This is a genomic window from Pseudomonas sp. TKO26, assembly GCF_003225665.1.
Classification (GTDB): Bacteria; Pseudomonadota; Gammaproteobacteria; order Pseudomonadales; family Pseudomonadaceae; genus Aquipseudomonas; species Aquipseudomonas saponiphila.
The window spans coordinates 1-112,363 of sequence record NZ_QKLN01000015.1 but is presented as its reverse complement, the minus strand read 5'-3'; the positions used below and the strand labels follow the sequence as shown (position 1 = coordinate 112,363).

The 112,363-nt window shown below is 63.9% G+C and carries 104 protein-coding genes, 1 pseudogene and 1 riboswitch (1 of these 106 cut by a window edge); of the genes and pseudogenes, 57 read left to right on the top strand and 48 right to left on the bottom strand.

The genetic code is table 11. The features are described from left to right. Together DNK59_RS20565 and DNK59_RS20560 are read left to right on the top strand one after the other, a co-directional pair. A protein-coding gene (locus DNK59_RS20565) for an ATP-binding protein (protein WP_110724391.1) crosses the window boundary here: on the top strand, positions 1-1,472 show its 3' portion. It extends 1,045 nt beyond the left edge of the window; the window shows 1,472 of its 2,517 coding nt (coding positions 1,046-2,517); the start codon falls outside the window, past its left edge; it ends in the stop codon at positions 1,470-1,472. Positions 1,473-1,514: 42 nt separating this feature from the next. Then, positions 1,515-2,576, top strand: a complete 1,062-nt coding sequence (locus tag DNK59_RS20560) for an HD domain-containing phosphohydrolase (RefSeq protein ID WP_110724390.1) — start codon at positions 1,515-1,517, stop codon at positions 2,574-2,576. A 107-nt stretch (positions 2,577-2,683) separates the two neighbouring features. Here DNK59_RS20560 and DNK59_RS20555 read toward each other — a convergent pair whose 3' ends face one another. The 12 genes from DNK59_RS20555 to DNK59_RS20500 all read right to left on the bottom strand — a co-directional run bounded on the left by DNK59_RS20555 (position 2,684) and on the right by DNK59_RS20500 (position 13,064). After that, a complete protein-coding gene (locus tag DNK59_RS20555; protein WP_110724389.1) occupies positions 2,684-3,772 on the bottom strand; it encodes a chemotaxis response regulator protein-glutamate methylesterase in 1,089 nt (362 codons plus the stop codon). Further along, complete coding sequence (gene cheD, locus DNK59_RS20550) at positions 3,765-4,268, bottom strand: chemoreceptor glutamine deamidase CheD (protein ID WP_110724388.1); 504 nt, start codon at positions 4,266-4,268, stop codon at positions 3,765-3,767. The genes DNK59_RS20555 and cheD overlap by 8 nt, the downstream gene beginning before the upstream one ends. Then, a complete protein-coding gene (locus tag DNK59_RS20545; protein WP_110724387.1) occupies positions 4,265-5,074 on the bottom strand; it encodes a protein-glutamate O-methyltransferase CheR in 810 nt (269 codons plus the stop codon). Before DNK59_RS20545 ends, cheD begins: the two co-directional genes overlap by 4 nt. 9 nt (positions 5,075-5,083) lie before the next feature. Then, positions 5,084-5,623, bottom strand: coding sequence for a chemotaxis protein CheW (locus tag DNK59_RS20540; RefSeq protein ID WP_110724386.1), 540 nt, complete (start codon positions 5,621-5,623; stop codon positions 5,084-5,086). A 36-nt stretch (positions 5,624-5,659) separates the two neighbouring features. Further along, positions 5,660-7,318 carry a methyl-accepting chemotaxis protein gene (locus tag DNK59_RS20535; protein ID WP_110724385.1) on the bottom strand — a complete coding sequence of 553 codons (1,659 nt, stop codon included), beginning with the start codon at positions 7,316-7,318 and terminating at the stop codon, positions 5,660-5,662. Between the two features lie 29 nt (positions 7,319-7,347). Next, positions 7,348-9,384 carry a chemotaxis protein CheA gene (locus DNK59_RS20530; protein WP_110724384.1) on the bottom strand — a complete coding sequence of 679 codons (2,037 nt, stop codon included), beginning with the start codon at positions 9,382-9,384 and terminating at the stop codon, positions 7,348-7,350. A 40-nt stretch (positions 9,385-9,424) separates the two neighbouring features. Beyond that, a complete protein-coding gene (locus DNK59_RS20525; RefSeq protein ID WP_110724383.1) occupies positions 9,425-9,703 on the bottom strand; it encodes a lipid asymmetry maintenance protein MlaB in 279 nt (92 codons plus the stop codon). 22 nt (positions 9,704-9,725) lie between these two features. Further along, entirely contained in the window at positions 9,726-10,094 is a 369-nt protein-coding gene (locus tag DNK59_RS20520) for a response regulator (RefSeq protein WP_110724382.1), read from the bottom strand. 12 nt (positions 10,095-10,106) lie between these two features. Then, positions 10,107-11,018, bottom strand: a complete 912-nt coding sequence (locus DNK59_RS20515; RefSeq protein ID WP_371920308.1) for a methyl-accepting chemotaxis protein — start codon at positions 11,016-11,018, stop codon at positions 10,107-10,109. Between the two features lie 522 nt (positions 11,019-11,540). After that, on the bottom strand, positions 11,541-11,972 hold the full coding sequence (locus DNK59_RS20510) for a carboxymuconolactone decarboxylase family protein (RefSeq protein ID WP_092316100.1): 432 nt from the start codon (positions 11,970-11,972) through the stop codon (positions 11,541-11,543). 28 nt (positions 11,973-12,000) lie between these two features. Beyond that, positions 12,001-12,621 carry an FMN-dependent NADH-azoreductase gene (locus DNK59_RS20505; RefSeq protein ID WP_110724380.1) on the bottom strand — a complete coding sequence of 207 codons (621 nt, stop codon included), beginning with the start codon at positions 12,619-12,621 and terminating at the stop codon, positions 12,001-12,003. Beyond that, positions 12,618-13,064 (bottom strand): GNAT family N-acetyltransferase, encoded by a 447-nt coding sequence (locus tag DNK59_RS20500; RefSeq protein ID WP_110724379.1) that lies wholly within the window; start codon positions 13,062-13,064, stop codon positions 12,618-12,620. Before DNK59_RS20500 ends, DNK59_RS20505 begins: the two co-directional genes overlap by 4 nt. An 87-nt stretch (positions 13,065-13,151) precedes the next feature. Between DNK59_RS20500 and DNK59_RS20495 the strand changes: the two genes are divergently transcribed. Beyond that, complete coding sequence (locus DNK59_RS20495) at positions 13,152-14,555, top strand: PLP-dependent aminotransferase family protein (RefSeq protein ID WP_110724378.1); 1,404 nt, start codon at positions 13,152-13,154, stop codon at positions 14,553-14,555. Between the two features lie 151 nt (positions 14,556-14,706). On the opposite strand, the gene DNK59_RS20490 is transcribed toward DNK59_RS20495, so the two are convergent. The 4 genes from DNK59_RS20490 to DNK59_RS32135 form a co-directional block, all read right to left on the bottom strand. Beyond that, a complete protein-coding gene (locus tag DNK59_RS20490; RefSeq protein ID WP_110724377.1) occupies positions 14,707-15,108 on the bottom strand; it encodes a type II toxin-antitoxin system HicB family antitoxin in 402 nt (133 codons plus the stop codon). A gap of 35 nt (positions 15,109-15,143) precedes the next feature. Continuing rightward, complete coding sequence (locus DNK59_RS20485) at positions 15,144-15,326, bottom strand: type II toxin-antitoxin system HicA family toxin (protein WP_110724418.1); 183 nt, start codon at positions 15,324-15,326, stop codon at positions 15,144-15,146. Between the two features lie 203 nt (positions 15,327-15,529). Then, on the bottom strand, positions 15,530-16,048 hold the full coding sequence (locus DNK59_RS20480) for a hypothetical protein (protein ID WP_177431279.1): 519 nt from the start codon (positions 16,046-16,048) through the stop codon (positions 15,530-15,532). Positions 16,049-16,201: 153 nt separating this feature from the next. Beyond that, positions 16,202-17,242, bottom strand: coding sequence for a hypothetical protein (locus DNK59_RS32135; RefSeq protein WP_256596498.1), 1,041 nt, complete (start codon positions 17,240-17,242; stop codon positions 16,202-16,204). A 133-nt stretch (positions 17,243-17,375) separates the two neighbouring features. On the opposite strand from DNK59_RS32135, the gene DNK59_RS20470 reads away from it, so the two are divergent. Next, positions 17,376-17,963: a hypothetical protein gene (locus DNK59_RS20470; protein ID WP_110724376.1), complete on the top strand. Its 588-nt coding sequence runs from the start codon at positions 17,376-17,378 to the stop codon at positions 17,961-17,963. Between the two features lie 109 nt (positions 17,964-18,072). Next, a complete protein-coding gene (locus tag DNK59_RS20465; RefSeq protein ID WP_256596497.1) occupies positions 18,073-18,396 on the top strand; it encodes a hypothetical protein in 324 nt (107 codons plus the stop codon). Between the two features lie 182 nt (positions 18,397-18,578). On the opposite strand, the pseudogene DNK59_RS20460 reads toward DNK59_RS20465, so the two are convergent. The 10 genes and pseudogenes from DNK59_RS20460 to DNK59_RS20415 all read right to left on the bottom strand — a co-directional run. Beyond that, positions 18,579-18,716 (bottom strand): annotated as a pseudogene (locus DNK59_RS20460) (type II toxin-antitoxin system HicB family antitoxin); the annotation flags it as partial. 395 nt (positions 18,717-19,111) lie between these two features. Beyond that, positions 19,112-19,393: a hypothetical protein gene (locus tag DNK59_RS20450; RefSeq protein ID WP_110724375.1), complete on the bottom strand. Its 282-nt coding sequence runs from the start codon at positions 19,391-19,393 to the stop codon at positions 19,112-19,114. A 486-nt stretch (positions 19,394-19,879) separates the two neighbouring features. Beyond that, positions 19,880-20,800 (bottom strand): HEPN domain-containing protein, encoded by a 921-nt coding sequence (locus DNK59_RS31690; protein WP_146249922.1) that lies wholly within the window; start codon positions 20,798-20,800, stop codon positions 19,880-19,882. Next, entirely contained in the window at positions 20,801-21,922 is a 1,122-nt protein-coding gene (locus tag DNK59_RS20445) for a DUF262 domain-containing protein (RefSeq protein WP_146249921.1), read from the bottom strand. It abuts the gene before it with no gap. Between the two features lie 332 nt (positions 21,923-22,254). Further along, positions 22,255-23,055, bottom strand: a complete 801-nt coding sequence (locus DNK59_RS20440; RefSeq protein WP_110724373.1) for an amino acid ABC transporter ATP-binding protein — start codon at positions 23,053-23,055, stop codon at positions 22,255-22,257. Positions 23,056-23,071: 16 nt separating this feature from the next. Beyond that, positions 23,072-24,313 carry an FAD-binding oxidoreductase gene (locus tag DNK59_RS20435; protein ID WP_110724372.1) on the bottom strand — a complete coding sequence of 414 codons (1,242 nt, stop codon included), beginning with the start codon at positions 24,311-24,313 and terminating at the stop codon, positions 23,072-23,074. A 46-nt stretch (positions 24,314-24,359) separates the two neighbouring features. Further along, positions 24,360-25,070 (bottom strand): ABC transporter permease, encoded by a 711-nt coding sequence (locus DNK59_RS20430; RefSeq protein ID WP_110724371.1) that lies wholly within the window; start codon positions 25,068-25,070, stop codon positions 24,360-24,362. Continuing rightward, positions 25,067-25,786, bottom strand: coding sequence for an ABC transporter permease (locus DNK59_RS20425; RefSeq protein WP_092316082.1), 720 nt, complete (start codon positions 25,784-25,786; stop codon positions 25,067-25,069). The genes DNK59_RS20430 and DNK59_RS20425 overlap by 4 nt, the downstream gene beginning before the upstream one ends. An 86-nt stretch (positions 25,787-25,872) precedes the next feature. Then, positions 25,873-26,625, bottom strand: coding sequence for a transporter substrate-binding domain-containing protein (locus DNK59_RS20420; RefSeq protein ID WP_110724370.1), 753 nt, complete (start codon positions 26,623-26,625; stop codon positions 25,873-25,875). 16 nt (positions 26,626-26,641) lie between these two features. Continuing rightward, complete coding sequence (locus DNK59_RS20415) at positions 26,642-27,517, bottom strand: MurR/RpiR family transcriptional regulator (protein WP_110724369.1); 876 nt, start codon at positions 27,515-27,517, stop codon at positions 26,642-26,644. 133 nt (positions 27,518-27,650) lie between these two features. Here DNK59_RS20415 and DNK59_RS20410 point away from each other — a divergent pair, with 133 nt between their 5' ends. The 4 genes from DNK59_RS20410 to nahK all read left to right on the top strand — a co-directional run bounded on the left by DNK59_RS20410 (position 27,651) and on the right by nahK (position 34,199). After that, positions 27,651-28,703, top strand: coding sequence for an Ldh family oxidoreductase (locus DNK59_RS20410; RefSeq protein WP_110724368.1), 1,053 nt, complete (start codon positions 27,651-27,653; stop codon positions 28,701-28,703). Positions 28,704-28,927: 224 nt separating this feature from the next. Beyond that, positions 28,928-30,112: a porin gene (locus DNK59_RS20405; RefSeq protein ID WP_110724367.1), complete on the top strand. Its 1,185-nt coding sequence runs from the start codon at positions 28,928-28,930 to the stop codon at positions 30,110-30,112. A gap of 336 nt (positions 30,113-30,448) precedes the next feature. Further along, the gene (gene nosP / locus DNK59_RS20400; protein ID WP_110724366.1) at positions 30,449-31,612 is read left to right on the top strand and encodes a nitric oxide-sensing protein NosP; all 1,164 of its coding nucleotides are present in this window, start codon (positions 30,449-30,451) and stop codon (positions 31,610-31,612) included. Beyond that, positions 31,542-34,199, top strand: a complete 2,658-nt coding sequence (gene nahK, locus DNK59_RS20395; protein ID WP_110724365.1) for a hybrid sensor histidine kinase/response regulator NahK/ErcS' — start codon at positions 31,542-31,544, stop codon at positions 34,197-34,199. The genes nosP and nahK overlap by 71 nt, the downstream gene beginning before the upstream one ends. 27 nt (positions 34,200-34,226) lie before the next feature. On the opposite strand, the gene DNK59_RS20390 is transcribed toward nahK, so the two are convergent. The 6 genes from DNK59_RS20390 to DNK59_RS20360 all read right to left on the bottom strand — a co-directional run bounded on the left by DNK59_RS20390 (position 34,227) and on the right by DNK59_RS20360 (position 39,439). Beyond that, positions 34,227-34,892, bottom strand: coding sequence for a response regulator transcription factor (locus tag DNK59_RS20390; protein ID WP_110724364.1), 666 nt, complete (start codon positions 34,890-34,892; stop codon positions 34,227-34,229). Positions 34,893-34,938: 46 nt separating this feature from the next. Further along, positions 34,939-35,481 (bottom strand): PQQ-dependent catabolism-associated CXXCW motif protein, encoded by a 543-nt coding sequence (locus tag DNK59_RS20385; RefSeq protein ID WP_110724363.1) that lies wholly within the window; start codon positions 35,479-35,481, stop codon positions 34,939-34,941. A 225-nt stretch (positions 35,482-35,706) separates the two neighbouring features. After that, a complete protein-coding gene (locus DNK59_RS20375; RefSeq protein ID WP_110724362.1) occupies positions 35,707-36,498 on the bottom strand; it encodes an ABC transporter permease in 792 nt (263 codons plus the stop codon). Continuing rightward, positions 36,495-37,253 carry an ABC transporter ATP-binding protein gene (locus tag DNK59_RS20370; RefSeq protein WP_110724361.1) on the bottom strand — a complete coding sequence of 253 codons (759 nt, stop codon included), beginning with the start codon at positions 37,251-37,253 and terminating at the stop codon, positions 36,495-36,497. Before DNK59_RS20370 ends, DNK59_RS20375 begins: the two co-directional genes overlap by 4 nt. Further along, positions 37,250-38,224 (bottom strand): YVTN family beta-propeller repeat protein, encoded by a 975-nt coding sequence (locus DNK59_RS20365; protein ID WP_110724360.1) that lies wholly within the window; start codon positions 38,222-38,224, stop codon positions 37,250-37,252. The genes DNK59_RS20370 and DNK59_RS20365 overlap by 4 nt, the downstream gene beginning before the upstream one ends. A gap of 30 nt (positions 38,225-38,254) precedes the next feature. Continuing rightward, complete coding sequence (locus DNK59_RS20360) at positions 38,255-39,439, bottom strand: ABC transporter substrate-binding protein (protein WP_110724359.1); 1,185 nt, start codon at positions 39,437-39,439, stop codon at positions 38,255-38,257. A 185-nt stretch (positions 39,440-39,624) separates the two neighbouring features. Here DNK59_RS20360 and DNK59_RS32130 point away from each other — a divergent pair, with 185 nt between their 5' ends. From DNK59_RS32130 to DNK59_RS20340, 5 genes are all read left to right on the top strand, one after another. Beyond that, entirely contained in the window at positions 39,625-39,747 is a 123-nt protein-coding gene (locus DNK59_RS32130; protein ID WP_019092738.1) for a hypothetical protein, read from the top strand. A 2-nt stretch (positions 39,748-39,749) separates the two neighbouring features. Next, complete coding sequence (locus DNK59_RS20355; RefSeq protein WP_110724358.1) at positions 39,750-41,021, top strand: HAMP domain-containing sensor histidine kinase; 1,272 nt, start codon at positions 39,750-39,752, stop codon at positions 41,019-41,021. Further along, the gene (locus DNK59_RS20350) at positions 41,021-41,662 is read left to right on the top strand and encodes a response regulator transcription factor (protein WP_047303319.1); all 642 of its coding nucleotides are present in this window, start codon (positions 41,021-41,023) and stop codon (positions 41,660-41,662) included. Before DNK59_RS20355 ends, DNK59_RS20350 begins: the two co-directional genes overlap by 1 nt. A gap of 162 nt (positions 41,663-41,824) precedes the next feature. Next, complete coding sequence (locus DNK59_RS20345; RefSeq protein WP_016967320.1) at positions 41,825-42,142, top strand: helix-turn-helix domain-containing protein; 318 nt, start codon at positions 41,825-41,827, stop codon at positions 42,140-42,142. Then, complete coding sequence (locus tag DNK59_RS20340) at positions 42,135-43,397, top strand: type II toxin-antitoxin system HipA family toxin (RefSeq protein WP_110724357.1); 1,263 nt, start codon at positions 42,135-42,137, stop codon at positions 43,395-43,397. The genes DNK59_RS20345 and DNK59_RS20340 overlap by 8 nt, the downstream gene beginning before the upstream one ends. 81 nt (positions 43,398-43,478) lie before the next feature. On the opposite strand, the gene DNK59_RS20335 is transcribed toward DNK59_RS20340, so the two are convergent. Together DNK59_RS20335 and exaA are read right to left on the bottom strand one after the other, a co-directional pair. Further along, on the bottom strand, positions 43,479-44,138 hold the full coding sequence (locus DNK59_RS20335; RefSeq protein WP_110724356.1) for a pentapeptide repeat-containing protein: 660 nt from the start codon (positions 44,136-44,138) through the stop codon (positions 43,479-43,481). A gap of 173 nt (positions 44,139-44,311) precedes the next feature. Beyond that, positions 44,312-46,207 (bottom strand): quinoprotein ethanol dehydrogenase, encoded by a 1,896-nt coding sequence (gene exaA, locus DNK59_RS20330; protein WP_110724355.1) that lies wholly within the window; start codon positions 46,205-46,207, stop codon positions 44,312-44,314. 253 nt (positions 46,208-46,460) lie between these two features. On the opposite strand from exaA, the gene pedF reads away from it, so the two are divergent. The 11 genes from pedF (at position 46,461) to DNK59_RS20275 (ending at position 58,693) form a co-directional block, all read left to right on the top strand. Next, on the top strand, positions 46,461-46,922 hold the full coding sequence (gene pedF / locus DNK59_RS20325) for a cytochrome c-550 PedF (protein WP_110724354.1): 462 nt from the start codon (positions 46,461-46,463) through the stop codon (positions 46,920-46,922). 5 nt (positions 46,923-46,927) lie between these two features. Continuing rightward, complete coding sequence (locus DNK59_RS20320; RefSeq protein ID WP_110724353.1) at positions 46,928-47,803, top strand: ABC transporter substrate-binding protein; 876 nt, start codon at positions 46,928-46,930, stop codon at positions 47,801-47,803. An 8-nt stretch (positions 47,804-47,811) separates the two neighbouring features. Next, positions 47,812-48,582: a quinoprotein dehydrogenase-associated SoxYZ-like carrier gene (locus tag DNK59_RS20315; protein WP_110724352.1), complete on the top strand. Its 771-nt coding sequence runs from the start codon at positions 47,812-47,814 to the stop codon at positions 48,580-48,582. A 35-nt stretch (positions 48,583-48,617) separates the two neighbouring features. Continuing rightward, entirely contained in the window at positions 48,618-49,541 is a 924-nt protein-coding gene (locus DNK59_RS20310) for a quinoprotein relay system zinc metallohydrolase 1 (protein WP_110724351.1), read from the top strand. A 386-nt stretch (positions 49,542-49,927) separates the two neighbouring features. After that, the gene (gene pedH, locus DNK59_RS20305; RefSeq protein WP_110724350.1) at positions 49,928-51,688 is read left to right on the top strand and encodes a PQQ-dependent alcohol dehydrogenase PedH; all 1,761 of its coding nucleotides are present in this window, start codon (positions 49,928-49,930) and stop codon (positions 51,686-51,688) included. Positions 51,689-51,902: 214 nt separating this feature from the next. Next, the gene (locus DNK59_RS20300) at positions 51,903-53,423 is read left to right on the top strand and encodes an aldehyde dehydrogenase family protein (RefSeq protein WP_110724349.1); all 1,521 of its coding nucleotides are present in this window, start codon (positions 51,903-51,905) and stop codon (positions 53,421-53,423) included. A gap of 171 nt (positions 53,424-53,594) precedes the next feature. Further along, the gene (gene pqqA / locus DNK59_RS20295; RefSeq protein WP_011060521.1) at positions 53,595-53,666 is read left to right on the top strand and encodes a pyrroloquinoline quinone precursor peptide PqqA; all 72 of its coding nucleotides are present in this window, start codon (positions 53,595-53,597) and stop codon (positions 53,664-53,666) included. Positions 53,667-53,727: 61 nt separating this feature from the next. Then, positions 53,728-54,642 carry a pyrroloquinoline quinone biosynthesis protein PqqB gene (gene pqqB, locus DNK59_RS20290; protein ID WP_110724348.1) on the top strand — a complete coding sequence of 305 codons (915 nt, stop codon included), beginning with the start codon at positions 53,728-53,730 and terminating at the stop codon, positions 54,640-54,642. Positions 54,643-54,815: 173 nt separating this feature from the next. Beyond that, positions 54,816-55,979 carry an alcohol dehydrogenase-like regulatory protein ErcA gene (gene ercA / locus DNK59_RS20285; protein ID WP_110724347.1) on the top strand — a complete coding sequence of 388 codons (1,164 nt, stop codon included), beginning with the start codon at positions 54,816-54,818 and terminating at the stop codon, positions 55,977-55,979. Then, positions 55,963-57,690, top strand: coding sequence for a NahK/ErcS family hybrid sensor histidine kinase/response regulator (locus tag DNK59_RS20280; RefSeq protein WP_110724346.1), 1,728 nt, complete (start codon positions 55,963-55,965; stop codon positions 57,688-57,690). The genes ercA and DNK59_RS20280 overlap by 17 nt, the downstream gene beginning before the upstream one ends. Before the next feature lie 151 nt (positions 57,691-57,841). After that, positions 57,842-58,693: a VanW family protein gene (locus DNK59_RS20275; protein ID WP_110724345.1), complete on the top strand. Its 852-nt coding sequence runs from the start codon at positions 57,842-57,844 to the stop codon at positions 58,691-58,693. On the opposite strand, the gene DNK59_RS20270 is transcribed toward DNK59_RS20275, so the two are convergent. Then, positions 58,667-59,215 (bottom strand): YniB family protein, encoded by a 549-nt coding sequence (locus DNK59_RS20270; protein WP_110724344.1) that lies wholly within the window; start codon positions 59,213-59,215, stop codon positions 58,667-58,669. The two genes, DNK59_RS20275 and DNK59_RS20270, sit on opposite strands and share 27 nt — an antisense overlap. Before the next feature lie 115 nt (positions 59,216-59,330). On the opposite strand from DNK59_RS20270, the gene DNK59_RS20265 reads away from it, so the two are divergent. Genes DNK59_RS20265 through DNK59_RS20255 form a run of 3 tightly spaced genes read left to right on the top strand, consistent with a single transcriptional unit; the run spans position 59,331 to position 63,556 of the window. Beyond that, positions 59,331-59,999, top strand: a complete 669-nt coding sequence (locus DNK59_RS20265) for an ABC transporter ATP-binding protein (protein ID WP_110724343.1) — start codon at positions 59,331-59,333, stop codon at positions 59,997-59,999. Position 60,000: 1 nt separating this feature from the next. Next, the gene (locus DNK59_RS20260; protein WP_110724342.1) at positions 60,001-62,481 is read left to right on the top strand and encodes an FtsX-like permease family protein; all 2,481 of its coding nucleotides are present in this window, start codon (positions 60,001-60,003) and stop codon (positions 62,479-62,481) included. After that, complete coding sequence (locus DNK59_RS20255) at positions 62,471-63,556, top strand: lipocalin-like domain-containing protein (protein WP_110724341.1); 1,086 nt, start codon at positions 62,471-62,473, stop codon at positions 63,554-63,556. Before DNK59_RS20260 ends, DNK59_RS20255 begins: the two co-directional genes overlap by 11 nt. Positions 63,557-63,791: 235 nt before the next feature. Here the strand turns inward: DNK59_RS20255 and DNK59_RS20250 are convergent, their stop codons facing one another. Beyond that, a complete protein-coding gene (locus DNK59_RS20250) occupies positions 63,792-64,178 on the bottom strand; it encodes a hypothetical protein (RefSeq protein ID WP_110724340.1) in 387 nt (128 codons plus the stop codon). Between the two features lie 201 nt (positions 64,179-64,379). Between DNK59_RS20250 and DNK59_RS20245 the strand changes: the two genes are divergently transcribed. The 28 genes from DNK59_RS20245 to DNK59_RS20110 all read left to right on the top strand — a co-directional run bounded on the left by DNK59_RS20245 (position 64,380) and on the right by DNK59_RS20110 (position 96,191). Then, complete coding sequence (locus DNK59_RS20245; protein ID WP_256596492.1) at positions 64,380-64,736, top strand: hypothetical protein; 357 nt, start codon at positions 64,380-64,382, stop codon at positions 64,734-64,736. Positions 64,737-65,049: 313 nt separating this feature from the next. Further along, positions 65,050-66,606 carry a type VI secretion system protein TssA gene (gene tssA, locus DNK59_RS20240; protein ID WP_110724338.1) on the top strand — a complete coding sequence of 519 codons (1,557 nt, stop codon included), beginning with the start codon at positions 65,050-65,052 and terminating at the stop codon, positions 66,604-66,606. Between the two features lie 33 nt (positions 66,607-66,639). Further along, the gene (gene tssB, locus DNK59_RS20235) at positions 66,640-67,146 is read left to right on the top strand and encodes a type VI secretion system contractile sheath small subunit (protein WP_016965108.1); all 507 of its coding nucleotides are present in this window, start codon (positions 66,640-66,642) and stop codon (positions 67,144-67,146) included. Positions 67,147-67,173: 27 nt separating this feature from the next. Next, positions 67,174-68,649: a type VI secretion system contractile sheath large subunit gene (tssC, locus tag DNK59_RS20230; RefSeq protein ID WP_016965107.1), complete on the top strand. Its 1,476-nt coding sequence runs from the start codon at positions 67,174-67,176 to the stop codon at positions 68,647-68,649. A 15-nt stretch (positions 68,650-68,664) separates the two neighbouring features. Beyond that, a complete protein-coding gene (gene tssE, locus DNK59_RS20225) occupies positions 68,665-69,072 on the top strand; it encodes a type VI secretion system baseplate subunit TssE (protein WP_110724337.1) in 408 nt (135 codons plus the stop codon). A gap of 13 nt (positions 69,073-69,085) precedes the next feature. After that, on the top strand, positions 69,086-69,607 hold the full coding sequence (locus DNK59_RS20220) for a PAAR domain-containing protein (RefSeq protein ID WP_110724336.1): 522 nt from the start codon (positions 69,086-69,088) through the stop codon (positions 69,605-69,607). Between the two features lie 9 nt (positions 69,608-69,616). After that, positions 69,617-70,597: a DUF6402 family protein gene (locus DNK59_RS20215; RefSeq protein WP_146249920.1), complete on the top strand. Its 981-nt coding sequence runs from the start codon at positions 69,617-69,619 to the stop codon at positions 70,595-70,597. Between the two features lie 98 nt (positions 70,598-70,695). Next, entirely contained in the window at positions 70,696-70,986 is a 291-nt protein-coding gene (locus tag DNK59_RS20210; RefSeq protein WP_110724334.1) for a hypothetical protein, read from the top strand. Positions 70,987-71,517: 531 nt separating this feature from the next. Further along, positions 71,518-71,880, top strand: coding sequence for a hypothetical protein (locus DNK59_RS20205; protein WP_146249919.1), 363 nt, complete (start codon positions 71,518-71,520; stop codon positions 71,878-71,880). Positions 71,881-72,054: 174 nt separating this feature from the next. Next, positions 72,055-73,842 (top strand): type VI secretion system baseplate subunit TssF, encoded by a 1,788-nt coding sequence (tssF, locus tag DNK59_RS20200; RefSeq protein WP_110724332.1) that lies wholly within the window; start codon positions 72,055-72,057, stop codon positions 73,840-73,842. Continuing rightward, a complete protein-coding gene (tssG, locus tag DNK59_RS20195) occupies positions 73,806-74,813 on the top strand; it encodes a type VI secretion system baseplate subunit TssG (protein WP_110724331.1) in 1,008 nt (335 codons plus the stop codon). Before tssF ends, tssG begins: the two co-directional genes overlap by 37 nt. Positions 74,814-74,824: 11 nt before the next feature. Further along, positions 74,825-77,440: a type VI secretion system ATPase TssH gene (gene tssH, locus DNK59_RS20190; RefSeq protein WP_110724330.1), complete on the top strand. Its 2,616-nt coding sequence runs from the start codon at positions 74,825-74,827 to the stop codon at positions 77,438-77,440. Between the two features lie 10 nt (positions 77,441-77,450). Further along, a complete protein-coding gene (locus DNK59_RS20185; RefSeq protein ID WP_110724329.1) occupies positions 77,451-78,977 on the top strand; it encodes a sigma-54-dependent Fis family transcriptional regulator in 1,527 nt (508 codons plus the stop codon). Positions 78,978-79,062: 85 nt separating this feature from the next. After that, positions 79,063-79,203 (top strand): type VI secretion protein, encoded by a 141-nt coding sequence (locus DNK59_RS20180; RefSeq protein ID WP_110724328.1) that lies wholly within the window; start codon positions 79,063-79,065, stop codon positions 79,201-79,203. A 17-nt stretch (positions 79,204-79,220) separates the two neighbouring features. Beyond that, positions 79,221-80,420 (top strand): type VI secretion system-associated FHA domain protein TagH, encoded by a 1,200-nt coding sequence (gene tagH, locus DNK59_RS20175; protein WP_110724327.1) that lies wholly within the window; start codon positions 79,221-79,223, stop codon positions 80,418-80,420. Between the two features lie 5 nt (positions 80,421-80,425). Beyond that, a complete protein-coding gene (tssJ, locus tag DNK59_RS20170) occupies positions 80,426-80,923 on the top strand; it encodes a type VI secretion system lipoprotein TssJ (RefSeq protein ID WP_110724326.1) in 498 nt (165 codons plus the stop codon). A 2-nt stretch (positions 80,924-80,925) separates the two neighbouring features. Next, entirely contained in the window at positions 80,926-82,257 is a 1,332-nt protein-coding gene (gene tssK / locus DNK59_RS20165) for a type VI secretion system baseplate subunit TssK (RefSeq protein ID WP_092315989.1), read from the top strand. 5 nt (positions 82,258-82,262) lie between these two features. Then, positions 82,263-83,147 (top strand): type IVB secretion system protein IcmH/DotU, encoded by an 885-nt coding sequence (gene icmH, locus DNK59_RS20160; protein ID WP_110724325.1) that lies wholly within the window; start codon positions 82,263-82,265, stop codon positions 83,145-83,147. Beyond that, positions 83,147-86,671 carry a type VI secretion system membrane subunit TssM gene (gene tssM, locus DNK59_RS20155; protein WP_110724324.1) on the top strand — a complete coding sequence of 1,175 codons (3,525 nt, stop codon included), beginning with the start codon at positions 83,147-83,149 and terminating at the stop codon, positions 86,669-86,671. Before icmH ends, tssM begins: the two co-directional genes overlap by 1 nt. Continuing rightward, positions 86,671-87,399 carry a PP2C family serine/threonine-protein phosphatase gene (locus DNK59_RS20150; protein WP_110724323.1) on the top strand — a complete coding sequence of 243 codons (729 nt, stop codon included), beginning with the start codon at positions 86,671-86,673 and terminating at the stop codon, positions 87,397-87,399. The genes tssM and DNK59_RS20150 overlap by 1 nt, the downstream gene beginning before the upstream one ends. Beyond that, positions 87,396-88,469 carry a serine/threonine-protein kinase gene (locus DNK59_RS20145; protein WP_110724322.1) on the top strand — a complete coding sequence of 358 codons (1,074 nt, stop codon included), beginning with the start codon at positions 87,396-87,398 and terminating at the stop codon, positions 88,467-88,469. Before DNK59_RS20150 ends, DNK59_RS20145 begins: the two co-directional genes overlap by 4 nt. A gap of 21 nt (positions 88,470-88,490) precedes the next feature. Then, positions 88,491-90,545 carry a type VI secretion system tip protein TssI/VgrG gene (tssI, locus tag DNK59_RS20140; protein ID WP_110724321.1) on the top strand — a complete coding sequence of 685 codons (2,055 nt, stop codon included), beginning with the start codon at positions 88,491-88,493 and terminating at the stop codon, positions 90,543-90,545. 11 nt (positions 90,546-90,556) lie between these two features. Beyond that, on the top strand, positions 90,557-91,345 hold the full coding sequence (locus DNK59_RS20135) for a DUF4123 domain-containing protein (RefSeq protein ID WP_110724320.1): 789 nt from the start codon (positions 90,557-90,559) through the stop codon (positions 91,343-91,345). Positions 91,346-91,368: 23 nt separating this feature from the next. Further along, positions 91,369-91,902: a DUF3304 domain-containing protein gene (locus tag DNK59_RS20130; protein ID WP_177431280.1), complete on the top strand. Its 534-nt coding sequence runs from the start codon at positions 91,369-91,371 to the stop codon at positions 91,900-91,902. Continuing rightward, positions 91,890-92,459: a DUF3304 domain-containing protein gene (locus DNK59_RS20125; RefSeq protein ID WP_371920307.1), complete on the top strand. Its 570-nt coding sequence runs from the start codon at positions 91,890-91,892 to the stop codon at positions 92,457-92,459. The genes DNK59_RS20130 and DNK59_RS20125 overlap by 13 nt, the downstream gene beginning before the upstream one ends. Next, positions 92,447-93,010, top strand: a complete 564-nt coding sequence (locus DNK59_RS20120) for a DUF3304 domain-containing protein (RefSeq protein ID WP_256596487.1) — start codon at positions 92,447-92,449, stop codon at positions 93,008-93,010. The genes DNK59_RS20125 and DNK59_RS20120 overlap by 13 nt, the downstream gene beginning before the upstream one ends. Further along, positions 93,004-93,567 carry a DUF3304 domain-containing protein gene (locus tag DNK59_RS20115; RefSeq protein WP_239690676.1) on the top strand — a complete coding sequence of 188 codons (564 nt, stop codon included), beginning with the start codon at positions 93,004-93,006 and terminating at the stop codon, positions 93,565-93,567. The genes DNK59_RS20120 and DNK59_RS20115 overlap by 7 nt, the downstream gene beginning before the upstream one ends. Next, on the top strand, positions 93,555-96,191 hold the full coding sequence (locus DNK59_RS20110; protein ID WP_110724318.1) for a DUF2235 domain-containing protein: 2,637 nt from the start codon (positions 93,555-93,557) through the stop codon (positions 96,189-96,191). Before DNK59_RS20115 ends, DNK59_RS20110 begins: the two co-directional genes overlap by 13 nt. 127 nt (positions 96,192-96,318) lie before the next feature. Here DNK59_RS20110 and DNK59_RS20105 read toward each other — a convergent pair whose 3' ends face one another. Both DNK59_RS20105 and DNK59_RS20100 read right to left on the bottom strand, forming a co-directional pair. After that, complete coding sequence (locus tag DNK59_RS20105; RefSeq protein ID WP_110724317.1) at positions 96,319-97,734, bottom strand: FAD-binding oxidoreductase; 1,416 nt, start codon at positions 97,732-97,734, stop codon at positions 96,319-96,321. Between the two features lie 141 nt (positions 97,735-97,875). Beyond that, positions 97,876-99,270: a VOC family protein gene (locus DNK59_RS20100; protein ID WP_177431277.1), complete on the bottom strand. Its 1,395-nt coding sequence runs from the start codon at positions 99,268-99,270 to the stop codon at positions 97,876-97,878. 304 nt (positions 99,271-99,574) lie between these two features. On the opposite strand from DNK59_RS20100, the gene DNK59_RS20095 reads away from it, so the two are divergent. Further along, positions 99,575-100,657, top strand: a complete 1,083-nt coding sequence (locus DNK59_RS20095) for a diguanylate cyclase (RefSeq protein WP_110724315.1) — start codon at positions 99,575-99,577, stop codon at positions 100,655-100,657. 185 nt (positions 100,658-100,842) lie between these two features. Here the strand turns inward: DNK59_RS20095 and DNK59_RS20090 are convergent, their stop codons facing one another. The 10 genes from DNK59_RS20090 to DNK59_RS20045 all read right to left on the bottom strand — a co-directional run bounded on the left by DNK59_RS20090 (position 100,843) and on the right by DNK59_RS20045 (position 112,230). Further along, on the bottom strand, positions 100,843-101,751 hold the full coding sequence (locus tag DNK59_RS20090) for an ABC transporter substrate-binding protein (protein ID WP_110724314.1): 909 nt from the start codon (positions 101,749-101,751) through the stop codon (positions 100,843-100,845). Continuing rightward, complete coding sequence (locus DNK59_RS20085) at positions 101,744-102,496, bottom strand: ferredoxin (protein ID WP_110724313.1); 753 nt, start codon at positions 102,494-102,496, stop codon at positions 101,744-101,746. Before DNK59_RS20085 ends, DNK59_RS20090 begins: the two co-directional genes overlap by 8 nt. Before the next feature lie 11 nt (positions 102,497-102,507). Then, complete coding sequence (locus tag DNK59_RS20080; protein ID WP_110724312.1) at positions 102,508-104,430, bottom strand: TonB-dependent siderophore receptor; 1,923 nt, start codon at positions 104,428-104,430, stop codon at positions 102,508-102,510. A 151-nt stretch (positions 104,431-104,581) separates the two neighbouring features. Next, positions 104,582-104,785: riboswitch (cobalamin riboswitch) on the bottom strand. Between the two features lie 47 nt (positions 104,786-104,832). Further along, positions 104,833-105,873, bottom strand: a complete 1,041-nt coding sequence (locus DNK59_RS20075; protein ID WP_110724311.1) for an arginine N-succinyltransferase — start codon at positions 105,871-105,873, stop codon at positions 104,833-104,835. 49 nt (positions 105,874-105,922) lie between these two features. Further along, positions 105,923-106,939: an arginine N-succinyltransferase gene (locus tag DNK59_RS20070; RefSeq protein WP_110724310.1), complete on the bottom strand. Its 1,017-nt coding sequence runs from the start codon at positions 106,937-106,939 to the stop codon at positions 105,923-105,925. Positions 106,940-107,107: 168 nt separating this feature from the next. Next, on the bottom strand, positions 107,108-108,457 hold the full coding sequence (locus DNK59_RS20065) for an APC family permease (RefSeq protein ID WP_092315962.1): 1,350 nt from the start codon (positions 108,455-108,457) through the stop codon (positions 107,108-107,110). Positions 108,458-108,640: 183 nt separating this feature from the next. Then, entirely contained in the window at positions 108,641-109,393 is a 753-nt protein-coding gene (locus tag DNK59_RS20060) for an N-formylglutamate amidohydrolase (RefSeq protein WP_092315960.1), read from the bottom strand. After that, positions 109,377-110,732, bottom strand: coding sequence for a glutamine synthetase family protein (locus tag DNK59_RS20055; RefSeq protein WP_110724309.1), 1,356 nt, complete (start codon positions 110,730-110,732; stop codon positions 109,377-109,379). The genes DNK59_RS20060 and DNK59_RS20055 overlap by 17 nt, the downstream gene beginning before the upstream one ends. Further along, the gene (locus DNK59_RS20050) at positions 110,729-111,373 is read right to left on the bottom strand and encodes an isochorismatase family cysteine hydrolase (RefSeq protein WP_110724308.1); all 645 of its coding nucleotides are present in this window, start codon (positions 111,371-111,373) and stop codon (positions 110,729-110,731) included. The genes DNK59_RS20055 and DNK59_RS20050 overlap by 4 nt, the downstream gene beginning before the upstream one ends. 2 nt (positions 111,374-111,375) lie before the next feature. Beyond that, complete coding sequence (locus tag DNK59_RS20045) at positions 111,376-112,230, bottom strand: MurR/RpiR family transcriptional regulator (protein ID WP_092315954.1); 855 nt, start codon at positions 112,228-112,230, stop codon at positions 111,376-111,378. Between the last annotated feature and the right edge of the window lie 133 nt (positions 112,231-112,363).

Below are 112,363 nucleotides of genomic sequence, written 5' to 3'. Positions count from 1 at the left end.
CCGACTGGCGTCTGCTGGCGGTGGTGGATGAAAGCGTGGTGATGCAGGAAACCCAGCGCCTGGCGGTTCACTACCGGGACATTGGCTACCTGATGATCGCTGGCCTGGTGGTGTTCTACCTGGTGTTCTTCGGGTTTTTGTGGTTCCGCTCCCGAGTGCTGAGTGAGCAACTGAGCCAGCCGATCATCGGCGTCTCCAACATGCTGCGCGAGATCGGCCAAGGGCAGTGGTCGCCCCAGGCCAGCCCGTCGCCGATCAAGGAACTGGCGGCAATGTCCGATCACGCACTGGCCATGGGCAGTCAGCTGGCCCTGGCCGAGGCCAACCGCAGTGCGGTCCAGCAACGCCTGGAACTGGTCATCGACAGCGTCACCGAGGGCCTCTGGGAATACGCCCCGGCGACTGACTGTTTCACCTTCAAGGGCGCGCTGCGCGAGCGCTTCGGCCTGCCCGGCGAGCCGCTGAGCCAGCCCCAGCTGCTTGAGCGCATGCCGCCGCAAGACCGAGAAGCGTTCCGCCTGTTTCTCAAGGCGGCGCAGCACAACCAGGCCTACGTGGCCGAGGTCGAGTTCCGCCTGGATGATCTGCAAGGCGAGCGCGTCTGGTTACTGTGCCGGGGCCGCACCTTGGCCCACGCCGAAGACTCGGCGGTGCCGCCGGTGGTCGGGACCTGCGTCAACATCGACCAGCTCAAGCAGGTGGAGCAGTCGCTGCGCGAGAAAACCCACGAAGCCCTCGCCGCCAGCCAGGCCAAGTCGCGGTTCATTTCCGGCATGAGCCACGAGCTCAAGACACCGCTCAACGCCATTCTCGGCTTCGCCCAACTGAGCCGGATGAAGTCGAGCGCCAGCCACGGCCAGCACGACAGCGATATCGATGAAATCATCCATGCCGGCGAGCACCTGCGTCAGTTGGTCGATGACTTGCTGGAGTGGTCGAGCCTGCAGGCCGAAGTGCCGTCGCTGAGCCTCAAGCCGGTGGATGTCGCCTCGTTGCTGCATGAATGCCTGAACATGATCCGTCCCCAGGCGATCGCCCACGGCCTTGAGGTCGAACTGCGCGGCCACGACGGCGAGTGCCAGGTTTTGGGTGACCGGCGGCGGATCAAGCAGGTGTTGTTCAACCTGCTGTCCAACGCCATCAAGTACAACCGCGCCGACGGGCGCATCGTGCTCGGCGTGGCCGTCGATGAACCGCGCCGGATCGCCCGCTTGTCCGTCACCGACAGCGGCATCGGCATCGCCCAGGAGCTGCAGGAGCAACTGTTCCGGCCTTTCCAGCGTCTGGGCAAGGAAAACTCGGCGATCAAGGGCACCGGCATCGGCCTGGCGCTGTGCCGGGAACTGGCCGAACTCATGGGCGGTGAAATGGGGGTTGCCAGCCAGCCGGAGGAGGGCAGTTGTTTCTGGATCGACCTGCCCTTGGCGCAAAAGCACAACCTGATGGAGTTCGACAAGTCTCCAGCGTCGTAATGAGCGCCGGCTGGCGATACACGCGTTACCGGGGGATAGGGCATGTTTTCAAAAATCAGCGACAACGCCGTCATCGTCATCATCGACGACGTCACCAGCAACCTCAGGTTGCTGGAATCCTGCATGCGGGCCTTCGGCTTGCGTCGTATCGAAACCTTTTCCAATTCCGCCGAGGGCTTGCAGTGGTGTCAGGCCAACGACTGGGACGTGCTGCTGCTGGACATCGACATGCCCGCGCCCAATGGCTTTGAAATCCTTGACCAGTTGAGCGACCGCGATCGCACCGCCTCGCCGATCCTCATCGTCACCGCGCTCAACGATCCCCAGAGCCGACGCGTCGGGCTGGAGAAAGGCGCCAACGACTACATCTGCAAACCCATCGACTTGCCGGAGGTGCTGCTCAGGGTGCGCAGCTGCCTGGAGCTTGCGCAGAGCGCGCGCCTGCTCAATGAGGCCAAGCGCGACCTGGAGCAAAAGGTTGAACAACGCACCGCGCAACTGCAGCACAGCTACCGCGCCATGCTGCGCAGCCTGGCTCGGGCCGCGAGCTATCGGGATGACGACACCGGCAGCCATATCCACCGCATTGGTTCCACCGCCGGCCTGCTCGCGCGCACCATCGGCATGCCCGAGCCCTGGTGTGAACTGATCGAACAGGCCGCGCCCATGCACGATGTGGGCAAGATCGGCATTGCCGATGGCATTCTGCAGAAACCCGGAGCCCTTACACCGCAGGAGCGACAACTGATGCAGGCCCATTCCCGCATTGGCTATGAAATTCTCCACGACCCGCACGGTTCGGCCTTGACCGACATGTCCTCGGAAATCGCCCTGGCCCACCACGAAAAATGGGACGGCAGCGGCTACCCCTCCGGCCTCAGCGGCGAGCAGATTCCCTTGAGCGCACGGATCGTGGCGCTGTGCGATGTGTTCGATGCCTTGCGCACGACACGCCCCTACAAACAGCCCTGGTCACTGGAGAAAACCGTGGCCTTCATCGAGGAGCAAGCCGGTCGGCATTTCGATCCGCACCTGGCGCAGGTGTTCTGCAGTTTGCTCGATGAGGTTGAAGCACTCAGACAGCGGTCTTTTCCCCGTTTGTGAGGGCGCCTCAGGGCTGCTTTCCCGCAAGCCCGAAAGGCGCCGGCGCTCGACGAACGTCGCGGTGTTGGATGCGTTCGGGCGAGCGCCGATCAATGGCCGGCGACGGCTCAGAGGGGCTTGTACAGAATCGCCTGGTGAATTTCCTCCAGCGCCATGATGCGCTGGGCGGCGTTGAGCTTGATTGCTTCCTTGGGCATGCCGAACACCACGCAGCTGGCCTCGTCCTGGGCCACGGTGGCGGCACCGGCGTCGAGCATTTCCCTGAGCCCGCGCGCGCCGTCGTCGCCCATGCCGGTCATGATGATGCCGGTGGCGTTCTTGCCGGCGAACTTGGCCACCGAGCGAAACAGCACATCCACGGACGGTCGATGCCGGTTGACCAGCGGCCCGTCGATCACCTGGGTGTGATAGTAGGCGCCACTGCGGGTCACCATCATGTGCTTGCCGCCCGGGGCGATCAGGGCCAGGCCCGGCAGGATACGGTCGTTGTGGCGGGCCTCGCGTACCTGGATCTGGCACAGGCTGTCGAGGCGCTCGGCAAACGAGGCGGTGAATTTCTCCGGCATGTGCTGCACGATCACTATCCCCGGACACACCCTGGGCAGTGCCGTCAGCACCGCCTCCAGGGCCTGGGTGCCGCCGGTGGAGGTGCCAATGGCGACAATGCGCTCGGTGGTCTGGGCCATGGCGTGGCCCTGGGCGGCGGGCAGGATCGCATCCGCGCTGAGCTTGCTGGCCGGGGTGAGGACGGGCGCCGGGCTGGCACTGCGCTTGCCCAGGTTCCTGACGTTGGAGTTCGCCGCGGCGCGGATCGCCGCCACCAGCTCGGCCGATGACTCGACCAGGAAGGTCTTCAGCCCGGAAGTGGGTTTGGTGATGATGTCCACCGCGCCCGCCGACAACGCCTGCAGGGAGGTTTCCGCGCCTTTTTGGGTCAACGAGGAGCAGATCACCACCGGCGTTGGCCGTTCGCTCATGATTTTCCTGAGAAAGGTGATGCCGTCCATGCGCGGCATTTCCACATCCAGCACGATGACATCCGGCCATTGCCTGGCCATTTTATCCATGGCGAAAATCGGGTCGGAGGCAGCGCCGATGACTTCGATATCCGGCGTGCTGCTGAAAATCGTCAGCAGTACCTGACGCACCACGGCGGAGTCATCGACCAGTAGCACACTGATTTTTTTGCTAGGCATCTTGTTGAAGGGTTCCCATTGGTTGGTGCCTGACCCAGACGTTGCCGTTCCACAGGTCGAACATGATCGTGCGATAACCGGTGCTGCCCATGTCCTGGGCGGCCAGGTGCAGGTGATGGCGTTCAACCAGGGTCAGCGCCGCCTGAATGTTCAGGCTGGCGACGTCCCTGGAGGGCAGCAGCGGCTTGAGCTGGGGAAACATCCTGCCGCCGCCGAACAGCTTGACCTGGTAATCCTCTGCCTGCGTGCCATTGATATGGGCGTGGTGCAACAGCAGCTCCAGGGCCTCGTCGGCATACCGGCCGTCCAGGCTCTGATGGCTGCGCAAGCGCCCCGGCAGCATGAAGTGGCACATGCCGCCGATCTGCCGTTGCGGGTGCCAGAAGGTCACCGCCACGCAAGACCCGAGCAAGGTGCGCAGGCGCGTTGGCCGGGTCGCAAAGCTCACCTGGCCAGGCGTCAATATCAGGTCGGCCACGCCGACAGGCTTTTTCATGGCTTGCGGTAGATCGAAGGCGCCACCAGCTTCAAGGTGTCATTGACCCCGTTGAGGCTTTCCGAGTGGCTGATGATCAAGTGGCCGCCGTGCTTGAGCAGCGGTATCAGGCGCGCGACCACCTGAGTCTTGGTCGGCTGGTCGAAGTAGATCATCACGTTGCGCAAGAAGATCACCTCGAACTCGCCCAGTGCGGGCAGCGCTTGGTTGAGGTTGACCTGGACAAAACTGACCCGGTTACGCAGTGCCTTGTCGATCAGGAAGGTGCCTTCCTGGCGGCCGATGCCCTTCAGGCAGTACTTGGTCAGCAGGGCCTGGGGCAGCGTCCCGGCACGCTCCATGGGGTAATGGCCGCTGCGCGCCTTGGCCAGCACCTGGGTGCTGATGTCGGAGCCGATCACTTCCCAGGGGGTGGTGCCCAGGCCCTCGGCCAGGGTCATCGCCAGGCTGTAGGCTTCCTCGCCCGAGGAACTGGCCGCGCTCCACACGCGAAACACCTTGCCCGGCGCGGCCTGGGGCAATACCCGCTGGCGCAGGAATTCGAAGTGCTTGGGCTCACGGAAAAAATAGGTTTCGTTGGTGGTCAGTAAATTCAGGGCCACCTGCAGTTCGCCCTGGCGCTGGTCATTCATGATCAGCTTGAAGTACTCGCCATAGCTCTGCAGTTCATAGTGCTTGAGGCGCTTGAACAGGCGCCCGGCCACCAGGGCTTTCTTGGCCGGCGTCAGGCTGATGCCGGCCGCGCGGTGCAGCCACAGCTGGAACTGGCTGAACTCACGGTCGTCGAGGGCGGCGTTGTCCGACATGATCGGGCCTCAATAGGCTTCTGCGTCGAGGGCCGGAGCCTGGACGCTCTCGGCGAGGCTGGACATTTCATCGATGGACAGCACCTTGCTCACCTCCAGCACGATCACGAACTTGCCGTCGACCTTGGCCATGCCGCTGATGAAATCGGCGCGAATCCGCGCGCCGAAGCTCGGTGGCGGCTCGATGTCCGCGGCCGATATTTCCTGCACCGCGGAGACGGTATCGACCAGCAGGCCGATGTCCTGCGGCTGGCCATCCTCGGTGCTGGCTTCGATGATGATCACGCACGAGCGTCGGGTGATCGACGAGTTGGCCCGGCCGAAGCGCGCCGACAGGTCGACCACCGGCACCACCGCGCCGCGCAGGTTGATCACCCCGCGCACGAAGGTGGGCATCATCGGCACCACCGTCAGGCTGCCGTATTCGATGATTTCCTTGATCCCCAGAATGCCGATGGCGAACATCTCGCCGCCGAGCATGAAGGTCAGGTATTGCGCATCCTCGTCTGCCGCGACGGCGGCCTTGCTGTTAGTCATCACTGCGCCCATTTCATTACTCCCTGTGAGCTGGATCGATGCAGGCGATCAGAATCGGGTGAACTCCGCTTCGTCCGGCGCTTCGGCCATGTTGCTGGCGAATGCCTTGCGCGGCGCCTGTTGCACGGGGCGTACCGGCAGGCGCGATGGCAGATTGCCGGGATTGTCGGCGTTGCTGCGTGGCAGCGCGGCCTTGGGCGGCGTATCGAGCACGAAGAAGCTCATGGCCTGCTGCAGTTGCTCGGCCTGGCTGTTCATTTCTTCGGCGGTGGCCGCCAGTTCTTCGCTGCTCGACGCATTTTGCTGGGTCACCTGGTTGAGCTGGATCATCGCGGTATTGATCTGCGCGACACCGGCGGCCTGTTCCTCGGATGCGGCGCTGATTTCCTGCACCAGGTCGGAAGTCTTGTTGATCGACGGCACCATCTCATCGAGCAACTTGCCGGCTTTTTCGGCCATGTCCACGCTGCTGGAGGACAGCTCGCCAATTTCCTGGGCCGCGACCTGGCTGCGCTCGGCCAGTTTGCGCACTTCGGCGGCCACCACGGCGAAGCCCTTGCCATGCTCCCCGGCCCGCGCGGCCTCGATGGCGGCATTGAGGGCCAGCAGGTTGGTCTGGTAGGCGATGTCATCGATGATGCTGATGCGCTGGGCGATCTTCTTCATCGCCACCACCGTCTGCTGGACCGAATCGCCGCCCTCCGTGGCTTCCTTGGCGGCCTTGCTGGCCATGCCATCGGTCACTTTGGCGTTTTCGGTGTTCTGGTTGATGCTGGCGCTCATCTGTTCGATCGAGGCACTGGTTTCCTCGACGCTGGCAGCCTGCTCGCTGGTGGCCTGGCTCATCGATTGCGCGGTGGCGCTGACTTGCTCGGAGGCGCTGGCCAGGTTGTCGGCGGCGTTGCGCACCTCGCCGATGATATGGGTCAGCTTGCCGACCATGTTGCGCATGGCGTTGAGCACCATGCCGGCCTCATCCTTCGCGCCCGGGTCGATCTGCGCATTGAGGTTGCCTTCGGCCAGGTGCTCGGCGGCGGTGGCGGCTTGTTTCAGGGGACGGGAAATGACCCGGGCGATGAACAGCGCCAGGCCCAGCCCGATCAGCACGGCCGCGGCCAGCGCGACGATGATCGACAGGCGCGAGCTGGCGTACAGCGCCGAGCCTATTTGCGCGGCGCTGGCAGCGCCGGCGTCATTGAATTCGACCAGTTTCTGCAGGCTGTCGGTCACCTCATCGAAATGCGCCCTGGACTCGCCTCTGAGCAGCGTGTTGGCCTCGGCCTCCTGGTTCTCCCGGGAAAGCTCAAGCAAGTGTTTGCTGGTCGCCTGGTAAGTGGTCCAGGCCTTGGTCACGTTGGCCAGGTTCTGCCGGTCTTCGTCGTTGGACAGCAAGTGCTCGTAGCTGCTCAGGCGGGTCGCGAACTGCTGCAGGGAGTCGCTGGCTTCACGCTCGGCCTGGGCTTTCTCGTCGGCCACCTGGGTGCTGACGTGGCGGTTTTCCTTCAGGCGATAGTTGGCGGCGTAAAAACGCATGCCGGCCGCCGCGCGCATCGACGGCATCCAGTTGCCCTGGATCTGCTGGGCCGTCTGGTTCACCGCGTCGAGCTGCAGGATGGCAAAGCCGCCCATGGCCGTGGTGAGGGCAAGGACCGTCAGGAACGAGGCGAGCAGCTTGGTGGAAATCTTCAGATCGTAGAACCATTTCATCGAAATACCTCCGTGTAATTGCAAAGACGTCAGCGGGCGACGATCGGTGGCGATTGAGGTGCCTGCGGCGCGCGGGCTTCCAGGTGTACGAGTTGGTTGATCAAGGCCGGTACATCCAGGATCAGCCCCACGGCGCCGCTGCCCAATATGGTCGAGCCGCTGATGCCACGCAGCGCGCCGAACAGCTTGCCCAGGGGCTTGATCACGGTTTGCAACTCGCCGAGCAGGTCATCCACCACCAGCCCGGCCTTGTATTCGGCGTAGCGCACCACCACCACGTTCTGGCGGCGCGCGGCGGGGCCTTCGTGGTTGAAGTGCTTGCGCAGGTCCACCAGCGGCAGCACCTCGCCACGCAGGTCCAGGTAGCCCTTGGCGCGGCTGGACTGGCGCTGCTGGTCATCGAGTTCGACGCATTCCTGGATCATGTCCAACGGAATCACATAGGGCGCGTGGTCGATGTTCACCAGAAAGCCATTGATGATCGCCAGGGTCAGCGGCAGGCGGATGCGCACCACCGTGCCCTGGCCGGGGCGGCTGTCCAGGTCGACGCTGCCGCGCAGCAGGGTGATGTTGCGCTTGACCACGTCCATGCCGACGCCACGTCCGGAAAGGTTGGTCACCGCTTCGGCGGTGGAGAAGCCCGCCTCGAAGATCAGGTGGTAGATTTCCTGGTCGCTAAGCACCGTGCCGCTGGCCACCAGCCCTCGTTCCTGGGCCTTTTCCAGGATGCGCTCGCGGTTCAGCCCGGCGCCGTCGTCAGCGATCTCGATGACGATGCTCCCGGAGTCGTGGTAGGCGTTGAGGCTCAGGTGGCCCTTGTCCGGCTTGCCGGCCGCCCGCCGCGCCTCGACGCTTTCGATGCCGTGGTCCATGGCGTTGCGCAGCAGGTGCATCAGCGGATCGCCGATTTTCTCCACCACCGTCTTGTCCAGTTCGGTTTCCGCGCCACTGATGATCAGTTCGATGTCCTTGCCCAGTTCCTGGCTGACGTCGCGCACCACCCGGCGAAAGCGGTTGAAGGTGTCGCCAATGGGGATCATGCGCAGGTGCAGGGCACCGTCGAGGATGTCCTCCACCAGCCCGGAGACCCGTGAGGTGGCTTCTTGCAGCGAGTCATTGTTACAGGAGCGGGCCACCAGGCTCGCGCCGGCGCTGGCGATCACCAGTTCGCCGACCAGATTGATCAACTCGTCGAGCTTGTCGGCGTTGACACGCACATAGTTGCCGTCCCGGTGCTTCGCTTCGCTGGCCGCGGGCGGGCGCTGAGGGGCGGCTGGCGTTGCGCCCGGTGGCGGCTCTGCGGACAGGTCGGCATCGGCCGGCGCGGTGTTGGCGGGGGTTGGCTCGACGGCACTGATGTGGATTTCACAATCGTCGCGCACGAACTCGAAGACGTCATTGAGGGCCGCGTGGCCGGCGCTTGAGCGCAGGTCGATCTCGAACCCCAGGTAGCAGCTTTCCGGGTCCCAGTGTTCGAGGGCGGGGAGGCGGTCGGTCAAGGTGGTGACCTGCACGATCTGCCCCAGGGTTTCCAGGTAGTGCAGAAACGCCAGCGGGTCCATGCCGTTGCGAAACACGTCCGCGCCGAAGCGCAGGGACAGGTGCCACAGCACTTCGGTGGACGCCTCGCTGCCAGCGGCCACTTCGGTGGTGGGCCGCGGGGTCTCGGCCGCCTGGTAGGCCCGCAGCGCTTCGCGCAAGGCCGCGTCGCGTTCCAGCGCCTGGGGCCCAAGCGCCGCGCCGCGGCTGGCCACCACATCGATCAGTTCCAGCATGTGATCGCCACACTTGAGCAGCACCGCGATCAGCGCGGCATCCACCGCCACGCTGTGGTCGCGCAGGCGGTCCAGCACGTCTTCCACGATGTGGGTAAAGCTCACGATCGGCGCCAGGTCGAACAGCCCGGCAGAGCCCTTGATGGTGTGCGCGGCGCGGAAAATCGCGCCGATGGCGTCCTGGTCCTCGGGCTCGCTTTCCAGTTGCAGCAGCGATTGCTCCATGGCCTGCAAGAGTTCGTGAGCCTCGACGATGAAGGTTTGCAGTGCCTGATCGAGATTGATGTTCACCTGGACTGTCCTTGTCGATCCATGAGCGGGGGCGTGGGCGCTACGACAGCGCGCCGCGACACAATTGCAGCACCTGCGCGACAGCCTGGCTCTGGCCGGTGAGGCTCAGGGTCGGGCCGGCTTCACGCTGGATCAACGCCAGCCATTGCAAGCCGGCGCCATCGATTTCGGTGACGTCCGACAGGTCCAGCGCCAGGCGCGGGGACGCCCCCAGGTGCGGCAGCAGCGCCGCCGACAGTTCAGCGACGGTGTAGATCGTCAACTCGCCCTCGACGTGCACATGGGCGGTATCGTCGAGTACTTCGTGGGTCAGCGGCATGGGGCCTCCCTGGCGTCGGGTATCAAGGCAGGATCAGTTTCGACACCGCTGCCAGCATCTGCGCCGGCTGGAACGGCTTGACCACCCATGCCTTGGCGCCGGCGGCCTGGCCCTCGGCCTTCTTCGATTCCTGGGACTCGGTGGTGAGCATGATGATCGGGGTGAACTTGTAGCTGGCGAGCTTCTTGACCTCTTTGACGAAGGTGATGCCGTCCATATTGGGCATGTTCACGTCGCTGATGATCAGGTGCACTTTCTGCCCGTTGAGCTTGCCCAGGGCGTCTTTCCCATCACAGGCCTCGATCACCTCGTAACCGGCGCCTTTCAAGGCAATGCCGACCACTTGCCTGACACTGCTGGAGTCGTCGACCACCAATACACTCTTCGCCATGATGTGCTCCTGCTAAAAGAACGTGATTTCCTGAGCGCTCTGCTGCACGGCGGCTTTCCCATGATGGATGCGCCGTTCCTCGTCGGTGGCATAGGTGGTTTCCATGCGCGCCAGCCACTGTTGGGCGTTGATCGCCGGCGCCTGGTCCGGGGTCTGGCTGGCTTGCAGGAGATGCTCGTGCAGAGCGTGCATGTTGTCTCGTATGTGGCTGAGGATCTGGCTGACCCGATCCTGGAATTGCAGGTTGACCAGCACCTCGGTGATTTCGTCGCGGATGCCGTAGCTTTCCTGCTTGAGCAGGTCGGCGGATTGGGCCAGGTGCCCGGTGATGTTCTGGAAACGTTCAAGCACCATCTGGATATGGCTTTCCGATTCGGCCACCAGGTGGCTGTCCTGGTCGGCGCTGCTGGAGGCGGCCTGCACCAGTTGATTGATGGCGCTATTGATGATGTCGACCTTGGCCGACATCTGCTGGCCGGTTTCACTGGACTTGCTCGACAGGCTGCGCACCGCATCGGCCACCACCGCGAAGCCGCGACCGGCCTCGCCGGCGCGCGCCGCCTCGATGGCCGCGTTGAGGGCCAGCAGGTTGGTTTGTGCGGCAATGGCCGCGACGTCGGCGGCCATGGTCCGCAATTCGCCGGTGTAGGCGGTGAGGCCGCGAACCTGGGACAGGGTCTGGTCACGGCTTGCTTGAGTGGATTTGAGCGATTCGATCACCTGGCTCAGCTCGCTGTCGCTGCTGGCCAGCGCCTTGAGCGCGCCATCGGGGTCATTGCCATCCAGTTCCCCGGCGGCGTGCTGCGAGGCCTGCACGGTCTCCTGCAGGCGCTCGGCAATGGCGGTGAAGCGGCTGGTCAGGCTGACAATCGCGTCTTCGGTTTGCTGGCGCGAGCTTTCCACCTGCTTGGCCCAGATCGGCATGGTGCCCAGCAACACCTCATCGAGCTGCGCCCGCGAAGCCGGGCTGGTGCTGGCCGTTAGCGTCTCGGATTGATCCGCCTGCGCCATGGCCCGCAGCAGTGTGTGGCGTTGCGAGCTGGCGCTCCAGGCACCGGCCCCCAGACCGATCAGCACCAGCACCGCGCACGCCGCGAGGTTCGCCGCGGAGCTCGACTGCACGAGCATCCACAGCACCGCCGGCACCACGGGAATCAAAGCAAACCAGCTGAAACGTGACTGACCGGAAAGCAGACTGGGTCGACGCTGGGGCATGGGTTCGATCCTTGAACGCTGTCACAAGAAGAGGTGTCATCAGATTTATCTGAGTGGCACTTTGCAACTGTAGCCGCCCTATGTGCCTTCCGTCGGATTTATGACCAACGGCTGACAGGTGCTGGCGACGCGTGCCCCATGCTCTGTAGCCGCTGCCGGCGGCAGCGGCGACCAGAGGCGGGGCCTGTCCGTTGCGGTTTGGCTCGGCCTCTGCAGCAGACTCCAGGCGTTTTAGAGCTTCATGCCCACCGCCAGCCGGTTGAAGGCATTCATCAACGACACGGCCAAGGTCAGGTCGGAAATCTCGACATCGCTAAAGTGCGCTTTCAGTGGTTCGTAGAGCTCGTCCGGCGCGCCCTTGTCGTGGACGTAGGTGAGGGTTTCGGTCCAGGCCAGGGCCGCGCGCTCGCGTTCGCTGAACAGTTCGCTGACGCGCCAGCCGGCGAGGCAATCCAGCTTGTTTTGGGCGACTCCAGATTCACGCAGGGTCTGCGAGTGCTTGCCCAGGCAGAACGAGCAGCCGTTGATCTGCGACACGCGCAAAAACACCAGCTCCACCAGGGGCAAGCCCAGGGGGCTGGCGACCAGGGCGCTGTTGGTGGCGAGCAGGCCTTGATAGGCGGCCGGCGACAAAGTGGCAAAGGGCAGTCTGAGTTGGCTCATGGTGAAACTCCTATAGGGAAGAAAGTGATCAGGCACAAACAAGAGGGGTGAACAGTGGCTGCAAGGACAGTGCGCTGCGGGCTTCTTCGACCGTTGCACGCACGGCCTCTTCACCGAACACCAACCCTTGCAGATACGTGAACTGCAGGTCGAACAGGCCGAGGGTGTTCAGCACCTGGCGCAGGTAAGGCGTGAGAAAGTCCGGTTGGCGTGCCCGCGGGCCCTGGTGAAAGCCGCCGGAACTGACCAGCACCTGCACCGGACGGTCTTTCAGCAGGCCGACCTTGCCCTCGGGGCCGGAGCTGAAGGTGCGGTGAATGCGCAGCACATAGTCGATCCACAGCTTGAGCGCGGCCGGCAGGGTGAAGTTGTGCATGGGCGTGGCAATCAGCAGGGCATCGCAGCGCTCCAGCTCACGGATCAGCCCTTCGGACACCTCGAACAGCGGCGCGTCGAAAGGCGTTGGGGTGGTCAGGGCGTCGGCGTAGTCCATGCCCAGTGGCGGCAACGGATTGGCCCCCAGATCGCGCTCGACCAGCTCCAGGTGCGGATGGCGTTGGCGCAGGGCGCTCACCAGCTCCAGTGCCAACTGGTTGCCATGGGAAACCTGCCCACGGGGGCTGGCGTTGATCAGCAGCAGGTTGTTCATGCCGGCTCACCACCCTGAAGTCGCTGAGTGAAATGCATGCCCCGGGCCAGCAGCCCCTGGCGGAAATAGAAGCGCTGGGCCAGGGGCATATGCAGGCCGGTATCCAGCACCAGGTGTTCGCATTGACGCTGCACGGCCTCATCCCGCACCGCGCTCAACAGCCGCGCACCCAAGCCGCTGCGCTGCAGACCCGGGCTCACCACCAGGTCGTCGACATAGATGAAGCGCCCGTAGAGCAGGTTTTCCAGCTCGCGGTAACCCGCCAGGCCGACGATGCGCTCTGTGTCCCACGCGGCGAGCAAGCGGTAGCCCTGCTCGGTTTGCCGGGCCACTTGGGCGACATAGGCCGCCGGGCTGCCGAGGTGCGGGCGCAAGACCCGCATTAAGTCGAAACTGGCCGCCAGGGCCGCTTCGCTGTCGAGGTGTTGAAGGGTGTAGGGCATGTCCGTCATCCGCTAAAAAGAGATGAGCCACTGTAGAAGGCCGATGGCTTAAGCTACAGGGCCAAAAAATGCATAAATGACTAGGCCATGATGTTTCCTTTCGAAGTGGACCGCAGCCAGACGGCGCCGATCTATCGCCAGCTTTACCAGCGGTTTCGCGAGTCCATCGCCGATGGCCGCCTGCGCCCGGGGGATCGCGTGCCGGCGGTGCGTGCCCTGGCGGCGGAACTCAACCTGGCGCGGGGTACCGTGGAAGCGGCCTACCAGCTGCTGATAGGCGAGGGCTACCTGACTGCTCGCGGCGCCGCCGGGACCATTGTCACCCCGCAACTGGCATCGGTTGGCGCACCCGCGCAGCGCCCCCCAGCGGCTCCCGCGACCCACCAAGCCACCCATGCCGGCACCTCGCCCCTGGCCCTGCAAATGGGCCTGCCAGCGCTGGACGCCTTTCCGCGCAAACTCTGGACCCGCCTGGCGGGCCGGCAACTGCGCCAGGCGGGCGTCGAAGGCCTGGTCTACCCGGATGCGCGCGGCTACGCCCCGTTGCGGGCGGCCATTGCCTCCTACCTGGGGATTTCCCGGGGCATCAACTGCCACCCGGAACAGGTTTTCGTCTGCGCCGGCTACCGCGCCTGCCTCGACCTGATCAGCCACACGCTGATGGGCCCGGGCGCCACCTGCTGGCTGGAAGAGCCCGGCTACTTCATGGCCAGGAACGCGCTGCTGGAAGCTGGCGCACAGCTGGTGCCGGTGCCCGTGGACGATCAGGGCCTGGACGTCGCCCAAGGCATCGCCCGCGCCCCGGAGGCCGGCTTTGCCGTGGTCACCCCGACCCACCAGAGCCCCTTGGGGGTGTCGCTGTCCTTGCCGCGGCGCCTGGCCCTGCTGGACTGGGCCAACCGCCAAGGCAGCTGGATCATCGAGGACGACTACGACAGCGAATACCGCTACCAGGGCAAACCCTTGCCGGCCCTCAAGAGCCTCGACCAGCAAGGCCGCGTGCTCTACACCGGGACCTTCAGCAAAGTCCTGTTTCCAGGCCTGCGCCTGGCCTACCTGGTGGTGCCCGCCGAACAGACCCCGGCGTTCGCCCGCCAGGCGGATCGTTTGCACAACCACTGCCCGCACCTGCAGCAGGCAACGGTCGCGGCCTTTCTCAACGAGGGGCACTTTGCCCGGCACCTGAACAAAATGCGTGGCCTGTATGCGCGTCGGCGGCAGTGGCTGGTGGAGGCGTTGCACCAAGCGTTGGGTGGGCGGTTGCAGATAGATCCGCAGGCGGGGGGCATGCACGTGGTGGCTGGATTGGGCGAGGGGGACGATGTGCACATTGCCCAGCGGGCTCGGGAGGTGGGGATTGCGGTGGAGCCGTTGTCGCAGTGGTATCTGGGGGATGGAGTTAGGCAGGGGTTGGTGATGGGGTTCACCAATGTGGTCAGTGCGGAGCAGGCGGTGAGTGTGGCGGTGCGGTTGGCTCGAGTCATTGCATGAAAGGGAGCTATGGCCGCAGAGGCTGGAGTCTTCCCTCTGGCAGCCCCCACCATTTGGCCGGCCCCCCTGTGGCGAGGGAGCTTGCTCCCGCTGGGTTGCGCAGCAACCCCAACCGGCCTCACTCCGCGTGGCCTGCCCTCTGCAGCCGCTTTCAGCGCCCGAGCTTTTCCAACGCCGCATCGGCCAGAAAAGACGACCGGCTCTTGATGTTGTGCTCGCGGACGAAGCGGTCGATCTGCTGAATCACATAACCGGGCAGGGTCACGTTGACCTTCTCGGTCTTGCCCAGGTAAGGCGTGATATCGATATCCAGCATGCCCCAGCCCATGCCCTCGAAATCGGGGTTGGCGCGGTGCTTGCGGGTGGGTGAGGGCAGGGGAATGGCGTGCCCCGCTCGGGCCAGCTCTTCGAGCATGACGTGGGCGATTTCGATGGCGGCGCTGTAGGCGGTTTCGAAGCTGTCGCCCGCGGTAACCGCACCGGGGATGTCGGGAATCTGGATGCCGGTGGCGGTGTGTTCGTCGCCCCACTCGATGCAGATGGGATATTGCACGGGGATTTCCTCAATAGGTGTGAAGGTGGCGGGAGCTAGATCAGTTCAGCCAGTTTCCTGATGGCCCTGACCGTGTCCCGTGGCAGATCCCTCTTCGGGTGAGGCACCGGAACGGTGTTGGGCCTGTAAGGGTGCTTGAACAGATGATGGCTGCCAGTGACTCGCTCCAGCACCCAGCCTGCGGCTTCAAGCTCATTGATCAACGCTCTGCTTTGCACCTCCATCTCCTTATAGGGGTGAGGGGTGCTTTATAACTCCAGGCGCATCATAGCGCAGGTTGAGTTGTGTGTCTGGAGTTATGTATCGGGGCGTGTCGTTTAGCGGAGAGGGGGCTGGTGTGATGGGGCTGAACGATTCTGAGGCATCCACAACCCGGTCACATACAACGCAAAAGGGTGCTTAAGTAGTACGCAATTTCCAACTAGAGCGCCGGTAGCCGGTCCAACGCACAATTGCGGTCGATTTTCGGCGCCTCGGCCATGGGGACGCGCGCGCCCGAGTCGACATTGAATATGTCAATGTAACAACCGCTCAGCGCGCCCGGGTTGTCGACGATTCCTCCTTTGATCACGTAACGTGCGCCCGGCGTAAATTCGCTGACGAACGCTACGTTGCACGAGCGATTGGCGTTCGCGGAGCCGCGCATTATCAGGTGCAGCGGTTTGCCGGCTTCAATCGGAAAAAAGCCTTCCGGCGTCGATACATTCTCAAAAACGGAAACCAGTTGCCGTCCCTGTCCACCTGGCGCAGTCGCCACGGTTCTGCCGTATTTGCAGCTGATGGCAGGCGCCTCGTCCAGAGACACGTGGTTTCGATAATTCTCCATCGACACCAATTCGCTGCGGATAAGTGCCTGAGGCGCCCCTGCAGGCACAAGGTATTTCGGCACTGGGGCACAGCCTGCAAGCAGCAGAATTGAACACAGGTAAAGAGGTTTCATAAGTTACTTATTGATGTGGGAACAGATCGGCATTAGACACCTCTATCCGGCGAGCATTCTCGCCTAATTGAGTCTCCGGTTTCATTAGACGACTACAGTCAGGGCTAAAGCGGCGTAGGTGCGTCGGCCGGTATTTTCAAGCCGCACTGCGCTTCAACGTTGCCAGCAGTCTGCGAAACGCTTGCACACCTCAAAGCGCTGATCCAGGTCGGCCATGCGTGCCTGATGTGCGCTCAGTGTTTCCTTCAGCAGTGCTTGCTGGGCTCGGTAGTAGTGCTCCAGCATTGCATTATTGGTCGACATTGCCTTGCTACGGTCGGCCGTTTCGCTGTCGGGTAGCAGTTCCCTGATCGCCGGGGTGTCGAGCAGGCCCAGGCGGTTGCTGTAGTCATCCTTGTACAACTGCAATGAACGGGCCTTGGTGCCCCTTATCTCATTGGCGAACTGCTCCAGGTTCTGCCGATATTCCGCCCAATAGGCATCGGGCAGGCTGAAGTCGAGGCGCTGTTTGCGTTCCGCTATGGATTTGTCGAGCAGTGTTTTCTGGACTGAAGGGGCATCCTCGGCGTCGGGCTTCATTTTCGCGATGACACTGGCGTCGACAATCTGCGCGATCAGCGCTGCACGCTCCGCTGACTGCGGTTGTGCTTCGGTGGGCTTGGGGAAAATCGGGTTGTGGCCGGCGCAGGCGGGCAGGCCTTTGTTGGTCAGCACGATCGGCGAGCGCACAGTCTTGCCATCGATCTGGCGCAGACGGCTAAGGGTGACCTGGCAAGTGCGACCTACTCGGCGGAAGTCCGCTTCGTACTCGCCGCCGCTCTGCGGGGTAAAGTTGAACCCCACGGTGCACACGCTGCCAGTGCTCAAGGTATTGGCTCGCGCGAATAGCTCATGACCCGGTTGCAGCCGCACTTCCAGATAGGCCTTGGCATCCTCGGGGGCAGCGGCACTCATGGCGGCCCGTCGCCGGGTATTGGCGCTGAACAGGTTATTGAGCAGTCCTGTGGTTTGGCCGCCGCAGTGTTCGGCATCGAACAAGTCGAGCGTCGAGCTGTCACTGCTGCTGATAAAGCGCAGCTTCGCCGCGTCGGGTTCACTGGCGTCCGGGTAGGTGCCGTTGAAACTGCACCCGCCAAGTAACAGCGCGGCAATGCTTACAGCGCCACGCACGCGCCATTGGGAAAAACAGAACATGTTGAAAGATCGTCCTTGATGCACGAGTTGGCGAAAGGCCATCATGCTAAAGAAGGCAGTCGCCGCCGTCTAGCGCGCCTGACGTCCCTGAATTTTTCTGGGATTTTTCTTTGTCTCTCACCGAGGTAGCGGAATGTTTGGCTCGCGCAACATCTTTGCAATTGGCCTGATTGGATTACTGGCTGGTTGTTCGTCAATGCCAGCTGAAATGGCGTTGAACTCGCCTGTTTACAACGCACAAAACGCGGGTCTAGTGGTCGGCGCGCTGCTGGAAGGTGGCCCCTACGGAACCTACCTTGAGTTTCGCGATATCAAGAGCGGCAAGACTTATGGCTGGGGGCCCAAGGATGACTTCTCGGCATGGCTACCTGCCGGTGACTATGAAGTGAGCCGCCTGGGTCACCGTCGTGGGGCCATGGGGGCTTACTCCAAACCGCTGCGTTTCACCGTCACCCAAGGGCAGCTCAATTACCTTGGCGAGATGGTCTACGGCTGCTCGGCCGTCGCGCAACCGGCTGCGGTGTACGGGGTATTGAACTGCGGGGTCCTCGCGCTTGGCGAATGCACTGTTCCTAGCCCTAGCGTGAACGTGTGCGTGGTGGACCGCCAGGATCAAGCGATCAAGCATTTTTTGCAGCAACATCCCGAGCAAGCCCCTTTACCCGTGCGTAACGCGGTTATGTCGGCAGCGGATTCTGGATCGAGTGTCCGCGTTCCCTAGTCAAGCAAAGCTCTTCAATGGTGATGCGGAGTGACTTTCGATATGTACGCGCATAGCTGCAAATAGGGTCCTGGCTATGGGCCCAAGGTTAAAGGGGCGAGGGTAGTTGATGAGTAAAGTATCGCAGTTGAATGAGTTGCTTGTGGCTCACAACTGCTTGCACGCCATTGAGATTCAGTTGAACGAAGATGGAGGGGCTTATGATTTGTCTCTATCGATTTCGGTCTCTGAAGAAGCAGGGGCTGATGTTGTGCGTATCAGGTTTATTGATATCAGTCATTTTTCGTCCCGGGATATTGGCGGTGGATTGACTCAGTTGATGCATATGAGCGTGAGTCAGTTGGATTCGGGTTTTGACCGGATGCGTTATCAGTTGGTTGATCTTGAAGATAATAAGTTGTCGTTTTGCTTCTCGTCATTTTCGGTTGAGTAGAGGGTGCAAAAGAGCGGTAGTGCGTAGCTGGCGTTGGGGTAGCAACAGGCCGTCTCAATGCAGTCAGGTGATGCAGCCATTTGGCCGGCCACATTCTCTGTGGCGAGGGAGCTTGCTCCCGCTGGGTTGCGCAGCAGCCCCAACCGCCCTCACACCGCTCAGCCTGCCCTCTGCAGCCGCTTTCAGCGCCCGAGCTTTTCCAGCGCGGCATCGGTCAGGAAGGACGAGCGGCTCTTGATGTTGTGCTCGAGGACGAAGTGGTCGATCTGCTGGATCACATAACCCGGGAGGGTCACGTTGACCTTCTCGGTTTTGTCCAGCTCATGCCTGCGAAATCAGGATGAGTGATGTGCCTGGGCGTTTGGGGTACATATCCGTTGCTGTGGGTGCGGCCGCTGACGGTTTCGCTTTTACAGCGACTCACTTTTTTCAAGCGCCAAAAAAGTAAGCAAAAACGCTCGCCCCCGCATCCGGCCCCTCGCCAAGGCTCGGCGTTCCCTCACTCCGGCATTGCTCCGGGGGCACGCCGCCACAGGCCATCCATGGCCTGATGGCGGCTAGCTCGGCATCCATGCCGAGCTGCCCCCTGCGCAACGCCTGCGTTCGGCCTTCTGGAGGGGGCAGGTAGATCAAGAGCAAGATCAAAAGCCAAAGCAAGATCAACGGCCGAGGCAAAGCCAAGCGCGTTTTACGCGCTGGTTGAGTTCAATGGCCTTCAGCTCTCTTGCGCTGTTCGCCACTGAATCACCTCCAGCACCGCGCAACCCTCCCGGGTAAGCAGATGCACCCCTCGGGTGACCCGCGTCAGGTCGCAGTCGGCAATGTCTTTCAGGTTAAGTGTGGACAGCGTGTCCATCAGATCCCGCACCACGGTGAAACGATGGGCCGCACTGCTGGCCAGATCGCTCAGAGAGGCTTGGGTGTCGAGGTAGAAAACGGCTTGGTTGGCGTCGTGGGTGTCGACGGGGGAGAAGCGGGAAACCGATTGATCGTCCATGGTCGTTACTCGTTGTAGAGCTTCCACCGTTTGCGGCCAAGCAAATGGAGGGTGGCAGCTGTGCGAGGGTTGGCCGACCGGTTACAACGACACCGGCACACCCGAAGGTGTCCCGCACACAGCCGCCATAACACAGAATCGCAGGCACAAAAAAAGCGTCTGCAACGGTGTTTTGGACGCTGATGCGTCGTTGTAATTCGACCGGCCAAGGTCGTTCGCGGATTTTGCCGCGAGGGCGAACTATAGGGGCGAGTTTTGAATGGTGCAACTACGCATTGACGGAAATTGTTTGAGTGAGTGCGTCGTGGCGTCAGCGATGGTTATACATCTCGTAAATAGTCGTGACCTTAGCTGTTTCTGATCTTTTACTATCAGCAGCTGTTGTCACCTTCAATGGATATGGAAGTTCATCAAAATAACCATTCTGAGTAGATGGTAATCTCACCTAAAAATAACCATGCATTGTTCTGGAAAGGAGGGTGTTTTCTAACTGACGTACCAGTCACTAATACGCCGGCTTTCATCGAGTACAATTAGAAACTCACTTTTTGGTCGCAGCTTTGGTCGTAAATTTATTAATGCGTCTTGTAGATTGTTCCAGTTTTTTATTGAGTGGCCACCTAAAGCTTTTGATTCCTTATATGAGTTTGATGCTTTATGTAGGAATCTGTAATTTAAGGCGTGATTGATGTTGTGATCCTGCATGTTCATATTTAGAGCGGAATCAACCTGTCTGCACCTGGCTTCTAAAATTATATCCAGGGAGGCTGCAATGGTGAGTATTTCGCTTTTGATTGATGCCAGCCAAAGATAATCGTAATTAAAATTTGCTTCATGCGCGCAGCTGTGCCTTCTGCTTGCGGCGTTTTTATATGCTTGTCCTAGATCAGGTAATCCTCCACCTATTGCATCAGAAATAGTTTTCAATGCCCCCCATCCTCCAGTCAGTCCAAAAGCTACAAGGATCTGTGAAACTTCATCAGCAGAAACATTTGAGCCAGAAGATGCAAGGGAAAAGTCGGAGAGTTCAAAGACTGGTCTTGCCGTCGAATGTATCTTCAATGATTCAGTCTGGATGAGCGTGCGCCAGTCGCCACCGTCCTTTTTTTCCATTTTTGCTCGAAATACTAGAGAGCTAAGTGCGTCTAATATTGCGGCATCTTGCAATTTAATTGGGAGTTTTGCAAAGCTTATGCGAGATGCGGATATTTTATTTAATGCCTCGCTAGATCTTTTTTTAATGAAGTCTTCAAGTATGTTAAATGCGACAATGCCCAAGCCTTTTCGCAATAAGTTTGCGACTCCGTTATGGGTGTCCTGAACAATGCCCCTGTCTATTAGCTCGGGCAAATTCTTTGCGGCATTCAAATGCTCAAGCCTGCCAAGTAACTCATCCTTTGCAGTCATTTATAGAGCCTTGAGAGCTTCAGAGAAGGTATTAATACGGTACTCAACGCTTTTGGGGTTTGATGTGAATTGGCTAATGGACTCTAAAAATTCTTCATCGTTATTGAGCAGTGATACTAACGCTTCGCGTACCTTATCTGGCTTGCTCAACGCGTTTGCTCGCTCTGCGGGAGTCAAGAGGCTTGAGCATACCATCTGTACATCATAATAACCTTGGAGGACACGGCTGTTACCATCTGGTTTTTTGAAACTATCCTCCCCCCATACGGCTTCACAAAAATCTAACGAATTTATAAAAATTTCTTTTAATGCCTTCACCTGTCTCTTAGATATTTTATGGAAGTCCTGCATGTAGCTGTCCATTGCAACATCCATATTGCCGTGAAAGTTTTGCCAGTACTCTCGTACGGTGAAAAACCTTAGCACGTATTGCACGTCAATCATTTCGCTAAATACTTTTGATTGCGGCGTTGCCTTTAGTTGGTGTCTAAGATATGGCCTTTCGGACATATCAAATAGCATATTGTTTAACTCTCCGCGAAATGCAACGTTTCTGATTTCTTGGGAGTTAAGTACCACTCCGGCCTTATTTAGTCTCAAGAAAACTTCATGTTTTAAATCAGGGTCGGACTGCCTTAAAAGTGTAACGACTCTAAGGTATGGCCTTATTTTTAGAGCGTTAGAAAGCGAGTCGGGGAGATCCTTGAATCCATTGCCTTCTAGCTCGACAAATTTGTCCAGTCCACTTAAGTTGAACTCCCCTCGCAGGAATTTATTAATCGCGGTGACTCGCTGCTTGCCATCAATGACTGAGTACACACCATATTCATCTTCTGCCAAGTAGATAGGCGGGACTGGTATGTTTAATAGGAATGACTCAATTAGCCCTGAGTTTTTTTCCAATCCCCAGCGTTCTCGGCGCTGATATCGAGGGCTTACATCAATAGCTCCGGAATCAACCATGTCCGAAATGGATTGTAGAGACAGATCGGATTGCTGCAATACTAATGCACTTTGAGAGTCATTAAATCTCGTTAGGATTTTTTTCTCGTTCTTTGACATGTCAGCTACTCGATCATAAAAAGATGGCGTTAAGCTATTATATTTTTTGGTCTTAGGCAAGGGTGTTGATCCAACACGGGGATATGAATAGGGTAGCGCTTGGTAAAATTGCACTCAGCCAAGTATATAAGAGCCTCATCAGCATTTTCGATGAGGACACCTCGTTGCGAAATCGACCTCAGTCAAAGATCATCTGTTGATGACTACTATTCGTTGAGCCCATTTTTTAGTCAGTCGTACTAGTATCCAGAACGGTAGGCTTGGCGTAAGTGGTCCTTGGATTAGTACCCTTTTTGGGGCTGATAGAGACTCTCTCTAAGTCGCTGTTACCACAGTGATGAATATTCCCTAATGCTGAATAAGGGGCGCACAATCCATGGCGCTACCTTCACTCAATGCACAATCTGCGCAAGAAACGCCTTAGCCCTCGGACTCTTCGGCGCCCCAAAAAACGCCTCCGGCGGCGCATCCTCCACAATCCGCCCCCCATCCAAAAACAACACCCGCTCCGCCACCTGCCTTGCAAACCCCATCTCATGGGTCACGCACAACATCGTCATCCCACTCCCGGCCAGCTTCACCATCACATCCAACACCTCACTCACCATCTCCGGGTCCAGCGCCGAAGTCGGTTCATCGAACAACATAATCTTCGGCTCCATACACAACGCCCGAGCAATCGCCACGCGCTGTTGCTGCCCGCCGGAAAGCTGGCTCGGGTACTTATCCGCCTGATTCTCAATCCCCACCTTGGCCAGAAACCCCCGCGCCAGTTCTTCAGCCTTTTTCCGCGATAACCCGCGCACGGTGATCGGCGCCAGGGTGCAGTTGTCCAGCACGCTCATGTGCGGAAACAGGTTGAAGTGCTGAAACACCATGCCCACCTGGCTACGCACCTGGGCCGCTTCGCGGGTGTTTTGCGAGAGGTCGGTGCGGTCCACCAGGATCCGGCCTTTTTCGGCAATCTCCAGGCGGTTGATGCAGCGGATCAGGGTGGATTTGCCTGAGCCGGAAGGCCCGCAGAGGACGATGCGTTCGCCCTGGCGCACTTTGAGGTCGATGTCGTGCAAGACGTGGAAGGCGCCGTAGAACTTGTTCAGCCCGGCAATATCGATCACCACTTCACGCGGGTCGGCAATGGGCTGGGCGAGCGCTTGGGAGGCGGCGGAAAGCGGGGCGGTCTGGGTCAGCATGGCGGTTCTCCGTCGGTCAGTTGAAGCGCTCGGCACGGTAGGGGGTGGGGTCGGTAAACGGGGTTTCACCGGTGACCAGCTGCGCCAGGAGTTGGCCGCTCACCGGGCCCAGGGTCAGGCCGTGGTGGGCGTGGCCGAAGTTGAACCACAGGCCGGGGTGGCGCGGGGCCGGGCCGATTACTGGGCACATGTCCGGCAGGCACGGGCGGCGGCCCAGCCAGGGTTCGGCGTCGAGGCGTTCGCCCAGGGGGTAGAAGCGCCGGGCCAGGGCTTCGCAGCGGCGTAGTTGGATTTCGTTGATGGGGTCGTCGCAGTCGGCGAATTCGATGCCGGTGGTCAGGCGGATGCCACCCACCATCGGCGCCAGGACGTAGCCGCCCACCGGGTCGAGGATCGGGTGCTGCAAGCGGGTGCCGGGCACGGCGGCGTAGTGCATGTGGTAGCCGCGCTTGATCGCCAGGGGAATGCGGTAGCCCAGGGGTTCGAAGATGCCGCTGGCTTGCGGGCCCAGGGCCACCACCACTTCCTGGGTGGTAATGGGGCCGAGTTCGCTCTGTACCTGCCAGCCGCCGTCGACCTGGGTCAGGGTCATGGCGTCGCCGATGACGAATTGGCCGCCGCGCTGCTTGAACAGTTCGGCATAGCCACGGGTCAGGCCGCCGGGGTCGCTGACGGTCTTGGGGTCGAGCCAGTGCAGGCCGCCTACTACGTCTTGGTGCAGGCCGGGTTCCAGGGCCAGCAGGGCGGCGCGGTCCAGGACCCGGTAGTTGAGCTGGTAGTCGCGCAGGTCGGCGGCGGCGCTTTGCGCGGTTTCGAAGGCCTGTGGGTCGTTGAAGGCTTCGAGCCAGCCGCCGTCGGCGATCAGTTCCAGCATGTTGGCCGGGCGGGCCAGGGCCAGGTGTTCGGTCACGCAGCGTTCGATCAGCGGCAGCATGGCGCGGGTCGCGGCGGCCAGGCCCTTGGCCGAGGAGTGGCGCCAGTATTGCAGCAGCCAGGGGCCGGCCTTGGGCAGGTGGCGCAGGCTGTAGCGCACGTCCGATTGCTGGTTGAGGCCGTAGCGCACCAGCTTGGTCACTTCCCGGGGGAAGGCGTAGGGGATCACGCTGGCGCGTTCGATCAGTCCGGCGTTGCCGTGGCTGGTGCCGTTGCCGGGGGGCTGGCGGTCCAGCAGGACCACCTGGCGGCCGCGGGCCTGCAGGTGCAGGGCGCTGCTGACGCCGACGATTCCGGCGCCCAGAACGAGGGTTTGGCAATGCATGTTTCAGTCCTTATGACAGGGGCCGCGCGGCGGCCCGCTCAAGGGTTCAGTTCAGGTGCCGGCCCAGGCGGCCTTCCAGGTATTTGAGGCTGCGCCGCACACCTTCGACGATCAGCAGGTAGAGCACCGCGGCCCATAGGTAGATCTGGAAATCGAAGCTGCGGGAGAAGGCCAGTTTGGTCACCCCCATCAGGTCGTAAATGGTCACCAGGGAGGCGATAGCGCTGGCCTTGATCATCAAAATCAGCTCGTTGCCCAGCGGCCCGATGGCGATCAGCAGCGACTGCGGCAGTATCACTTTGCGAAACGCGGTCCAGCGCGACAGGCTCAGGGCCTTGCAGGCTTCGCGCTGCCCTTGGGCCACGGCCAGCAGGCTGCCACGCAGGATCTCCGCCTGGTAGGCGGCGGTGTTCAGGGTGAAGGCCAGCAGGGTGCAGAACCACGCCTCGCGAAAGAACCACCACAGGCCCACGTCCTGCCAGAAGCCTTTGAACGAGCCCAGGCCGTAATACAGCATGAACAGCTGGGCCAGCAGCGGCGAGCCGCGAAAGAAGTACACGTAGGCCCCGGTAAAGCGCCGCAGCAACTGGTTATTGGACAGCCGCCCAAGGGCAATCAGCAGGCCGAGCACGGCGCCCAGGCTGAAGGAAATCGCCACCAGCTTGGCGGTCACCAGCAGGCCGTCGATAAAGCGCGGGCCATAGCGTTCCAGCAGCTCCTGGTTGAGGAACAGGTTCAGCAGGTCATCCAGGCTCATGGTTGCAGGCTCCGTTGTGCACGGTTGAAGCGCCGTTCAAGAAAGCCGAACAGGTGCCCCGACAGCGCCGAGAAGAACAGGTAGCCCAGGCACGCCACGCTGTAGAACAGCATGGGTTCCTTGGTCACGCTGACCGCGAGGTTGGTCTGGCGCATCAGGTCCACCAGGGAAATGGTCGACACCAGGGAGGTGTCCTTGAGCAGCGACAGCCAGTTGTTGGACAGGCCCGGCAGGGCGATGCGGGTCAGTTGCGGCAGCAGCACCCGGTTGAAGGTGGTGCGCCGCGACAGGCTCAGGGCGCTGGCGGCTTCGTATTGGCCCTTGGGCAAGGTCTTGAACGCGGCCAGCCAGATTTCGCTGGAGAAGGCGGCGAACACCAGGCTGAAGGCGATCATCGCGGCGACGAAGGTGTTGATCGCCACTTCACCGGGGTAGCCCAGGGCGCCGAGGATCTTCTGCGCGGCAATCTGGCAGCCGTAATAGATGATCAGCAGGGTCAAGAGCTCCGGCAGGCCGCGAAACACCGTGGAAAAGGTCGTGGCCCAGGCCCGCGCCCAGCGGTTTTTCGAGCGCGCGGCCAGGGCCACCAGCAGGCCCAGGGGCAGGCCGATGGGCACGCAGGCGAGCGCCAGGGCAATGGTCACCAGGGCCCCGGCGAGCAGGGCCGAGCCCCAGCCGCCGCTGGCGAAGGACAGGAGTGACAGCTGTTCGAACATGCGCGAACCCTCTGGAAGATTGAACCGTGCAGGGCGCCGCCGCGCTCAAGGGAACGCGGGGCGTGGGCTGCGGCAAAGGCGAGCGGTCAGTAGATGTCGAAGGCGAAGTAGCGGCTGGAGATCTTTTTGTAGGTGCCGTCGGCGACGATCTCGTCCAGGGCCTGGTTCAGGCGCTCGCGCAGGGCGTTGTCTTCCTTGCGCACGGCGATCGAGGCGTCGGCGGTGGTGCCGTTGACGTCGCCGATGATCTTGCAGCAGTCCTTGCCGGCGCTTTCGGCCCAGGCCAGTAGCGGGAACTTGTCGGCGATCACCCCGTCCACGCGGCCGGCGGCCAGGTCGCTGTTGGCTTCGTCCAGGGTCGGGTAGAACTTCACGTCGGCGCCGGCCGGGCCGTAGTGGTCCTCGGCGTAGATGGCCTGGGTCGAGGAGGCCTGGGCGCCCACGGTGCGGCCCTTGAAGTTGGTCTGGGCGTCGGTGATGTCCGAGTCCTTGGCCACCGCCACCGACAGCGGGGTGCGGTAGTAGTGGTTACTGAAGGCGATCTTTTTCTTGCGCTCGTCGGTGGCGATCATCGAGGCCACCACGGCGTCGTATTTCTTCGCCAGCAGCGCCGGGATGATGCCTTCCCAGTCCTGGGCGACGATGGTGCACTGGACCTTCATGCGTTCGCACAGGGCGTTGGTGATGTCCACGTCAAAGCCGTGCAACTGGTTGTTGGAGTCCACGTAGTTGAAGGGCGGGTAGGCGCCTTCGGTGGCGATCTTCAGGGTTTCGGCCTGGGCCGCGGAGGCGGCGAAGACCAGGGCGCAGGCACTGGCGAAGCGGACGACGTGGTTCATGGAGCACCTCGGTTATTTATTGTTTTGCGCGGGTGGACGATGTGTAGCCAACAAATTCGTTATGCAGGGCGGCCGTGGCTTCCAGGCGTTTTTCCACCTCGGGCCCCAGGTGCTTGCACACCTCGTTGATCAGCAGGTGCACCAGCGACAGCATGGCCGCGGTGGATTCCCAGAACAGGTTGAACTCGGTGGGCACGCGGAACACCTCGTCGGCGTTCTGCTCGGCCCAGTCGCAGAAGGTGTCGGTGACCAGGGTCACCGGAATCCCGGCCTCGCGGGCCTTGTGGCACAGGGTCAGGGCGTGGCGCGAATAGCGCCGGGCCTCGAACACCACCAGGGCGCAGTCTTCGGCGGGGCTGAGCAGCACGTCGGCGAAATGCCCGGCGGCGCCGTCCACCAGGTGCACGCCGTCGCGCAGGTATTGCAGCAGGTGGACCATGGAGGCGGCGATACCGCGCTCGGTCTGGAACCCCGCCACGTACACCCGGCGCCGGCTGGCCAGGCGCTGGACCACGGTCTGCCAGGCCGGGGTCAGGCTGTATTCATAGACCTTGACCAGCGCCGCCACTTCCAGCTCGAAGCTGCGCGGCAGGCCCTGGGCCGCCGGGTTGGGCTGCTGGCGAAATTCCTGCAGGCGGTCGCCCACCAGCCACGGGCCTTCGCCGAGGTCGTTCTTCAGGTCGTTTTTCAAATCCTTGAAATGGCTGTAGCCGATGGCGCGGCAGAAGCGGCCGACGCTGGATTCGCTGACGCCGAGTTTTTCGGCGATGTCGGCGGCGGTCTGGAAGGGCAGCTCGTAGAGGTTGGCCAGCATGTAGCTGGCAATCGCCCGGCCCGACGCGGTGGCGCTGGACAGGCTGCTTTCAAGGCGTTGTTTGATGGGCTGGCTCATGGCCGCTCCTTGTTTTTATTGACCGCTGGAAACGGAAAATGAATGTTTTCTGTCATGAAGTCAATATTTGACAGTTAACTGGCGTGACGCGATAGTCAGGCGCCTTCCAATAACAATTCCAATGGAGCCACCCATGTCCGAAGCGACCCTGGCGCCGGCCGCCGTCGAGTACCTCGACCTGCCTGCCTTGACCGACTTGCTGCAACGTATCTTCCTGCGTCACGGCACCAGCGCCACCACGGCCCGGGTGCTGGCCGACAACTGCGCCCGGGCCGAGCGCGACGGCTCTCACAGCCACGGGGTGTTCCGCATACCCGGTTACCTGTCGTCCCTGGCCAGTGGTTGGGTGAACGGTCAGGCCGTGCCGCAAGTGGAGGATGTGGCCCCCGGCGTGGTGGTGGTGGACGCCGCCGGCGGCTTCGCCCAGCCGGCCCTGGCGGCGGCCCGCGCGCTGCTGCTGAGCAAGGCCCGCAGCGCCGGGATCGCGGTGCTGGCGATTCGCAATTCCCATCACTTCGCCGCCCTCTGGCCGGATGTCGAGCCCTTCGCTGAAGAAGGCCTGGTGGCCCTGAGCCTGGTCAACAGCATGACCTGCGTGGTGCCCCACGGCGCCCAGCGGCCGCTGTTCGGCACCAACCCGATTGCCTTTGCCGCCCCCCGCGAGGGCGCCGAGCCAATCGTTTTCGACCTGGCCACCAGCGCCATTGCCCACGGCGATGTGCAGATCGCCAAGCGCCAGGGCCAGCAGTTGCCACCGGGCATGGGGGTGGACCGCGATGGCCAGCCCACCTGCGATCCGGCAGCGATTCTCGACGGCGGCGCCTTGCTGCCCTTTGGCGGGCACAAGGGCTCGGCGCTGTCGATGATGGTGGAGCTGCTGGCGGCGGCGCTGACTGGCGGCAACTTCTCCTTCGAGTTCGACTGGTCGCAACACCCGGGTGCGCAAACGCCCTGGACCGGGCAACTGCTGATCGTCATCGACCCCAGCCACCTGGGCGGTGGGCGTTTTGCCCAGCGCAGCGGCGAGCTGGTGCGGCAGATGCAGGCCGTGGGCCTGGAGCGCATGCCCGGGGACCGGCGCTATCGCACCCGAGCCAAATCCCTGCAGGAAGGCATTCCCCTGGCCGCCGCCGAGCTGGCGCGGCTGCGGGCCCTGGCGGGTGATGATGAGACGGGTGACGACTAGACGGCCGACGACCAAGGGCTTCATCCCTTGGCACCCGGGTCCATGAGCCCTTGGTGTTACTCCTGGTAGTGGGCCGGGTAGCGGGCCGGTCGTGGATCGGATTTGCCGCTCCCTGCCAGCCCCGCCAAAGCACTGGCAATCTGCCTCCAAGGCAGCCTGTCAGTGCGCTGGGGCCCTTTCGATAATCGCCTCCGACATTTCGTCCCCCGTTTGCGGAGCGCGCCATGCATAACAATAAGAACTGCCAGTACCCTCTGATTCCGGCCCTGCTCGTCGGCCTGTCGACCCTTGGCCTGGGCACTGTCGCCGAAGCCGAGATCATGCTGTACGACAAGGACCAGACCACCTTTTCCACCGACGGCTACATCAACGCCTTCTACGTCAACAGCAATGTCGACCGCGCCGGCGAGCAGTACGACCGGCGTCAGGCGCGGGTCAAGATGGGCTTTCTGCCCAACTACCTGGGCTTCAACATGGGCAAGCAGGTGGACGACCTCAAGCTCGGCGCCCGGGCCTCGTTCTGGGTGACCATCAACGACAGCGAGACCAACGGCACCGACACCGCCATCGATGTGCGCCAGTTCTACGGCACCGTGGCCAACCCGGAGTGGGGCGAGGTGCTGATCGGCAAGGACTTCGGCCTGTTCGCCCGTTCCAACATCCTGCTCGATGAAATGCTCGCCGGGTACGGTCAGGTCAGCGACAGCCTGGGGCTGGTGGACGGCGGCGGGGTGTCGTTCGGCAACATTGGCAGCGGTTATCCCTATCCGTTTCCGTCGTCGCAAATCACCTACCGCAGCCCGCTGATGGACGGCCTGCGGGTGGCGGTGGGCATCCTCGACCCGGTGGACACCAACGACAGCAGCGCCCTAGGCAAGGCCTACCAGAAGAACCCGCGCACCGAGAGCGAGATCACCTACCAGTTCGACCTGGGCGGGGCCACGTTCTACAGCTGGCTCAACGGCAGCTACCAGACCTCCGACAACACCGACCCCAACGTGCAGTCGGTAACCTCCAAGGGCCTGGGCTATGGCCTGCAGGCCAAGATGGGCGGCCTGTCGCTGACCGGTTCCGGGTTCCAGGCCAAGGGCATCAATCCGTTCTTCACCAACAACGCCGGCGAAGCCACCCTGCGTAACGTCGACAGCAAGGGCTACCTGCTGCAGGGCTCGTACAAGCTGGGCAAGAACCGCCTGGCGCTGTCCTACGGCAAGACAAAGGACGACGGCAACGGCGTGGTCGGCAGCGGCGCCGATTACCAGACCCGGGGCGTGGCGCTGTTCCACGACATCAACGACAACCTCAAGCTGGTGGCCGAGTACAACCAGTTCGAGATCGACGGCCACCACACCAGCGCCCAGAACGAAAACACCGACACCTTCGCCGTGGGCGCGGTCCTCACCTGGTAAAAGCAGCGGCAAGCGGCAAGTGATTAGCTGCAAGTGGTTGGTGTTGTTCTTGCGGGCTTTGGGGCGCCGCCAATTACAAGGTTGCACAAAAAAACTGTGGTGAGCGAGCTTGCTCGCGCTGGAAGGCGCAGCCTTCCCAAGGTCTGAATCCGTGGTCTGTCTGGTAGATCGCGGATTCAGGGTTTGCGGCCGCTGCGCGGCCGAGCGGGAGCAAGCTCCCTCGCCACAACCCGCGCCTACGCCCATGGAACCGGCTACCCGCTACCCAAGTAGCATTCGTGCCCCGGGGCGGGCTTCGTACACTCAGTGCTCAGATAACCCGCGCCGGAGGCGACGATGCAGCAAGCCCAGAGCGAGGGTGTGGTCAGTGCCATGTCTCAGGCGGTCGATCCGCAGCAGGTGGCTCAGGATCTGGCCTGTCAGTTGCTGCATCCGCACCTGGGTTTTGTGTTGTTCTTCTGTTCCGCCGAGTACCCGCTGCAAGCCCTGGGCACGGCCTTGCAGCAGAGCTTTGGCGGCATCGCCCTGGTGGGCTGCACCAGCGCCGGGGAAATCACCCCGCTGGGCTACGGGCGCAATTGCGTGACCGCCATCGGTTTCGATCACCGGCATTTCTCCATCGCCGCCGAGCTGATCGACCAGATGGAACACTTCAGCCTGATCGACGCTCAGCAGATGGTCGAACGCCTGGTGGGCGGTTGTCGCAGCAACACCCTGGCGCCGATCAAGGGCAACAGCTTCGCCCTGACTTTGCTGGACGGCCTGTCGAGCCGCGAGGAGATGGTCCTGGCGGCCCTCAGTGCGGCCCTGGGGGACATTCCGCATTTCGGCGGCTCGGCCGGCGACGACAATTACCTGACCCACACCCACGTGTACTTTGGCGGCGAGTTCCACAGCGGCGCGGCGGTGGTGGTGCTGGTCAACACCTGGCTGGATTTCGAGGTGTTCACCACCCACCACATCCTGCCGCGGGAAGAAAAGCTGGTGGTCACCGGCGCCGACAGCGCCTCGCGTCGGGTCTATGAGCTGAACGCGGAGCCGGCCGCCGAGGAGTATGCGCGGCTGATCGGCGTGCCCCTGGATCAGCTCGACCACCGGGTGTTCGCCGCCCACCCGCTGGCGGTGCGCATCAACCAGCACTACTACGTGCGCGCGGTGCAGCAGGTGCACCCGGACCTGAGCCTGAGTTTCTACTGCGCGGTGGAGAACGGCATCGTTCTCACCGCCATGACCCCTGGTCCCTTGCTGCCCAACCTGCAGCAGCTGTTCGACGGCTTGCAGCAGCGCCTCGGCGGGCTGTTGCTGACCATCGGCTGCGACTGCTTTTTGCGCCGCCTGGAGCTGGAGGGGCAGGGCAGCCTGGAGCGCATCGGGGCCTTTTTGCGGGAACAGCGGGTGATGGGTTTCAACACCTACGGAGAACAGTTCAATGGCATGCACATCAACCAGACCTTCACCGGGGTCGCCATTGCCCGCAGTCGAACTCCGGCCCGCCGCTGAGCTGCAAGCGCAGCTCGACTGCCTGCAACGCGAGAACCGCAAGCTGCGGCGGATCAACAGCGCGCTGATCGAGCGGGTCGAATCCGGCGTCACCCGGGGCAACGATCCCTATGCGGCGTTCCAGCATTCGGTGGTGCTGGCCGAGCAGGTGCGCGAACGCACCGACGCCCTGAACCAGGCCATGGCCGAGCTCAAGGCCGGTAACCATTTGCTCAGCGAGGCGCGGCTGCGGGCCGAGACGGCGCACCAGCACCTGATCGACGCCATCGAGAGCATTTCCGACGCCTTCGTGCTGTTCGACCAGGAGCAGCGCATCGTGCTGTTCAACAGCCGCTTCCGCGCCTTCTGGACTCACAGCCGGGTGCGGATCATGGCCGGCATGCGTCTGTCGGAAGTGCGCCGGCTGATGACCAGCACCGGGCTGTTCAGCGAGGAACCGCGCAGCGCTGGCGACGAACAACTGCTGTATCGCCTGCACAACGGCCGCTGGTTGCAGGTCAGCGAACGGCCGACCCGGGAAGGCGGGCGGGTGATCCTGTTCACCGACATCACCGAGGTCAAGCACAGCGAAACCCTGCGCCGGGAACAGGCGGTGGCGCAAAAATCCCACCTGCTGCAACGGGCGGTGGACAACCTGTCCCAGGGCGTGGCCATGGTCAACGCCGAGGGCATCCTCGAACTGTGGAACCGGCGCTTCCTCGAACTCAGCGGGTTGGCCCCGGTGGCCGCGCACCGCTTGTTCGCTGAGGTCATCGGCGACAGCGAGCTGAGCCTGCTGACCCCCGTCAGCCGCGACCTCAATGGCCGGATGATCCACGAATGCGAACAACGCCTGAGCGATGGCCGGGTGCTGGAGATCCGCACCCATCCGCTGCCCACCGGCGGCTTCGTCAACACCTTCACCGACATCACCGAGCGCTACCAGCACGCCGAGGCCCTGAGTGAAAGCGAGCGCTGGATCCGCCTGATCACCGACCATGTGCCGGCGCTGATCGCCTACCTGAATGCCGATCTGGTGTATGAGTTCACCAACAAGGTCTACGAGGAATGGTACTGCTGGCCCCGCGGCGTGATGCTCGGCCAGAGCCTGCGCGAGGCCCACAGCGAACAGCATTACCAGCGCCTGGAGGCCTATGTGGAACGGGCCCTGGCGGGGGAGAGCGTGACCTTCGAATTCGCCGAAACCAACGTCAACAACCAGGAGCGCTATATGCTGCGCTCCTACGTGCCCAACCGCCTGGCCAATGGCGAGGTGGTGGGGATCTTCGTGCTGATCCGCGACATCACCGAGCGCCGGCGCACCGCCGAGGCGCTGCATCAGGCCTATCAGAACCTGGAGCTGCGGGTGCGCGAGCGCACCGCCGAACTGACCACCCTCAACCAGCAACTGCTGCGCGAGATCGAAGAGCGCAGCCGGGTCGAATCGCGGCTGCGCGAGGCCAAGGCCGAGGCCGAACGGGCCAACCTGTCGAAGACCAAATTCCTCGCCGCGGTCAGCCATGACCTGCTGCAACCCCTGAATGCCGCGCGGCTGTTCACCAGCGCCTTGCTGGAACGTCGCGACCCCCAGGCCAGCAGCGCCCTGGTGCGCAATGTCAGCAACTCGCTGGAGGATGTGGAGAACCTGCTGGGCACCCTGGTGGATATTTCCAAGCTCGATGCCGGGGTGATCAAGGCCGACATCGCGCCGTTCGCCCTGAGCGAGCTGCTGGAAAACCTCGCCGCCGAGTATGCCCAGGTGGCCCGCAGCGAGGGCCTGGAACTGCACTTCGTGGCCTGCTCGGCATTGGTGCGCAGCGACATCCAGCTGCTGGCGCGTATTCTGCGCAACCTGCTGAGCAACGCCATCCGCTACACCCGCCAGGGCCGGGTGGTGCTCGGTTGCCGGCGCCAGGGGCACTGGCTATCGATCGAGGTTTGGGACAGCGGCATGGGCATCGCTGCCGAGCGCCTGGAAGAAATCTTCCAGGAGTTCAAGCGCGGCGAAGAACAGCGTCCGGACCAGGATCGCGGCCTGGGCCTGGGGCTGGCCATCGTCGAAAAGATCGCCGGGATCCTCGGCCACCGTATTGGCGTGCGCTCCTGGCCGGGGCGCGGTTCGGTGTTCAGCGTGCAAGTGCCGCTCAGCGCCAGCGCGCCCTTGCCGGCGCCGCGCCTGGAACTGGGCGAGGCCCTGCTGGAGCGTTTGCAGGGCGCGCGGATCTGGGTGCTGGATAACGACGCGGCGATCTGCGCCGGCATGCGCACCCTGCTCGAAGGCTGGGGCTGCCAGGTGATCACCGCCTTGTCCGAAGAAGACCTGGCGCGCCAGGTCGACGACTACCGCGCCGACGCCGATCTGTTGATTGCCGACTACCACCTGGACCACCAACAGAACGGCATCGACGCCGTGGCGCGGATCAACGCCCGCCGCGCCCTGGCGATCCCGGCGATGATGATCACCGCCAACTACAGCAACGACCTCAAGCAGCAACTGCGCGAACTGGGCCACACCCTGATGCACAAACCGGTGCGCCCAATGAAACTCAAGACCGCCATCAGCCACTTGCTGAGCGGCAAGCTTCAAGCGGCGAGCTTCAAGCTGTAAGCGCCAAGCTTGAGGCTTGCCGCTGCTTCACCTCCGCAGGTAGGCGCCGAAATCGATGTCCCCGGCACTGAGGATCGCTTGCACCCGGTTGTGTACGTTGAGCTTGCGCAAAATCGCCGAGACGTGGGCCTTCACTGTGGTTTCGGCAATGTCCAGGGTGTAGGCGATCTGTTTGTTGGATTCGCCCTTGGTCATGCGTTCCAGCACCAACAGCTGTTTGCGGGTCAGGGCCTGGAGCAGTTCCGGGGGGAAGCTCGGGGCCTCGCTGCTGCGTCGCCCTGGCTGGCTCTTCTGGGTGCGGATGATGTCCGGCGGCAGGTACACGTTGCCGTTGAGGATCTGTTCGATGGCCTCGGTCATCTGTGAGCGCGCCGAGGATTTGGTGATGAAACCCACGGCGCCGTAGGTGATGGCCTGGAGCACGATCTGCTTGTCTTGCTCGGCGGAGACGATCACCACCGGAATGGTCGGCGCTTCGTTGCGCAGGGTGATCAGGCCGTTGAGGCCGTGCATGCCGGGCATGTTCAGGTCGAGCAGGATCAGGTCCAGGTCGTCGTGCTCCTGGGTCAGGGCCAGGGCGCTGTCCAGGTCGGCGGTTTCCATCACCTCGCTGCCGGGAAATCCGTCGCTGATGACGTTGTGAATGGCTTCGCGAAACAGTGGGTGATCGTCGGCTATCAGAATTTTATACATGGCCTTTCACCTCGTTATTGTCAGTGTGCGGGGGGCTTTTGCGGCTTCAGGGAAAGGCTTCCGGCTGGGCCGCCACCACGGGCAACCCGGCGGCTTCCCAGGCGTCCAGGCCGTCGCGATACCAGTAGAGGGAGGTATAGCCCAAGGCTGCGGCGCGTTTTACCGCGTTCCAGCTCAGCCAGCAATCGGCGCGGCAATAAAACACCAGCGGGTGTTGTCGGTTGCCGGCGCTGAGCTGCTCCAGGTAGCGGCTGAAGTAGCCTTGCCACTCGGGGCTCAGTTCGCCGTCGCCGGTATTGGCCAGCCAGTGGCTGCCGGGCAGGTTGGCGTGGGGTTCGCTGTCGATGAAGCGGCCTTGCAGCCATTGGCGGCGATAGACGTCGATCAGCAGGGGCCTGGGTTGGGCCTGGAGCAGGGCCTGCAAACCCTGGGTGTCGATGATCTGCGCCGCCTCGACCTGGGTAGGCGTCGGGCTGCGGTAGAGGCTGGTGCGATAGCCGTCGGCGGAAAACAGCGGGGTTTCGGCCTGGGCCATTCCCAGGGTCAGGCTCAGGGACAGCAGGGCCAGGGTCTGCAGGGCACGGGGCATAGGGGGGATGTCCTTCTTGTTATGCGCCCATTACATGCCAGGGCGATGGCATTTGTGAATGCGACCATCGACAGCAAAAGCAGTACCAAAGTCGTAGATCGCCCGCGGGCGCGCACTGTGTAGGAGCCGGCTTGCCGGCGAAAGGGGCCTTGGGTCTTGCGCTGGGCTTGCGGGCCTCTTCGCTGGCAAGCCAGCTCCTACGGTGGGTTGGGTATGGCCGGGGGCTCAGGTGCTTTTGCGCAGGGCGGCGTGCTGCGGGTTGAAGGTCAGCACCGCCAGCATCGAGAACACCAGGGTCAGGCCCAGGCACACGGCCAGGGCCAGCAGGTTGAAGCGTTCATACAGGGCGAAGCGCACCAGCTCCACGGCGTGGGTGAAGGGGTTGAGGGCGCACAGCCAGTACAGCCACTGGCTGGCCTCTTGCATCTTCCACAGCGGGTACAGCGCCGAGGACAGGAAGAACAGCGGGAAGATCACGAAGTTCATCACCCCGGCAAAGTTCTCCAATTGGCGGATGGCGTTGGACAGCAGCAGCCCCAGGGCGCTGAGCATCAGGGCCACCAGCAGCAAGGCCGGCAGCGCGACCAGCAGGCCCAGGGCCGGTGGCTGCACGCCATACAGCCAGGCCACGGCGAGGAAGGCGTAGACCTGCAACAGCGAGATCAGCGAGGTGGCCAACAGCTTGCTGGCCAGCAGGAAGGCCCGGGGCAGGGGGCTGGTGAGCAGCACGCGCATGCTGCCCATTTCCCGGTCGTAGACCATCGACAGCGAGCCCTGCATGCCGTTGAACAGCAGGATCATGCAGGCCAGCCCCGGGACTATGTAGACCTCGTAGGGAATGTAGGTGCTGTAGGGCTCGATGATGGCGATGCCCAGGGCCGCGCGAAAACCGGCGGCGAACACCAGCAGCCACAGCAGCGGGCGCACCAGGGCGCTGAGAAAGCGTGTGCGCTGCAGCACGAAGCGCAGCCATTCGCGCAGCACGATGCCGCGCAGGCACTGCCAGTAGGCGTTCATGCGTGGGCTTCTCCGATCGGCGCCGGGCGGGGCTGGGCATTCTGGGTCAGGCGGGCGAAGGCCGCGCTCAGGTCGCCACCCTGTGCCTCACTGATGGCGCTGGCCACGCCGCTGGCCACCAGGCGCCCCTGATGCAAGATCAGCAACTGGTCGTCGGCCTGCACTTCGTCCAGCAAGTGGGTGGTCCAGAGCACGCTCAGGCGTTGTTCCTGGCACAGCTGGCGGATGTGCCGGTTGAGCGCCAGGCGGCTGGCCGGGTCGAGGCCGGCGCTGGCTTCGTCGAGCAGCAGCAAGCGCGGCTCGTGCAGCAGGGCGCGGGCGATTTCCACCCGCCGCCGATGCCCGCCATTGAGGGCGCGCACGCTGTCCCGGCGCCGTTCGGTGAGGCCCTGGCGTGCCAGTTCGGCATCGATCCGCGCCTGTCCCTGGCGCCGCGACAGACCGTGCAAGGCGGCGTGGTAGTGCAGGTTCTGCTCGACGCTCAGGTCCAGGTCCAGGGTGCTTTGCTGGAACACCACGCCGAGCTGGCGCAGGGCGGCGCGGGCGGCGTTGCGCAGCGAGCAGCCGCCGACGCGGATGTCGCCCTGCTGCAGGTCGTAGAGCCTTGTGAGCAGGGCGATCAGGGTCGACTTGCCGGCGCCGTTGGGGCCCAAGAGCGCGGCAAAGCGTCCGGGAGCCAGGCTCAGGCTGACCTGATCGAGGGCCTGGCGCGGGCCATAGGCGAAGCTCAGCTGGCTGACCTCCAGGGCGTTCATGGGGTGACCACCACGCCCCAGGGATAGCGCCCGACCTTCACTGACTTGAGCACCTTGAGGCTGTTCACATCGATCACCGAGACATCGCCGCTGACCCCGTTGGTGGCCAGCAGCTGGCTCTGGTCCGGGGTGAATGCCAACTGCCAGACTCGGCGCCCCACCAGCAGGTAGTCGAGGATCTCGAAGGTCTTGGCGTCGATCACCGCCACGTGGTTGGCCGGGCCCAGGGCGACGAAGGCGTACTTGCCGTCGGCGCTGAGCTTGATGCCCACCGGCTGCACCTTGTCCGGGTGCACGCCCTTGATCTTGAAGTTCAGGGTCTTGAGCACCTGGCGCGTGGCCACGTCGAGGATGGTCACGGTGCCGCCGATTTCCGCCGAGGCCCAAAGCCTTGAGCCGTCCTGGTTGAACTCGACGAAGCGCGGACGCTGGTCCACCAGGGTGCTGTCGGCCAGGGTCTGGGTGCTGGTGTCGATCCAGTGCAGCATGTTGGTGGTTTCGCTGGTGTTCACCGCCCACTTGCCGTCGGGGCTGACCGCCATGCCTTCGGGCTCGACCCCGACGTTGATCTGGCCGAGGACCTTGGCGGTCTCGGTGTCGATCACCGTGACCAGCGCGTCGTCCTCGTTGGACACGTACAGCCAGCGGTTGTTGGGGTGCAGGGCGAACTGCTCGGGGTCTTTGCCCGAGGGCAGCTCCTTGACGATCTTGCGGGTGGCCACGTCCAGCACCTGGACCCGGTCCGAATCGCTGGCGCAGATGTACAGCAGCTTGTTGTCATGGGACAGCAGCAGGCCGCGTGGGCGCTGGCCCACCGGCAGCGTCTCGGTAACCTCCAGGGTCTGCAGGTCGATCAGGCTCAGGCTGTTGTCCTTTTCGTTGGACACCCAGGCCGTGGCGGCCATGGCGTGCCCGGCGGCGAGCAGCAGGGCCGCGCAGAGGGCGGAGCGGCAGAGAAGGGGGCGGCGCATGGCGGATTCCTTGTTGTTGTGGTTATCGGATCAGGGGTAGCGGCAGGTCACTTCGGGACGGTCGTAGCCCAGGCTGTCCATTTCGTTGAAGGGGTGCAGGAAACCGTCCTGGGGCGAGGTGCTGACCAGGGCCCGGGGCTGCACCAGGGGAATTGGTTGGCGCAGTTCGCCGTTCCACGGGCGGTAGCTGAGCTTGCGACCCTTGAATCCGTCCAGGGGCAACTGGTCGCTGAGCAGCAGCGCTTGCAGGGCCCGAGGCTCGGCCTGGCGCAGTTTGCTCACCGCGCTGGCGACGCTGCGCACGGCCATCCAGGCGGCGAAGTCGCGGTCGTTCATCCAGCGCCCGGCCTGGGCTTCGAAACGCTTTTGCAACTGCGCGGCGCCGAAGGTCTCGACGCTCTTGTGCCAGCCGGTGGGGGTCAGGCCCTGGGTGCCGGCCACCGGGCGCGGGTACCAGGTCTGGTAGGGCAGGTATTCGCCGAAGTCGCCGCGCTCGTCGGCCACCAGCACCACGTCGTATTCGGCGGTCTGGGTGAACAGCGGCATATCGGCCTGGGCGCTGCGGCGCTGGTCGTTGTCGAAGGTCCAGGCCTTCTCGGCGACGATCTTCAGGCCGAAGCGCTGCATGGCCCGGCGCAGGGCATCGGCGTAGGCGCGGTCGTCCTCGGTCTGGCCGACGATGAGCAAGGCCCGCTGCCATTTGCGCAGCGCCATGAATTGCACCAGGGCGTCGGCCAGCATCGCCCGGCCGGGCAGGCTGTGCAGCACATTGCCCAGGCACTGGCTGCTGCGCAGGCGGTCGTCGGGGCTGCCGGCGTTGAACAACAGGCTGTCGGGCAGGGCGGCGGACAGTTCGCGCAGGCTGGCTGCCGGGGCATTCACCACGAACAGCCGCAGGCCCTGGTCGTGCTGGGCCTTGGCCGCTTGCAGCAGCGCCTCGGGGCTGTCGACGCTGATGCTGTCGAGCTGGAACTGTTGCTTGAGAAAGCGTCCGGTGCTGTTGCTGTCGACAATCGCCAACTGCGCGCCTTGCAGCCCGGCGTCGGCGGGCTCGGGGATGATGTTCGACAGCAGCGGGCCGGGATCGGGGCGATAGCCCAGGTAGCCGATGCGCACCTGCAAGGGTTCCTCGCTGGCCTGGCTGGTGCTCAGGGGCAACAGGAGCGAGGCCAGGACCAGCAGGCAAGTCGGGATGAGCGGGGCAGGCTGGTGCATAAGGCACTCCACGGCAGGTGGGGCCAGCATAGGAACAGCACCGGGGCGGGGAAATATGCAGAAAGTAGCGCCCGGGCAGTACCAAGGTAGTAACCCGGTGCGGGTGCGGCGGTCTTAGCATGGTTCCAACTGCCCCGACCCTGGCCCGAATCCGCCCCCGAGCCCGAACCTAGAGAGCGACGCCCATGCGCATCATCAAAGTGCTGCTCCTGCCCTTGCTGCTGATCCTCAGCCTGATCGGCGTCGATCGCCTGCACGGCCCGCGTCCGGTCGTGCCCCTGGCGGTGCCGCTGGTTCCGGGGCGCTAGGCGTGTCGGCGCTGTGGCGGATCAACCTTTGGGTGACCGCGTTCTTTGCCGTGGTGACCCTGGCCTGCGCCGGCTTGCTGCTGCATCAGGCGGTGGCCGATGTCGAGCGTGAATTGCAGTCCGCCGAGGCAGTGGTGGAGTACCTGAGCGACAGCGCCGAGCGCAACCCCGCGGGCCTGCAACCGCATCTCACCCAGAGCCTGCGCCATGTGCGGGTGCACTGGCTGGGGCCGGATGAGGCGGCGCGCATGCCCGAGCAGGCCGGGCTGGACGCCTGGCTTGGCCGCCAGCTGTTCAGCGACCGCCGCCACAGCGCCCGCGAACTGGACCTGGGCGACGGCCGCCGGGTGCTGATCGCCGTGGACGCGCGCGACGAGATCGACGAAGTCTGGGATTCCCTGCAACAGCTGCTGAGCCTGTGCGGCCTGGCCTTGCTCCTGAGCCTGCTGACCATCCGCTGGGCAGTACGCCGTGGCATGGGCTTGCTGGATGATCTGCTGCGGGCCTTGCAGCAGGTGTCCGGCGGGCAACTGGCGGTGCGCCTGCGCGAAACCGGCCTGCCGGAAGCGCGGCAACTGGCCGGGCACTTCAACCGCATGACCACGACCCTGGAACAGACCCGCGCCGACAACGCGCAACTGACCCAGGCCCTGCTGGCGGTGCAGGAGCGCGAGCGCACCTACCTGGCGCAGACCCTGCACGACGACCTCGGGCAATACCTGGCGGGCATCCGCGCCCAGGTCTGCCTGCTGCGCATGGTCAGCAACCAGCCGACGGTGGTGGAACACACGGCCCAGGCCCTGGAACTCAATTGCGAGCGCTTGCAGCAAGGCTTTCGCGCCCTGGTGCAGGACCTGTACCCGGTGGTGCTGCAGCACCTGCCGCTGGCCGAGGCGGTCGGCCTGCTGGTGAACCAATGGCAGGACAGCCAGGGCATCGACTGCCAATTGCGGGTTGGTGCCGACCTGCCGGTGTTGCCCGACGCGAGCAAGACCCACCTCTACCGCCTGCTGCAAGAAGCGCTGACCAATGTCGCCCGGCACGCCGATGCCAGCCAGGTACGGGTGCGCCTGCAACGCAGCGCCCGGGGCCTGCGCCTGCTGGTGCGCGACAACGGTTGCGGCGCGCACCAGCCCCAGCGCCCCGGCGTCGGCCTGCACTCAATGGCCGAACGGGCCCGCAGCCTGGGCGGCGAACTGCAGATCCTCAGCCGTCCCGGCGCCGGTTGGGCGCTGGCCTTGAACATGCCCCTGAACATGCCCATGGAGGCCTGATGAACATCTTGTTGGTGGATGACCACGCCGTGGTCCGCCAGGGTTATGCCAGCCTGCTGCGCGCGGTGTTGCCGGCGATGCAGGTGCGCGAAGCGGCCAGCGGCGAAGAGGCCCTGACCCGAGTGGCCGAAGAAGTGCCGAACCTGGTGATCATGGATTTCGGCCTGCCGGGCATCAGCGGCCTGGAGACCACCCGCCGCCTGCGCCAGCGCCTGCCGCAACTACGGGTGCTGTTCTTCAGCATGCACGACGAACTGCCGCTGGTGCGCCAGGCCCTGGAGGCCGGCGCCTCGGGCTACCTGACCAAGAACTCCGCGCCCCAGGTGCTGATCGAAGCCGTGCACCGAGTACTGGCCGGGCATGCCTACATCGAACAGCCCCTGGCCACGCAACTGGCCTGCACCCCGGCGCAGAATGCCAGCGACCCGCGTCTGCAGAGCATGACCCAGCGCGAGCTGGAGATCTTCGTGATGCTGGCCAAGGGCACCCCGGCGCGGGTGATTGCCGAGCAGCTGTGCATCAGCGCCAAGACCGTGTCCAACCACCTGACCTTGCTCAAGAGCAAGCTGCAGGTCAGCTCCCATGCGGAACTGGTGCATCTGGGGATTGATATGGGGGTGGTGCGGGTGAGCAGCGGCTAGTTACAAGTGGTAAGCGGCAAGATAAATCCAGTATTTTGCTTATTATTTTGCTAATTCACGGGATAAAAATCAGATTTATGAAGTTATTGGGTTCTTCATAAGTTTCCAGAGTAACTCTATAATTTTGAGTGTTAAGTGTGATTTAAGGGTTTAACACTCTATATGCTGAATTTAACGCTTGCCAGGCCGGATGAGGTGCTCAAGCTGCTTTGCACCCGCCTGCGCCAGGAACGCCTGTCCCAGCAGATGACTCAGGCCGAGGTCGCCGCCCGTGCCGGCATCGGGGTTGGCACCCTGTCCAATCTGGAAGCCGGGCGTAGTGTCGCATTCGACAGCGTGGTTCGCGTGGCGATGGTGCTGGGGCGTCTTCGCGAGCTGGAGCAATTGTTCCTGCCGCAGCTGGACAGCCTCGACGACATCCTCCGTTATGAACAGGGCGCCCAGCGGCAGCGCGTCAAAAGGAAGTCCGCCGATGCTTAAGCAAGTCGATGTCTACTACGACGGTTGGGGGGAGCACTGGCGCTGGGGTTCGCTGGTATCCACGACGGCGCTGACCGGCCGCCCCTTGATTGCCTTCGAGTACAGCGAGGAGGCACAGGATCGCGGCCTGGAACTGTCGGCCTTGCGCTTGCCGCTCAAGGGCCCGAGGCTGCGTCGGGACTTTCCCGATCATCAACTGTGGCTGCCGGGGCCGGTCTATGACTCGCTGCCTGACGGTTGGGGCATGTTGCTGATGGATCGCTTGTTCAAACGCCGTGGTCTCAACCCCGCGCAGATTGGTCCTTTGGAGCGACTGACCTATATCGGCACCCAAGCCATGGGCGCGATGTCGTTCGAGCCTGTGGCGCCGGAGCTGTTCATGGCGCCTGAAGAGGTTCCCCTTGAGCGACTGGCGGCCGAAGTTCAGGAGGTGCTCCATGGTCAGGGCGGGGAGTTTCTGCAGCGACTGCTGCGCATGGGCGGCTCGCCGCAGGGCGCTCGACCCAAGGCCTTGCTCTATCGCGACCCTGCGGGAGGGCGTTTCAGCACGGCGGCGGCATCTGGTCTGGAAGCCTGGTTGATCAAGTTCCCGGGAGCGGGTGAACACCCCGAGGTCTGTGCTATCGAAGCTGTCTACGCGCAATGCTTGCGCGAATGCGCCATCGAAACGTCGGACAGTGAACACTTCGAGCTACCCAATGGGCAGGCGGCCTTCGCCACCCGAAGATTCGACCGGCACAAAGACATGCGAGTGCCCATGCAAAGCCTCGCCGCCTTTACCGGTGCGGACTACCGAGCAGCCGGGGCGCTGGACTACAGCAATTTCCTGCGGGCAACCCAGTACTGTTGCAATGATGTGCGGGAAAAGGCGCTGGCCTTTGCCCGGATTGTGTTCAACGTGGCGTTCAACAACCGCGACGACCACCCGAAGAATTTTGCCTACCTCATGTCGTCGGGCGGCCAGTGGAAGCTGGCGCCGGCTTACGACGTGACCTTCTGCGAGGGGCCGGGCGGCTATCACCAGATGGACGTATTGGGCGAGGCGTTGCACATCACCCGCAAGCACTTGCTCAGGCTCGCGGCGGTGGAGGCGGAACTCTCGGCGAGGGAGGCCACCGATATCATCGAGCACATCAGCCAGGTTGCCAGCGGCTTTACCCGCAGCGCCCGGTCCCGGTTTCCGGGTGGCATCACCGTGGACACCCTGAGCATGATTCAGGCGCGCATCGACGAAAACCTTGCGCGACTCAGCTAGCGTGGCTGTAGCTGCTATTGAACTGGCGATTGCTCCAATAGCAGGCACAGTGAGGCGCTTGGTAATGCCTGGGGCAACGGCCTATTTATCCCATGTCCCCGGACACCCCTGGCACCCCTCCATATTGGCATCCTGAAAATTCCCATAATGCTGCCGCGCCCCGCGCAGATCGGCGCGTGCCAGGTTGCTCTCGCCCAACTTGGCTTCCTGCAGATTGGCCTCGCTCAGATTGGCCCCTTGCAGATCGGCCTTGTTCAACCAGGCCATCTCCAGATCGGCCGCTTGTAAGTTGGCCTGGTGCAGTTTGGCTCCGGACAGCCGGGCAAATTGCAGGTAGGCCGCGCTGAGGTTGGCGTTCTTAAATTGCGCGCCCTGGGCAAACAGGCCCCAGCCCTGAATCGCCATCAGCTTGGCGTCGGTGAAGTCCGCTAGCCGCAGGTTGCTTTGTTGCAGGCTGGCGCGGGTCAGGTTGGCGCCGGAGAGGCGGGCCTGTTCCAGGTTGGCCAGGTCCAGTTGGGCATGGCGCAGGTCGGCGCCGGAGAGGTCGGCGCCGGTCAGGTTCATCTTGCGCAGGTCCTGGTTGGCCAGGTGGGCGCCGCGCAGGTTGGCGCCGGGGCATTGGCTGGATTCGGCGATCAGGCAGCCGTTGATGGTCAGGGGCACGTCGTTGCCGTCGTCGTCGACGTTCACCGCGAAGGCGGGGGACAGGCTCAACAGCAGGACCAGGGGCAGGTAGTTCATGGTGCGGTTCTCCAGGCGGGAGTGGAGGCGGGTGGGGCGAGGGCGCGGGCTGGCGCCCTGGGGGACGTAGCCGTGGTGAACCCGGCCCCTGGGGTGTGTCGGGCACATCCCAGGGGCTGGTTTTGGGGCCGCTGTGCGGCCCAGCGGGAGCAAGCTCCCTCGCCACCAGTCGGTCAGCGTTGGGCGGTCTTGTTATCCCAGCTCGGGATCTTGAACACCCAGAACGAGCCGCCTTGGGCCACTGGCTTGGTCAGTTCGGCCATGTCGCCGCCCCACAGCGGCACTGCGCCGCCGTAGCCCACGGTCACGCCGATGTACTGCTCGCCGTCCTGTTCCCAGGTGATGGGCGGGGAGACGATGCCGCTGCCGGTCTGGAATTTCCACAGCTCCTTGCCGGTCTTGGCGTCGAAGGCCTTGAAGAAGCCGTCGCCGGTGCCGGTGAACACCAGGTTGCCCTTGGTCGCCAGGACCCCGGCCCACAATGGCAGGTGTTCCTTGTGCTCCCACACCAGCTTGCCGGTGGTCGGGTCCATGGCGCGCAGGGTGCCGACGTGGTCGTCGTACATGCGCTTGATGCGAAAACCCATGCCCAGGTAGGCCGAGCCTTTCTTGTAGTTCACTTCCTCGGTCCAGTACTCCTCCTTCCACTGGTTGCCGGGGATGTAGAACAGCCCGGTGTCCTGGCTGTAGGCCATGGGGTTCCAGTTCTTGCCGCCGAGGAACGGCGGCGAGACTTCCACCGGCTTGCCCTTGGTTTCGCCCGGCAGCGGTTTGGCTGGACGCTGGCCGGGGTTCTCCACTGGGCGCCCGGTCTTGAGGTCGATGTGGCTGGCCCAGGTGATGTTGTCGACGAAGGGGAAGGCGTTCTGCAGTTTGCCGTTGTTGCGGTCGACCACGTAGAAGAAGCCGTTGCGGTCGGCGTGGCCGGTGGCCTTGACCACCTTGCCGTCCTTGCCCTTGTAGTCGAACAGCACCAGTTCGTTGTTGCCGGAGAAGTCCCAGGCGTCGTTGGGGGTGTGCTGGTAGAACCATTTCACCTCGCCGGTGCTCGGGTCGACGCCGACCTGGCCCGAGGTGTAGAGGCTGTCGTAGTCGTGGGGGTTGCCGTCTTTGGCGGTGCGCGCCCAGGTGTTCCAGGGCCCCGGGTTGCCGGCGCCGACGATGATGGTGTTGGTTTCGGCATCGAAGCTGGCGCTCTGCCAAGGGGCGCCGCCGCCGTGGCTCCAGGCTTCGACCTTACCGGTTTCGGTGGTCTTGTCGTCGGGCCAGGACGGCGCCTTGACGTCGCCGGTGGGGGTGCTGTCCTTGCCGTTCAGGCGGCCCATGTGGCCTTCGACGAAGGGCCGCATCCACACCTCTTCGCCGGTGTCCGGGTCGCGGGCGAACAGCTGGCCGACCACGCCGAATTCATCGCCGGAGCTGCCGTGGATCAGCAGCACCTTGCCGCTGGTCTTGTCTTTGATCAGCACCGGGGCGCCGGTCATGGTGTAGCCGGCGCTGTGGTCGCCGAACTTCTTGTTCCACACCACCTTGCCGGTGTTCTTGTCCAGGGCGATGACCCGTGCATCGAGGGTGCCGAAGTAGATCTTGTCGCCGTAGATCGCCGCGCCGCGGTTGACCACGTCGCAGCACGGGCGAATGTTGTCCGGCAGGCGGTGGTTGTAGGTCCACAGGCGCTTGCCGGTCTTGGCGTCGAGGGCGAACACCCGGGAGTAGGAGCCGGTGACGTAGACCACGCCGTCGCTGACGATGGCCTGGGATTCCTGGCCGCGCTGCTTCTCGTCGCCGAAGGAGTAGGACCAGGCCGGGGTCAGCTTGAACACGTTCTGGTCGTTGACCTGGGCCAGGGGGCTCCAGCGCTGGGCGTTGGTGCCCATGCCGTACTGCAGCACGTCCTTGGTGGTCAGGTGGTCGTTGGCGATGTCTTCCCAGGTCACGTTCTTGCTGGCAGGTGCCGCCGGGGCGGTGGCCGCTGTGGCCGCCGCGCCCAGGGACAGGCTGCCGGCCAGCAGCAGGGCCTGGACGGCGAGGCTCAGAGGGGAGAGGGCGGGTAGCGATCTTATTGTCATGGTTGCAGTTCCCAGTGGAGGTTTTGGCCTGACTAGGGTCTGCCGTGGGGTGGGTGTTGAGATACGGAAAAAGTCCCGCCCTTGCCGGGAATAGTTCCCGGGCGGCACCTGATTTAGGCCCGCGCCACAAGCCCTACTACCAAGGGAGTAGGGCGCGACCACCAAAGCAGCATACGGCCACCCGCCGGCTGTTTCTAAGATGGCGCCATGGCCTCTGTAGCGAGGTCTTGCGTGCAATCTTGAGGGCATAACAATGACAACAAAACGCAACGCCTTGCTCGCGGTAGGGCTGCTCACCGGTGCCTTGGCCACCGGCGCTGTATGGGCCCATGGCAACGTGGTGCCCCAGGCGGTGGAAACCAAGGGCCTGACGCCGATCAAGGACGCCGGGGTAACGGTCGATGGCGACGGCTGGGCTGCGGTCAACCCGTATCGCACCTCGCCCGAGCACGACAAGGCGGTGGAAATCGGTGCTTCGGCCTACAACCAGAACTGCGCCGCCTGCCATGGCCTGGAAGCCAAGTCCGGCGGTATTGCGCCGGATCTGCGCATGCTGGATGCCGGCGAAGCCGGGGATGAATGGTTCGTCGAGCGGGTGCGCCACGGCGCGGTGCGCGATGGCCGGGTATACATGCCGAAGATGGCTGACTACCTGAGCCAGGAAGCCTTGTGGGCGGTGCGCACCTACCTGGACAGCGTGCGCGTCGAGGAGTGATCGCCATGGGCCGCTTCGCCCTGTTCCTGGCTGGCCTGCTGCTGTGTTGCGCCACGGCCCAGGCCGGGGTGCGCAACTACGACACGATGATCGCCTCCGGTGAGCTGAAGGTGGCGGTGTATCAGGATTTTGCCCCCTACAGCTTCCAGGACCAGGGCCAGCCCCGAGGCGTCGATGTGGAGCTGGCGCAAGCCCTGGCCGAGGCCCTGGGGGTACGCCTGCAACTGATCTGGGCGCCCCCGGGAGAGAAGCTCGACGACGATCTGCGGGACTACATCTGGCGCGGCAGCCCGCTGCGCCACCAGCAGTTGGCCGACCTGATGATGCGCGTGCCCTACGACCACGACTACGCGCAAAAGCGCAACGAACTGGGGGAGCTGGCCAACGACCACGTGGTGATGTTCGGCCCCTATCAGGAGGAACGCTGGCAGGTGGCATTCGACCGTCGCCGGCTGGACTCGGTGGCCAGCGTCGCGGTGTTCCAGGAGCACCCGATCGGGGTCGAGGTGGACAGCGTGCCGTCGTTCTACCTGACCTCGGTGTTCAACGGCATGCTCAGTGCCAAGACCCACCATTACCCCAGCGTGCTGCAGGCCTTCGCTGCCATGCAGGCCGGGCAGGTGGACGCGGTGATGGCCATGCGCGGCGAGATCGACTGGCAATTGCACCAGGCCGCTGACCCGCAGTTGGCCCTGGCGGAAAACGCCTACCCGAACATGGGCAAGCAAGTGTGGGAGATCGGCATGGCGGTGCATGAAAGCAATCGCCAGCTGGCCTATGCCGTGGAGGAGGCCCTGGAAGGGCTGATCCGCGACGGTCGCCTGCAGGCGCTGTACGCCCGTTATGGCCTGCGTTACGAGGTCCCACAGATGTATCAATAGGAGCTGCGATGAACTGGCGAGCGACCTGTCTGCTGGCGTGCTGGCTGCCCTTGGCGATCCCGGCGCTGGCTGCCGATCCGCAAGGCTCGGGTGTGGATCCGGTGCCCTCGGTGATGTGGGCCTTCTACCACAAGCAACTGCTGGGGGACGCGGCGTTCGTCTTCGATGACCGGGTCAAGCTGCTGGCGCCGCCCTTTGCCGAGGATGCGCGGCAGGTGCCCCTGGAGATCGACGCCCGGGCCTTCACCGGCGACGTGGTGCGCATCCTCGCCTGGGCCGAGCTCAACCCCTTGCCGCGCATCGTCGATTTCGCACCGGGGCAGCGGGTGCTGCCCTGGCTGTCGATCCGCATCCGCATCGAGCAGGCCACGCCGCTGCGCGCCGCGGTGCAGACCCGCGACGGCCTGTGGCACGTGGGCTCGACCCTGATCGATGCCGCGGGTGGTGGTTGCACCGCGCCCAGCGTGGTGCGTACCCAGCCCGGCTGGGAAGAGCACATCGGCGAAGTGCTGGGCGGGCGTTACCCCCGCGGCGACAGCAGCCGCCTGCGCCTGCAAGTCTCCCACCCGATGGACAACGGCCTGGTCAGCGGCATCCCCGAGTTCTTTCTCAACCACGCCGAACTGCGTGACCAGAACGATCAGCCCCTGGCCAGCCTCGAATTGTTCCCGGCGGTCAGTGAAAACCCCAACCTGGGGTTCGATATCCAGGGGGCAGGGCAGACCCGCTTGCTGTTGCGCGACAACAGCGGCAACCAGTTCGAGGCCAAGCTGCCCTGACCGCATCCTTTGACCCACCCGAGCCGAGGCGCGCCATGCGTTGGATCCTGCTGTTGCTGCTATGCCTGGGCCTGCCGGCCCGGGCCGACCTGGACTATGACCTCAAGCCCCGGCAGATCGCCGCCGGCACCTGGCTGCTGGAAGGCAGCACCGACAACTTTGCCAAGGCCAATGGCGGCAACATCGTCAACACCGGGTTCATCGTCACCGACAGCGGGGTGGTGGTGATCGACAGCGGCCCGTCCAAGCGCTATGGCGAAGCCCTGCGCCGGGCGATTGCCGCCACCACCGACAAACCGGTGATCCAACTGCTGCTGACCCACCATCACCCCGACCATGTGCTGGGCAACCAGGCTTTTGGCGATGTGCCCATCGGCGCCCTGGCCGGCACCAGTGACCTGCTGCGCCAGCAGGGGGACGCCATGGCCGAGAATATGTACCGCATGGTCGGCGACTGGATGCGCGGCACCGAGGTGGTGCTGCCGACCCAGGTGCTGGAGCCCGGCACGCTGGAGGTCGGCGGGCATCGCTTGCGCCTGCTGGGCCTGAGCGGGCACACCGGCGCTGACCTGGCGATTCTCGATGAGAACACCGGGGTGCTGTTTGCCGGTGACCTGGTGTTCTACGAGCGCGCGCTGACCACCCCCAACAGCCCGGGGCTGGCGGTCTGGCTCAAGGACCTGGACACCTTGCAGGCCCAGCCGTGGAAACTGATCGTGCCCGGGCATGGCCCAGTGGCGGCGGATGCCGCGCCCTTTGCCCAGATGCGCGACTACCTGGGCTGGCTCGACGGGTTGATGCGCGACGGCGCGGCCCGTGGCGACGACATGGCCGAGATGATCCGCCGCCCGATCCCCGAGCGCTTTGCCGGCATCAGCCTGACTCGTTATGAGCTGATTCGCAGCGTCAGCCACCTGTACCCGCGTTACGAGCGCCAGCAACTGCAGCGCATCGATTAGGAGCAGCAGAGAAGCAGTTGCAAGCGGCAAGCGGCAAGCGGTGGTGAGTCAGTATTGTGGTGAGGGAGCTTGCTCCCGCTCGGCTGCGTAGCAGTCGCAAAACCTGAGTCCGTGATCTTCGGGTGGGAACCGGGTGGCAGCCATTGGGGCGGCTGCGCCACCCAGCGGGAGCAAGCTCCCTCGCCACAGGGAAGCAGCTGCAAGCGGCAAGCTGTGCAGCTCTTCTCTTGCCGCTTAAAGCTTGCCGCTTGCCACTGCTCTTCTTCTACGAAGGAACTAGAAAACTCCGCATTGCGGGCAATTGTTGGCGGGCGGGCGGGGGTCAAGAATTCTCGGTAGACCGGGAAAATTTCCCGGGAACAACAATAACCGCCGAGGTAGCCGTCATGACCCAACCCCCACGTCGTCCCTTTTTCGCCGTGAGCCTGGTGCTCAGCGCCATGCTGCTGTCCAGCGCGGCCCTGGCCGCCGTCACCGATGAGGAGATCCTCCAGGACCCGAAGAACCCGCAGCAGATCGTCACCAACGGCCTGGGGGTCCAGGGTCAGCGCTACAGCCCGCTGGACTTGCTCAACGTCGATAACGTCAAGGAGCTGCGGCCGGTCTGGGCCTTCTCCTTCGGCGGCGAGAAGCAGCGCGGCCAGCAGGCCCAGCCGCTGATCAAGGACGGGGTGATGTACATGACCGGTTCCTACTCGCGGGTGTTCGCGGTGGATGCGCGCACCGGCAAGAAGCTCTGGCAGTACGATGCGCGCCTGCCGGACGACATCCGCCCGTGCTGCGACGTGATCAACCGCGGCGTGGCGCTGTATGGCGACCTGGTGTTCTTCGGCACCCTGGATGCCAAGCTGGTGGCCTTGAACAAGGACAGCGGCAAGGTGGTGTGGAGCAAGAAGGTCGCCGACCACAAAGAGGGCTATTCCATCAGCGCGGCGCCGATGATCGTCAATGGCAAGCTGATCACCGGGGTCGCCGGCGGCGAGTTCGGCGTGGTCGGCAAGATCCAGGCCTACGACCCGAAAAACGGCGAGCTGCTGTGGATGCGTCCCACCGTGGAAGGCCACATGGGCTACGTGTACAAGGACGGCAAGGCGATCGAGAACGGTATTTCCGGTGGCGAGGCGGGCAAGACCTGGCCGGGTGATCTGTGGAAGACCGGCGGCGCGGCGCCGTGGCTGGGCGGCTACTACGACCCGGAAACCAACCTGCTGCTGTTCGGCACCGGCAACCCGGCGCCGTGGAACTCCCACCTGCGCCCCGGCGACAACCTGTATTCCTCCTCGCGCCTGGCCCTGAACCCGGACGACGGCACCATCAAGTGGCACTTCCAGAGCACCCCCCACGACGGCTGGGACTTCGACGGCGTCAACGAGCTGATCTCCTTCAACTACAAGGAGGGCGGCAAGGAAATCAAGGCCGCCGCCACCGCCGACCGCAACGGCTTCTTCTACGTGCTCGATCGCACTAACGGCAAGTTCATCCGCGGCTTCCCCTTTGTCGACAAGATCACCTGGGCCACCGGTCTGGATAAGAACGGCCGGCCGATCTACAACGAGGCCAGCCGCCCCGGCGCCCCGGGCAGCGAGAGCAAGGGCAGTTCGGTGTTCGTCGCCCCGGCCTTCCTCGGCGCCAAGAACTGGATGCCCATGGCCTACAACCGCGACACCGGGTTGTTTTATGTACCGTCCAACGAATGGGGCATGGACATCTGGAACGAAGGCATCGCCTACAAGAAGGGCGCGGCGTTCCTCGGCGCGGGCTTCACCATCAAGCCGTTGAACGAGGACTACATCGGCGTGCTGCGGGCCATCGACCCGATCAGCGGCAAGGAAGTCTGGCGCCACAAGAACTTCGCGCCGCTGTGGGGCGGGGTGCTGACCACCAAGGGCAACCTGGTGTTCACCGGCACGCCTGAAGGCTTCCTCCAGGCGTTCAACGCCAAGACCGGCGAGAAGGTCTGGGAATTCCAGACCGGCTCCGGAGTCCTGGGCTCGCCTGTGACCTGGGAAATGGACGGCGAGCAGTACGTCTCGGTGCTGTCCGGCTGGGGTGGCGCGGTGCCGCTGTGGGGCGGCGAAGTGGCCAAGCGGGTCAAGGACTTCAACCAGGGCGGCATGCTCTGGACCTTCAAGTTGCCCAAGACTTAAAAGCAGCGGCAAGCTTTTAGCTGCAAGCCACAAGAAGAAGCCTCGGCAGACTTGAGGCTTGCAGCTTGCAGCTTGCAGCTTGCAGCTTGAGGCTGCTTCTACGACCAAATGACGAGTCTCTTCCTGCCTTTGATGCATTCGTCCGGCAGGCGGGGCTCTCTACCATCGGTCCATCGCCTGTCGTTGGACAGGCCTCGACCAGCAGAGGCTCAGCATGATCTACGCACAACCCGGAACCCCAGGCGCCATCGTGTCCTTCAAGCCACGCTACGGCAATTTCATCGGCGGCCAGTTCGTGCCGCCGGTGGAAGGCCAGTACTTCACCAACACCTCGCCGGTGAACGGCGAAGTGATCGCCGAATTCCCCCGTTCCAGCGCCGCCGATATCGACAAGGCCCTGGACGCCGCCCATGCCGCCGCCGATGCCTGGGGCAAGACTTCGCCCCAGGACCGCTCGCTGGTGCTGCTGAAGATCGCCGACCGCATCGAGCAGAACCTGGAGCTCCTCGCGGTCAGCGAAACCTGGGACAACGGCAAGGCGGTACGCGAAACCCTCAACGCCGACGTGCCCCTGGCCGCCGACCACTTCCGCTACTTCGCCGGTTGCATCCGCGCCCAGGAAGGCGGCGCCGCGGAAATCAACGAACTGACCACCGCCTACCACTTCCACGAACCCCTGGGCGTGGTCGGGCAGATCATCCCGTGGAACTTCCCGCTGCTGATGGCCGCCTGGAAGCTGGCCCCGGCCCTGGCCGCCGGCAACTGCGTGGTGCTCAAGCCCGCCGAGCAGACCCCGCTGTCGATCATGATCTTCGCCGAGCTGATCGCCGACCTGCTGCCGGCCGGGGTGCTGAACATCGTCCAGGGTTTCGGCCGTGAAGCCGGCGAGGCCCTGGCCACCAGCAAGCGCATCGCCAAGATCGCCTTCACCGGCTCGACCCCGGTGGGCTCGCACATCATGAAGTGCGCCGCCGAGAACATCATTCCGTCCACCGTGGAACTGGGCGGCAAGTCGCCGAACATCTTCTTCGAAGACATCATGCAGGCCGAACCGAAGTTCATCGAAAAGGCCGCCGAAGGCCTGGTGCTGGCGTTCTTCAACCAGGGTGAAGTCTGCACCTGCCCGTCCAGGGCCCTGGTGCAGGAGTCGATCTACGAGCCGTTCATGGCCGAGGTGATGAAGAAGATCGTCAAGATCAAGCGCGGCAACCCGCTGGACACCGAGACCATGGTCGGCGCCCAGGCCTCGCAGCAGCAGTACGAGAAGATCCTCTCCTACCTGCAGATCGCCCAGGAGGAGGGCGCCGAGCTGCTCACCGGTGGCGCCGCGGAGCTGTTGGACGGTGACCTGTCCAGCGGCTATTACATCCAGCCGACCCTGCTCAAGGGCCACAACAAGATGCGCGTGTTCCAGGAAGAGATCTTCGGCCCGGTGGTAGGCGTGACCACCTTCAAGGACGAAGCCGAAGCCCTGGCGATTGCCAACGACAGCGAGTTCGGCCTGGGCGCCGGGCTGTGGACCCGCGACATCAACCGCGCCTACCGCATGGGCCGGGCGATCAAGGCCGGGCGCGTGTGGACCAACTGCTACCACCTGTACCCGGCGCACGCCGCGTTCGGGGGCTACAAGAAATCCGGCGTCGGCCGTGAAACCCACAAAATGATGCTCGACCACTACCAGCAGACCAAGAACCTGCTGGTGAGTTACGACATCAACCCTCTGGGCTTCTTCTAAGCAGCTCAGCAGCAAGAGCAGCGGCAAGCTTGAAGCTGATGGCTTGAAGCTTGCCGCTGTTTCCTACCAACGCACCCCGCCAGCTCGTCCCAAAGTAGCATTCGGCCGCCGCGCGCCCCGTGCATTAATGCCTCTACCGGAATCCCCCGGCACAACAAGAGGCTTGACCCCATGTGGCATAAACCCGCGTACACCGACCTGCGTATCGGCTTTGAAGTGACCATGTACTTCGCCAACCGCTGAGCCGTCCCGCTCCGGCCGGTACTGGTGTCGGCCGGAGCTCTTTGCCCTTCAGGAGCACGTCATGCATATCCGCATTCTCGGTTCTGCGGCGGGCGGCGGGTTTCCCCAGTGGAACTGCAACTGCCGCAACTGCGCCGGGGTGCGCGCCGGCAGCCTGCGCGCCCAGCGGCGCAGCCAGTCGTCGATCGTCCTGAGCGACCACGGCAACGACTGGATCCTGTGCAACGCCTCGCCGGACATTCGCGCGCAACTGGAATCCTTCCCGGTGCTGCAACCGGCCCGGCACTTGCGCGACACCGCCCTGGCTGGAGTGATCCTGCTGGACAGCCAGATCGACCACTGCACCGGCCTGCTCAGCTTGCGCGAAGGCTGCCCGCATCAGGTCTGGTGCACCGAGATGGTCCATCAGGACCTGTGCAGCGGATTCCCTTTGTTCACCATGCTCAGCCACTGGAACGGCGGCTTGCAGTGGCAACCCATTCACCTCGATGGTCGCGAGTTCAGCCTGCCGGCCTGCCCGGAGCTCGCCTTGCGGGCCATCGCCCTGCGCAGCAGCGCGCCGCCGTATTCGCCCCATCGTGGCAACCCGCACCCGGGGGACAACATCGGCCTGTTCGTCGAGGACCGGCGCAGCGGCGCCAGCCTGTTCTATGCCCCGGGGCTGGGGCAGGTGGATGAGGCCCTGTTGCAATGGATGGAGCGCGCCGACTGCCTGCTGGTGGACGGCACCCTGTGGCGCGACGATGAAATGCGCGTCTGTGGCGTCGGCGACAAGCTGGGCAGCGAAATGGGCCACCTGGCGCAAAGCGGCCCCGGCGGCATGCTTGAAGTGCTGGAGCGTTTTCCCCGGGCGCGCAAGGTGCTGATCCACATCAACAACACCAACCCGATCCTCGACGAAGACTCCGCCGAGCGCGCGGAACTGACCCGCCGCGGCATCGAAGTGGCATACGACGGCATGGACATCCAGCTCTGAGCGAGCAGCGGCAAGCTTCAAGCTTCCAGCTGCAAGCTCAAAGCTGGCTTACCGCTCTGGCTTTGCTTGTCGCTTGAAGCTTGCCGCTGCGCGCAACGCGCGCGTTGCTTTCAGCAACGGATGCTTTAGGCTGGCGTTCTCCTTTCAGAACAATAAGAAAACAGGCTGCCGCCATGAGCCAGAATCTCAGTCTGCTGCGCAAGTTCGTCTCCCCGGAAATCATCTTTGGCGCCGGTTGCCGGCATAACGTCGGCAACTATGCGAAGACCTTCGGTGCGCGCAAGGTGCTGGTGGTCAGCGACCCCGGGGTGATCGCCGCCGGTTGGGTCGCCGACGTCGAGGCCAGCCTCCAGGCCCAGGGCGTCGACTATTGCCTGTACAGCCAGGTGTCGCCCAACCCGCGGGTGGAGGAGGTGATGCAGGGCGCCGAGGTCTACCGCGAAAACGCCTGCGATGTGATCGTCGCCGTCGGCGGCGGCAGCCCGATGGATTGCGGCAAGGGCATCGGCATCGTGGTGGCCCACGGGCGCAGCATCCTGGAGTTCGAAGGGGTGGACATGATCCGCGTGCCGAGCCCGCCCCTGATCATGATTCCCACCACCGCCGGCACCTCGGCGGACGTCTCGCAGTTCGTGATCATCTCCAACCAGCAGGAACGGATGAAGTTCTCCATCGTCAGCAAGGCGGTGGTGCCGGATGTGTCGCTGATCGACCCGGAAACCACCCTGGGCATGGACCCGTTTCTCTCCGCCTGCACCGGCATCGACGCCCTGGTGCACGCGATCGAGGCTTTCGTTTCCACCGGCCACGGCCCGCTCACCGATCCCCATGCCCTGGAGGCCATGCGCCTGATCAACGGCAACCTGGTGCAGATGATCGCCAACCCCGGGGACATCGCCCTGCGCGAGCAGATCATGCTCGGCAGCATGCAGGCCGGGCTGGCGTTCTCCAACGCGATTCTCGGCGCGGTGCATGCCATGTCCCACAGCCTGGGAGGCTTTCTCGACCTGCCTCACGGGCTGTGCAACGCGGTGCTGGTGGAGCATGTGGTGGCCTTCAACTACAGCGCGGCGCCGGAGCGTTTCAAGGTGATCGCCGAAACCTTCGGCATCGACTGCCGCGGGCTCAACCAGCGGCAGATCTGCGGGCGCCTGGTGGAGCACCTGATCGCCCTCAAGCACGCCATCGGCTTCCACGAAACCCTGGGCCTGCATGGGGTCAGCAGCAGCGATATTCCGTTCCTCTCGCAACATGCGATGGACGATCCGTGCATCCTCACCAACCCACGCGAATCCAGCCAGCGTGATGTCGAGGTGGTGTATGGCGAGGCCCTCTGACGACCAGCAACGGGCCCTGGCCGGGCTCTTGGGGCTGGGCAATCACTCGGCGCGCAAGAGCCATTACCCGGAACTGGCGGCGCGCCTGGAAGACCTGGAAACCGAACGCAACCGCTACAAGTGGCTGTTCGAGCACGCGGTGCACGGGATCTTCCAGGCCAGCCTGCAGGCCGGCCTGCGCGCGGCCAACCCGGCCCTGGCGCGCATGCTGGGGTATCAGGACCCGCAGGAAGTGCTGTTTTCCCTGGCCGACCTGGCGGGCAATCTGTTCGTCGGCGGCGCCGCGGAACTGGCGGTCATTGGCGAGCAGTTGCAAAGCCAGCGCAGCCTGCTGGGTTATGAAACCCAGTTGCGACGCAAGGACGGCAGCAGCATCGACGTGCTGATGAACCTGCTGCTCAAGCCCGACCAGGACGGGCTGGTGGAGGGGTTCGTCGCCGACATCACCGAGCGCAAGCTGGCCCAGCAGCATCTGGAGCAGCTCAACGACCAGTTGGAGCAGCGGGTTGCCGCGCGCACCGATGAACTGCTGGAAGCCAACCGCAACCTGCAACAGCAGATCGCCCGGCGCGAGCGCATCGAGCGCGACCTGCGCGAGGCCCGGGACGCCGCCGAGGCGGCCAACCGCAGCAAGGACAAGTACCTGGCCGCCGCCAGCCACGACCTGCTGCAACCCTTGAATGCCGCGCGCCTGCTGATCTCCACCTTGCGCGAGCGGCGTCTGCCAGCGGCCGAGCAACTGCTGGTGGAGCGCACCCACCAGGCCCTGGAAGGCGCCGAGGACCTGCTCACCGATCTGCTGGACATCTCCAGGCTCGATCAGGCGGCGGTCAAGCCGGACCCGGCGGTCTATCGCCTGGATGAATTGCTCGCGCCGCTGGTCTCGGAGTTCCAGTCGGTGGCCGAGGCGGCGGGCCTGGAGCTGCGGGTGAAGTTCGGTGACTTCGCCCTGTTCACCGACCTGCGGCTGCTGACGCGGATTCTGCGCAACTTCCTCAGCAATGCCTGCCGCTACACCGAGCGCGGCAGCATTCTGCTGGCGGCGCGGCGCCGGGGCGAGCAGTTGCGACTGGAGGTGTGGGACACCGGGCGCGGCATTGCCGCCGACCGCCTGGAGTCGATCTTCCTGGAATTCAACCAGCTGGATGTGGGGCGTGCCGCCGACCGCAAGGGGGTGGGCCTGGGGCTGGCGATCGTCGAGCGCATCGCCAAGATTCTCGGTTACCGGGTACAGGTGCAATCGTGGCCGGGACGCGGTTCGCGGTTCAGCATCGAGGTGCCCCTGGCGGCCCGGGTGCCGTTGCCCATCAGCTTGCAGGCGCCGCAGCCGGGCACCGGCAACCCGCTGCCAGGGCGGCGTTTGCTGGTGCTGGACAACGAGCTGAGCATCCTTGAGAGCATGGCCGCGTTGCTCGGGCAGTGGGGCTGCGAAGTGCTCATCGCCACCGATCAGGCGGCCGCCCTGGCGGTGCTCCAGGGCCAGGCGCCGGAACTGATCCTGGCGGATTTTCACCTGGATCACGGGGTCACCGGGTGCCAGGTGGTGCAGCACTTGCGCGAGCATTTCCAGCAGCCGCTGCCGGTGGTGATCATCACCGCCGACCGCAGCGACCAATGTCGCCGGGCCTTGCAGCAACTGGGGGCGCCGCTGCTCAACAAACCGGTGAAACCGGGCAAGCTGCGGGCCGTACTCAGCCAGTTGCTGGGCTAGGGCCGGAGCTGCGGTACGCAGCACTCCCGTAGCGGGCACTCGGGGCGGGGCTTCTGGCATGGGGGGCGGGCTTGCCGCTAAGATGCCGCTCTTTTTTTCAAGGACGAAGCGGGTTCCTGCGCCGTCGCGCCGGACCGCCGTTGACCCATCGATGAAACCCCTGTCCTCGTATCACCCGCTGCTGTACTGGCTGCGGGTACGCCAGAAACGCCTGATGCGCCACCTGGCCTGGCGCTGTTCCGGGCGCCGTTATGCCCGGCTTGAGGCCGGCAGCCCGCGCTTGCCTCACCGCCTGATCAAGCACACCTCGAAGCTGATTCGCACCCTGGGCGATTCCGATCTGGCGCTGCAACACAACAAGGTGATCAACCTCAAGCTGGCGGTGGCCCGCATCGACGGCGTGCGCATCGCCCCCGGCGAGTATTTTTCCTTCTGCAAACTGGTGGGCCGGCCCAGTCGCCGGCGTGGTTTTGTCGAGGGCATGGAGTTGTCGTTCGGCGAGGCCCGCAGCGGCATCGGCGGTGGTATCTGCCAGTTGAGCAACCTGATTCACTGGATGGCGATGCACTCGCCGCTGGAGGTGGTGGAGCGGGCCAACCACAGTTTCGACCCGTTCCCCGACGAGGGACGAGTGCTGCCCTTCGGTTCCGGGGCGGCGATCTTCTACAACTACATCGATCTGGTGCTGTACAACCCCGGGCCGCAGACCTTGCAGCTCAAGCTGCATGTGGGGGCGCAGCAGCTGGAGGGCGAGCTGCTTTGCGAGCGGCCGCGCGAGCATCGTTATCACGTCTATCAGCGGGCCCATCGCTTTGTGCGCGAGGGCACCCGGGTGTACCGCGAGAACCAGATCTGGCGCGACATTCGCACCAAGGGCCAGGACGCCGAGCTGCTGCGCCAGGAATGCCTGTATCGCAACCGGGTGTTGGTCAAGTACCCGGTGGCCGAGGCGCTGCTCGATCAGCCGGCGCCGGGCTCAGAGGATGCCCAGCAGCCACAGTAGGCCCAGGTAGATCGCGGCGCCGCCCAGGGGCCAGACCACCAGCAGGCGGGTCTGGCTGAAGAAGGGCGGCGCGGCTTCCACCAGGGTCGAGTCCTCCAGCTGTTGCAGGGTCCTGGCGGGCATGCCGTCCTCGACCGGGGCGTTGAGCTGGGCCTCGATCAAGGGTTCCACGGCCTCGACCTTGCGCATCAACGTCCGGCCCGAGGCGAACAGGGCGGCGCCGACGAAGATCAGCAGGTAGATCAGCAGGAACTTCCAATGGGAGGAGTAGCTCAGGTCGATGAAGCTGGGTGTCGGGCTGTTGTCCCAGAACCAGTCCAGGGCCCGGGTGTTTTCCGAAACCATCAGGGTGAACTGCTGAATTGGGCGGTTGATGGTGCTGGCCATGGCGGTGTAGCTGTCCAGGCGCCAGTGGAGCATTTTCAGGGTGGAGAACAGCGTGGAAATCAGCGCGCCGGTGAACAGCAATGTGCCTGCGGCGATCTGCAGTCGGTACTTCAATTGGGCCTGGGTGTAGTTCATCTGTGCGTCCTGCCAGAAAAAAGTGGCGCAATACTATATTTCACCGGCACGCCCCGATAGGGGCGCTGCTGCACAGGCTATCCTTGGCTCCCTCTCTGCTCGGACGAATCAGCCCATGCTGCAGGTACAAGGCGTCTTCAAGCGTTACCCCACGCCCCAGGGCCCGTTGGCGGTGCTGCAGGGCGTGGACCTGCAGCTGCAGCGCGGCAGCAGTCTGGCGCTGATGGGCGAGTCGGGCAGTGGCAAGAGCACCTTGCTGCACCTGATCGCCGGGCTCGATCGGGTCGACGCCGGCAGCATCCGCATCGGCGGGCAGCACCTGGAGCAGATGACCGAGGGCCAGCGCGCCGACTGGCGCCGTACTGAAGTGGGCCTGGTGTTCCAGCAGTTCAATCTGATCAGCAGCCTGCGGGTGGAAGACAACCTGAGCTTCCAGGCGCGCCTGGCCGGGCGTTTCGATCCGCTGTGGCAGGCGCAACTGGTGGCGCGCCTGGGCCTGGGGGAGCTGTTGCGGCGCTATCCGGAGCAGCTCTCCGGCGGCCAGCAACAGCGGGTTGCCCTGGGCCGGGCCCTGGCGGCGAAACCCGGGTTGCTGCTGGCGGACGAACCCACCGGCAGCCTCGACGAGGCCACCAGCGACGAGGTGCTGGATTTGCTCCTGGAGCTGTTGGCCGACAGCCCCACCAGCCTGCTGATGGTCACCCACAGCCAGCGGGTGGCCAGCCGCCTGCAACAGACCGTGGTGCTGCATCGGGGTCGTCTGGCCGACCCGGTCGGGGGTTGAGATGCGGGTCCTGGTGACGGCGCTGCAGGCGTTGCTGAGCCATTGGCGTCGGCATCCGCTGCAGTTTTTCAGCGTGCTCACCGGGCTGTGGCTGGCCACCAGCCTGTTGACCGGAGTGCTGGCCCTCAACAGCCAGGCCCGGGACAGTTATGCGCGGGCCAGCCAGCTGATCGGCGGCGAGCCCCAGGCCAGCCTGAGCAGCCCCAGTGGCGCCAGTGTTGCCCAGCAGTGGTTCGTCGACCTGCGCCGGGCCGGCTGGCCGGTGTCGCCGGTGCTGCAGGGGCGCCTGCAGTTGCCGGGCCATGACGACCTGTCCCTGCAAGTGATGGGCATCGAGCCGTTATCCCTGCCTGCCGGTGCCGCGGTGGCCGGGCAGACGCTGGCGCTGCAGCAGATGGTCGAATTCTTCAGCCCGCCGGGGGTGACCTGGGTGGCGCCACAAACCCTGGCCAGCCTGGGCTTGCAAGCGGGCGAGCAGCCCACGGCACTCAACGGCCAGCGCTTGCCGCCGCTGCGGGTGCGGGCGGACATGGCCCCGGGAGTGCTGTTGATGGACATCGGCTTTGCCCAGCAGGTGCTGGGCCAGCCCGGGCAGTTGAGCCGGCTGTTGCTGCCCAGGGAGTTTGCCGCCAGCGCGCCGCCGTTGCCCGAGGCCCTGAGGGGGCAACTGGTGTTGCGCCAGGGGCAGGCACAGGGCGATCTGGCGCGCCTGACCGAGAGTTTTCACCTGAACCTGGATGCCCTGGGGTTCCTGTCCTTCGTGGTCGGGCTGTTTATCGTGCATGCCGCCATCGGCCTGGCCCTGGAACAGCGGCGGGGCTTGCTGCGCACCTTGCGGGCCTGCGGGGTCAGTGCGCGCTTGCTGATCCTCTGCCTGAGCCTGGAGCTGGGAGGGCTGGCGCTGTTGGGCGCGGTGGCGGGGGTGATCAGCGGCTACTGGCTGGCTGGCGTGTTGCTGCCGGACGTGGCCGCCAGCCTGCGGGGTTTGTACGGTGCGCAAGTGGCGGGGCAGTTGAGCCTGAGTCCCTGGTGGTGGTTCAGCGGTATCGGCCTGAGCCTGTTGGGCGCCTTGCTGGCCGGTGGCGCCAGCCTGCTGCGGGCGGCGCGCTTGCCATTGCTGGCCCTGGCCAATCCCCAGGCCTGGCATCAGGCCCATGCCCGTTGGCTGCGCCGTCAGGGCGTGGTGGCTGGCCTGGCGGTGCTGGTGGCCCTGGCGGCCTGGCAATGGGGTGACAGCCTGGCCAGTGGCTTCGTGTTGATGGCGGCCTTGCTGCTGGCGGCCGCCCTGGGCCTGCCGGTGCTGCTCGATGCGCTGCTGGGCGGCTTGCTGGGGCGCAGTCGCGGGGTGCTGGGGCAGTGGTTTCTCGCCGATTGCCGACAACAGTTGCCGGCCCTGAGCCTGGCCTTGATGGCGCTGCTGCTGGCCCTGGCGGCGAATATCGGCGCTGGCAGCATGACCGCGGGTTTTCGCGAGACTTTCAACGACTGGCTGGAGCAACGCTTGAGCGCCGAGCTGTACGTCAATCCACAAACCCCCGAACAGGCCCGGCAGTTGCGCGACTGGCTGGCGTTGCAGCCCCAGGTGACGGCGCTGTTGCCCAGTTGGCAAGTGGCGTTGCAGATCCAGGGCTGGCCGGCGGACCTGTACGGGGTGGTCGAGCATGACAGCTACCGTGAGCACTGGCCGTTGCTGGAGGCGGCGGGCGCCGATCCCTGGGCGCGATTGGCGGCCGAGGACAGCCTGATGCTCAGCGAGCAACTGGCCCGGCGGCTCAAGCTGCGGGTCGGCGATCGCCTGGAACTGCCGGTGCCGCAAGGGCAGTGGACACCGCAGGTGGTGGGGATCTACGCCGATTACGGCAATCCCCGGGGGCACCTGCTGGTGAACGTCGAGCACCTGCTGCGGTACTGGCCGGACTTGACGCCAAACCGTTTCAACCTGCGCCTTGCGCCGGCGGCGGTGCCGGCGCTGGTCGGCGCCCTGCAACGGCAATTTCACCTGGATGACAGTCGGGTCGTCGATCAAGCCCGGCTCAAGGGCTGGTCGCAACAGGTCTTCGAACGTACCTTCGCCGCCACCGCCGCGCTCAACAGCCTGACCCTGGGGGTGTCCGGGGTGGCGCTGTTCATCAGCCTGCTGACCCAGAGCCAGAGCCGCTTGGGCCAGCTGGCGCCGCTCTGGGCCCTGGGCGTGGGGCGGCGTCAGTTGCTGCTGCTGAACCTGGCCCAGACCTGGCTGCTGGCCTTGCTCACTCTGGTCCTGGCGCTGCCCTTGGGGATTGTCCTGGCCTGGTGCCTGGACACTGTGATCAACGTCCAGGCCTTTGGCTGGCGTCTGCCGCTGCGGGTGTTTCCCGGGCAGCTGGTGCAACTGCTGGGGCTGGCGATGCTGGCGACCCTGCTGGCTTCGGCCTGGCCGCTGCTTCGCCTGTACCGTGCGCAACCGGCGGATCTGTTGAGGACCTTTGCCCATGAAGATTGAGCGCTGGAGCAGGGCTCTGGCGGGGCTGCTACTGGCCTTGCTGGGCGGTTGCGAACCTGCCGCCGAGCCGCCCCAGGGTTTTGCCGGGCTGGGCAATGAGGCCGCGGCCTTCGCCCCGGTGCTGCCGGGGCGCAGGTTCGGCTTTCCTGCCGATCATGGTCCCCACGACGGTTTTCGCATCGAGTGGTGGTACCTGACCGCCGACCTCAAGGACGCTCAAGGCCGCCGCTTCGGCGTGCAGTGGACGCTGTTTCGCAGCGCCTTGCGCGCCGCGCCGGAGCAGCCCGGCTGGAGTGCGCCGCTGGTCTGGCTGGGGCACGCGGCGGCGACGTCGGCCAGCAGCCATCATGCCGCCGAGCGTTATGCCCGGGGCGGGGTGGGGCAGGCCGGGGTCACGGCGCAGCCGTTCCAGGCCTGGATCGATGACTGGCGCCTGAGCAGCCTGGCCAGCGGCGACAATCCCCTGGCACGGATGCAGGTGCAGGCCAGCGGGCCGGGGTTTGCCTATCGGTTGCAACTGTCCAGCAGCCGGCCTTTGGTGCTGCAGGGCGAGGGCGGTTACAGCCGCAAGTCCGATCAGGGGCAGGCGTCCTATTACTACAGCCAGCCGTTTTTCCAGGCCTCGGGCCAGTTGCAGATCGATGGCCAGTGGTACGAGGTCAGCGGCCCGGCCTGGCTCGACCGGGAGTGGAGCAGCCAGCCCCTGGCGGCTGATCAGAGCGGTTGGGACTGGTTCTCCCTGCATCTGGACAGCGGCGAACGACTGATGCTGTTCCGGGTCCGGCAGGACAGTCGCGCGCCTTATATCACCGGCACCTGGATCAATGCCGACGGCAGCACCCAGAACCTGGCACGGGAACAGATCCGCATGACGGCGCTGGATACGGCTCAGGTCGAGGGACGGCGCCTGCCGATCGCCTGGCAATTGAGCATCCCCGACAAGGGCCTGAACATCAGGACCCGGGCCTTGAATCCCCAGTCCTGGATGCGGCTGAGCATTCCCTACTGGGAAGGACCGATCGCGCTGGAGGGCAGCCACGGCGGCAGCGGCTATCTGGAGATGACCGGGTATTGAGCGGCGGTGTGCGTGGCAGCGTCCAGCGTTGCAGTTTTATTCAGAATCGGCCCACGGACATTCCCGGGCAGTTGCACTAGAATGCCAAGCGTTCGCCCGGTGCAAGGGCTCTTTACCGGTGCATGGATTGCCAAGGCCAGAGCACTGGGCGAACACCTTCCTCTGTCGCGTTCGGCGATGTTCCTGCTTCACCCTTCCCAAGCTTGCGCTTGCCCCAGATCTGCCTCGGCGGTGCTCACAGCGCCAGCGGTTGCAGGCTCACTTGGCGGGCCAGCAGGCTGATAAACCCGGGCAGCGGTCGGGTGCAACCTTGCACGCTCAGCAGGATGATGGAGGCGCCGATGGCCAGGGCTGCGCCACCGTCCTCGTCCACCTGGAGCAACTGTCCGGTGATGTGCAGCCCGTCCTTGTCCCTAGCCATTTGCGGCTCAGGCGCGGCGCTGGCCCACAGGTTGTGCTGCCAGCGGAACTCATCCTCCAGACTCAGCTCTACCTCGTGCTCCTGGGCCACCTGGGGCGGCGCTCCCAGCCATTGGCCGCGGCCTTCGCCGAACGCGCAGCGGAAGTCGACCCACAAGGCAGACGACGGGTCGCGGTGCAGGGCGGTGAGCGTGATGCGCATGTCAGGTGTTTCCGTTGTCGAGGGGCGAGGGCGTGTGGTCCGTGGACCGTTCAGGCGCCAAGGCTGCAGGGGCCGGCCGCACCTGGCAAGTTGTCCGGGGGCTTTTTATTGCGCTGTTGCGTGGCTGGGGCAGAGAATGCCCCCGGCCCGAGCGGGCCGCCGATGAACGGCCCATGTGCTGGAGATTAGGGATTGATCTGGTTGAAGCGTTTTCTGATGACGGTGGGCGGGCTGGCGCTGGTGCTGATTGCACTTTGGGTGGCCTTGATGGACTTCAGCAAGGCTCCCGCCCATGGGTTGGCCGAGCATCCCAATGCCCAGTGGCAGGGCGCGGCCGATGGGGGGCATTACATTGAAATCACCCGCGCCGAGCCGCCTTATTACTTCATTCAAGTGCGGTACGAAAGTGGCCACCTGTGGGATGAAGGCTGGCTTAAATATGAGGGCGGCGACGGTAAAACCTTGAGTGCCAACGAAGTACTCGCATTCGACGGCGATGGAGTTATTTACCTGCAACAGCGCAAAGTGCTGAGCGCGGATAAGTCCGGGGCCAATTGAGGTCGTGCGGCCCGGGCGCCGTCAGTGGTTCAAGCGGGGTGGCTGCAAATAATGCTGGTTGAATGAGCCTGAATATAACTGTGCAATAAGTTGCGCATAAGAACTTAAACATATTTGTACTAGAGGTTTATCAATCTATATAAGAAAAATCCTATATTTTTGCCTGAGGTGTTCCGTTAGGGTTTTGCCACCTGAATGGATATCCGGTAGTTCCAGTGCGCACTTTGTTTCCCACCTCTGTCAGACTTTTCTATAAAGAGCGTAATCAGCGCATCTGTCTGAGTAAGGTGGCGGGCATGGAAAGTGGCCACCTATGAGCTATTCGCGCAAGTTGTATTCCCATCACCTCAAACTCGCCCAGGCCCCGGTGCACGAGCACAGTTTCGCCGGCGAGGACGTGCGCTTCTCCAACGAATACGAAGCCCTGGAAAACGAGCTGGGCAAAGCCCAGTCGCTGCATGCCAACGGTCAGATCGACTGGCTGAAGGTCCAGGAGCAAAGCGAAGCCCTGTTGCGTGATCAATCCAAGGATCTGCGGGTCGCTGCCTGGCTGACCTGGGCCCTGCATCAGCGCGAGTCTTTCCCTGGCCTGCTGGCGGGCCTGGGGCTGTTGCGCCACCTGTGCGAGCACCATTGGCAGCAGGTGTACCCGTCCAAGCCGCGCACCCGTGGCGCAGCGATTGCCTGGCTGGTGCCGCGCCTGCAGGAAGCCCTCGACGACGATGTGCCGGTCAAGGAGCAGTTGCCGCTGTTTCGGCGTCTGGTGGAGCAGATCCAGGGGCTGGACGGCATCCTGACCCGGCACCTGGGGGACGAAGCGCCCTTGCTGCTGCCGATCTGCCGGCGTCTGCAGGGCATGGTCACCCGGGCGGCGGACCAGCAGCCGGAACCCGGCGCCGTGGGCAGTGTGGTGGCCCAGGTCAAGCAGGCGGCGGCGCAGCTCTTTACCCCCGGCTCGCCCATCGATAACGAAAAGGACGCGCACAAGGCCCTGCGCGCCCAGCAGGACAACGCTCGGCCGCTGTGCGCCTGGTGGCTGCGGCAGAAAGCCACCGATCAACGGGCCCTGCGCCTCAATCGCACCCTGATGTGGCTGGCCATCGATGCGCTGCCCGAGCGCAATGCCGAGCAGGTCACCGCCTTGCGCGGGCTGCCGGCGGACAAGTTGCGTCACTACCAGGAACGTTTCGCCCAGGGCCAGTACGCCGACCTGCTGGTGGAACTGGAGGCCAGTCTGGCCCGGGCGCCGTTTTGGTTCGACGGCCAGCGCATGGTCTGGGAGTGCCTGCAGGAGCTCAATGCCGAGTCGGCCATGCGCGAGGTGGAGTTCCATTTCGCCCTGCTGCTGCAACGCCTGCCCGGGCTGATCGAGCTGCGTTTCCATGATGGCGTGGCCTTTGCCGATCCGGTCACTCGCGCCTGGGTCAGCGCCCAGGTCCTGCCCCATCTGCAAAGTGCCGACGCGCCGCGCAAGGTCGAAGCGGACAGCCACCTGCCGGCCTGGGAAGAGGCCCTGGACGAGGTGCTGCCGATCCTGCGCAAGGACGGCCTCAAGGCTGCGGTGCAGGTGCTCAAGCAGGGACTGCAGAACGCCCAGGGCGGGCGCGTGCGGTTTTTCTGGCAGTTGAGCCTGGCGCGCCTGTGTTTCACGGCCAAGAAGTACGAACTGGCCAAGACCCAACTGGAGACGCTCGACCAGCAGTTGCAGCACTCGGGCTTGCAGGCCTGGGAGCCGCAACTGGCGCTGGAGGTGCTGCAGCTGCTGCACAACTGCTGCGAGCTGTTGCCGCAGAACCACGCGGTGCGCGAACGCAAGGAAGAGGTTTACCGCAGGCTGTGCCATCTCGATCTCGAGGTGGTACTCGAATAGGCCCCAGGGCCAACAATCCCAAGGAGAAGTGTCATGGCCAAAGAAGGCTCTGTAGCCCCCAAGGAACGGATCAACGTCACGTTCAAGCCCGCCACCGGCGGCGCCCAGGAAGAAATCGAACTGCCGTTGAAGCTACTGGCGATCGGCGATTACACCCAGCGCCTGGACGAGCGCAAGGTCGAGGATCGCAAACCCATCAGCATCGACAAGATGACCTTTGACGAGGTCCTGGCCAAGCAGGAGCTGCGCCTGACCCTGAGCGTGCCCAATCGTCTGCAGGACGACGGCGGCAGCGACGAGCTGGCGGTGCAACTGCGGGTTGATTCGATGAAGGACTTCAATCCCGCGAGCCTGGTGGAGCAGGTGCCGGAGCTGAAGAAACTCATGGAACTGCGCGACGCCCTGGTGGCGCTCAAGGGGCCGTTGGGCAACGCGCCGGCCTTTCGCAAAGCCATCGAAGGCGTGCTCGCCGATGACCAGTCCCGGGACCGGGTCCTGGGTGAACTGGGTCTGAACGCCGCCCCCGCCCTGCAAGACTGAGCCCTCAACAGCCAAGGAAGCTAGAACATGAGCAGCAGTGCCGCACAGCAGAAGCACCAGGACAGCAGTGAATACAGCATCCTCGACAGCATCATCGCCGAGACGCGCCTGACCCCGGATGACGAGGCCTATGACATCGCCAAGCGCGGGGTCTCGGCCTTTATCGAAGAGTTGCTGAAACCGCAGAACAGCGGCGAGCCAGTGAAGAAGGCCATGGTCGATCGGATGATTGCCGAGATCGACGCCAAGCTCAGCCAGCAGATGGACGAGATCCTCCACCATCCCGACTTCCAGTCGCTGGAGTCGGCCTGGCGTGGCCTGCAATTGCTGGTGGACCGCACCAATTTCCGCGAGAACATCAAGATCGAGATCCTCAACGTCTCCAAGCAGGACCTGCTGGACGACTTCGAGGACTCTCCGGAAGTGATGCAGGCCGGCCTCTACAAACACATCTACACCGCTGAATACGGCCAGTTCGGTGGCCAGCCGGTGGGGGCCATCATCGCCAACTACTTCATGTCCCCCAGCTCGCCGGACGTGAAGCTGATGCAGTACGTGTCCAGCGTGGCCTGCATGTCCCATGCACCCTTCATCGCTGCGGCCGGACCGAAGTTCTTCGGCCTGGAAAGCTTTACCGGGCTGCCGGACCTCAAGGATCTCAAGGACCACTTCGAAGGCCCGCAATTTGCCAAGTGGCAGAGCTTCCGTCAGTCCGAGGATGCCCGCTACATCGGCCTGACCCTGCCGCGTTTCCTGTTGCGCAACCCCTATGACCCGGAAGAAAACCCGGTGAAATCCTTCGTCTACAAGGAAAACGTCGCCAACAGCCACGAAGACTACCTGTGGGGCAACACCGCCTACGCCTTTGGCACTCGCCTGACCGACAGCTTCGCCAAGTTTCGCTGGTGCCCGAACATCATCGGCCCGCAGAGCGGTGGCGCGGTGGAGGACCTGCCCCTGCACCACTTCGAGAGCATGGGCGAGATCGAAACCAAGATTCCCACCGAGGTGCTGGTTTCCGACCGGCGCGAGTACGAACTGGCGGAAGAGGGTTTCATCTCCCTGACCATGCGCAAGGGCAGCGACAACGCCGCGTTCTTCTCCGCCAGTTCGGTACAGAAACCCAAGTTCTTCGGCATCAGCGCCGAGGGCAAGGCGGCGGAGCTCAACTACAAGCTTGGTACCCAGCTGCCCTACATGATGATCGTCAACCGCCTGGCCCATTACCTGAAGGTGCTGCAGCGCGAGCAACTGGGGTCCTGGAAGGAGCGCACCGACCTGGAGCTGGAACTCAACAAGTGGATCCGCCAGTACGTGGCCGACCAGGAGAACCCCAGCAGCGAAGTGCGTGGCCGACGCCCGCTGCGTGCCGCGCAGATCATCGTCAGCGACGTCGAGGGCGAGCCGGGCTGGTACCGGGTCAGCCTCAACGTGCGGCCGCACTTCAAGTACATGGGGGCGGACTTCACCTTGTCGCTGGTGGGCAAGCTGGACAAGGAATAGGGCAGGAGCTGAGCCATGCGTCGATACGGCAGCCTTTTCGAACGCCTCAGCGGCGAGGCCGAACAGCGCGTCGGCTGGAGTCGCGAAGTGGCCGCCATGGCGTCGGTGGCTGCCCATCTGGCGAAGATGCTCAGCACCCGGGCGGGCAGTGTGCAGACACTGTCCGACTACGGGCTGCCGGATCTCAACGACATGCGCCTGAGTCTGCACGACGCGCTGAGTCAGGCGCGAGAGGCGATCGAAGGCTTTATCGAAACCTATGAGCCCAGGCTGTCCGGCGTACGGGTCAAGCCACTGCCCCGGGACCACGATCCGCTCAAGCTGGCCTTCAGCATCGAAGGCCTGCTGGAGGTGGAAGGGGTCAGGCGCCAGGTGAGCTTTGCCGCGCGGCTGGATGGCAGCGGGCAGGTACGGGTCAAGTAAGGAGTGCACAAGGATGTCTGGAAAACCTGCGGCGCGGCTCAGCGATCCAACGGCTTGCCCGATTCCCGGGCATGGGGTCAACCCCATCGCCAGCGGCTCGGCGGATGTGCTGTTCGACGGCTTGCCGGCGGCGCGCCAAGGTGACGTGTCGGCCTGTGGCGGAGCCCTGAGCGGTGCCTTGAGCAGCACCGTGTTCATCAACGGTCGGCCGGCCGCCACTCTGGGCTCGCTGGGCAGTCACGGCAACACGGTGATAGGCGGATCAGGGACGGTGATCATTGGCGATACCCATGTCCCGGCACCGTTTGTGGCGCCGTTGCCGGTGCAGATCAATTGGCCGTTCGACCAGCAGTTCGTGGTGCGCTCTAGATCGGGAACTCCGCTGACAGGGCGTGCCTACACCTTGATCACTGCCTCGGGCAAGGAGATCAAGGGGGTTACCGATGGGCAGGGGAAAACCGCAAAGATTGCTGCGCAGTCGGCTGAAAGCGTCACGCTGGTGCTTGAACCCCAATCTTCTCTTTTGATTGCGTGAGGCATGCATATGTCTGATCCGGCTCCGATAACCGCTCAGCTCACGGCCTCGGCCGACATGAAGTGTGCAGAAACGACGGTTGAGGATTTCCAGATCACCGATATCCCTGCGGTGATGCGCACGCTCGGCTGGGTGGAGGCTGCCCGGATCATGCAACGCTGGTTTGATGGCGAGGTTTTCGTCATGAGTCCGGAGGAGAAAAGGGGGCGATTGGCAGTAGACAGAATTACTCAAGAGAAACTGTTTGTTGATCTCGATTTTGATTGGTTATCGAGTGCTTCCTCGCACACTGGAGTTCTTGTTGATGAACTGCTAGGGAAACTATCCAGTGCTAGCCAATACAACGAGATTTTTGGACGTAAGAGAGGTGGGGTAGAGCAACTGACAAAAGGGCTTTTGCAGTTTATGCAGCGAATGCAAAACCTCAATATTTTGGATGTGGAGGGGCAGGATCTGATTGCCGGTTTTCATGACTATAGTCAATTGAATGCCATTGGGCTGGAGACTACTACACAGACAAATTTCAGGGAGATTTCTACAGGCCGACTCGACAAAGCCCTGAATCCGCTGGACGACGTTTATGGTGCGTTGGGTGGTTTTACCCTAAAGATTGCAATAACCAAGTTTTCCACGCTACCTAAAACCAAGGGAAGTGCGGCGTTATTGAAAATTCATGAAGTTGGTTGTTATGTGCGTGATACGTATGAGTTTTTGAATGCTGATGAAGATCAACTGTTAGGCTATTGGAACTCTCAAGGTGTTGTTAAGCCAGATCCTATTGAGTATCTGGCTGAGCCCGAATATGTTGTGCGTGGGTCGGTGCGTTATTTTAAAGTAACCAATGATAGCTTTAACTGTTATCGGGCGCAGCATCGCCGAGGAGGTGACCTATTTGTCTACTCCTGCGTGAAGAAGGTCCCAGTATCGATTCTCATCTATCTGTCGGATGCCGATTTTGGTGAGTTCTTGCATCGGACCCAAAGGGCGTAGCTTTCAATGAGAAAATTTATTGGCGTGGCGCGATCTATTTTGTTTGTGATCGTTGGGCTTTTACTGATGTTTCTGCTTGGGCTGAAGGTATATGGTTCTTGGATGGCTCAGCCATTAAAAAATATTGGAGCGATTCGGGGGATTGCTATATCTCCAAGTATGAGCCTGACTACAAGATGATCGGCCTGGCTGGCAGGGTGCTGGAGTTATTGAGTAGTCGGTATTTTTATCGTGTCTATACAAAAGATGATGAACTGCTTAGGACATCCGAATGGTTTTTCTGGATGAGGGAGGGAAATGAGCAGGTTGCCCCCGAGTTTTCTGGCGCTACTGCGCTGTACCCGGGAACTGAGGGTTGGGAGTACTGGACGGTTACAGCGTGTCGTTGAAGATTTTGGTATTCAGAGAGGGGTTTCATAGAGTGAGTCATGCTGAAAACTAAAAGAGGGTTAGTGGTTTTCATTGTTTCGGTAGTTGTGCTTCTACTGTTGCTCCCCCTAGGGCTCAAGTTAAGAGGTGCGTGGCTGGCTCAGCCCAGAGTGAAGGATTGGAACGAGTCGGGTAAATGCTACATAGCAACATATATCCCGGAATATCGATCGATGGGGCTGGTTGGGCGCGTTTTTGAATTGTTCAGTAGCAAGAATTTTTATCGGGTTTATACCAAGGAGGGGGAGATGCTTAGAACGTCGGAATGGTATTTATGGATGAGAGAAGGAAGTGAAAATATTGCTCCGGAATTTAATGGTGCTTCCGCGCTATATCCTGGGTCTGAGGGTTGGGAGGGGTGGACTGTCACGGAGTGTCGTTAAGCAGGAGTTTTGATTCGGGCGAGATTCTCTTGAAGTCGTAAGAAACGATAGAGGTTTGAAATGGCTTGCGCAAAGTATTTCAAGATCATGCTATGGACGCCCGTGTTCATGTTGCTAACCGCTTTTTTACTACTGAGTAATGCAGGTGATGATCTGACTCTTGAAAAAGTTGAGGGCTTTTTTTTGCTTTTCGGTTTGCCTGCTTACTGCGTGTTTGCGGTGTGGGCTACCAAGAAAATTAATAAAAAGACGGAGTTGCAAGTCGTCAGGCTTGTTTGGTGGGCTCCCGTTTTATTTTTTCCATTTTATGGAGGGGCGTGGCTGATTTCTGGTTTGGGCCATTTACTAGTTGGGGATGTTGCTGGTCTTGGGATGATGGTCTCGTGGATCGTGCTTTTACCCTATGAACTGATGTTGGGTTATTGCTTCGTGTTTTTAGTTGTTGCGGTTTACAAAGTAGTTGTGGAGTAGAAGAACTTGATTCGGGCAGCTGCATGCGGGGTGGTTTATTGAGTATTGCCGCAATAGTTCTGCGTGCAGCCCTGGAACAAGTGTTTGCAACCCTAACAACGAGTACTCAAACAGAGCCCTGAACTAAGAAGTTTCCATTGTTCGCCCATTTCACTCACCCCAGGCAGGTACGCCATGTCCTTCAACCACTACTACCAAAGCGAACTGACCGCTCTGCGCCAGTTGGGTCGGCGTTTCGCCGAGCGTAGTCCGGCGCTGGCTCCGTTTCTCGGGCAGGCCGGGCGGGACCCGGATGTGGAACGGCTGCTGGAAGGCTTTGCCTTTCTCACCGGGCGTCTGCGGCAGAAGCTCGATGACGAGCTGCCGGAGCTCAGCCATTCGTTGATGCATCTGCTGTGGCCCAACTACATGCGGCCGTTGCCGGCGTTCAGCATCCTGCAGTTCGACCCATTGCAGTGCTCGGGGCCGGCGGTGGCAGTGGCCCGGGACACTCCCGTGGAAAGCCAGCCGGTCAACGAGGTGCGCTGTCGTTTTCGCACCTGCTACCCCACCGAGGTGCTGCCCCTGGACCTGACCGGCTTGACCTATTCGGTGAAGGGCGACGGCGCCTTGCTCAGCCTGCGCCTGGAGATGAGCTGTGACGGTCATGTCGGTGAGCTTGCGCTCAGCCGCTTGCGCTTGCACCTGGCCGGTGAGCGCTACATCAGCCAGATGCTCTACCTGAGCCTGCTGCGCAACCTGGACAGTATCGAGCTGGTGCCGTTGCAGGCAGGCGGCGCGCCGTTGCAGGGTGCCAATGGCGATCCGCTGTCGTTCAAGATTCCCGGCAATCAGGTGCAGCCGGTGGGATTTGCCGAAGAGCAAGCGCTGATCCCATACCCGCTGAACACCTTCCGTGGCTACCGCTATCTGCAGGAGTATTTCTCCTTCCAGGACAAGTTCCTGTTCGTCGACCTGGATGGCCTGCAGGTGCTGCGTTCGTTGCCCGAAGACCGCCTCAAGCAGGTGCGCGGGCTGGAGCTGCGTTTCGATATCCGCAAGAGCGGCATCCAGCGCCTGCGGCCGACCCTGGATAACGTCAAGCTGTACTGCACCCCCATCGTCAACCTGTTCAAGCACGACGCGCTGCCGATCCGCCTCGACGGCAAGCAGGACGAATACCTGTTGCTGCCGGCCGAATACGACCTGGAGAACTGCGGCGTGTTCTCGGTGGATTCGGTCACCGGCTGGGCCCCGGGCGGGGTCGGCTACCAGGACTATGTCGCGTTCGAATCCTTCGAGCACGACCCCAGTTTCGACGTGCCCCAGAGCCGTCCGCACTACAGCATCCGCCAGCGTTCATCGTTGCTGCACGATGGCCTGGACACCTACCTGAGTTTCGCCATCCGCCACACCGAGGCCCAGGAAACCCTGTCCATCGAGCTGACCTGCACCAACCAGAACCTGCCCCGGCAGCTCAAGCTCGGGGACATCAACCTGTCGTGCGAGGCAACGCCGGACTTCCTCAGGTTTCGCAATATCACCGCGGCCACGTCCAGTTTCGCGCCGCCGCTCAATCGCGATTTCCTGTGGAAGCTGATCAGCAACATGTCCCTCAACTACCTGTCCCTGGCCAACGTCGATGCGCTCAAGGTGATTCTCGAAACCTACGACCTGCCGCGCTATTACGACCAGCACGCCGAACGGGTCAGCAAACGTTTGCTGGGGGGGCTCAAGTCGATCCGTCACGAACACGTCGATCGCCTGCACCGTGGCCTGCCGCTGCGGGGCCTGCGCACTGAGCTGACCATCGACCCGCAAGGCTATATCGGTGAAGGCGACCTGTTCATCTTCGCTTCCGTGCTCAACGAGTTTTTCGCGCTTTACGCCAGCCTCAATTCGTACCACGAGCTGCGGGTAAACAGTACACAAGGAGAGGTGTACCAATGGACGCCACGTATGGGGTTGCAGCCCCTGCTTTAAGCGAGCTGTCCCGAGGCATACGGGAGTACTCGCTGTTCCAGGCGGTGATGCTGGTGGTCGATCGACTGCGCGACGCTCACCCACAGATGAACGACGACGAGCTCTACGATCAGCTGGAGTTCCAGGCCAACCCGAGCCTGGGATTTCCCGGCAGCGACGTCGATCGCGTGGAGTTCTTTGAAGAGCACGGACTCTTGCATGCGCGCCTGCGCCTGAACCTGATCGGCCTGTTCGGCTCCGGTTCGCCGCTGCCGGCGTTCTATGGCGAGCAGGCCCTGGGCGACACCGAGGAGGGCAACCCGACCCGGCATTTCCTCGATCTGTTCCACCATCGCCTGCAACGACTGATGCTGCCGATCTGGCGCAAGTACCGCTATCGCGCGAGCTTCTCCAGCGGCGCCCTGGACCCGTTTTCCAGCCAGTTGTTCGCCTTGATCGGCCTGGGCGGCGAGGAGATCCGCCAGGCCCGGGAACTGAACTGGAAACGCTTGCTGCCCTACCTCGGCCTGCTCAGCCTGCGGGCCCACTCGGCGGCGCTGATCGAGGCGGTGCTGCGTTACTACTTCAAGCATGCGCAGCTGGTGATCGAGCAATGCATCGAGCGCCGGGTGCAGATCCTCGACGAGCAGCGCAACCGCCTGGGCCTGGGCAACAGCGTGCTCGGCGAGGACCTGGTGCTGGGGGAGCGGGTTCGCGATCGCAGCGGTAAGTTCCGCATCCACATCCGCGAGCTCGACTGGCAGCGCTTCCATGAATTCCTGCCGATCGGCTTCGGCTATCAACCGCTCTGCGCCCTGGTGCGCTTCACCTTGCGCGACCCGTTGGACTACGACATTCGCCTGGTACTGCGCCAGGAAGAAATCCGTGAACTGTGCATCGGCGAGCAGAACGCTTGCCGCCTGGGCTGGACCAGCTGGCTGGGACGGGAGCGCGCCGATGGCGTGGTGACCCTGGGCAGCCTCTCTCATTAAGGACGAGACCGATGATCAACGTCGATTTGCCACAACTGATCCAGGCACTGGATGCCGAAACCCGTCGCGACCTGGAGCGCTGCGCCGAGCGTTGCGTGGCCCGTGGCGGCAGCAAGATCCTGGTGGAAGATCTGCTGCTGGAGCTGCTGGAGCGGCCCCAAGGGCTGCTGGCCCGGGCCCTGCAGGATGCCGGGATCGAGGCCGCCGAGCTGGTGGCGGTGCTGCAACCCGGGATCGAGCACAGCGCCTCGCGCAACCCGGTGTTTGCGCCGGAACTGGTGCAGTGGCTGCAGGACGCCTTGCTGGTGGCCAGCCTGGAACTGGGGCAGACCCAGGTGCAGCAGGCGGCGTTGCTCCTGGCCCTGCTGCGCAACCCGCTGCGCTACGCCGGCAGTCGCTACCAGCCGCTGCTGGCGCGGCTGAACAGCCAGCGCCTGAAAGACTTCGCCCTGGCCCAGCAGGCTGATCCCGCGGCCCCGGGCCAGCCGGCGGCCGGCGGCGAATCGCTGTTGCAGCGCTTCACCCACAACCTCACCCAGCAGGCCCGGGACGGCAAGCTCGACCCGGTGCTGTGCCGCGATGAGGCGCTGCGCCAGATGGTGGATATCCTCGCCCGGCGGCGCAAGAACAACCCGATCATTGTCGGCGAAGCCGGGGTCGGCAAGACCGCGGTGGTGGAGGAACTGGCGTCGCGGATTGCCGCCGGTGAAGTGCCCCAGGCGTTGCAGGGTGTCGAGTTGCTGGTCCTGGACATGGGCCTGCTGCAGGCCGGGGCCAGCGTCAAGGGCGAGTTCGAGCGCCGGCTCAAAGGGGTGATCGACGAGGTCAAGGCCGCGCCGCGGCCGATCATCATGTTCATCGACGAGGCCCATACCCTGATCGGGGCCGGTGGCAACGCCGGCGGTGGCGACGCTGCCAACCTGCTCAAGCCGGCCCTGGCCCGAGGCGAGCTGCGGACCATCGCCGCCACCACCTGGAGCGAGTACAAGAAATACTTCGAGAAGGACCCGGCCCTGGCCCGGCGTTTCCAGCCGGTGCAGTTGCATGAGCCCAGTGTCGACGAGGCAGTGACCATCCTGCGCGGCCTGGCCCCGGTCTATGAACAGAGCCACGGCATTTACCTGCGCGACGACGCGGTGGTGGCGGCGGCGCAGTTGTCGGCACGCTACTTGGCGGGCCGCCAGTTGCCGGACAAGGCGGTGGATGTACTGGACACCGCCTGTGCCCGGGTGCGCATCAGCCTGGCGGCGGCGCCGCAGAGCCTGGAACGGCTGCGGGCCGAGCTGGCCGAAGGCGGGCGCCAGTGCCAGGCCCAGCGGCGCGATGCCGAGGCCGGGCTGAGTATCGATCAGCCGGCCCTGGCCCAGCTGCAACAGCGCCTGATCGAGGCCGAGCAGGAGCGGCAGGCCTTGGAGCAACGCTGGCTCGAACAGCGCCGGCTGGCCGAGCGCCTGCTGGTCCTGCGCCAGGAACTGGCCCAGGCCCGCGCCGCCGCGAGCGCCAGCCCCCAGGACCCGGAGCAGGGCCGGCCAACCGTGGATCTGGATGCCCTGCAGGCAGAACTGGAGGCGGTCCACGGCCTGTTGAGCAGTGCTCAAGCCGCAGAGCGCCTGGTCAGCTTTGAAGTGTGTCCACGGCTGGTGGCCGAAGTCATCAGCGCCTGGACCGGTGTGCCCCTGGAGCAACTGGCCCGGGAGCACAACGCCCGGGTGGCCAGTTTCGCCGACGATCTGCGAGCGCGGATCCGCGGCCAGGAACAGGCGGTGCAGGCCCTCGACCGTTCCATGCGCGCCGTCGCCGCGGGCTTGAACAAGCCCGACGCGCCGGTGGGGGTGTTCCTGCTGGTGGGCCCCAGCGGTGTCGGCAAGACCGAGACTGCCCTGGCCCTGGCGGACCTGCTGTACGGCGGCGAGCGCTTCCTGACCACCATCAACATGTCCGAATTCCAGGAGAAACACAGCGTCTCGCGGCTGATCGGCTCGCCGCCCGGCTACATCGGTTATGGCGAGGGCGGCATGCTCACCGAAGCGGTGCGGCAGAAGCCCTATTCGGTGGTGCTGCTGGACGAGGTGGAGAAGGCCGATCCGGACGTGCTCAACCTGTTCTACCAGATCTTCGACAAGGGCCTGGCCAACGATGGCGAGGGGCGCGCGATCGACTTTCGCAACACCCTGATCCTGATGACCTCGAACCTTGCCAGCGAACGCATCGACGCCCTGTGCCAGGGCCCGCAGCGCCCCAGCACCGAGGATCTGGAGCGGGCGATCCGTCCGCTGCTCAGCGCCCACTTCAAGCCGGCGCTGCTGGCCCGCATGCGCGTGGTGCCGTTCTACCCGGTGGACGCTCCGGTGCTGCGGGAGCTGATCGAGATCAAGCTGCAGCGCCTGGGCCGGCGCCTGGCGCGCCGGCAACTGCAGTTCAGTCATTGCCAGGAACTGGTGACGCAACTGGCCCGGCGCTGCGGGCAGAGCGACAGCGGTGCGCGGCTGATCGACCACTTGCTGGAGGCGCACCTGCTGCCCCGGGTCGCCGATCGCCTGCTGCAGGCCATGGCCAGCGGCGAGACCCTTGGGCAGGTGTACGCCACGGTGGATGCAGATGGCGGCGTGGTCTGCGAGTTTGCTTGAGGACACCCGAATGTTTACCCAGATTGCCCAACCACTGGCCTACGCCGAATCCCTGCTGGGGATGTACTGCGACCTGGCCCGCAGCGGCGACGAGGCCAGTCTGCTGGCGGACTTCGTGGCGGCCGTCGCCCGGCTCAGTGGTTGCCAGTTGACCCAGCTGTATCTGCTGGACGCCACCCATACCCGCCTGGAGCTTTGCGCCGAGTGTCTGAGCGATGCCGCGCGACCGCGACCGGTGGCCGAGCTGCCGGCGGACTACAACGGCGAACAGCTGTTGCAGTTCGCGCTGTGCCAGGACCGCGTGCTGTTCCTCGCCGACCTGGGCTGCGGCCTGTACCAGACCGACTTCCTGCCGGAGGCGGGCGGTGCCTGGCGTTCGCTGCTGTGCGTGCCTCTGGCCAACCCCCAGGGCGCGGTGCAAGGGCTGCTGCTGTGTGCCAGCCGCGGGCCTGCCCGGTTACAGGGGTTCGCCGGTTCGTTGCGCCTGTCGGGCAGTTTCCTGCTGGCCCAGCGCAGCCTGCGGCAACACTGGCGGCACGCGCTGGCAACGCCGCCGGTCGAGGCCGAGGCGCCGCGCCGCGTCGGCGACTACGGGCTGATTGGCAGCAGCCCGGCCATGCGCCAGACCTGCCAGCTGATCAGCAAGGTGCTGCACAGCCCTTACACGGTGCTGCTCCAGGGCGAAACCGGCACCGGCAAGGAGGTGGTGGCGCGGGCCATCCACGATTACGGACCGCGCCGCTTGCAGCCCTTCATCGTGCAGAACTGCGCGGCCTTGCCCGAGCATTTGCTGGAGAGCGAATTGTTCGGCTACCGCAAAGGCGCGTTCACCGGTGCCGACAGCGATCGCATCGGCCTGTTCGAGGCGGCGCAGGGCGGCACGCTGCTGCTGGATGAAATCGGCGACATGCCGCTGGTGCTGCAGGCCAAGTTGTTGCGGGTGTTGCAGGAAAGCGAAATCCGCCCCCTGGGCAGCACCGAGCCGCGCCAGATCGATGTGCGCATCATCGCCGCCACGCACCGCGACTTGCCGACCCTGGTCAGCAGCGGCGAGTTTCGCGAAGACCTCTATTACCGCCTTGGCCAGTTCCCCATCGAACTGCCGCCCCTGCGCCAGCGCGCCGGGGATGTGGCGCAACTGGCGCGCTATTTCTGCGACAAGACCTGCGCCTTCCTCCAGCGCGAAGCATTGCAGTGGTCCGACTCGGCGTTGCAACTGCTTGGCGGCTACGCCTTTCCCGGCAACGTGCGCGAGCTCAAGGGCCTGGTCGAACGGGCGGTACTGCTGTGCGAAGGCCGCGAACTGCTGCCCGAGCACTTGCTGCTGCAACGCCCGGCGCCGGACGACTCGCCGAGCCTGAACCTGCGGCTGCGCATGGAACAGGTCGAGCGCGGCCTGTTGCTGGAGTGCCTGCACAAGCACGGCGGCAATCGCACCCACGCCGCCCGCGAGTTGGGCATGTCGCGGCGTGCCCTGCATTACCGCCTGGCGCGCTTGCAGATCCAGCCGCTGGAACCCGAGGCGTCCTGCTCATGAGCGCGCTGTGGCGGTGTTTGTCACTGACCGGCGGCGCCCGATCCCTTCGGCGCCGTGCCCCTTACCTTGATTCGGAGAACTGCTGATGTCCGTTCGTTCCTGGCCTCTTGTCCTGCTGTTGCTGGTGGTTTTCGGCCACCTGGGCGGTTGCAGCGGCAATTACAAATTCAATGACCCCAGCTACCGCCCGCTCGGAGACCCGCAGACGGTCAACCGCGGCAAGTGAGCGCAAGGAGCAGCACCATGGAACTGGTTTTTGAAATGCTCGACAGCCCTCAGCACCTGCCTGCCGCAAGTGCCAGCAAGACCTTCGGCCAGGACGGGGGGCGGATCGGCCGCGGCGCCGATTGCCACTGGGTGATTCCCGATCGCCAGCGGCATCTGTCCAATCACCACGCGCAGGTCAGCTATCGGGACGGGGCGTTCTTCCTCACCGATACCAGCAGCAACGGCATCGTCCTCAAGGACAGCGGCGCGCGCCTGCCCAAGGGCACGCCGCTGCGCATCGAGCAGGGCAGCACCTATGTGCTGGGGGGCTTCGTGATGCGCGCGCGGCTGTTGCCGGCGAGCGTGCCCCTGGCGCTGGACGTCGGCCGGCCACTGGCCGCGGGCAGCATCATTCCCGATGACGCCTTTCTCGATCCGGACCCGCTCAAGGTCCTGGCCATGGAGGAGCAGGGCGAGCTGACGGACGATCCTCTGGCGCTGCTCGACAGCCCGCCCCAGGCCCTGGAGCCCTTCGCCGACTATGCGCGGATCGACACCGAGCACCTGCGGGTGCCCGAACTGGTGGCGCCCGCGCCGCTCCCGCCAGCCAGCCCGGCGGCGCCGCTCCAGAGCCCTGGCGAGCCATTCTGGGAACGGTTTGCCGAAGCCCTGGGCGTTGAACTCAAGGACCTCGATCCGGCGGCCCGGGAAGCGCTGGCGATCAAGACGGCGAGCCTGCTCAGGCAGAGTGTCGCCGGCCTGCAGCAGAGCCTGCGCACCCGCAGCGAACTGAAGAACGAACTGCGCCTGGGCCAGACCCAGGTGCAGAGCGTTGGCAAGAACCCGCTGCGCTTTGCCCCGGACGCCAGCGAAGCCCTGGAGCGGCTGCTGCTGGACGACAAGCCCGGGCAGTTGACCGGGCCCCAGGCCATTGCCCGGGCCTTCGCCGATTTGCAGGCGCATCAGGTGGCCTTGCTCGCCGCCAGCCGGGCAGCGCTGCGCAGCACCCTGGAGCACTTTTCGCCGCAGCAGCTGACCCTGCGCTTCGAGCGCGACGGCAAGCGCCCCTGGCTGGCCAGCGCCGGGCGTCACTGGCGGGCCTACACCCGTTACCACCAGCACCTGCGCCTGGACGACGACTGGAGCGAACGCCTGCTGGCCCGGGACTTTGCCCAGGCCTACGAGGAGCAGCACCGGCTGATTTGCACCCTCAACACCCACGCCCACCAAGGATGATCCCCATGCTTCGCTGCAAGGTTTTATGGATGCGCGCCGCGACCCTGCTGGCGCTGTCGCTACTCGGCGCCTGCGCCTCGATGTCGCCGTATTCGAGCCTGACCAAGCTCGACCTCAGGCTCAGCGCCAGCGACCAGTTGAACCCCGACCTCAACGGCCGACCATCACCCATCGTGGTGCGACTGCTGGAGCTCAAGCACCCGGTGGCCTTTGAGAACGCCGATTTCTTCAGCCTCTACGAACGGGCCAAGGAGTCCCTGGCCCCGGACCTGGTGGCCAGCGAAGAGCTGGAACTGCGGCCCGGGCAGAGCCTGGAGCTCAAGCTCAGCGTCGACCGTGACAGCCGCTATGTCGGGGTACTGGCGGCCTATCGCGACCTGCCGGAAACCCGCTGGCGCTATGTGATTCCGATCACCGCGCTGGAGGTCACCCGCAGTGAACTGATCCTCGACCAGGCGGGCATTCGCAACCCTCTGCAACCTCTGGCCCGGGCGGATGAATAGCCATGAACGAACATAAAGTCATCTGGCAGGAAGGCATGTTGCTGCGGCCCCAGCACTTTCAGCACAACGACCGCTACTTCGATCATCAGCTCAAGACCCGCACCCAGTTGCTGGGCAGCTACACCTGGGGCTTTCTCGGCCTGGAGATCGACCTGCAATACCTGAACATGGGCAAGCTGGTGATCAGCCGGGCCTCGGGGATCCTGCCGGACGGCAGTCTGTTCGCCCTGGGGGAGAGCAGCGAGCCCCTGGCCCTGGACGTGCCGGCCAACACCGGCAAGACCGCGGTGTACCTGGCGCTGCCCCTGGTCACCGGCAATCACATCGAGGCCCGGCGCGCCGAGCAGTCCGATGTGCTGGCGCGCTACATCACCTACGAAGCGCAGATCGCCGACTCCAATGCCGACGACGACTCCAGCAGCCAGATCAGTTGCGGGCGACCGGACTTTCGCCTGTTGCTGGGCGAGCAGCAGAGCGACCAGGCCTACGTCAAGCTCAAGGTCTGCGAGGTGCAGGGCAGCAACGCCGAAGGGGTGATCAGCCTCGATGAGGAGTTCTTCCCGACCTTCATCCAGACCCACGCCTCGCCTTACCTGCTGTCTTGCCTCAAGGAGGTGATCAGCATGCTCGCCCACCGCGGCGACACCATTGCCGAGCGCATCCGCTCCAATGGCAAGGTCGGTGGCGCCGAGGTCGGCGATTTCATGATGCTGCAGTTGATCAACCGCGGCGAAGTGGTGCTGCGCCACTACCTGGATCTGGAGCAGGTGCACCCGGAGGAGCTGTACCGCACCTTGCTCGGCATGCTGGGCGACCTGTCGACCTTTTCCAGCGAGAGCAAGCGCCCGCGCCTGGACACGCGCTACCAGCACAGCGACCAGGGGGCGAGTTTCCGCAGCCTGATGGACGCCATTCGCCAGGTGCTGTCCATGGTCCTGGAGCAGCACGCCATGGAGCTGGCCCTGCAGGAGCGCCAGTACGGCATCCTGGTGGCGGCCCTGCACGATCACTCGCTGCTGGAGTCGGCCTCGTTCGTCCTGGCCGCCAGCGCCAACTGCGAGGCCGAAGAGTTGCGCCATCGCCTGCCGGCGCACCTCAAGGTCGGCCCGGTGGAGAACATCCGCCAGTTGGTCAACCTGCACCTGCCGGGGATCAAGGTCAAACCGCTGTCGGTGGCGCCGCGACAGATCCCGTTCCACTCCAGCAAGACCTATTTCATCCTCGAATTCAGCCCTCAGGAGCTGAGCCAACTGGAGCGCTCCGGGGGCTTTGCCTTCCACGTTTCCGGGGAGTTCTCCGAGCTTGAGCTGAAATTCTGGGCCATCAGGAACTGACTGCCATGACCAAGGACAGTGAATACCCGCAGGACGACAAGACCGTCCTCGTCGATCGCCACGAGCCCCACGCCGGCACTGGCCCGCTGACGGACGCCGCCGCGCCGCCGCGCATCGAGCAACTGGAGCAGCGGATGATCTACGCCGCGCGCCTGCAACCGGCCCAGGCCTTCAACGTCAGCCTCAACACCCTGGTGGCCGCGGCGTCCGAGCTGCTTTCGCAAGTGGTGCGGCTCAAGCACAGCGTGGTGCGCGAAGACCTGGACGCGCTCAACCAGCAACTGAGCGCCGCCATCCGGCGCTTCGAGGCCCGGGCGCTGCACGACGGCGCCGAGCCCGGCCAGGTGCGCAGCGCCCGTTATGTGCTGTGCACGGTGGCGGACGAGGCGGTGGTGAGCACCCCCTGGGGCAATGAAAGCCAGTGGTCGCAGATGAGCCTGCTGAGCAGCTTTCACAACGAGACGTTCGGCGGCGAAAAGGTCTTCCAGTTGCTGGAGCAACTGACCCGCAATCCGCTGCGCCACTTGCCGATGCTGGAGCTCATCTACCTGTGCCTGTCCCTGGGGTTCGAGGGCAAGTACCGGGTCGCGCCCCGCGGCATGCTCGAACTGGAAGGCATCCGCGATGCCCTGTACCGGCAGATCCGCCAGTTGCGCGGCGACGTGCCCCGGGAGCTGTCGCCGCAGTGGCAGGGCTTTGGCGATCAGCGCCCGGACCTGGTGCGGATCGTGCCCTGGTGGACGGTGGCGTTGTTCACCCTGGTGAGCCTGGCGGTGATGTATTCGGGGTTTGCCTGGGTTCTGGCGCAGCAGCGCGAGAGCGTGCTGCAACCTTATCGTCAGCTTGATTCGGCGGCCTCGGTCAACGCGCCGCAAGACGGGAAACTGTGATGAAGACTCTGTTGAAGAAAGTCGGCCTGTTCCTCGCCAGGACCTGGGTCTGGACCCTGCTACTGGTGTTGTTGATGGCGTTGCTGGTGTGGTTCGTCGGGCCCTTGCTGGCGGTGGACGACTACAGGTTCTGGGCCGGTACCACGGCGCGCCTCTTGAGCATCAGCGCACTGTGCCTGATCTGGGGCCTGGGCATGGTGTTCGCCAACTGGCGCGCCGGGGTGCGCAAGAGCGCCCTGGAGGACAGCGAGGAAGGCCGGCAAAGCCTGGAACGCGAACAACGCATGGATGACGAGGAGAAAGAACTGCGCAGTCGCTTCAAGGATGCGCTGCGTACCCTCAAGACCTCCAGCCTGTATCGCGGCCGCAGCGAGCGCTGGCGCCAGGACCTGCCCTGGTACCTGCTGCTCGGGCCCCAGGGCGGTGGCAAGACCAGCCTGCTGGATTTTTCCGGGCTGGAATTTCCCCTCAATCGCATCGACCGCAAACTGACCCGCGACACCCAGGGCAGCGTCCATTGCGACTGGTACTTCGCTGAACACGGGGTGCTGATCGATACGGCCGGGCGTTACCTGACCCAGCCCGATCCCGAGGCCGACAGCCACGCCTGGAGCACCTTGCTCGGCCTGCTGCGCAGCCGTCGGCGCAATCGGCCGCTCAATGGCGTGCTCCTGGCGCTGCCGGTGGAAGTGTTGCAGGGCGGCGACGAGCAGGCCCTGGAACTGTTGGCGCGCCAGGTGCGCAGTCGCCTGCAGGACGTGCGGCAAAAACTGCATGTGGAGGTGCCGGTGTACCTGGTGCTGAGCAAGGCCGACCAACTGCTGGGGTTCGACGAGTTCTTCGATCAGTTGAGCCGCGAAGAGAGCGAGCAGGTGCTGGGGGTCAGCTTCCGTCGCGAGCAGGACGGCACCGATGTGGCGGTACTGCGCGAGGAGTTCGAAGACCTGCTGCGGCGCCTCAACAGCCAGATGATCATGCGCATGCACCAGGAGCGCGACACCCAGCGTCGCGGGCGGATACTCGACTTTCCCCACCAGTTGGGACTGATCGGCGAGCGCCTGTGCCTGTTCGTCGACATGGCCTTCACCGGTAACCGCTACCAGCGCGCCAGCCTGTTGCGCGGCTTCTACCTCACCAGTGCGCCGCACCTGAGCCAGTCGCTGGACCCCGACACGGCCGGGATCGGCGCCAACCTGGGCCTGCCCAGCAGCCTGCTGCCGAACCTGCACAGCGGGCGCGCGCGATTCATTCATCACCTGCTCAGCCAGGTGATCTTCCCCGAAGCCGAACTGGCGGGCCTGGAGAAGGGCGAGCGCCGGCGCATCGACTGGGGCCAGCGTGCCCTCTATCTGGGGGCGCTGGGTTCCCTGGGCCTGTTCGGGCTGGTATGGGCCAGTGGTTTTTCCGCCAACCATGGCCGCCTGGAACAATTGCGCGAGCTGGCCCGGGAATGGACCCAGCAACGCGCCACCTTGAGTGCTCAAAGCGACGCCATGGCGGCGCTCAAGAGCCTGGACCTGAGTGAGCAGGCGACCCGGGTGTTCCCGCCCAAGGGCCAGGTGTCGCTGCATGAGCGCGCTGGCCTGTACCAGGGCGAGGCCAGCAACCCGGTGCTGCGCGCGGCCTATGAGCGCGAGCTGCAGGCCCAGTTGCTGCCACGGGTGGCGCAGCTGCTCGAAGGGCAGATCCGCAGCAACCTCAAGGACCGGGAGCGCCTGCTCAACAGCCTGCGCGCCTACCTGATGCTCAACCTCAAGGAGCGCCGCGATCCCAGTTGGCTGCGCGACTGGGTAGCGGCCGACTGGTCGCGGCGCTACCCCGGCAACAGCCCGGTGCAGAACGGCCTCAACCGGCACTTCGAGCGCCTGTTGCAGCAACCCTTCAGCTACCCGCTCAATGAGCCGCTGGTGGCCCAGGCCCGCCAGGTGCTGCGCAGCGAGTCGCTGGCCGACGTGATCTACCGGGTGCTGCGCGAGCAGGCCCGGAGCCTGCCGGACTATCGCCTGAGCCAGCACCTGGGGCCCCAGGGCCACTTGCTGCTGGGTGCCGACTATGTGATCCCGGGCTTCTACACCCAGCAGGGCTACCAGCAGTATTTCTCGGTCCAGGGCGCCAGCCTGGTGAGCGACATCCTCCAGGACAACTGGGTGCTGGGGGAGGGCAGCGACATCAGCGGCATGGACCTGCGCCAGCTGATGGTCAAGCTGGAGCAGCTGTACTTTCGCGACTACGCCAACCACTGGGGCGAGGCCGTTGGCCGGGTGGCCTTGCAGCCGATCAACGATGCCGGCGAAGGGGCCGAGCAAGTGGCCGGCCTGACCTCGGCCAACTCGCCGATCCTGCAACTGCTGGTGGAAGTGCGCGACAACACCCGTTTCCCGGTGTTGGCCGAGCCCGGCGATGAGCTGAGCGAGGCCGCTGACAAGCTGGTCGGTGGCGGCGCCCTGGGCAAGGTCGCGGCGGCGGCCGCGGGCAAGGCCAAGGACGGGTTGCTGAAAAAGCTCCCGGACACCGCGCGCAAATCCCTGCAAAGCCGCTTCGAGCCACTGCACCGCTTGCTCGACGACAACAACGGCCCCACCGCGGACCTGGCTCCGGCCCTGCAGGCGCTCAACGAACTGCAGCTGCAACTGGCGTTTCTGGCCCGCTCCGGCAACCCCGAACAGGCGGCCTTTGAAATGGCCAAGACCCGCATGAGCGGCCAGCGCGATGCCCTGAGCACCCTGCGCACCAGTTCCGGGCGCCTGCCGCGACCGGTCAGCGCCTGGTTCAACCTGCTGGCCGAAGACACCTGGCGCCTGGTGCTCAACGACGCCTACCACTACCTCAACCAGCGTTATCAGGGCGAGCTCTACGGCTTCTACGGCAAGGCCATCCACAAGCGCTACCCGTTCGATGCCCACAGCAGCAGCGAGGTGGCGATCGGCGACTTCCGCGAGTTCTTCAAGGCCCAGGGCCTGGCCGAGCGCTTCTTCGACACCTACCTGCGGCCCTTCGTGGTGGGCGATCCGGGCAATTACCGGCTGCGCAACGTCGACGGCTACAGCCTGCCGGTGTCCCGGGTCTACCTGGACCAGATGGCCGCGGCCCAGGTCATCCGCCAGAGCTTCTTCGCCGAGACCCCCGCCGAGCCCCAGGTGCAGTTCCGCCTGGAACCCTACACCCTGGACCCCAGTGTCAGCCGCGCCGAGTTCCGCTTCGGCAACCAGCAGTTCGAGTACCGCCACGGTCCGATCGTGCCCATGGCCTTCAAATGGCCCACCGATGCGGAAAACGGCCGCACCAGCCTGGTCCTGGAAAAACTCGCCGGGCGGCCCATCGGCATCGAGAAGAACAGCGGTCCCTGGTCACTGTTCCGCCTGTTCGACCTGATGCAGAACGAATACCTGAGCGGACGTGACGTGATGGTGATCAAGGCCGACCTGGGCGGACTGCGGGCCAACTACCTGCTGCACAGCCAGCGCACCCCCAACCCGTTCGACATGGGCGTGCTGCGCAGCTTCCGCCTGCCGGTGCAGCTCTGATGAACGTTGCCGGGGCCTGGCGCAGCGCGGCCCGTACCGACCCGGGCAAGGTGCGCCGGCGCAACGAGGACGCCTTTCTCGACTGTCCGGAGCGCGGCCTGTGGGTGGTGGCCGACGGCATGGGCGGGCACCAGGGCGGCGACATCGCCAGCCGGCTGATCGTCAGCAGCCTCGCCGAACTGCCGGTCGAGGACAGCTTCGAGGCCCGCCTAGCCAGCGTGCGCCAGTGCCTGCACTGGCTCAACCGGCGCCTGGGCCAGGAGCTGACGGTCACCGCCGGACGGCGCGACAGCATCATGGGCAGCACCGTGGTCGCGCTGTTGCTGCAGGGCGATCGCGCCGCCTGCATCTGGGCCGGTGACAGCCGCTGCTACCTGTGGCGCGAACAGCGTCTGTACCAGCTGTCGCGGGACCATTCGCTGATGCAGAAACTCATCGACGAGCAGCAGATGAGTGTCGAGCAGGCCCGCGCGCACCCGGCCGCCAACGCCCTGACCCGGGCGGTGGGCGGCAGCGAGCGCCTGAGCCTGGAAGTGCTGGAACTGCAGGTCTATCCCGACGACGTGTTCCTGCTGTGCAGCGACGGCCTGTACCAGGATCTGACCCGCAACGCCCTGTGCCGCGCCTTGAGCCTGGCGGCGCCGCAGGTGGCCTTGCAGCGTTTGTTCGAGGACGCCCTGGACGGCGAGGCGCGGGACAACCTGACCGCCGTGGTGGTGCGCCAATGAACCTGTCGCTGTTGCACCCGCATTCACCCTCGCCGGCGCCGGGCGAACTGACCCGGGTGGTCGCGGCGGCGGCAACGCAGCAGCGGCCGGTCAAGGGGCGCGGCAAGGGCTCCAAGGGCCGCGGCAAGGCCCGGGGCGGCGGCAAGCGGCGCTTGCCGACAGCGCCGGTGCTCAAGGTGCTCGATCCCCTGGGCGGGCTGCCCCGGCTGCTGGCCGGCCGCTACCGCCTGGAACGCTTGCTCGGTGCCGGCGGCATGGGCGTGGTGTACCGCGCCCGGGACCTGCTGCATGAACAGTTCGGCGACCCCGAACCCTATGTGGCGGTCAAGCTGCTCAGCGAAGCCTTCGCCGACGCGCCGGATGCCAGCGCCTTGCTCTACAGCGAGTTCGCCCTGACCCGGCGCCTGCACCATCGGCACATCGTGCGCATGCACGGCTTCGACGTGGACACCGGGCACGCCTGCGCCTTTATCACCATGGAACAACTGCGCGGCATGCCCCTGGACCAACTGCTCTGCCAGTGGCCCCTGGGTTTGCCCTGGGCGCAGGCGCGGGAGGTGATTCCGGCCTTGCTGGATGCACTTGCTTACTGCCATGGCCTCGGGGTGCTGCACGGCGACCTCAAGCCCGGCAACCTGATGCTCGGCGACGACGGCCTGCGCCTCTTCGACTTCGGCCTGAGCCGCGCCGCCCAGGGCCTGTTGCCGGGCCTGCCAGGGCTCAACCGCCAGCGTTTCGACGCCTGGACCCCCAGCTACGCCGCCCCGGAGCTGCTGGAAGGCGCGCCGCTGTCGGCGGCGGCCGATCTGTTCGCCGCCGCCTGCGTGATCCACGAGCTGGTCAGCGGCCAGCACCCTTATCGCCGCCTGCCCTCGACCCAGGCCCGGGAGCAGCAGCTGGACCTGCAACTGCAACGCCCGCGCCAATTGCCGGGGCACTGCTGGCCGGCGCTGCGCACGGCCCTGGCGCTGAATGCCGCGGAGCGGGCCATCGGCGTCGAGGAACTGCGGGATGCCTTTGTCCCCAGGGGCAGCTGGCTGGGCGGCTGGTTGCAGCGGCGTGAACCATGAACAGCGAACAAGGAGCAGCACATGTTCAACTCGGCCAGTGAAACCCACTTCAGCCTGAGCGTCGAAGACTTTGCCAATGACTTGCAGGTGCTCGGATTCAAGGGCACCGAAGGCATCAGCCAGCCCTTTCGCTTCGACCTGCAACTGGTCAGCGACAACCCGGCCCTGGACCTGGAAGGGCTGCTGCACAAACAGGCCTTTCTCGCCTTCGACCCCCAGGGCCATGGCATTCATGGCCAGATCCGCCGCGTGGCCCAGGGCGATTCCGGCAAGCGCCTGACCCATTACCAGCTGTCCCTGGTGCCGCGTCTGGATTACCTGCGCCACCGCAGCAACCAGCGAATCTTCCAGCAGCTCTCGGCGCCGGCCATCATCGCCGCGATTCTCGAAGAGCACGGCATCCTCGCCGATGCCTATCGGTTCCAGATCGAGCATCCATGCCCGGAACGCGACTACTGCGTGCAGTACGACGAGAGCGACCTGCACTTCATCCAGCGCCTGTGCGAAGAAGAAGGCCTGCACTACCACTTCCAGCACAGCCGTGGCGGCCACCTGCTGGTGTTTGCCGACAACCAGACCGCGTTCCCCAAGCTCGGCCGGCCCACTGCCTACGTGCGCGGCAGCGGGCTGGTGGCCGACGCGCCGGTGATCAAGGGCTTCGAAGTCCGTTTGGCGTCGCGCACCAGTCGCACCAGCCGCCGCGATTACGACTTCGAGAAACCGCGCCTGCAACTGGAGGCCGCCTACCGGCCCGAGGCCCGGAGTCCGCAACCGGACCTGGAAGACTATGACTACCCCGGACGCTTCACTGACCGCCAGCGTGGCAAGTTGCTCAGCCAGCGCGCCCTGGAGCGCCACCGCGCCGACTATCGGCAGGCCGAGGGCTGGGGCGATGAACCACGGCTGGTCAGCGGGCATTTCCTGCAATTGTCCGAGCACCCGCGCAGGCAATGGAACGACCTCTGGCTGCTGACCCAGGTGACCCACGAAGGCAAGCAGCCCCAGGTGCTGGAAGAGTCCATTACCAGCGATACCCGGGCCGAGGACGGTTTCCAGCAGGGCTACCGCAACCGCTTTCTGGCCACCCCCTGGGACGTGTTCTACCGCGCGCCGCTCAAGCACCCCAAGCCCCGGGTGCTGGGCAGCCAGACCGCGGTAGTCACCGGCCCGGCCGGGGAGGAGATCCACTGCGATCAGTACGGCCGGGTCAAGGTGCAGTTTCATTGGGACCGCGAGGGCCAGGGCGACGACAAGAGCAGTTGCTGGCTGCGGGTGGCTTCCGGCTGGGCCGGCGACCGCTACGGCGCCCTGGTCATCCCGCGCATCGGCATGGAAGTGCTGGTCAGCTTTCTCGAAGGCGACCCCGACCAGCCCCTGGTCAGCGGCTGCCTGTACCACAAGGAACACGAGGTGCCCTACGCGCTGCCCGCGCACAAGACCCGCAGCGTATTCAAGAGCCTGAGCTCGCCGGGCGGCGGCGGTTTCAACGAACTGCGCATCGAAGACAAAAAGGGCGCCGAACAGATCTTCGTCCACGCCCAGCGCGACTGGGATGAAAACATCCAGCACGACCAGAAGATCCTTGTTGGCAACGAGCGCCACGACACGGTCGAGCACCACGTCTACAGCGAATTCAAGGCCGAGGAACACCGCACCACCCACGGCGCGCGCAAGACCGAAATCCGCGCCGACGACCACCTCACCGTGGCCGACACCCAGCACATCAAGCTCGGCGTGGCGCAACTGACCCAGGCCGGGCAGGAAATCCATCTCAAGGCCGGGGACAAGATCGTCATCGAAGCCGCGCTGGAAATGACCCTCAAGGCTGGCGGCAGCTTTATCAAGCTCGACCCGGGCGGCGTGACCATCGTCGGGCCACTGGTGAAACAGAACGCCGGCGGTTCCCCGGGTAGCGGCAGCGGGATCGCCATCAAGGCGCCGCTGCAGCCGGGGGCGGCGGATCGGGATCTACCGGGCGCCTTGCCCCAGGTCGCCGCGCCCAACCCGCCGTTGCCAGTGTGCAAGCAGTGCCTGGCCCGGGCCAAGGCCAACAACCAGGCGCTGGAAGCGCGCTAGAGGAGCCCGCCATGTATACGAGCAACCCGCTGTGGCACGAGCTGCTGTGGCAACAGGTGCAGCGGCTGGAGCACGAGCACCTCGACCTGCTGATCGACGCCACCGGCCTTGACTACCCGCTGCTGCAAGAACTGGCGACCCTGGCCGACGCTCCGCCTCTGGCCAAGCTGTTCGATAGCACCCCGGAAGCCGCCATCGCCGATGCCGGGCCATTGCTGCTGCGGCTGAAGCTGCGTCATCAAACCTGGCTGAAGACCTTTCTCGGCACCGTCGACTGCACCCAGCACGTACTGGCGCTGCTCAGCCCCTGGCCCTTCGAGGCCCTGGCCGCCCACCTGAGCCGCTGCACCCAGGCGCAGTGGAACCAGGGCCGCGAACAAGGGGTGCTGCGCTACTACGACCCGCGCCTGTTCCTGCCGGTGAGCGAAGCCCTGACCCCGGCCCAGGGCCGCGTCCTGCATGGCCCGGTGATTGCCTGGCACTGGCTCGACCGCGACCACCGGGCACAGCAGTTGCTGGGGCACTACTCCCGACACAGCGACGCCCCAACGGCGGACGGCTTCCTGTTCGACCCCGCGCAGGTCGCCAGCCTGAAGGCCTGGGCCGACGCCGACTGGCACCGCCGCGAGCACAGCGCCACCCCGCAGCACTACGGCCTGAACCGCGAGGAAGGCCTGATGCGCCACCTGTTCCACAGCCAGATGGCGGCCTGCCAGCAAGGGCTGCAAGCACCCGGAGAACGACAGGCGTTTATTCGCCAATGGTTGTTGGATAACTCGCCGTTCGTGGTGGATGAGTAGGGGAGGGAGATGCCATGAAGTGGATGTGTAAAACGCGGAGCTGGAAGACCGCAGTGTCATTGGCCGGGTGGTTGAGTGCCGTGTTGCTGGTCACAGCCTGTCGGAGCCAGTCGCCGATGCTGAGCGCCCCGGTGACGGGGTACAACCATACTTCGGCGGCGATCAATCGGTTTTCGGTTAATGGGGCGGGCGGGCCGAACTTAGGGCCGCATCAGGGCGGAGGAAAGCAAAGTTGTTGTGGTGTTGTTCCTCGGCATTGGGTTCCAGGATTGAGAGCTGTTGTTGAGTGGGAAAAAGATCCGGATCCAGATGGGTATATTAAACGAGGTAAATATGGGCAGCTTGATGTTGAAGACTATAAGCGTCATGCAGCTAACTACTCTAGGCATAAAGTTGTTGTGGATATTCCTCGGTACGATAGTCCAGGTGTATTAAAAGTTCATTTTTTACCTTGCGATCAGGTTCGTGTTACTGCTGCTGGAACGTCTCCAGGCTACCCTGGTTATCCTTACAACTATCCAATGGAAATGGAGGAGCCTGAAGTATGTCCGGGCTAATTATGGAAAAGTTTTTTGCGAGCGGTTTATTTGGTGTCTTAAGTGTTGCTCGTGGATGCTTGTTGGTCGCCGGTCTGTTGGCTGCAAGCGCTTGTCAGTCTGAGTCGAAGATGTTGTCTGCTCCAGTGACTGGGTATAACCATACTTCGGCGGCGATCAATCGGTTTTCGGTGAATGGGGCTGGTGGGCCAAACTTAGGGCCGCATCAAGGCGGAGGAAAGCAAAGTTGTTGTGGTGTTGTTCCTCGGCATTGGGTTCCAGGGTTGAGAGCTGTTGTTGAATGGGAAAAAGATCCTGATCCATATTCTTATGGGAAATGGCCAGAGCGACCATATTCTGATGCTTGGAATAAGCGAATGGAAAGGGAGAAACAGCAGTATTCGCGTCACAAAGCTATTGTGGAAATTCCTAGGTACTCCGTGGCTGGAACATTGAAAGTTCATTTTTTGCCGTGCAACCAGGTACGTGTTTCTGCAGACAATATCAAGGTGACGGATCCACGTTATCTTTACAACTATCCAATGGAAATGGAGGAGCCTGAAGTATGTCCGGGCTAATTATGGAAAAGTTTTTTGCGAGCGGTCTATTTGGTGTCTTGAATATTGCTCGTGTGTGCTTGTTGGCCGCCGGTGTTTTGACTGCAAGCGCTTGCCAGTCTGAGTCGAAGATGTTGTCGGCACCGGTGACAGGCTATAACCATACATCGGCCGCGATTAATCGGTTTTCGGTGAATGGGGCGGGTGGGCCGAATTTGGGACCGCATCAGGGTGGTGGTAGTGAAGTTTGCTGTGGTGTTGTTCCTCGTCATTGGGTTCCAGGATTAAGAGCTATTGTTGAATGGGAAAAAGATCCCGATCCATATTCTTATGGGAAATGGCCAGAGCGCCCATATTCTGACGCTTGGAATAAGCGTATGGCAGAACATAAAAAAAACTACTCACGTCACAAGGCGACTGTGGAGGTTCCCCAGTATTCCACTGTTGGATCTTTGAAAGTCCATTTTTTGCCGTGTGATCAAGTTCGTGTTTCTGTCGATAATCTGCGGAGGGATGATCCTGATTATCCTTACAAATATCCAATGGTTATGGAGGAGCCTGAAGTATGTTAGGGCTAATTATGAAAAGCTATTTAGCGAGTGGTTACTTTGGGTTTTTGAATGTTGTTCGTGTGTGCTCATTGGCCGCCGGAGTGTTGACTGCAAGCGCTTGTCAGTCTGAGTCGAAGATGTTGTCGGCTCCAGTGACGGGGTATAACCATACTTCGGCGGCGATTAATAGGTTTTCGGTGAATGGGGCGGGTGGGCCGAACTTGGGGCCACATGAAGGTGGTGGTAGCGAAGTTTGCTGTGGCGTTGTTCCTCGTTATTGGGTTCCAGGATTGAGAGCTGTTGTTGAGTGGGAAAAAGATCCGGATCCTGATGGGTACATTAAACGAGATCAGTATGGCCAATTTGATGACGTGGATTATGAACGTCATGCAGCTAACTACTCTAGGCATAAAGCTGTTGTAGATATTCCTCGGTACGATACCGTAGGAGTTTTGAAAGTGCATTTTTTACCTTGTGATCAAGTGCGTGTTTCTGCTGAAAACATTAGGAGGGATGATCCAGGTTATTCTTATAACTATCCGCTGACTATGGAGGAGCCAAAGGTATGTCTGAAATAATAAAGAATGATAAAAAAAATCATTCTGCTAATACGTTGATTGCTCCGGATTTTCCTTTGGCTGGGCTTTTACCTGCAGATCCTAAACGTCTCTCGGAAAATATCAGTCGACAAAGACGTGATGAAGACGAATTCAGTGAGCAGCAGCGTAAATTTTCTGAGGTCAGGGGCGATTCATACAGTGGAACACCTTGCTGTAAGACTTTGCATATCACATTGGTGTTTGATGGGACAAACAATAATGATGAGGCTGATAGTGCTTCGAATCCTTCTTCATGTAGCAATATGGCTCGGCTTTATCATGCGAGTCTAGGATCGGATGATACTACTCGGGAGAATGGCTATTTCAGGTATTACAGTCCAGGTGTGGGTACGGTTTTTCCTGATATTAAGGAAATGGTACCCAGTAATTGGGGGTTGATAGCTGCCAGTGGTGGTGAAAATCGAATCAACTGGGGCCTTACTCGACTGATAGCAGCGTTAAAGGGGGGAATTCCGAGACAAAAACTTCTTTCAGTGACCGAAACCCAGTCTCTGGTGGAGGACATGGCTACTTGTTGGTATGGCAACGTGGCAACTTTAGGTCTACTGGAAAATGGCGAAAAAAAACGTGAAGCCGCCATGCGTCCCTATATAGATGACCTGGAAAAGGTGCTACAGCAGCGACGAGATACAGGCGAGAAACCCCATATCTTGGCCATGCGCCTATATGTCTATGGTTTCTCCAGAGGCGCTGCACAAGCCCGTACCTTTGCCAATTGGCTGCAAACCCTGACCCGTTGTAAAGGCGGCGATGGCGCAGTGGAGTATCGTTTTGCCGGATTGCCGATCTCCATTGAATTTCTCGGTATCTGCGACACGGTGGCGGCAGTGGGCATTGCCGATAGTTTTCCCTTTACCGCCGGGCATATGGATTGGGCTGACGGCACCATGCGTTTGCCTGATGAAGAGTCAGCAATCTGCATGGACACTTCCATTCCTGAGGACTGCCACTTTCTCAAGCGTTGCGTGCACTTGGTATCGGCTCATGAGCAGCGGGCCAGTTTCCCATTGGACTCGATCCGTCGCCGACCAAAGAACGCCAGTGGCCAGCGCGATACGACTCAGCCCTCCAGTTACCGTAGTGGCACCGTCGAATATCTTTACCCTGGTGTGCACTCGGATGTCGGTGGAGGGTATGCGCCTAAGGATCAAGGTAAAGCGATGTCTGGTACTAAGCATTTGTTGTCGCAAATACCTTTACAGCATCTTTATGCAGCAGCGTTTAAGGCCGGCGCCCCGTTACAAGTACCGGAGACTGCGTGGCGGGCTGCAGTTCATGAAAAATGGCGAAAAATGAGCCCAGCTATCGAAAGAGAGTTCGACGTCTCCGACCAACTCATCAAACGCTTCAACGCCTGGCAAGCCGACGCCGCTCAACACACCGGCACCCTGGAAGAGATGATCGAGTGGCAACAGGCGCTGATCACCGGTTGGCGCATCGACCGTTATGCCGGAGGGGTGGAAAGGCAGCCGTTCTATCAGAATGCTCCGCCGGATATGCCCAAGGCCGAGGTCGAGGCCTGGGAGGCGATCCAGGCGCGCAATGATGCCGAAACCAAGGCCGCCGCCAAAGGCAAACCGGTACCGACTTACACCGAGGCACAGGAGAAGGAGTACCAGCGCCATGTGCAGATCGTCGGTGGTGAGGAAAAGGCCAACGGCATGCGCCGGGAAAAGGTCTTCGACCCGCCCCTGGATCACCAGCAACTCAAAGGCGCCGCCGACGAGTTTCGTCATGACTACAAGCAAGAGTGGGGACTGCTCGACGACAGCATGAAGGTCGGTGGCGTTCTGGATTTGCTGCTGGGCGGCACGGTGTTCCTGGTCAACGAGGAAGACGAGGCCAAGGAGTATGCCTACCTGCACGATAAAGGCACCAAGCTTTACCGGGAGTTGTTCAGCGCACCCAACACGCCTCGATCCGGCAAGGAAGACCTGGTGGCGCTGTTCGACGAGCAGATCCACGACTCCCGCGCCTGGTTCATGAACACCTCGGCGCTGGGCCCGCGGGAGCCGTTCACCGATTACTTCCGCATTCGCCTGGTGCACTTTGACAACGAGTCGAACAAGGAGCTGTCGCTGCTGGCCACCGCTGGCCGGGTGGTGGGGGTGGGGCTGATGCTGGCCAGCGTCGGCTTGAGCATCAAGAAGAAGGACCCGCGCATGTTGCTCGGCCTGTTCCTGCCGTCTTTGGCGCGGCCGGTGCTGGCGGGCAAGGTCGGGGTGCCGGGTTCATCGCAAGTCAGCGCTTTCGACCCGCTGACCGGTCTGGCCTTGCCGATGCTGAACAATATGGATGGGCTGCGGGCCTTCACCCGATCCCCGGGGGATGTGGTCGCCCTGGTCGCGGCAATGCCGCCTCCGCCGCCCTTGGACGCAAGCACCGCCACCACTCCGGAGTTGCAGAAAATCCTGGTGGCCCACCAGGCGCTGGAAGCGGCAAAAGCGGCGCAGGATAAGGAGGACGCCAGCCTTGCCGAGCTATTGGCCAACGCCGCCAACGGTCAGGGCAAGCCCGCTGGCTGGCAGGATCTGCTGGCCGATCAGCTGGGCAATCTGCAGTCATCCCGCAAGCAGGGGTAATCATGGACAACCTGAAGGGGCGACGCTCCCGGGGCCGCCCTTCAGAGGAGGAATCAGGCGTGTGCCTTATTGGGGATTGGCCTCGGGCAACAGTGCCTGTGACAGATCACCCCTGGATTGGCGGCGTTTATGGCGCCCGGTCCGCCTTAGCCCCCACCCCATACGCATCCCACAACTTGTTGCGGAACTTGTTCTGCGGATCGACCCGGGCTTTCAACGCGAGAAACTCCCCGGCCCGGGGATAGGCCGCGCGAAACTGCTGCGTCGTGGCGTGGATCTGGTACGGCAGGTAGTAGCTGCCGCCGTGCCTGATGGCGCTGTCCACCAGGGCGCGGGTCCATTCGCTGACTTTCTCCCGTTCCTCTGGCGCGGTGCTCTGCTGGTAGTACAGCACCAGGGCGAACACCTCGGTCTTGGCCCAGGCCAGCAGGGTGCCAGGGTCGGCCTTGGCGTGGCGGATCGACAGGTTGATCACGTTGACGTTATGCGCCCTCAAGGTCGTGCCCATTTCTTCGACGAAGCTCTCCAGCTGCTCGGGGGGCACGAAGTATTCCTGCAGCACGTAGGTGCGCTTGGCCCGGGACTCGGGCTCCAGTTCGCGCACGTCGAGGCTGGCTTCGTGGTTGCGCCAGGACACTTGCGGCTTTTTCAGCACCAGGGGGTCGATCACCTCCTGGCGCAGGGTCTTGCCGCCGGGCCACTGGCTCACCACTTTCAGGGCCTTCTGTTCTTTCCAGTAGTTCTGGTCCAGGGGCGTGAGGCGCTCCTTGACCGTGACCGGGAGCTCGGTCTGGCTGTAGGAGACGGCGCGCAGGGTCTGGTACCGGTCGGGGTAGAGCACGGCGTTGTGCAGGATGACCTTGGGGTCGTTATGGATGCGGGCCTGGAAGTAGGGGCGGTAGGCGCCCAGGGGCATTTCCTCGACGCTGCGCAGCAGGCGCACGTTGTCGCTCAGTTGCAGGGTGGCCTGGACGATCACCCCCAGGCCGCCGTAGCCGCCGATGGCGCCGTAGAACAGCTCGCGGTTGTGCTGCGGGCTGGCGTCCACCACTTGGCCGTCGGCCAGTACCAGCTTGATGGATTTCACCGAGCTCACCAGCGGGCCGTAACCGATGTAGCGGCCATGGGCGTTGACGCTCAGGGCGCCGCCGACGGTGAAGTTGGCATAGCTCTGCATGATGCTCACGGACAGGTCGTGGGGGTCGATGTAGTCCTGCACGGCGCGCCAGGTGATGCCCGGCTGCACGGTGATTTCCTTGCGTTCTTTGGAGAAGTCGAGCACCCGGTTGAAGCCGCGCATGTCGATCTGCAGGGCGTGTTCGGTAGCAGTCTGGCCGCCCATGCTGTAGCGCCCGCCGCCAATGGCGATGGGCCCGGGATGCTCGGCCACCTGCTTGACGATCTGCTCCAGGGTGCTGGGGCGCACCACCTGATCGACCACGATGGGGTTGAGCTGGGTGATGTCGTTGACGGTTTCTGCGGCGTGGGTGGTGAGTGCGTGGCTGAGCGCCGCGCATAAAAACAGGCCGATCGCGAATCTCATTCGCCGTGTCCATCCCTGGTGGTGGCGCGCCGCCGGAGGGGCGCAAATGGCCGCAGAATACCGCCGCGGCGGGTCCATGACCATGGGCGAACGCACCGGGGGGAGGGCGGCATCGACCCGTGGGTCGATGCCGGGCGCGGCTTACAGCGTCGGCAGGCCGAGGGTCGCGGCGCAGTGTTCCAGGGAGCGCTGCTGGGTCTGGGCGTACAGCTGCAGTTCGTCGAGGGTGGCCCGACCCAGGGCGTCTTCGAAGGCCTGGCGGTTGGAGTGTTCGGCGTAGTGGCTCTGGCTGTCGTCACCCAGGTTGGACTGGAAGATCCCGGCGGCGCTCACCGGCAGGAAATCCTCATACACCAGGGGCTCGAAGCCCAGGTGTCCGGATGCCAGCAGGGCCGGCAGGGTGGTCGGACGCTGGGGCTCGGTGCGGGCCGCGAGCCCGGCTTCGCTGACGAAGTAGCGAAAGTACGCCAGGCCCTGTTCGCGCATGGCCGAGTGGCTGTCGGGAAATTCCCGGAAGTGCTCTTGCATCAGTTGGTTGTAGCGCTGGGCGTTGGCTTCGTTGGGGAAGTCGCCCAGGGCGTCGCGGGCGGCGTTCAGCAGGCGGTCGTAGAGCGCGCGGCCCTTGGGGGTCAGCGCTGCGCCGCGCTGTTCGATTTCGCCAAAGCGCGCGCTGTGGCTGCCCTGGCTGTCGGCCTGGTCGGTGAAGGCCACGGACTCCTCCAGGGCCTTGAAGCTGGTCTGGCGCAGCAGGATCGGGCAGTCCCGGCGCGGCGGGCCTTCGATCACCGCCTTGGGGGTGATGCCGTGCTCCGGCATGAGCTGCTGCACTTGATCGATGTCCAGGGTGCGCGGGGTCAGGTGGTTGATGTGCGGGCCCTTGAATGCCACCACGTCGGCGATCAAGCGGTGCTGGGCGCTGAGGCTGGCGTACTGGGCGGCGGTCACGGTGGCGTGGTGGTGCCAGCGGAAGGTTTCCAGGGCTTCCTGGATAAAGCGCTGGGCGTCGCCCTCATCCAGCCCGCCCTCGGCCTGGGCCTGCTCAATCAGCTCCAGCACCTTGGGGGTGAAGATCTGCCGCTGGGCCAGCACCTGTTGGGCAAAGCCTCGCAGTTCGGGGTTGTCGATCAGTTCCAGGCGCAGCAGCGAGGTGAAGACCCGGAACGGGCTGACCTGCAGGGCTTCTTCGTGCATCGCGCGAAAGGCCGTGGAATGCACCGGCACCCCGGCCGGGGTCAGGTCGTAGTAGCCCACCGGCTGCATGCCCATCACCGCGAACAACCGGGCCAGGGTCGCCAGCTCCGCGGCGCTGCCGACGCGGATCGCGCCGTGGCGCTCCAGGTCCAGGCGCTGCAGTTCGCCGCTGCGCTGCAGGTGCCGGGCAATCGCCGGTTGCTGCTCCAGCACCCGGGCATTGACCTGGGCCACCAGTTCCATCAGGGCGCCGTAGAGGGGCACCTCCTCGCGGTACATATCCGACATCGCCCGGGAAAATCCCTGGCGGATCAGGTCAGGACTGACGAAGCGCTGGTTGCTCATGGACAGGGTTCCCGTGGCTGTGGATGGCGAAGCGAGAGAGGTACGGATCGGCCTCGATTCTGCTGGCCGGTGCCGAGGCTGACAAACGAAGTTTCCTCTGAACTTCATTCTGCAAACGAATGCATGGGGCCGCTGGCTTGCAGCGCCTCTTGGGGCCGACGGGCAGATTCCCGCTCGGCGGGCCCGACCGGAGCGCGCAGGCTGTGTACACTGATGGCGTTTTGCAACCGCGTGGCTAGACTTGCAACGGTCGATCCCCCCGCTACCGCTCGCGGCATCTTTCCCATCGCTGGACGGAGGCAACTTGGCCCCTGCGCAGTACACCAGAGGAAAGGGACTGTCATTGGCCAGGAGGCTGTATAAATCGCGGATTCTCGGCTTGGGCCTGGGCGTGCTGTGCGTGGCTGCCGGGATGTGGCCGCTGCAACCGGCGCCCTGGGTCTGGGGGCTGATGCTGTGCAACGCCTTTATCTGGCCGCACCTGGCCTATCAGTGGGCGCGCTGGGCACGGGTGCCGTTTCGCGCCGAGCACCGCAACTTGCTGGTGGACTCGCTGGCGGGCGGTTTCTGGGTGGCGGCCATGCACTTCAATCCGCTGCCGCTGGCCACCACCCTGGGGATGATGGCGATGAACAACATCGCCCTGGGCGGGGTGCGCTTCTTTCTCGCCGGCAGCCTGGCCCAGGCCCTGGGCATTGGCCTGGGCCTGTGGCTGTTCAGCCCGTCGTTCATCCCCCAGACCACGCCGTTGCAGCTGTACGCCTGTCTGCCGATGCTGACCCTGTACCCCATGACCCTGGGCTACATCTGCTACCGCCAGGCAGCCACCCTGGGGCAGCACAAGCGCGAGCTGCTGGCCCGCAGTCGCACCGACAGCCTGACCGGGCTACTCAATCACGGGGCCTGGAAGGACCAGCTGGAGGTCGAGTTCCAGCGCTGCAAGCGCCAGGGCCGCGGCGGCGCCATCGCCCTGATCGACATCGATCACTTCAAGGCCATCAACGACACCTACGGCCATGTGGCCGGGGATGGGGTGCTGCGCCAGTTGAGCAAGCTTCTGCGGCAGAACCTGCGGGCCAGCGACCAGGCCGGGCGTTATGGCGGCGACGAATTCTGCGTGATCCTGCCGGACGTGCCGCTGGCCCATGCCGCGGATCTGATGGAGGCCCTGCGTGGGCGCTTTGCGGCCCTGGGTCATGAGCAGAACCCGGCGTTGCAGGTCAGCCTGAGCATTGGTCTGGCGGCCTTCAGTCTCGGGCATGACGAGGCCATGGACTGGCTCAACGATGCCGATCAGGCCTTGTATGTGGCCAAGAGTGGCGGTCGTAACAACGTCACCTGTCATCCGCCGCAGCTGCCTTCGCGCAAGGTGTTGAATCCTCTGTAACACCGGCCTCCCGTAGGAGCGGGCTCGCCCGCGAAGGCTTCGGGGCGTGGCGCGGGATTGGCGGCGCGCGCTTCGCCGGCAAGCCGGCTCCTACATCGGGTGCGGTCTGTAGGAGCGGGCTCGCCCGCGAAAGCTTCGGGCGTGGCGAGGGATTGGCGGCGCGCGCTTCGCCGGCAAGCCGGCTCCTACAGGGCGGGGTGCAGGCGCCGGGCCAATTCCAGGGCGCTGCGGGCGCTGGCGATGCCCGGCACCAGTTGGCTGAAGGGGATCTCGATCAGGCGCTGCTCGCGCACCGCCCGCAGTCGCGACAGCACGGGATCGCTGCCCAGCAACTGGCGCTTGCGCGAGGCCGGTGACCACAGGGCATCGGCCAATAGCAGCACGTCCGGGTCGTTGATCAGCAGCGTCTCGCTGTTCACCCGCAGCTGCGGGTGATCGACAGAGGCCATGCTGTTGCGCGCTCCGGCGGCCTGCAGCAGCACGCCGACAAAACCGCGGCGACCCTGGCTGGCCAGGCCGTTGACCTCGCTGTCGAGGTAGAACACCGCAGGCCGGTTGCGTCCCTGGTACAGGGCAGCTGCCGCGTCGAGGTCGGCCTGTTGCTCGGCGATCAGTTGCGCGGCCCGGGTCTCCTGCTGCAACAGCCGGCCCAGGGTCAGCAGGTCGCGACGGATATGCCCGAAGTAGTCTTCGCTGTGCCCGGCGCAGGCCGACTCCAGCAGATAGCTGCCTACGCCTATGGCGCTCAGGTGTCGTCGGGAGCTGAAGTTTTCCGGGAACGCCGAGGCAAAGCCGCCCACCACCAGATCGGGCTTGAGGCTGTAGAGGACTTCCGCCGAGGGATACTGCCGGGCGATCACCGGTACACCATGGTAGTGCCCATCGGCCCCGGCATCGTCGTCCAGGTAGGCCACGCCGATCATCGCTGGCCCGGCGCCCAGGGCCAGCAGCAGGTCGGCGCTGTGCTGGTTGAGGGCGACGATGCGCTGTGGCGGTCCGGCAATTTCCCAGCGCTGGCCGCAGTTTTCATAGTGCTGCGCCAGGGCCGGCAGGGCCGCCAGCCACAGCAGCAGGCCGAGCAGTCTGCTAGGCATGCGCCGGCCCTCCATAGGGCGTGGGAATCTGCAGTTGCGCCACCGGTTCGCCCTGGACCAGGTGCTGCTGCACCAGGCGCAGCACTTCGCCGTCATCGCGCACTCGATACCAGCAGCCGTCCGGGTGCACGGTGAGCACCGGTCCCAGGTTGCAGGGGAACTGGCAGGCGGTGCGGGTCAGCAGCACGCCGCCGGGTGTTTCCAGGCGCTCCAGGCGCAGCAGTTCGCGGCGCAGGGTCTTCCACAGCGCCAGGGCGCCGCGCCGCACGCAGCGCGGGCCGGTGCACAGGAACACCTGGCGGGCATGGGGCGGCACCCGCGACCAGTCCGGGTCGCTGGCCACCGCGTTGACCTTGTCGCAGGGCAGGTGGCGTTCGCGCTGGCCAATGCTGGCGCAGGCCAGGGCCGCATCCAGCCCGCGGCGGCCCAGGGCCTGGGCGGTGACCCACGGTTGCGGCGCTTGCGGGTGGGCGCGGGCCAGGCGTCCCAGCTCGTCGCGCAGCCAATCCAGGTAGGCGCCGTCGGAGCTGGGCTCCAGGTCCACCACCAGCAGCGCCGCGCCGTTCTCGGGCAAGGGTTCGTCGAAGGCGGCCCAGAGGCTGTCGAAGCCGTCCAGGGTGTCGATCACCCGGGTGCTGGCGTCGTTGCCTCGCAGTTGATGAAGCTCGCGGCGAAACGCCTCGCCCAGGGCTCCGCTGTTCAGGCCGGGGCCGACGAACAGCACCCGTTGATAATCCTTGTGCATGGCACTCGTCCTCAGAAGCGGTAGGTGTAGCGCACCTCGGTGGTGAAGGGGCGCCCCAGGTTATCCACCCGTGGGTTGTTGCTGGCGATGCTGGTGCTGTAGTCGCGGTCGAAGAGGTTTTCCAGCAGCAGGCTCAGGCGATGCTGCCGGGCCGCGTCGAGGTAGCGATAGGCATCGGCGTCGACCACCGAATAGTGGCCGTAGTCGATCTTTTTCGGGCTGTCGATCTGGCCGATGTAGCGGATTGCCCCGCCCACGCCCCACATCTGGTCGGGGGCTTCGAAGCCCAGCCGCGAGCGGGCGAAGAAGCCGGGGATATTGCTCAGGGTCACGCCGTTGCGCGACTCCACCAGGTTGCGGGTCAGGTCCGCCGAGAGGGTCCACTGCGGGCTGAACTGCCAGCGCCCGTCGATCTCGATGCCACGTACCTTGATCCGTCCCTGGCCATTGACCCAGTCGATGCCGTCGAGGGCGATCAGGTCGTCGATCTTGCGCTGGAACAGCGTGCCGCTGGCGTTGAAGTCGCCGGCCAGCAGGTGGCCCTGGTAGTCCAGGCCCAGCTCGGCATTCAGGCTCTTTTCCGGCTTGAGGTGGCGGTTGCCTCGTTCATCGTCCTCGTTGGCGAACAGTTGCTCGGCATTGGGCAGCTTGAAGGCACTGCCGAACTGGCCGCGCAGTTGCCAGTGGGGCGAGAGGTCATACAGCGAGGTGAGCATGCCCACCGTGGCGCTTTCGCCGCCGCTGATCTGCTCGTGACGCACGCCGATGCTCGGGTGCCAGTCGGGCAGGGCTGCCACTACCGGGCGCAACTGAGCGTAGAGGGCATTGGCCTGGGCGCTGTTGTCGTCGATCTTGAGCACGTCGTCCTGGCCCTTGAACCACTGGTTGTCGCTGCCGAACAGCAGCACGTGGCCGCCGTCCAGTTCGGCCTTGCCCTCGGCCTGCAGGCCCCAGTCGGTGAAGCCCCAGTAGTCGTTGTGGTTGATCACTTTGCTGCCCCCGCCCTCGGTGGTGTTGATGCGGGTGTAACGGGTGTCCCAGTCGTTGACATGACCCTTGACGAAGTAGCTGAAACCTTCGCTCAGGCGCTGTTCGAAGGTCGCGGTGGCGATCTGCTGGATGCGCTCGTTGGTGGTCTTCTTGTTGTTCAGCGGGCGGGCGAAATCCAGGTTGGCGTCGCTGTACTGGTAGAACAGCTCCAGCCGCGAGTCGTCGGCAAAGCCCTGGATCGCCTTGGCGCCGAAGGTGGTCACTTCATAGCTGCGTTTCCTGTCCCGGGTGTTGGCGTTGTAGGCGCTGTTGCGAAACGGCTGGTAACCGTCGGAGCGGTTGTGGCTGACATAGGCCAAGAGGCCCAGGTCGCCCAGGCCGTTGCTGACGATGCGTTCGGCGCGGGCATCGCCGCTGGTGCCCATGAAGCTGTCCAGGCCCAGGTTGGCCTCGCCGGAGACGTCGCGGGTCTGCGGGCTGCGGGTGACGATGTTGATCACCCCGGACACCGCCTGGGTGCCGAACAGCAGGCTCTGGCCGCCCTTGAGCACCTCGATGCGCTCAATGGCGTTGGCCGGCAGGGTGTCCAGGTACAGGCCGCCGTACAGCCGGTTGTTCAGGCGCACCCCGTCCAGCAGGATCAGGGTGTCGTCGTTGCGCCCCCCCAGCAGGGAATAGGTGCCGTAGTCGAAGGGGCCGTTTTTCGGTGCTACGTACAGGCCCGGCACATACATCTGCAGGACCCGGGTGATGTCGCTGCTGGGGCCGGCGCGTTCGATCTGCTGGCGATCGATGATCTCCAGCTTGCTGCCGTAGCGGGCCATTTCGGCCACGGTGGTGGACTCCACCGAAGGGGCAAAAATCGATTGCGGCTGCAGTTCCAGTGGCGCGTCGTCCGCCAGCAGCAGGGGGCTGAACAGGCAGCCGAGCAGGGCGCCGCTCATGCCGCGGCGAGGTGCACGCCAGGCGCATGCAGGGAAGGTTTCGATCGTTGTCATTCTTGGTCTTCTCGAAAGTGTCTTCGGGAAGCACGCAGGAGAAGGTATCGGCCACGGGCGCGCGACCTTACCGGCCCATGCCCGCCCACCGCAGGATTGCCAAACAGAAGTTCCAGGCCGGTCTCCGGGCTTGCGAGTCTGGCGGCATTCGCCTTCCCATACCTTGGGTACAGTGGCCTGTTGAATGCAGCACTCGCTTACCGTTGCGGGGGCAGCACCGGACTAGCCCCGAAGGGGCGCACCGGTTTCCCGTTTCACCTCATGCACGGCGGCATGAGGCACCTGAAGCTGGGCAGCATGTTACGCAGCGAAGCGGCGAGCTCCAAGCTCCAAGTTTCAAGCGGCAAGCTAAAAGCTGTTGCTTGCAGCTTGAAGCTTGCCGCTTGCCGCTTGCACTGCTCTGACTGTGTCGCCGGGCTGCAGTTGCAGGCGCTTGGCGGTCAGGCGGTCCACCAGCAGGCAGCCGGATACCAGGCGCCCGGGAGCGGCGGTGATGCGGCAGCTCTCCAGGCGCCGGTTGTGAATCAGCCACACCGGCGCCTGCGCGTCCGGAGTGCCCACCAACAGGGGCAGGGTCTGGCTTTCACGCACGCTGCGGATCTTCGTCACCTCGGCCTCGATCAGCGGCCCGCCATCGAAGATGTCGATGCAGCCCTGATGGTTGAAACCTTCGCCCCGCAGGATGCTCACCGCCTGTTCGGTGCTGTGGTGGGCCTGGCCGATGGCGGCCTGGGCGTCGGGGCTGAGCAGGCAGGTGTACAGCGGCTGGCGCGGCATGAGTTCGCTGATGAAGGACTTGCTGCCCTGGCTGGACAGGCGATTGGCCTGCTGGAAGTCCATCTTGAAGAAGTGCCGCCCCAGGCTGTCCCAGAACGGCGAACGGCCCTGGCTGTCGAGCTGGCCCCGCAGCTCGGCCACCAGTTTGTCGCCGAACAGCTGCGGGTACTCGGCGACGAACAGCAGGCGCGCGGTGGACAGCAGGCGCCCGGCGCAGCCCTGGCGCTGGTCGTGGCGCAGGTACAGCGAGCAGAGCAGGGATTGCCCGGTCATCTCGTTGCACAGGAACAGGGTCGGAATCTCTCTGTCGATGCCCAGTTCCGGGGCGCGGCCGCGGCTGATGCCCAGCCGGTAGTGGTAGCTGGGCTCGCGCAGGCCGATGGCGCCGCTCACAGCGCAGACGCCGATCACTTGCAGATCGTCGTCCTCCAGCACGAACAGGTAGTCGGCATCGGCCCGTTCCACCTGATTGGCGAAGGTGCGCTGGGCCCAGCGCAGCCGATGAGCCAGGCGCTCGGGGTCGGTGGAGAGGTTGTTCAACTCGCGAGGGCTGCCTTGCAGCAGCTTCAGCAGCGCCGGCAGATCGCTGACGCGCACCGGACGGACGATCATGGCACCGCTCCCTGGCGCTGCCGGGGGCAGCGGTAAAACCCGGGGCGGCTCATAACGCCACTCCCCGCACCGGCTCGCCCGGTGTCAATTGCAGGGCCTGGAGCATCGCCTGATCCAGGCCGATCACGTCGCCCGGGGCTTCGTCGAGGGGCACGACGATCGCGCGAAAGCCCTGCAGCCGGTCGTTGCTCAGCAGCCAGTGGCGGCCCTGGCCGCTCTGCGGGCTCAGGTAACTGACCGCGACCCGGCTCTGAATGATCGAGCGTAGTTGGTTGCTGCGTGCCTGCAGGGTCGGGCCGGCATCGAACAGGTCGACGTACTGGGTGGGCGCGAAGCCTTCGTCGACGAGGATGTCGCAGGCCTCCCGGGCCGCCGGATGAATGCGTCCGATGCAGTCCTGGGCCGGCTGCGGCAGCATCGGGATGTACAGCGGGTACTGGGGCATCAGTTCGGCGAGAAAGCCGCGCCCCTGCAAGGCGCACAGGCGTTCGGCCTTGACATAGGGCAGGTCGAAGAAGTGCTGGCCCACCGCCGCCCAGAAGGGTGATTGGCCGGCCTCGTCGCTGTAGCCGACGATCTCGCTGATGCAAGTATCGGCAAAGCGCCAGGGGTGCGCGGCGATGAACAGCAGGCGCGCGCGGGAGGTCAGTTGCGCCTGGGGCGTGCCCGCCAGCGCCGGATCGACATGGAAGCTGCGCAGCAGGGTCTGTTCGCTGAGGTCCTGGCACAGTGACAGGGTCGGCACGGCGTGTTCGATGTTCAGCTCTCGCGAGCTGCTGACGAAGGGGCGGTTGCGCAGGCTGTAGAAGGGCGTGGCAAAGCCGGCGGTGGCGAGGATGTCCGAGCAGCCGTGCAGTTGGCCGCTGTCCTGGTCCTCGAGCACCAGAAAATAGTTTTCCGGCCCCTGGCGGGCCTCGACCTTGGCGAAGGACGCCAGGGAGTCGAGGATCTTTTCCCGCAGGCAGGTTTCGTCATCCACCAGCGAAGTCACGCCCAGCAGGCGTGCGCCGGCCAGACGCAGCAGTTGAGGCAGATCGGATAACGCCACCGGACGCAAGGCCAGCATGGGTGTACTCCTGTATCAAGGGCCGTTCGCCGGGGGCGAACATCGGCCAGACATCACTGTCGGTGACCACGCAATTGCACGGCCGCGGTTTCCGGCGGCCGGTCCCCGGGGCGGCTTGTGGCGGCCGCACTCGGGGGCGCGACGCCATCCGGCGCCGCGCGGGGAGGCTCATGGCTTGAGCGGATCGGGCAGGGCCGCGGCGCTGCCCAGCTTGTTCAGCAGGAACAGGTAGACCAGCCCGGCGAGGATCCAGATGGCGCCGAGTTTCTGCGCGTCCACGCCCATGTTGTACATGATGGCGCAGACGATCACGAAGCCGATCACCGGGCAGATCAGGTGGCGCACCACCTGGCCGGATTTCTGCCGGCGCCAGTAGAAGTTGATCACGGTGATGTGCAGCAGCATGAAGCCGCTCAGGGCGCCGAAGTTGACCAGCGAGGTCAGGGTGTCCACCGAGTTGATGAACAAGTAGCAGATCAGCAGCGACAGCACCGCCACCAGGTAGATGCTGATGTGCGGGGTGTTGTGTTTCGGGTGCACCTTGGCCAGCACCTTGGGCAGCTTGCCGTCGCGGGCCATGCCGAACAGCAGGCGCGACACCGCGGCCTGCGAGGTAATGGCTACCGCCACGCCCCAGGCCAGCGCCGTGGCCACCCCGGTGAGGGTCGCCAGCCAGCTGCCGGCGGCCAGTTCTGCGATCTCGTAGAAGGCGGTGTCGGCGGACTTGAAGCCCATGCCGGCGGCCAGGTCGGTGGCGATCCAGGTCTGCACCACGAAGATTGCGCCCATCACCAGCAGAGTGATCAGCGCCGCGCGACCGACGCTGCGGCCGGGGTCGCCCTTGACCTCTTCGGCCAGCGTCGAGATGGCGTCGAAGCCGAGGAACGACAGTACGGCGATGGACACGCCCTGCATCAGCAGGCCGAAGTGGAAGTTGTCCGGGCTGTACAGCGGCGCCAGGGTCAGCTGGCCGTGGCCGGCGCCCCCGTGCAGGGCGTTCCAGGCGTAGAACAGGAAGATTCCCAGGACCACCAGCTGCGCCAGCAGGAACAGGATGTTCATCCGCGCGGTGAAGGTGATGCCCCGCAGGTTGACGAAGGTGGCGCTGACCAGGAACGCCAGGATGAAACCGACCTTGGGCACTTCCGGGTACAGGTGGTTGAGCGCCATGGCGGCGTAGACGTAGAGCAGCGGCGGGATCAGCAGGTAGTCCAGGAGCATCAGCCAGCCGGCGAGAAAGCCGACATGCGGGTTCAGGCCGCGCTGGGCGTAGGAATACACCGAGCCGGCAATGGGGAAGGCGCGGGCCATGGCGCCGTAGCTCAGGGCGGTGAAGACCATCGCCACCATGCCGATGATGTAGGCCAGGGGCACCATGCCCGGGGCTTCCTGGTTGACGTAGCCGTAGACCCCGAACGGGGCGATGGGGATCATGAAAATCATCCCGTAGACCACCAGGTCACGCAGGCTCAGCCCGCGCTTGAGTTCCTGTTTGTAGCCGAATTCTTCAATCTCCATGAAGCGGTTCTCCTTGTAGCCAATGTAGGTGGACGAAGTCGGCACCGAGGGTCGTCATGGACACCTCGGGTGCCGCCTGTGTTTGAACCTGGCAGGGTTAAAGACACACCACAGCGTGTTTTCTTGTTGTCGTTGCAGTCCAGCAAAGCGTTTGGGTCGCGTTCAATCCTCTGGTTTTGCGGGTTACAGCAGCGGTGCCAGGCGGTCGCTCCAGCACTGCACGGCTTCGGGGCTGCGCAGCAGATCGTTGCGCACCTCGATCAGCACCGATTCCAGACCCCGGGCATCCCCGTGCACCGGCACGGTCATGTCGCTCAAGGGGTCGATTTCATAAGGCTGGTTGCCCGCCACCTTTATCGGCAGGGTCCACAAACCTTCCAGTATTCGCGCGGCGTAGGCCGTGGCGTTGCCATACAGCACGCCGACTTCCAGCGAGCGCGGCTGGCTGTAGTAGATGGGTGTGAAGCTGTGGATCCCCACCACCCGCACTTCGCGGCCGGCGGCCAGGCGCCGGTCGATGATCCGTTGCAGACGCTGGTGAAACGGCGTGAACAGCTGCTGGCGGCGGTATTCGCGGGTCGCCTCGTCGAGGTGCTGGTTGCCCGGCACCTGATAGATCTCGCTCTGCAGCGGGATGCTGTCGGGGGCGTGGCGCGGCCGGTTGAGGTCGATCAGCAGGCGCGAATAGTTGGCCGCGATCAGGGTCGCGCCCAGGGCCTGGGACAGGCTCTGGGCCAGTTCCAGGGCGCCCGGGTCCCAGGCGATGTGCTCGCGAGCCGCCACCTTGTCCAGGCCCAGGTCGTGCAGGGCCGGTGGAATGTAGTGGCTGGCGTGCTCGCACACCAGGATCAGCGGATGCTCGGAGTCTTCCCGCAGCAGGTGGTAGGCCGGCTCGGTGTAGAGACCGTGCTCGGCGGATTTAGTACAGGTGTCCATAGTGCTCACAGAGTTCGGCAGCGGTCAGGTGCTCGGTCAGGGACACTTCCTTTTGTTTGACGGCGAAATAGGTGCTCAGCAGCGGTTCCGGCAGAGCCTGCAGCAACTCCGTGTTGCTGCGCAGGTAATCCAGGGCCTGGGGCAGGCTGCCCGGCAGAGGCACGATGCCGCTGGCCAGGCGTTGTTCGGCGCTCAGTTCATCGGGGACCTTGTCGGTCACCGCGTTCAGCGGCAGTGTCTGTTCGATGCCCAGGCGTCCGGCCATCAGGATCACCGCCATGGCCAGGTGTGGCGAGGCGGTGGCGTCCAGGGCGCGGAATTCCAGGTTGTACTGCGGCGCCAGGGGCTTGCCGCCGATGTCCACGGTGGGGCAGATGCGCAGCGAGGCTTCGCGGTTGCGCAGGCCCAGGCAGGCGTAGGAGGCGCTCCAGTGATGGGGCTGCAGGCGCTCGTAGGACAGCGGCGTCGGCGCGGTAAAGGCGCACAGCGCCGGCAGGTGCTTGAGCACCCCGGCGGCCCAGTGCTGACCCAGGCTCGACAGGTCGTCGCCACTCACCGCCTGGGGATCGTAGAGCAGCGGTTGGCCGTCCAGGTCCTGCAGGCTCAGGTGCAGGTGCACGCCGTTGCACACCGCGTCGGCGGCGGTCTTGGGGGCGAAGCTGACCCGCTGCCCGAGCTGTCGGGCGATTTCCCGGGTGATCTCGCGCACGTTCACCGCGCGGTCGGCGGCGGCCAGGCCCTGGGTCGGGCGGCAGGTGATCTCGTATTGCTGCTTGCCGTATTCGGGGAGGAACATTTCTGGCTCGACCCCGGCGGCCCGCAGCGCCGCCAGCAGCCAGCCACCGAAGGTCGCGCCCTGGCGCTGGGCTTCCAGGGAGAAGGCCAGGTGCTGGCGCTGGCCGCTGCCGGTATCGAGGTTGAATTCATGTTCGAAGGCGGCGGTGACCTGGATGCCCAGCTCGCGGTAGCGCTCTATTTCGTTGCGCAGCAGGGTGCGCGGGCAGGCGGCCCAGGGCCTGCCGTCAGTCTCGCAAATGTCGGCATGGATGAAGTCCAGGGGCGCCGCCGTGGCATCCGGCCCGGGTCCGACGCTGACCCGGCTGTCCAGGTCGGGAATCAGCCGCAGGTCGCCGTAGGCGCCCCAGGGGTTGTCCTCGGCGATCAGGTCCTGGGGCGTCAGGGCGCTGTTGGCCGGCACCCAGCCGCAGCCACCGAGCCGGTAGCGCTCCAGCTCGTCGCTGGGGAACGAGCGGCCGCGGGTGACGCCGATCAGGTCGGTGGTGACCAGGCTGGTCATGGCCACCGGTGTCAGGGCCTCGATGCCCTGGCCGCGGCTCATCCGCGGATCTCCCGCAGGCGGCCGAGCACGGTGTCGGTGTCGCTGATCCAGCAGTAGCCCTTGATCGCGTTGAGGCAGGCCTGGTGCCGGGCATCGCTGTAGGTGGCGCAGGCGTCTTCCACCAGGGTCACCAGGTAGCCGCGGTCGGCGGCGTCGCGCACCGCCATGTCCACGCATTGGTCGGTGACGATCCCGGCGACGATCAGGTGGCGGGTTTCCAGGTTGCGCAGCACGTAGTCGATGTTGGTGGAGTTGAACACCCCGGAGGAGGTCTTGGGCAGCACGATCTCGTTTTCCACCGGTGCCAGCTCGTCGATGATCGCCGCCTGGGGGCTGCCCTTGGGCAGGTGCATGTTCGACAGCTTGTGGTCCAGGGAGCGGTCGCGGCCATCGGCGGTCAGGCTTTCGATCAGGGTGTGCAGCACGTTCTGCCGCGCTTCGCGCACCGCGGCCAGCAGGCGTTGCTGGTTGGGAATCACCTGTTGCCGGGCGCGCTGCAAGAAGGCTTGGCCCTCGGGCTCCTGCAAGTGCGGGTCGAACTGCGGCTCCAGCCAGGCGCGCTGCATGTCCACCAGCAGCAGGGCGGTGTGATCGACAACGAAGGGCAGGTCGCGGGGCGAACGGTGGGGCAGGCTGAACATCCTTATTTCTCCTCCAGCACATGGGTATCGAATTGCGCCCGCAGGGCATCGATGCCCTCCAGGCGTTGATCAAGATCGGCGCTGCGCGGGGTCAGGCAGGCGATCAGCGCCTCGACCTGGGCCAGCGCCGGCACCAGGGTGTCGAAGGGCGACAGGGATTCCACCGGGGCGCTGATGATCAGGTCCGCCAGCTCACGCAGCGGCGAGGCATAAATGTCGGTGAACAGCACCACCCGGGCATGGCGCGCCTTGGCCGCGCTGGCCACCCGCAGTGCCTGGGACTGATAGCGGCGGTAGTCGAACAGCAGCACCAGGTCCTGGCGCTGGATATCGAACAGGCGGTCCGGCAGTTGCGCATTGTCTTCCAGCAGCAGGCAGCCGGGACGCATCAGGCGCAGGTGGTTGAGCAGGTAGTGGGCGAGGAAACTGCTGAAGCGTCCGCCGAAGCAGTACAGCGCGTGGCGGCTGTCTTGCAGCCAGTTCACGAGCACGCGCACGTCTTCGGGCTGGGTCAGGGCCTGGGTGTCCTGCAGGGCGCGCTGGCTGTCCGCCAGGTAACGGCCCCAGGTGTCGCCCTGGGCCACTTGCGCCCGGGGGCGGAGCAGGGTGCTGGGGGACCGCAGGCGGTCGTCCATGTCGCTGAGCAGGGCTTCCTGGAACTCGCCGTAGCCGCTGAAACCGAGCTTCTTCACCAGCCGCACTATGGTCGGATCACTGACGCCTGCGTGTTCCGCCAGACGCGACATCGGCCCCAGGCCGTTGCGCGGGTAGTGGTCGAGCAGCGCGCGCACCACCTTGCGCTCTGCGGGCGTCAGGTCGAGGGCCGAGTCGGTGATCAGGTCTTTGAGAGAGGGCATCGGGGTGCCTTGGAAGGTGATGTCGGTTTTATTTCATGAAAAGGCGAAATTGATATTTATGTAATGGACGCTACATGTCTAGTGAAAAATTGTCTGATAGCAAAATGCCCTGAAATGGGGCGGGGTTGGGGGG

Bases quoted from the DNA above. Each gene is read 5' to 3' on its own strand.
- DNK59_RS20560 (WP_110724390.1), top strand. From the start codon at position 1,515: ATGTTTTCAAAAATCAGCGACAACGCCGTCATCGTCATCATCGACGAC.
- DNK59_RS20555 (WP_110724389.1), bottom strand. From the start codon at position 3,772: ATGCCTAGCAAAAAAATCAGTGTGCTACTGGTCGATGACTCCGCCGTG.
- cheD (WP_110724388.1), bottom strand. From the start codon at position 4,268: ATGAAAAAGCCTGTCGGCGTGGCCGACCTGATATTGACGCCTGGCCAG.
- DNK59_RS20545 (WP_110724387.1), bottom strand. From the start codon at position 5,074: ATGTCGGACAACGCCGCCCTCGACGACCGTGAGTTCAGCCAGTTCCAG.
- DNK59_RS20540 (WP_110724386.1), bottom strand. From the start codon at position 5,623: ATGGGCGCAGTGATGACTAACAGCAAGGCCGCCGTCGCGGCAGACGAG.
- DNK59_RS20535 (WP_110724385.1), bottom strand. From the start codon at position 7,318: ATGAAATGGTTCTACGATCTGAAGATTTCCACCAAGCTGCTCGCCTCG.
- DNK59_RS20525 (WP_110724383.1), bottom strand. From the start codon at position 9,703: ATGCCGCTGACCCACGAAGTACTCGACGATACCGCCCATGTGCACGTC.
- DNK59_RS20520 (WP_110724382.1), bottom strand. From the start codon at position 10,094: ATGGCGAAGAGTGTATTGGTGGTCGACGACTCCAGCAGTGTCAGGCAA.
- DNK59_RS20515 (WP_371920308.1), bottom strand. From the start codon at position 11,018: ATGCCGATCTGGGCCAAGCAGGTGGAAAGCTCGCGCCAGCAAACCGAA.
- DNK59_RS20510 (WP_092316100.1), bottom strand. From the start codon at position 11,972: ATGAGCCAACTCAGACTGCCCTTTGCCACTTTGTCGCCGGCCGCCTAT.
- DNK59_RS20505 (WP_110724380.1), bottom strand. From the start codon at position 12,621: ATGAACAACCTGCTGCTGATCAACGCCAGCCCCCGTGGGCAGGTTTCC.
- DNK59_RS20500 (WP_110724379.1), bottom strand. From the start codon at position 13,064: ATGCCCTACACCCTTCAACACCTCGACAGCGAAGCGGCCCTGGCGGCC.
- DNK59_RS20495 (WP_110724378.1), top strand. From the start codon at position 13,152: ATGATGTTTCCTTTCGAAGTGGACCGCAGCCAGACGGCGCCGATCTAT.
- DNK59_RS20480 (WP_177431279.1), bottom strand. From the start codon at position 16,048: ATGAAACCTCTTTACCTGTGTTCAATTCTGCTGCTTGCAGGCTGTGCC.
- DNK59_RS32135 (WP_256596498.1), bottom strand. From the start codon at position 17,242: ATGTTCTGTTTTTCCCAATGGCGCGTGCGTGGCGCTGTAAGCATTGCC.
- DNK59_RS20470 (WP_110724376.1), top strand. From the start codon at position 17,376: ATGTTTGGCTCGCGCAACATCTTTGCAATTGGCCTGATTGGATTACTG.
- DNK59_RS20465 (WP_256596497.1), top strand. From the start codon at position 18,073: ATGAGTAAAGTATCGCAGTTGAATGAGTTGCTTGTGGCTCACAACTGC.
- DNK59_RS20450 (WP_110724375.1), bottom strand. From the start codon at position 19,393: ATGGACGATCAATCGGTTTCCCGCTTCTCCCCCGTCGACACCCACGAC.
- DNK59_RS31690 (WP_146249922.1), bottom strand. From the start codon at position 20,800: ATGACTGCAAAGGATGAGTTACTTGGCAGGCTTGAGCATTTGAATGCC.
- DNK59_RS20440 (WP_110724373.1), bottom strand. From the start codon at position 23,055: ATGCTGACCCAGACCGCCCCGCTTTCCGCCGCCTCCCAAGCGCTCGCC.
- DNK59_RS20435 (WP_110724372.1), bottom strand. From the start codon at position 24,313: ATGCATTGCCAAACCCTCGTTCTGGGCGCCGGAATCGTCGGCGTCAGC.
- DNK59_RS20430 (WP_110724371.1), bottom strand. From the start codon at position 25,070: ATGAGCCTGGATGACCTGCTGAACCTGTTCCTCAACCAGGAGCTGCTG.
- DNK59_RS20425 (WP_092316082.1), bottom strand. From the start codon at position 25,786: ATGTTCGAACAGCTGTCACTCCTGTCCTTCGCCAGCGGCGGCTGGGGC.
- DNK59_RS20420 (WP_110724370.1), bottom strand. From the start codon at position 26,625: ATGAACCACGTCGTCCGCTTCGCCAGTGCCTGCGCCCTGGTCTTCGCC.
- DNK59_RS20415 (WP_110724369.1), bottom strand. From the start codon at position 27,517: ATGAGCCAGCCCATCAAACAACGCCTTGAAAGCAGCCTGTCCAGCGCC.
- DNK59_RS20410 (WP_110724368.1), top strand. From the start codon at position 27,651: ATGTCCGAAGCGACCCTGGCGCCGGCCGCCGTCGAGTACCTCGACCTG.
- DNK59_RS20405 (WP_110724367.1), top strand. From the start codon at position 28,928: ATGCATAACAATAAGAACTGCCAGTACCCTCTGATTCCGGCCCTGCTC.
- nosP (WP_110724366.1), top strand. From the start codon at position 30,449: ATGCAGCAAGCCCAGAGCGAGGGTGTGGTCAGTGCCATGTCTCAGGCG.
- nahK (WP_110724365.1), top strand. From the start codon at position 31,542: ATGGCATGCACATCAACCAGACCTTCACCGGGGTCGCCATTGCCCGCA.
- DNK59_RS20390 (WP_110724364.1), bottom strand. From the start codon at position 34,892: ATGTATAAAATTCTGATAGCCGACGATCACCCACTGTTTCGCGAAGCC.
- DNK59_RS20385 (WP_110724363.1), bottom strand. From the start codon at position 35,481: ATGCCCCGTGCCCTGCAGACCCTGGCCCTGCTGTCCCTGAGCCTGACC.
- DNK59_RS20375 (WP_110724362.1), bottom strand. From the start codon at position 36,498: ATGAACGCCTACTGGCAGTGCCTGCGCGGCATCGTGCTGCGCGAATGG.
- DNK59_RS20370 (WP_110724361.1), bottom strand. From the start codon at position 37,253: ATGAACGCCCTGGAGGTCAGCCAGCTGAGCTTCGCCTATGGCCCGCGC.
- DNK59_RS20365 (WP_110724360.1), bottom strand. From the start codon at position 38,224: ATGCGCCGCCCCCTTCTCTGCCGCTCCGCCCTCTGCGCGGCCCTGCTG.
- DNK59_RS20360 (WP_110724359.1), bottom strand. From the start codon at position 39,439: ATGCACCAGCCTGCCCCGCTCATCCCGACTTGCCTGCTGGTCCTGGCC.
- DNK59_RS32130 (WP_019092738.1), top strand. From the start codon at position 39,625: ATGCGCATCATCAAAGTGCTGCTCCTGCCCTTGCTGCTGATCCTCAGC.
- DNK59_RS20350 (WP_047303319.1), top strand. From the start codon at position 41,021: ATGAACATCTTGTTGGTGGATGACCACGCCGTGGTCCGCCAGGGTTAT.
- DNK59_RS20345 (WP_016967320.1), top strand. From the start codon at position 41,825: ATGCTGAATTTAACGCTTGCCAGGCCGGATGAGGTGCTCAAGCTGCTT.
- DNK59_RS20340 (WP_110724357.1), top strand. From the start codon at position 42,135: ATGCTTAAGCAAGTCGATGTCTACTACGACGGTTGGGGGGAGCACTGG.
- DNK59_RS20335 (WP_110724356.1), bottom strand. From the start codon at position 44,138: ATGAACTACCTGCCCCTGGTCCTGCTGTTGAGCCTGTCCCCCGCCTTC.
- exaA (WP_110724355.1), bottom strand. From the start codon at position 46,207: ATGACAATAAGATCGCTACCCGCCCTCTCCCCTCTGAGCCTCGCCGTC.
- pedF (WP_110724354.1), top strand. From the start codon at position 46,461: ATGACAACAAAACGCAACGCCTTGCTCGCGGTAGGGCTGCTCACCGGT.
- DNK59_RS20320 (WP_110724353.1), top strand. From the start codon at position 46,928: ATGGGCCGCTTCGCCCTGTTCCTGGCTGGCCTGCTGCTGTGTTGCGCC.
- DNK59_RS20315 (WP_110724352.1), top strand. From the start codon at position 47,812: ATGAACTGGCGAGCGACCTGTCTGCTGGCGTGCTGGCTGCCCTTGGCG.
- DNK59_RS20310 (WP_110724351.1), top strand. From the start codon at position 48,618: ATGCGTTGGATCCTGCTGTTGCTGCTATGCCTGGGCCTGCCGGCCCGG.
- pedH (WP_110724350.1), top strand. From the start codon at position 49,928: ATGACCCAACCCCCACGTCGTCCCTTTTTCGCCGTGAGCCTGGTGCTC.
- DNK59_RS20300 (WP_110724349.1), top strand. From the start codon at position 51,903: ATGATCTACGCACAACCCGGAACCCCAGGCGCCATCGTGTCCTTCAAG.
- pqqB (WP_110724348.1), top strand. From the start codon at position 53,728: ATGCATATCCGCATTCTCGGTTCTGCGGCGGGCGGCGGGTTTCCCCAG.
- ercA (WP_110724347.1), top strand. From the start codon at position 54,816: ATGAGCCAGAATCTCAGTCTGCTGCGCAAGTTCGTCTCCCCGGAAATC.
- DNK59_RS20280 (WP_110724346.1), top strand. From the start codon at position 55,963: ATGGCGAGGCCCTCTGACGACCAGCAACGGGCCCTGGCCGGGCTCTTG.
- DNK59_RS20275 (WP_110724345.1), top strand. From the start codon at position 57,842: ATGAAACCCCTGTCCTCGTATCACCCGCTGCTGTACTGGCTGCGGGTA.
- DNK59_RS20270 (WP_110724344.1), bottom strand. From the start codon at position 59,215: ATGAACTACACCCAGGCCCAATTGAAGTACCGACTGCAGATCGCCGCA.
- DNK59_RS20265 (WP_110724343.1), top strand. From the start codon at position 59,331: ATGCTGCAGGTACAAGGCGTCTTCAAGCGTTACCCCACGCCCCAGGGC.
- DNK59_RS20260 (WP_110724342.1), top strand. From the start codon at position 60,001: ATGCGGGTCCTGGTGACGGCGCTGCAGGCGTTGCTGAGCCATTGGCGT.
- DNK59_RS20255 (WP_110724341.1), top strand. From the start codon at position 62,471: ATGAAGATTGAGCGCTGGAGCAGGGCTCTGGCGGGGCTGCTACTGGCC.
- DNK59_RS20250 (WP_110724340.1), bottom strand. From the start codon at position 64,178: ATGCGCATCACGCTCACCGCCCTGCACCGCGACCCGTCGTCTGCCTTG.
- tssA (WP_110724338.1), top strand. From the start codon at position 65,050: ATGAGCTATTCGCGCAAGTTGTATTCCCATCACCTCAAACTCGCCCAG.
- tssB (WP_016965108.1), top strand. From the start codon at position 66,640: ATGGCCAAAGAAGGCTCTGTAGCCCCCAAGGAACGGATCAACGTCACG.
- tssC (WP_016965107.1), top strand. From the start codon at position 67,174: ATGAGCAGCAGTGCCGCACAGCAGAAGCACCAGGACAGCAGTGAATAC.
- tssE (WP_110724337.1), top strand. From the start codon at position 68,665: ATGCGTCGATACGGCAGCCTTTTCGAACGCCTCAGCGGCGAGGCCGAA.
- DNK59_RS20220 (WP_110724336.1), top strand. From the start codon at position 69,086: ATGTCTGGAAAACCTGCGGCGCGGCTCAGCGATCCAACGGCTTGCCCG.
- DNK59_RS20215 (WP_146249920.1), top strand. From the start codon at position 69,617: ATGTCTGATCCGGCTCCGATAACCGCTCAGCTCACGGCCTCGGCCGAC.
- DNK59_RS20205 (WP_146249919.1), top strand. From the start codon at position 71,518: ATGTTGCTAACCGCTTTTTTACTACTGAGTAATGCAGGTGATGATCTG.
- tssF (WP_110724332.1), top strand. From the start codon at position 72,055: ATGTCCTTCAACCACTACTACCAAAGCGAACTGACCGCTCTGCGCCAG.
- tssG (WP_110724331.1), top strand. From the start codon at position 73,806: ATGGACGCCACGTATGGGGTTGCAGCCCCTGCTTTAAGCGAGCTGTCC.
- tssH (WP_110724330.1), top strand. From the start codon at position 74,825: ATGATCAACGTCGATTTGCCACAACTGATCCAGGCACTGGATGCCGAA.
- DNK59_RS20185 (WP_110724329.1), top strand. From the start codon at position 77,451: ATGTTTACCCAGATTGCCCAACCACTGGCCTACGCCGAATCCCTGCTG.
- DNK59_RS20180 (WP_110724328.1), top strand. From the start codon at position 79,063: ATGTCCGTTCGTTCCTGGCCTCTTGTCCTGCTGTTGCTGGTGGTTTTC.
- tagH (WP_110724327.1), top strand. From the start codon at position 79,221: ATGGAACTGGTTTTTGAAATGCTCGACAGCCCTCAGCACCTGCCTGCC.
- tssJ (WP_110724326.1), top strand. From the start codon at position 80,426: ATGCTTCGCTGCAAGGTTTTATGGATGCGCGCCGCGACCCTGCTGGCG.
- tssK (WP_092315989.1), top strand. From the start codon at position 80,926: ATGAACGAACATAAAGTCATCTGGCAGGAAGGCATGTTGCTGCGGCCC.
- icmH (WP_110724325.1), top strand. From the start codon at position 82,263: ATGACCAAGGACAGTGAATACCCGCAGGACGACAAGACCGTCCTCGTC.
- tssM (WP_110724324.1), top strand. From the start codon at position 83,147: ATGAAGACTCTGTTGAAGAAAGTCGGCCTGTTCCTCGCCAGGACCTGG.
- DNK59_RS20150 (WP_110724323.1), top strand. From the start codon at position 86,671: ATGAACGTTGCCGGGGCCTGGCGCAGCGCGGCCCGTACCGACCCGGGC.
- DNK59_RS20145 (WP_110724322.1), top strand. From the start codon at position 87,396: ATGAACCTGTCGCTGTTGCACCCGCATTCACCCTCGCCGGCGCCGGGC.
- tssI (WP_110724321.1), top strand. From the start codon at position 88,491: ATGTTCAACTCGGCCAGTGAAACCCACTTCAGCCTGAGCGTCGAAGAC.
- DNK59_RS20135 (WP_110724320.1), top strand. From the start codon at position 90,557: ATGTATACGAGCAACCCGCTGTGGCACGAGCTGCTGTGGCAACAGGTG.
- DNK59_RS20130 (WP_177431280.1), top strand. From the start codon at position 91,369: ATGTGTAAAACGCGGAGCTGGAAGACCGCAGTGTCATTGGCCGGGTGG.
- DNK59_RS20125 (WP_371920307.1), top strand. From the start codon at position 91,890: ATGTCCGGGCTAATTATGGAAAAGTTTTTTGCGAGCGGTTTATTTGGT.
- DNK59_RS20120 (WP_256596487.1), top strand. From the start codon at position 92,447: ATGTCCGGGCTAATTATGGAAAAGTTTTTTGCGAGCGGTCTATTTGGT.
- DNK59_RS20115 (WP_239690676.1), top strand. From the start codon at position 93,004: ATGTTAGGGCTAATTATGAAAAGCTATTTAGCGAGTGGTTACTTTGGG.
- DNK59_RS20110 (WP_110724318.1), top strand. From the start codon at position 93,555: ATGTCTGAAATAATAAAGAATGATAAAAAAAATCATTCTGCTAATACG.
- DNK59_RS20105 (WP_110724317.1), bottom strand. From the start codon at position 97,734: ATGAGATTCGCGATCGGCCTGTTTTTATGCGCGGCGCTCAGCCACGCA.
- DNK59_RS20100 (WP_177431277.1), bottom strand. From the start codon at position 99,270: ATGAGCAACCAGCGCTTCGTCAGTCCTGACCTGATCCGCCAGGGATTT.
- DNK59_RS20090 (WP_110724314.1), bottom strand. From the start codon at position 101,751: ATGCCTAGCAGACTGCTCGGCCTGCTGCTGTGGCTGGCGGCCCTGCCG.
- DNK59_RS20085 (WP_110724313.1), bottom strand. From the start codon at position 102,496: ATGCACAAGGATTATCAACGGGTGCTGTTCGTCGGCCCCGGCCTGAAC.
- DNK59_RS20080 (WP_110724312.1), bottom strand. From the start codon at position 104,430: ATGAGCGGCGCCCTGCTCGGCTGCCTGTTCAGCCCCCTGCTGCTGGCG.
- DNK59_RS20075 (WP_110724311.1), bottom strand. From the start codon at position 105,873: ATGATCGTCCGTCCGGTGCGCGTCAGCGATCTGCCGGCGCTGCTGAAG.
- DNK59_RS20070 (WP_110724310.1), bottom strand. From the start codon at position 106,939: ATGCTGGCCTTGCGTCCGGTGGCGTTATCCGATCTGCCTCAACTGCTG.
- DNK59_RS20065 (WP_092315962.1), bottom strand. From the start codon at position 108,457: ATGGAGATTGAAGAATTCGGCTACAAACAGGAACTCAAGCGCGGGCTG.
- DNK59_RS20060 (WP_092315960.1), bottom strand. From the start codon at position 109,393: ATGGACACCTGTACTAAATCCGCCGAGCACGGTCTCTACACCGAGCCG.
- DNK59_RS20055 (WP_110724309.1), bottom strand. From the start codon at position 110,732: ATGAGCCGCGGCCAGGGCATCGAGGCCCTGACACCGGTGGCCATGACC.
- DNK59_RS20050 (WP_110724308.1), bottom strand. From the start codon at position 111,373: ATGTTCAGCCTGCCCCACCGTTCGCCCCGCGACCTGCCCTTCGTTGTC.
- DNK59_RS20045 (WP_092315954.1), bottom strand. From the start codon at position 112,230: ATGCCCTCTCTCAAAGACCTGATCACCGACTCGGCCCTCGACCTGACG.